The following is a 109,120-nucleotide window of genomic DNA, read 5'->3' on the forward strand; positions in this document are numbered from 1 at the left end:
GGCGTTGCTTGCGCTCCTAGCCCAGACGCCCGGTCTGGGCGTCGTCGCGCGCCTTGATTGGCGCCGTTTTCACCCCATTCGCATTTGCAAACACAATGTTGGCAGGTCCTGACGCCCCAATCGTTTTGATCGTCGCGGGCGCGGCGGCGGCGGGTTTTGTCCAGGGCCTGTCGGGCTTTGGCTTCAGCCTTGTCGCCATGTCGTTCTGGGCGTGGTCTATAGACCCGAAACTGGCGGCTGTCATGGCGGTGTTCGGCGGCCTGACAGGCCAGGTCATGGCGGCCTTCACGGTCAGCCGCACGACTGACTGGAAGCGCCTGCTGCCATTTCTGGCCGGCGGCCTGCTGGGGCTACCGCTCGGTTTGCTGTTGTTGCCGCAACTTGACGTCCAGCTGTTCAAGCTGTTTCTCGGCATGCTGCTGGCGCTGTGGTGCCCGGCCATGCTTTTTTCGGGCAAGCTCCCCCGCATTCACCATGGGGGCCGCGTCGCCGACGGCACGATTGGCGTTGCCGGTGGTTTCATGGGGGCCTTGGGTGGTTTCAGCGGTGTGATTCCGACACTGTGGTGCACCCTGCGCGGCTACGAAAAGAGTGCCCAACGCGCCGTCATCCAGAACTTCAATCTGGCCGTGCTGACCGTCACCATGGCCAGCTATGTTGCCGCCGGCCTGGTCACGCGCGAAACGCTGCCCATGCTGGCCATCGTGGCACCTGCTGCGCTCATTTGCGCCTGGCTGGGCGGGCGCGTTTACACGGGCATCAGCGACCTTGCCTTTCGCAGACTGGTGCTGAGCCTGCTGACCTGCTCGGGCCTGGCGATGCTGGTGTCATCCGTGCCGGAGTTGCTGCGGCGGATGGGTTCGGGCCTGTCATTTCAATAGAAACGCGAGCCGGCCCGCAGCTCACGAATGGCCCGAATCATGGTCGGAGCCAGCGCATTCCATTGCAACGCCCGCAATGATCGGCGGTAGCGCAGCCCGTTGGCGCGCAGGGATGCCGACACCAGTTCCAGGGGATCGCTCACCACGCACAGAAGCCGCGTGAGCATGGGGTCCTGCTCGGTAGGCACACCGCCGAGGAAGGCGTCGTTCTTTCCATCCCACAGAAGCTGGGCGTTGATGTGGATACCCCAGCCGCACTCCCAGCCGTTCGCTTTCAGGCGTTCGAGCGCCGCAGCCACGTATTCGGCATCGAAGATGTAGGTGTCGGTGCGCACCCAACGGCCCAGCCAGAACTCCGCCAGCGGCCGCGCCGCCGGCGTGGCCCGCGGGATCAGGCCGCGAAGCATCTCGCCGCGCATCTCCATGTAGCGCACACGGGCCGGGATGCCGGCGGAGCGCATCAGCGCGATCAGCAGCGTCACCTTGTCGTCACCGTCGCCCCCGCGCGCCTCGAGTACGTCGCGGGCGGTCGGGTACTGCAGCTTGATCCGCTTGGTATAAGGCAGGCGCTTGACGAAGCGATAGATAGCCAGTGCCTTGTCCCGGTCGGTGCGGCACAGCTGGACAATCGAGCGAGCCTTCAGGCGCAGCTTGGTGTCGTCCAGGTCCAGCAGGGGCGTTGTGCCAAGCCAGTCCTGTGGCCGGTCGCTGGCTCTTTGATGCAGCCGGCGGGGCGAATCGAATTGTGCGGCAAGTGCCACCATGGAACCACCGACGGAGTGAATGGTTTACGCATCGTAACCCCGGAGGCGCAATTGCGGCGAATTTCCGTTCCACGCCCGAGCGCTGAGGGACTGACCCCTTCTTCCTCCGGAGAAGGCAGGCATGAGGGTTCGCTGCGTTGGATGTTGCGCCGCAGCATGTCATCAAACGCCGGTGACCAGCCGGCGGTTCAGGCGCCAGTGCCCAGGGTGCTTCCGGTTTCAGCTAACGCATTGCGCAGCTGGGTCTGTGCGATGGGCAGTTGCAGCGCCACGGCGCGCTCTACCACGGGTGCCAGGCGGCGCAGCTTCTTCTGCGCGTGGTCCTTGGCAATGTCGGCCAGACGGTGTTCCAGAAACGGGTTGAGCAGACGGTCGCGCAATTCCACCAGGTAGGCGTGGGCCTCGGGGCCTGTGCCCTCAGCGTCAAATACCGGCAGCACCTCGTCGGCCCATACCGCCTCCAGCGGGGTGCGCAGCGCCGGGGTGTGCATGGCCTGCACCACGGTCATGTCCGCAGCACTGCCCAGCAGCCGCCAGCGTTCGGCCAATATGGTGTGACCCAGGTTCAGCAGCCAGAGCTTGCGTTGCTCGAATGGAGCCAGTGCATCCGTCACCACCACGGCCGGGTGGTTGCAAGGAAGCACCATGCGCGGCTGGTGTTCGATAGCCCACAGCGCGTAGGGCTCGGCCACTGCACCGGCGGGTTCCAGCGGAGACGACACGATGCGGTCCACCAGTGAATTGACCCACACGCAGTGCTCCCGCACATAGCGAAGGAAGGCGGGCGTAACGCCCCAGCTCTGTGCCAGCGTGGATACCAGGTTGCGCAGGGTGTCACCGTTACGGCTGACCAGTTCGCAGGGATACAGCGTCAGGGGAGCCTCTGGTTGTAGCTGCCAGCGATGGTGCAGAAGCACCACCAGCTTGGCCGGGTAGCTGCTCGGCGCCGTCGTGGGGCTACGCAGCAGCGCCGCGGCGTCGGAGTCGTCCAGTGCATAGCCCATGTCTGCGGTGTTGGAGATGATGACCTGCACGGTGGTGGCCATGGCATCACACAGTTGTGCCCAATCGCGGCGGGCATGCCAGACGGCCTGTACTGCATTCACTTGCACGGTCTCCTCGATACGCCGGCCATGTTGCATGCCACGCAATTCGACGCGGTAGCCATGTGCCAGTGCCACAGCGCGTGCACTGCTCTGCGGGCTGTCTGTGCTCTGCACGACGGCGATGCCGCCCAGTGCCAGGCCCTGGGCCAGGGCCTGGGATACAAACAGGTCTGCATGCGCCTGCAGAAAGCGTCCGGTGCCGAACTGCAGGATGGGCGTGCTCACGTGGAGGCTCCGGTCAGCATTCGATCAGCGCCTTCACCACGCCCTGCGTGGGGTCCAGCAGGGTGGCGAATTGGGCGGGTACATCGGCCAGGGCCATGCGATGGGTGTTGAGCGCCGCGGTGGGGATTTTGCCGCCCCGCATCGCCTCAAGCACCGTTTCGAAGTCTTCCATGGTGGCATTACGGCTGCCCAGCAGCGTAGCCTCGCGTTTGTGAAACTCCGGATCGGCGAACGTAATGTTGTCCAGCACTATCGACACCAGCACATACTTGCCGCCATGGGCAATGAACTGGAAGCCGCGCTCCATGGCCTTCGCGTTGCCCGTGGCGTCAAAAACGACATCGTAAAAATCTCCGTTGGTCAGTGCGCGCAGCTCGTCCAGGTCCTTGTCACCTATCACAACACCCGCATGCGCCCCCAGGTGTTGTTTGCAGAATTCCACCCGCTCCTTTCGCGTGTCCAGCGCTGTGACCTGGCCACCACGCAGGCCGGCGAATAGCAAGGCAGCCATGCCGATGGGGCCCGTCCCTACCACCAGTACACGCTGGCCGGGCTGCACGTCGGCGCGACGTACGGCGTGGGCACCAATAGCCAGAAATTCCAGCATGGCGGCCTGGTCCAGTGAAACACCCTCTGCCTTGCGCACAAACTGCGCGGGTACGTTGAGATACTCGGTGAAGGCGCCGTCGCGGTGCACGCCCAGTACCTGTATATTGACGCAGCAGTTGGTCTTGCCCTGGCGGCAGGCTACACACCGGCCGCATGACAGGTAAGGCATGACGAAGACGCTGTCGCCGGCCTGAAGGGGGCTGTCCGTTGGAGCTTCCTCTACGGTACCCGCGATTTCGTGGCCCATGACGCGTGGATAGGCCAGGAAGGGTTGTTTGCCGGTGAAGATGTGCAGATCGGTGCCGCACACCCCCACGCGGCGGATGCGCAGCAGCACATCGCCTTCATTGCGGATGGGCATGGCCCCTTCAACCGTGCGCAGCACGCCGGGAGTTTCGCAAATGACTGTCAGCATAGATGTCCTTGGGTGGAAGTGGTTAGTCAATGTGGAATACGGATTCCATGGCGGCCCAGTGCTCGCCTGGGCTGCGGGTTTGAAGGGGGCGTTGGCAGGGGCCGCAGAGGGTCCACCAACGCTGCGTCTCGGCATCAGCGGCGATAGCGGCCATGTCCGCGTCAAAGTCCCGGCCGTGGTATTCCCAGTAGCCGAACAGCAGGTTTTCCGGCTCTCGCAGAAAAATGCTGTAGTTGCGCACCTGCGATTGGTGAATGCGCTGCAGCACAGCGGGCCAGACGGCCGCGTGCAGGCGCTTGTATTCGGCGATGTGCCGGGGGTCGATACCAATGACCCATCCCATTCGTTGCATATCAATTTCCGTCTATATGTTGGCCAAGGTGGTACAGGCGGCGCGCATTGCCGCCAAAGATGGCGGCCAGTGGCCAGTGCGGTTTGCCAGATTCCAGAAATGCGGGTGCGCGTCGATCAGCATGGGGTCTTCCTCAGGCTGGTACTGGCGCATCGGGATGCAGCAGGTCGCGGCTGCGCAGGGCCTGCCACAGCGTGGCGGGAATGGGCGTCTCCAGCCACGCGACGTTCTGTTGCAGCTGGGTTGCGGTGCGGGTGCCGGTGACGCAGCACACAACCGCAGGGTGCGCCAGTGGAAACTGCAGTGCGGCGGCCTGCAAGGGCACGCCGAATTCCTCGCAGGTCAGCGCCAGCGCTTGCACGCGCGCCACCACGGCGGGCGGGGCTTCCGCATAATTGAATTTGGTGTTGCCCGCCAGGACGCCGGAGTTGAACGGCGCGGCCACCACGATGGCGTTGCCGCGGCGCATGCAGTCGCCCAGAAAGGGGGTGATGCAGTCCTGCTCCAGCAGGGTGTAGCGCCCGGCCAGCATGGTGCAGTCCAGGTCGAACTCCTGCATGCTGTCCATCACCACCTGCCATTCGTTCACGCCCAGGCCCACTGCCTTGGTGGCACCGCTTGCGCGCAATTCGTCCAGCGCGCGGAAGCCGCCCCCCGTGGTCAGTTGTTGCCAATAATGCGCATGCTGTTCGCCGTGGGTGTCGCGGCCGATGTCGTGTACGTACAGGATGTCGATATGGGCCAGGCCCAGCCGTTGCTGGCTGTCCTCGAATGAGCGCATCACGCCGCTGTAGCTGTAGTCATACTGCGGGCGAAACGGGTAGGGGTTGGCCCAACCTCCATCGCCAGGACCCACGCTGGCATCGGGGCGCAGCAGGCGGCCCACCTTGGTGCTGACGACATACTCATGGCGGGGGCAGTCGGCCAGCTGGGCGCCCAGGCGGTGCTCGGAGCGGGTGTAGCCGTAGTAGGGTGCCGTGTCGAAATAGCGCACGCCGGCCGCCCAGGCGCAGGCAAAGACTTCCTCCACCTCGCGGGCACTGGTGGCACGGTACAGGCCGCCCATTTGCGAGCAGCCCAGGCCCAGGGCAGTCAGCCGCAGGTCCACGCGGGGAAGGAGTTTCAGATCCGTGGTGTGCATATACCCATCCTCCGGCAGCCGGTGCCGGAGGGATCCTTGGGTTGGAGCGGTTTAGTAGAGAACGTTCTTGGCAGCGGGTGTGTCGATGTTTTTCTTGGTCACCATCAGCACACCGGTATCGCGGAAGGCGGGTACTTTCTTGCCTGCCACGATTTCCGCCACGGTCTTCACACCCAGGTTGCCCATTTCAAAGGCGCTTTGCACGGCAATCGCCTCGATGGTGCCGTCTTTCACAAAGCCTTGCAGGTCGGAGTTGCCGTCAAAGCCGATGGCCACCACCTTGCCGGCTTTGCCCGACTGAACCAGTGCGCGGCCCATGCCGATAGCGGTGGGTTCGTTGGCGCCGAAGATGCCCTTGAGGTCGGGGTTGGCGGCCAGCACGTCGGTGGTCTGGTTCAGTGCGGTACCCATCTGCGAGTTGGAGTAGAAGGGGCCCACGATCTGCAGCTTGGAATGCTTCTTGATGTAGTCGGTGAAACCTCCCACGCGGCCGATTTCGGAGCCCGAGCCCGCGGTGTAGGACATAACGGCAATTTTGCCGGTGGTTCCGACTTTCTCGATCAGCGTCTTGGCGGACATTTCTCCGGCAGTCTTGTTGTCGGTGGCCAGGAAGGACTGGTAGTAAGCCTTGCCGGAATCCGATGCGGCGGAGTCAATCAACACCACAGGAATCTTGGCTTCCCAGGCTTTTTTCATGGCGGGGATCAAGGCATCCGGATCCGACGGGGCCAGCACGATGCCGGCGACCTTGCGGTTCACGGCGTTTTCCACCAGGGCCACCTGCCCGGCCAGGTCGGTGTCGGATGCTGCGCCCTGGAAGGTGGCGGTGTAGCCCTTGAGATTTCCCACGGCAGCGTTGGCACCCTTCTTCACGTTTTGCCAGAAGTCCGAGTTGGCGGTCTTCACGATAACGGCAATTTCCTTGTCGGCGGCCATAGCCATCGACGACGCAGCCACCAGGGCGGCTGCGATCAGTGTGTGGACAAATTTTTTCATTTCTTTCCTCATGGGTAGTGGTTGTGGAGGTTGTCTCTCGAAGTCCCGGTAAGCCCTGCCGGTAGGGATCACTTGCGATGGCGCATCTGGTCGATCCATACGGCCAGCAGGATGACGACGCCAATCAGAATTTGTTGGGTGAAAGCGGACACGCCGCTCATGTTCAAACCGTTGCGCAGGATGCCAATCACGAACGCACCAATGACGGTGCCCGACACCGTGCCCACACCACCCGTGAGCGAGGTCCCGCCTATCACCGCGGCGGCAATGGCATCAAGTTCGTACATCAGGCCCTCGCTGGGCTGGGCCGTGACCAGGCGTGACATCAGCACGCAACCGGTCAGCCCGGCCAGCAAACCGGAAAGCACATAGGCAAACAGCGTCACGCCGTTGACGTTCACGCCCGAGAGCCGGGCGGCTTCCAGGTTGGAGCCGATGGCGTACAGATGGCGGCCCAGCGTGGCACGGTTAAGCAGGACGGAGACGGCCAGCGCCAGCACGACCATGAGCACCACGGGATAGGGAATGCCGACGAACACCACATCGGGGAAGCCGTCCGCACCGATATTGACGATGCGGAACAAGGCTCCGTTGCCCAGTTCCGCAAAGCTGTCGCCCAGGCCGCTGATGGCGCGGGCATCGGTCAGCTGCAAGGCCACGCCGCGTGCCACCAGCATCATTCCCAGGGTGGCAATAAAGGGCGGCAGTTTGAGCACCGTCACACACAGGCCGTTGATCAGCCCGCACAGGGCACCGACCAGCAGGCCGGCAAACATGCCCAGCGGCACGGGCGCGCCCGCCTTGACCAGCATTGCGGCCACGACGCCGGACAATGCCAGGATGGCACCTACCGAGAGGTCGATACCGCCGGTGATGATCACGCAGGTCGCTGCGATGCCGAGGTAGGCAATGGACGTCACCTGGAGCGCCACGGTCATGCCATTGCCCACGCTGAAGAAGGCGTTGCTTGTGAACGAGAAGATGGCGATGAGTCCCAGCAAGCTGGCCAGCGCGGCAAATTTCTGAAACAGGTCTTGTTGTTGTTCGGTCATGGTGTGGTTCGGGAAAGAAGTCTTGGAGGGTTCAGTGGGTCAGCTGGTCGGCTTGCAGGGGCGGCACGCTGCGGCCGGAGGCGTAGTGCATGACCTCCTCCTGATGGGTCTCGCGGGTGGGGAGGATGGTGACCAGGCGGCCTTCATGGAAGACCGCGACACGGTCGGTCATCCCCATGATTTCGGGCAGCTCGGAGCTGATCATCACGACGCCGATGCCCTGCCCTGCGAGCTGGTCCAGCAACTGGTAGATCGCGTACTTGGCGCCCACATCAATGCCGCGTGTGGGCTCGTCAAAGAACAGCACGCGTGATTGACGGAACAGCCATTTGCTGATCACGAGCTTCTGCTGGTTGCCCCCCGAGAGCAGGCGCACGATCTGGCTGCTGCTGGGCGTGCGGATGTCGAGTGCGCCGATGTAGTGGCGTGCGGCATCCTGCTCCTTGGCAAACTGGATCATGCCCGCACGATTGGACACGGCTTCCATGTGGGCCAGTGTGATGTTTTGCGCCACATTCATCTTCAGTGCCAGCCCGTCGTGCTTGCGATCCTCTGACAGGTAGGCCAGCCCCTGGCGTACGGCATCCCGTGGCGAGTGAATGGTGAGACGCTGCCCGGCCAGAAACACCTCGCCGGCGTCGATGGGGTCGGCACCAAAAATGGCGCGAGCCACTTCGGTGCGGCCAGCCCCCATAAGCCCTGCAAAGCCCAGAATTTCGCCACGGCGCAGCTCAAAGTTCACGTCGTGAAACACACCTTGGCGTGTCAGGCCCTGTACGCACAACAACACGTCGGCAGTGGGCACGGATGTTCTCTTGGGGAATACGTCGTCCAGCGAGCGCCCCACCATTTTGGCCACGATCTCTTCCACACTGGTGTCGGCCAGGTGTTCGGTGGACACGTAGCGTCCGTCGCGCAAGACGGTGACCCGGTCCACGATGAGCGCCAGTTCGTCGAGGCGGTGGGAGATGTAGACAATGCCCACCCCCGTACGCTTGAGCTCATGGATGATGGCAAACAGCTTCTCGGTTTCCGACTCCGTGAGGGACGAGGTGGGTTCGTCCATGATGAGCACCTGAGCGTTGAGCGACAGCGCCTTGGCAATTTCCACCATCTGCTGCTGAGCTACCGACAGGGTTTTGACCAGAGCGTCCGGTGCAATGTCCTGCCCTAACCGGTCCAGGCATTGCTTTGCCTGGCGGCGCAGTGCCGCCCGGTCGATCAGCCAGCCTTTGCGTGGCTCGCGGGCCAGGTAAATGTTTTCGGCCACCGTGAGGTGCGGAGCCAGGTTCAGCTCCTGGTGAATGATGGCAATGCCGACAGCCTGGGATTCGGCGGTGGATTGGAACTGGCAGGCTTCGCCGCGATAGTACAGAGCCCCCGCATCGGGCTGGTACTGGCCGCTGATCACCTTCATCAGCGTCGATTTGCCTGCGCCGTTTTCGCCGCACACCGCGTGTACCTCGCCGCTTCGCACCTCAAAGCTCACGCCATCCAGCGCCAGCACCCCCGGGAAGCGTTTGGTAATTCCTTCCAGGCGCAACAGTACCCCGGCCTCGGCGGGGCTGGGCGCGTCGGGACGGACGGGATCGGGCACGGAAGACAGCAATGCGAACTCCTCTTGGTGGGTCAGGGGACCGGGAGGGATGAATCTGCTGCTCTGCAAATTGGTAAGGCCACCTGACACGATGTGGCGTATTTGGCCTTACCGGGAGGTGCGTGTGTATTGGTGCTTACCCGTGATCCGGGATCAAAATCGGGGTGAAAAGACGGGAAAAAGCCTGCGCAATTGCACAGGCCTGACCACGGCACAGGAGCAAAGGTTGACAGCACAGACCTTGGTTCACGACCATTCGCGGCGGTTCTCGACCCAGCGCTGTTCGGAGGCTTGCAGATGCATGCGCATGGCGTTCTGTGCGGCCAGTACATCCCGGTTTTCCAGGGCGCGCAAGATGGCTTCATGCTCCTGCAGCGCAATGGCCCAGCTTTGGCCCGATTCGGAATGCGCGCTCAGGCGCGCGGCAATCGGGCTGTGGCGCTCGTCAAACAGCTCTCCCACCAGCCGCTCCAGCACGGAGTTGCCGGTCATTGCTGCAATCGTTTGGTGAAACTGCCGGTCAAAGGCCAGGGGCGAGCGGTTTTGTGCCATGGCGGACAGCATGTTGTCCAGAATCTGGCGCAGCGCCAACAGCGCCTCGGGCGTGGCCCTGGCGCAGGCCTGCAGCACGATAGTGCCCTCAAGGGCGGCGCGTGCCTGCATCAGTTCGATCGGGCTTTCGCCCATGGCGGCCAGGGACTGCGGCTTGCGCTGGGCCGCGCTGCAGACGTACACGCCAGCGCCCATGCGCACTTCCACGCTGCCCTCAATTTCCAGTGCAATCAGCGCCTCGCGCACCGAGGGGCGTGAGACGCCCAACTGCAGGGCCAGATCGCGCTCCGGCGGCAACCGCGCACCCGCGGTGTAGTTGCCCTTGTCAATGAAGGCGCGAATCTGCTCGGCAATTTGTTGATAGAGCCGACGGTTGTCGACCTGTTTGAGTTGGTCCAGCATGAGTCCTCCGCGTGAAGTGCAGTTTATGCGACGGCGGTTTTTGCTATGGGGTTATGGTTCGAACTGGTAAGGCCAATGCAAAATTTTTCACGCTGACGTTACTAATTTTGGAGCCAATTTTGATTGGCTGGAGTACCACTCACACCTTCCGCCCCCTCATGATCCAGCTCAGCGACCTGACAACCTGAGATAGGCGAGCCGGCGCCACTGAGGCAAGGCGAGAGCCGGGACGATAATCCAGGTCACCCTTTCCGATTACCCCATTGCCACGAAAGCATGACCTCCATGAAGACATTGACCGCCGCGCTCATCGCCCTGGCCTCCATTGCTCTGTCCAGCACCGCCCTTGCCGCCGCCCCGGCCGAGACCCTGCCCAGCGGCGTGAAAATCGTGCACAGCACCGACGGCACCGGCCCGCAGCCCAAGGCGACGGACACCGTCAAGGTGCACTACCGCGGCACGCTGGCCGACGGCAAGGAATTTGACAGCTCTTACAAGCGCGGCGCGCCCGCCACCTTCCCGCTGAACCGCGTGGTGCCGTGCTGGACCGAAGGCGTGCAGAAGATCAAGGTCGGCGGCAAGGCCACACTGACCTGCCCACCCGCCACGGCCTATGGCGACCGCGGCGCCGGCGGCGTGGTGCCGCCCAATGCCACGCTGACCTTCGACATCGAACTGCTCGCGATTGAAAAGTAAAAGCTAAAGAGGCGCTTCGAGCGTCGTGAGGAGGGCTTTGTCAAAGGACTCCGCGCGCTCGAACTGCAGCCAGTGGCCGGCGCATTCGACCAGGGCCAGGCCCCTGAAATCCGCAGCTCGCTCCAGGGCTGCCCGCAGCCCATCAAGCTTGCCGCGGTACAGCGCATCCTCTTCCCCGTAAATCGCCCACACCGGGCAGCGCGGCCGCGCCAATGACTGCGCCAGCGCGCCGGTGCGCGCCAGGCTGCGGCCCTTCATGCGGTCGCGCAGCACGTTGGCGATGTGCAGGCGCAAGGCCAGTTCGTTGATCGCATTCTCGCGGTACAGCATCAGCGCAGCGAGATTGTGGCGATGGATCTCATCGCGCTGGCCCGCATCGGTGAGATGCCGCCAGGCGCGCAGGCGTATGGCTTTTTCGGGCGCCACACCCAGGCCGGGCGCACCCACCAGCACCACACGCGCCGCCCGGGCAGGGAAACGCTCCGCCACAAAGCCGGCCACCATGCCGCCAAAGGAAAATCCCACGAGGTCGCAGGCCGCCTCGCCCGCCAGCAGGGCCAGCCCTTGCTCGACCGGTTCGGGTAGCACGTCAGCATCGGTGCCCCGTAAAGGCGCGGCCGAATCGCCAAAACCGGGAAGATCAGGCACCAGCACCCAGCGGCCCGACGCGGCCAGCGCAGGGATGTTGCGCAGCCAGTGCATCCAGCTGCCGCTGCCGCCGTGCAGCAGCACCAGGGGCGCGAGCCCGGGCCGGCGCGTGGCCTGGCCCCATATGTGCCAGACCATGGTGCCGTCGCCGCAAGGGGTTTCAAAACGGCTGGCCGTGCGCAGCATCGCGAGCGCTTCTGGAGGAAGCTCAATGTTTGCCGAATCTGTCATGGGGGATTTATACCCTGCCCCTCATGCGGCCATCGCCAAGCTCCTAAACTGGCTTACCGCCTTCTCATACACCTCTGTGAATCGCAGCCCAACCGCCCCCTCTTCACTCCCTCTCCCCCTGGGAGAGGGTTGGAGTGAGGGCCAGCGGCATTCGAACACACACGGCGCAACATCAAACGCCGCAAGCCCTCATCCCCGCCTTCTCCCTGAGGGAGAAGGCGCAAAAACATGATCCCCTTTTCAGTCCTCGATCTATCCCCCATCGTCACGGGCGCCACTGCCGCCGATGCCTTTCGCAACACCCTGGCCCTGGCCCGGCATGCCGAACAACTGGGTTTCAAGCGCTTCTGGCTGGCCGAGCACCATAACAACCCCGGCATCGCCAGCGCCGCCACCGCGGTGGTTATCGGCCATGTGGCGGGCGGCACGCAAACCATACGCGTAGGCTCCGGCGGGGTGATGCTGCCCAACCATTCGCCACTGGTGATCGCCGAGCAGTTCGGCACGCTGGCTTCGCTGTACCCCGGCCGCATCGACCTCGGGCTGGGGCGCGCACCGGGCACCGACCAGCTCACCGCACGCGCACTGCGGCGTGACCACCAGAACAATGCCGATACTTTTCCGCAGGACGTGGAGGAACTGCAGGCCTACTTTGAACCGGCAGAGCCCGGCCAGAAAATCAGGGCGGTCCCGGGCGCTGGCCTCAAGGTGCCGCTGTGGCTGCTGGGCTCCAGCCTCTTCGGTGCCCAGCTCGCTGCCATGCTGGGCCTGCCCTTTGCTTTCGCATCGCACTTCGCGCCCGACATGCTGATGCAGGCGCTGGACCTGTACCGCAGCGGCTTCAGGCCTTCCGCCCAGCTCGCCAAACCTTATGCCATGGTGGTGGCCAATGTCGTCGCGGCCGAAACGGACGAAGCGGCACGCTACCAGCTCACCTCCGTGCAGCAGGCCATGACCCACCTGCTGCGCGGCACGCCGGGGCCGATGCCGCCGCCCATCGACGACATCGAAAGCTACTGGTCACCGGCCGAGAAAGCCGGCGCGCAGCGCATGCTGCGCTATGCCGTCGCAGGTTCGGCGGCAACGGTTGAAAACCAGCTTCAGCGCTTCATCGAGGATACCCGGGCCGATGAACTGATGGTGACCACTCACATTTACGACCCCGCCATCGCCCGGCGCTCCCTGGAAATCACCGCGCAGGTGCGAGACAGACTGCAACAAGGAAACCAGCGCCGCGCATAACGCTATTGTTTTGATAGCTGCTTGCGCTCGTCCTTATTGGGCTAGAGCCTTAAATGGCTTGAATTTCGTCATGTGAGCGCCGCAGGCCAATCCGTAGTCACTGAAATGCAAATGTGCCCATTGGCACAGATCATGCAGAGCTGAAGTGCCCGCCCGTGGGCAACACGCCAGCTTCCCATGCCCCCAGTTACATCACCCGAACGCCACACCCTTTTTGACGATGCGCAGGGCATCTTCACGGGCACGCTGTTTGTGTCGCTGGCGATGGTGATCTTCAACCAGGCGGGCCTGTTGACGGGCGGTACGGCCGGCGTGGCCTTTGTGCTGCACTACGCCACGGGCGTGAGCTTCGGCAAGCTGTTCTTTCTGGTCAACCTGCCCTTTTACTGGTTCTCCTGGACCCGCATGGGCCGCGAGTTCACCATCAAGACCTTCCTGTCCATTGCACTGCTGTCGCTGCTGGCAGACTGGTCGCCCCGGGTGCTCGACATCGCGGACATCCACCCGCTGTACGCCGCGCTGGTGGGCGGCCTGCTGCTGGGGACCGGTTGCCTCTTCCTGGCCCGGCACCGGGCCAGCCTGGGCGGCGCCACCATCGTGACGCTCTATCTTCAGGAAAAGCACGGCTGGCGCGCCGGCAAGATACAGATGGCCATTGATTCGGCCGTGGTGTTGATGGCGCTGGCAGTCGTGCCCCCTGAGCGCGTGGCATATTCAGTCATGGCGGCCGTGCTGATGAGCCTGTTCCTCTGGGTCAACCACAAACCCGGGCGCTATATGGTGACCTGAACGGCACCAGGTGGACTGCCGGCCGGGCTTAGTCGCCGCCGCCCACCTTGCCCCGTGAAGACTTGATTTCCGAGCGCTGGCTTTTGCCCGCCAGGCGGCGCTGCTTCGAGCCGTAGGTAGGTTTGGTGGCGCGCCGCGCCCGGGGCGGTGTGGAGACGCCGTCAACGATCTCCTGCAGGCGTGCCATGGCGTCGCTGCGGTTCATCTCCTGGGTACGGTGCTGCTGGGCCTTGAGCACCAGAACGCCCTCCTGCGTGATGCGTCCGTCGCTCGTCGCCAGCAGCCGTTCCTTGACGGCGTCGGGCAGCGACGAAGCCGCAATGTCAAAGCGCAGGTGAATCGCACTGGAGACCTTGTTGACGTTTTGCCCGCCGGCGCCCTGCGCGCGGATGGCGTTGAACTCTACCTCGCGTTCGTCAACGGGGAATTTCGGTGGCGCAGCCATGGTCAGCGCCGCAACCGGGTCAGACTGCCAACTCGGCCAGGCCCGCGATGGCGAGGGCGTAGCCCTTGACGCCGAACCCGGCCATCACGGCCCTGGCAGCTGGCGAAATATAAGAGTGATGGCGGAAAGCCTCGCGTGCATGCACATTGCTGATGTGCAGCTCGATCACCGTGACGCCCGCGCCCTTGATGGCATCGTGCAGGGCCACGCTGGTGTGGGTATAAGCGCCAGCATTCAGCACGATGCCTGCCAGCGTGCCAGCAGCCTGGGCGCGCCCGGCTTCATGGATGGCGTCAATCATCACGCCTTCGTGGTTGCTCTGGCGAAAGTCGAGCTTGAAACCGTGGGTTGCGCAGGCCTTGGTGCACAGCGCCTCTACATCGGCCAGGGTTTGCGAACCGTACACGGCCGGCTCACGCGTTCCCAGCAAGTTGAGGTTGGGGCCATTCAGGACAAGGACTGTTTTCATGAAGCGGGGCTTTCCAGATGTTCGGGTGGGTGGGGCTTGGCTATTAGCCTGGGCCCGATTATCGACGCTGCCGCCGCCAGCCCATCACCGAAGCACCCTGTCCCCCCGCTCCCGCACCTGCCCGATCAGTCCGCTGGCAGCGCCCTAGCGCAGGCTTTCGAAAAAGCGTTCCAGCAAGTCGGCAAATGCATCTGGTTGCTCCACCGCGCTCAAATGAGCCGCTGGCAAGGTGCGCAATTGCGCACCCTTGATGCTGGCGCAAATGGCTTCCGACATGGCCACGGGCGTTGCTTCGTCGCGCGTGCCGGCAATCACCAGGGCCGGGCACTGGATCGCACCGTTGCTGGCTCGGAAGTCGATGCGGGAAACCGCTTCGCAGCTGGCGGCATAAGCGGCGGCATCGGTGGTTTCAAGCACCTTGCGTAGCGCGGCTACCTTGCGCGCACCGCCACCCGCCTCGTCCGCCCTGGATTCCGGGGTAAACCAGCGCTGCATCGCACCGTCTGATATCGCCGCCACGCCCTGGGCCTGTACGGTGTGAACGCGCGCCTGCCACATGGCGCGCGCCGCGTCGTCGTAAAACAGGGCGGCGTTGGCAATGACGATGCTTTTGAGCAGCTGCGGATGCCGCGCCGCCAGCGCCTGCGCCGTCATGCCGCCCATGCTGAGCCCGACAAAATGCACTGGGGCGCCACCCTGCTCCTTGATCAGGCCCGCCACATCATCGGCCAACAGGTCGAGTGTGTAAGGGCCGGGCACCGCTTCCGATTGGCCATGGCCGCGGTGGTCATGGCGCAGCACGGTGTAGCGGTTCTTCAGGACGGCCGTCACGCCGTCCCACATCGTGAGGTCACAGCCCAATGCATGGCTGAGCACCACAACAGGCCCCTGGCCTTCACTGATGCAATGCAGGTGAGGTTTTTTCATACTTCTATTAATGATGATGAGTTGCTTGGAAGCCCGCAAATACACGCCCTGTCAGTCAGCGAGCAGGCCTTTTTCGCGAAGGATCTCGCCCGCCACAGAGAACGCATGGTTGGCGGCGGGAACACCACAGTAAATGGCGGCCTGCAGAATTACTTCCTTGATATCGTCCGGCGTGAGCCGCGACTCCGGCGGGCCGTCGAGCGCGGCCCGGACATGCATGGCAAATTCTTCATACGCCTTGAGCGCAATCATGGTCGACAGGACCATCAGACGTCGCGTCTTGTCCCCCAACGCCGGCCGGCCCCAGACCTCATTCCACGCATAGCGCGTGATCAAGTCCTGGAACTCGCCGTTGAAGGCATTGCTTTTGGCGATGGAACGGTCCACCCAGGCATCACCGAGCACGCGCCGGCGGTTGATCATTCCCTTGTCATGGTCGTTCATGGTTTTACCTTTTTGCGGTCTTGGTGCGATGGCTGTCAGTGTGCGTTTGCCCCACCAGTGCTTCAACAGCGTCGGCCTGCGCATGCGCGAGTGTTGACGCGTGCCGCGCCAGCGCCGGGTTAAACCATTCGTCGGCGGCATCGGCGGGCAGCACGGAACGCAACGCATCCAGGTTGGCGCTCATGCGCTGGGTGTCCACCTGCAGGCCAGGCAGGGCCTGGGCCATGGCGCGAACGGATCCGTGCGCCGACATCAGCAGCCCCGGCCATTCGGCCAATTCGGCCTGCCAGTTCCCCAGGGCGCGCTCATGCTCCTGCGCCATGGCGGCCAACAGGGCGGCCACGCGCTGCGGCGCGCGCTGCGCTGCAGCCAGTGCCACCATGCAGGCGACCGGATTGCGCTTGTGCGGCATGGCGGATGAACCGCCGCGCCCCGGCTCGGTCGGCTCTGCCAGTTCGCCCACTTCGTACTGCCCCATCAAGGAGATGTCTTTGGCGATCTTCCCAAGGCTGCCCACCAGCAGGCCCAGTTCGCAACCCAGCGCCACCCACTCATCGCGCTGGGTGTGCCACGCAAATGCAGAAGGTTTGAGCTTCAGGTCGGCCGCCATATGCGCCATGATTTGTGGGCCCTTGCCGTTCATCTGCGCCAGTGTTCCCACGGCCCCGCCCAGCTGCACGGCCAGCGCATTGTGGCCAGCCACTTGCAGGCGCTGCAGGCTGCGCGCCAGCGGCGCAGCCCAACCCGAGCACTTGAAACCAAAGCTGGTGACGGATGCCGGCTGCATCAGCGTGCGAGCCAGCACGGGGTCGGCGGCATGGCGGCGGGCCAGCACCAGCAACGCCGCCACTGCCTTGCGGATGTCGGCCTCAATCAGGTCCAACGCATTGCGGGTCACCAGCGCCAGCGCGGTGTCGATCACGTCCTGGGAGGTCGAGCCGAAATGGACAAAACCGGCGGCCTCCTTGTTGAAGAGGCCCACGGTTTCCTTCAGGGCCTTGACCAGCGGAATGGCAATGCTGCCCGCGCGCCCGCTTTCGCGAACGATCTTGGCCACATCAAACAATTCGATCTTGCAGGTGCCGATGATGGATTGCGCGGCGGCCTCGGGGATCAGGCCGGCGCTGGCCTGCGCTCTCGCCAGCGAAGCCTCAAAGCGCAACATGGCATCCAGAAAGTTACGCTCGCTGAAGGCCTCCAGAATTTCCGGCGTGGACAAAAAACCTTCAAAAATACTGCTCATGCCGTGCACTCTCAAAAAACAATGACTGATGGTTTTCCACCGGGTCGCCCCAAGGAAAACCGCGCCTCATACACAAAGGAAAGGGGCAGCGCGCCGCAGGCACGAAGTGACGAACGCGGGGGTTTCATTTTTTCAGGCGGATCTGGTTAGGCAGCGGCACGGAACGGCGCAGCACATCCTCCCCCAGCCACAGGGCCGAGCGCCATGCGCGCTGGGCCACCGTCGGCAAAGGCATTTGCTGGTAGTCGTCGTTGAACACTTCAAAGCTGTAATCGCCGCGGTAGCCCAGGCCATGCAGCTTGGTGACCAGCGTGGCCAGCGCTTCGCTGTGCACGCCCTCGCCTGGAAACACGCGGAAATGCCGGGCGGTGGCAATGCGCTCTTCGACCGACTTGATTTCCGTCCACATGAAGTCAGCCAGCTGCACCAGAAAAATTTTGTCCGGATCCAGTATGTCGAGCTCGTCCAGCGAGGTCTTGGTCGCAAACATGTGAAAAGAGTCAAAGCCCAAACCCAGGTTGGGCATGTCGGCTTCACAAATAATGTCCCAGGCCTGCGGGAACTCATTGACGGTGCGGCCCCACGACAAGGCTTCGTAGGCGATCTTGATATTCATCGGAATCGCCAGCATGGCCAGCTTGCGCAAGTCCCTGACCAGCGCCTGGGTTTCACCCGTGGCGTGCACCGAGGTTGACGAACAGATCAACAGCAGGCGGCAGCCCAGCGCATGGCACATTTCCAGCATCGATTTGGCGATGTCCATCTTGTAGTCGTGCAGGTGCCCGGACAGCCCCTCAAAATCACGCAACACCTGGAACCCGGTGACGCGCAAACCGCTTGCACGCACCGCAGCGACGGCGGCTTCCATGCCGTCTGGATGGCCTACCAGGTCTTTGGCAGCGAGCATGATCTGCGTAAAGCCAGCCTCGCGCACGGCTTTGAGCTTGGCCTCCAGCGGACCTGCCAGCGAGATGGTGTCCATCCCGAAATCGTCGATGTTGCCGCTGTAGTGGCTCATGCCTGGCGCCTGTTTAGCGTACGTCATGGACCAGCTCAAAACTCACGCTGCCCATCCAGCTCTTGGTCAGCGCGCCGCGGTCCTCGGTATGGACCCCGGGTGACTCGAGGAATTCCACGCCGCGCTTGCGCAACTCGCCGACAGTGGCCAGCACGTCTGCGCTGCCCAGGCCAATGCGCTGCAGGCTCTCGTCCCCTTCCACGTCGAGCACGCTGGCTTCAGGCTCGATCAGCTGAAGGTAAAAGCGCGACGAAGGCGGGCAAGGACTGCGAAGGATGCGTCCCTTGGGCAGGATGCCGAAGCGCTGTTCGTCGGGCAGGTCGGTAAAGCCAAACAGCTCGCGGTAAAACTCGGCCCAGTCTTCAGTACGGTCATTGCCGATGTATTGCACGACGCCAAAGAAGTGCAGCCCCGCAACCGCTGGCGGATGCTGCTCCACCGTGGGAATCGGCACAAAGTCCACGTCATAGATCGAAAACTTGTCGTAACGATCCACAAAATAAATGCGGCTTTTTCCCACGCCATGGATGGCCGGAATGTTCAGCTCCATCACCTCGACGCGTGACGGCACGGCCCAGGCGCCCCGCTCCAGCGCACGGTGGTAAGCGTCTGCCGCGTCCCGCACGCGCAAGGCCACAGCGGCAATCACCGGCTTGTCGGTCGGCGCGGTGCCATCCGGCATGGCGGGAATGTGGGCATTGACAATCACGTTCATGCTGCCCTGCCGGTACAGCAATACCTCGCGCGAGCGGTGGCGGGCAACCGGACGGAAACCCATCGTTTCCAGCACCTGCCCCAACGCCTGCGGCTTGGCAGTGGTGTATTCAATGAACTCAATGCCGTCCAGCCCCAGGGGGTTGGCAACTTCGGGGATGGCCTCCCGGTCTGCGGTTGGTGCCTGTGCAAAGGTGCTCATGGTGATGTCTCCGGTGAGAGGTTGCAGCAGATTCAGGAAGTTGCCATGGCGGGCGCCAAGGTTGCGCCCGGCACATGGCCGCCGCCGAGGAAGAGGCGTTCGATGTTGGGGTCCGCCAGCAGCTCCGCCGCCGGCTTGTGCAGCACCAGTTGGCCCGACTCAAGCGCGATGGCGTCATCGGAAATTTTCAGCGCGCTTTTGACGTTTTGCTCAACCATCAACACTGTCGTGCCCTGCGCCGCCAGTTTCTGCAACAGCTTGAACACGTCCTGCACCACCATGGGCGACAACCCGATCGAGGGTTCATCAATCAGGATGACCTTGGGGCGCAGCAGCAAGGCCCGGCCGATTTCAAGTTGCTTCTGCTCACCACCCGAAAGCGCTGAGGCCTGGGAATGCAGGCGTTCCTTGACGCGCGGGAAAAACTCCAGCACCTCGGGAATACGCTCGTGTGTGGTTTTCGTACCCAGCGTGATGCCGCCCAGCTCCAGGTTCTGCCACACAGTAAGCTGGCCAAACAGGTTGCGCCCCTGGGGCACAAACACAATTCCTTTGGCCAGCAATTCTTTCTGGCTGGCGCCCGAAATGTCCTCACCATTCAACAGGATGCGGCCCTGCCGCGGCTTGAGCAAGCCAAACAGCGCTTTCAAAACCGTGGACTTGCCCGCACCATTGGGGCCCAGCAGCAGCGTGATGGAACCAGTCCTGACCTTGAACGACAGGTTGTTCAGGATCATGAAGTCCTTGTAACCTGCCACCACATCGTCAAATTCAATACAGATCTCACTTGTCATATCAATCTCCATGAAGCCTCAGTTGACCTCTTTCCAAGCAACGGCGCGGAACCGGCTCCGCCGGGCCGCAGCGGTTGTCCCCCTTAAGGGGGATTCCGGCTACACGCAGTGAGCCGAGACAGGGGGTTAGTTCCCTAAATAGGCGTCCAATACCTCTTTATTGGCCCGGATCTCCGCCGGCGTACCAATGGCCAGCACCTTGCCTTCGACCATCACCATGATGCGGTGGCACAGGCCCATCACAAAATCCATGTTGTGCTCGATCACCACAAACGAAGCCTTGCGGCCAAATTTGGGGTTCTGGTTCAGATCCCGGAGCAGCGACGAGATGCCGCCCACCAGGCTGGGATTGACGCCCGCGCACGGCTCGTCGAGCAGCACCAGGTCCGGTTCGGCCATAAAAGCCATGGCGATGTCCACCAGCTTTTGCTGGCCATAGCTCAAGGTACCGGCGAGCTTGTCAGCCACATGGCGGATGCGGAACTGGTCGATGAGCGCATCCGCCTTGTCGCCCAACCCCGAGTCGCCAGGCGCGAACATGCGGCCGAGCAGGCTGCCCTTGTGCTCCTGGGCCGCCACGATCAGGTTGTCGCGCACCGTCATCTTTCCGAACACCTGAAGGGTCTGAAAGGTGCGGCCCACGCCACGCCGGCTGAGCTCCAGCGGCGACAGGCCGGTGATGGTTTTACCGTTGAGTTCGATCGTGCCGGCATCGGGGCTGATCTGGCCCAACACGCTGTTGAACATGGTGGTTTTACCCGAGCCATTGGGTCCGATGACACCAAAGATTTCCCCCGGCATGACTTCAAAGGAGACCCCGCCCACAGCCTGAATGGCGCCATAGGCCTTTTTGAGCCCGGCAACTTTTAACAACGCGTTTGTCATGATGCCGCTCCGATCCGGCTGGCTGCAGCCGCACGTGCCTGGGACGCCTCACGCGCTGCGCGCTTGGCCCGTATACGGTCAGGAATGCTGAGCAACCCATCGGGCAGCCACACCATCAACAGCACCACCGCAGCGCCGAACATCGGCAAATACCAGTTGGACACCAGCGGCACATCGCGCAGCCACTCCGGCAGCACCACCCCCACGGCGGCGCCCACGATGGGGCCCAGGAAATAACCCGCACCGCCGACCACCACCATCAGATACATCATGATGGACGCGGCCACCGTAAACGGCCCCGGCTCGATGAACTGCACCAGCGATGCAAACAGCGCACCGGCGATGCCGGCGTAAGCCGCGCCAATGGCAAAACTCAGCAGCGTGTAGTTGCGGATGTCCACCCCCAGGCTCTCGGCCCGTATCGGGTTGTCGCGCAAGGCCGTGAAAGCCTTGCCCCAGGGTGAGCGCAGCAACCCCCACAGCAGGCCCGAAAGGATGACCGTCACGGCCAGTACAAAGTAGTAGTAAGGCAGGTTGCCTTCGAGCGAATACCCGAAGAGGGACGGCCGTGCAATGTTGTTGATGCCAAAGGTGCCTCCGGTGAGCCACTCTTCATTGCGCATGACCAGCCAGATGGCGGTGTTAAAACCCAGCGTTGCGAATGCCAGGTAAATGGCTTGCACGCGCAGCGCCGGGAAACCCAGGATCAGCCCGACGGCAAAACAGATCAGTGCGGCAGCCGGCAAACCAAGCCAGAAGCTGACACCCGCCTTCATCAGGATGGCGACGGTGTAGGCGCCAATACCGAAGAAGGCCGCGTGGCCCAGCGATTTCTGGCCCGCGTAGCCAATGGTCAGGTTCAGTCCCATGGTGGCAATGATAAAAACCAGCCAGTAGGTCAGCAGGTAGATGCCGTAGCTCTTCAGGAACTGCGGCACCGCCAGTACCAGCAAAGCGGCCAGAACCGTCAATACCAGGGCAAATTTGTTGTTGGCGAGCTTCATACCTTGCGCTCCTCTTTTTTACCCAGCAGGCCTTGTGGCTTGAAGAGAATCACCACCATGAAAATAACCAGCGCCACGGCGTCCTTGTAGGCCGGAGAAATATAGGCAGCGGCCAGGTTCTCGCACACCCCCACAATCAGCCCGCCCAGCAAGGCGCCGCGCGAGTTGTTGAAACCGCCGATGATGGCGGCAAAAAAAGCCTTGGTACCCAGGCCTTCGCCCATGTCGAACTTGGCGAGGTAAGTGGGCGTAACGAGCAGGGCCGCCGCCACCGCCAGCACGGCATTGATGGCGAAGGTGTAGAAAATCATGCGCGGCACATTGATGCCCAGTACCGAAGCGCTTTCGGTGTTTTGTGCCACGGCCTGCATGGCACGGCCCGTGACGGTTTTGGCCAGGAAAGCCTGTGTCGCCATCACGATGATCAGGGCCAGCGCAAAAGTGCCGATGTCCTGAAGCGTTATCGTGACGCCGGCGATGTTGAACAGCTTGTCGGCAAAGAGACTCGGAAAAGGATGGGCTTCGGCGCTGTAGCCGGCGCGCACGCCATTGCGCAGGGCAATGGAAAGCCCGATGGTCGCCACGACGATGGGCATCATGCCGTACTTGAAGAGCGGATCCACCACCCCCCGCTTGAAGACCCAGCCCAGCAGCAACACGGCCAGCAGCACCGCCAGCACAAAGCTCACCAGCATGGGTGCGCCCAGCGAAATGAAGGCCAGCATCATGAAGGCCGGCAGCATGACAAATTCACCCTGCGCAAAGTTGATCGTTCCCGAGGCCTGCCACAGCAAGGTAAAGCCCAGGGCCGCCAGCGCATAAATGCTGCCGGTGGCCAGGCCCGAGAAAAAGAGTTGGAGAAAGTCTGTCATGGGAAGGTCCGATGGAGAAAGTCGGTTGTATTCAGCGGAGTTCTCAATGGGAAGGGCTTGCGCCCTGCCCCATGAGCGGCCGGCCCCGCATGGCCGGCCGAGGTTGCAGTTACTCAGTTACTTCTTCGCGGCTGGCTTGGCCGCAGCAGCAGGTGCCAAAGGAAGGGTCTTGCTCACGTCCCGGGTGGCCAGGCCAAGCGGGGGAACCATGTCAATGACTTCCTGCTTGCCGTTTTTGACTTCCACCATGAAGCTCATGCGGTCGAGGTCGCCCTTGTTGTCGAACTCGGTGTACATCAGCGCGCCGGGATATTTGTCGGTGTTGACCTTCAAGCCCTTCATGGCCGCAGCCACGGCCTTGCGGTCCAGCTTGCCGGCTTTTTCGATGGCGGCCTTGAGCACGTAGACACCGGAGTAGCCCTTCATGCCGTTGTGATCGGAGATGTACTTGTAGTCCTTCTCAAACTTCGCTTTGAAAGCGCGGATGGCGGGCACCGGCGCATCCACCGTCAAGCCCACGTGGGCAATCGCGCCGTTGGCAGCCTCACCGGCCAGCTCAATGACTTTCTGGCCTGTCAGGGTGGTTTCGCCGATGATGGGCTTGTTCCAGCCCTGCTTGCGCAGCTCGCGCAGCAAGCGTGCCGACTCTTCTTCGTTCGAATAGGCGAACACGCCGTCTGCATTGCTTTGCTTGGCACGCAGCACCGCGGCGGAGAAGTCGACCTGGCCCGGTTCGGTGGAGATCTCGCTCAGGATTTTGGTCGGCGAATTGGCGAGGGCTTTTCTGATCGAGTCCATGCCGCCCTTGCCGAAATCGTTGTTCACATAAATGACGGCAATGCTTTTGAGTTTGGCCTGGTCACTGATGTAGCGTGCCACCTTGGGCATGGCAGTGGCTTGCGTGAAACTGGTGCGAAACACGTAAGGGTTGCCCTGCTCGGTGATGCTGGCTGCCTCGCCCCCGGTGAAGTTGGGCACCTCGGCGCGCCGTGATTCGGCCATGCTGACCATGATGGAGCCGGAGAACACCGGACCAAAGATGGCAAACGCGTCGTCATCGATGGCCTTTTGCGTCAGCCCCTTGGCCACGCCCGCATTGCTTTGCGTATCAGCGGTGGTTGTCTGGATTTTCTTCCCCAGGATGCCGCCGTTGGCATTGATTTCCCTGACGGCCAGCTCCACGCCGTTCTTGAAGTTGGTGCCTGCCGTGGCGCCGCCGCCGGACAGCTCGACAATGTTGGCGATCTTGATGACGTCTTGCGCAAAACCAGCGCTGGCACTTACTGCAAGCGCGCAAGCAGCTATCAATTTGAGAGCGAATCGTTTTTTCATGGTTGTCTCCTCTGGGGGGTTAAAAAATCAAGGTGATGCGAGTCGTGCTTCCCCGACTCCTGGGATGGGAACACTGTCAGATGGTGTGGTCTGGAAGGGGCGCCTGATTTCACCGGCCATCGTGGCGGGGTACAAATGCCCACGGATAAAAGTGGCATCGCGGCGAACGGCCTGCGCCGCTGCGGCATGCCCAAAAAAATCCAGGTAGTCCGGCACCTGCTGGATCAGCATCTCAAATCCGGGCTGTGCGGTCAGGCCGCGCTCGCGGGCAGCGCGAACCAGCGGCGTCGGCTGGTTCTTCATGAGGATGTCCATGACGGCCGCATGCGGCGCCATGCGGGAGACATCGCACGGCAGGGGATCATCGGCCCTGAGCCCCAGCGGTGAGGCATTCACCACCACGTCATGGCCCGAAGGGTCACCGCTGCTCACAGCCGCGATGCTTGCGTTTGACAGCGGCATAGCGGCGGTAATCTGGTCGGCCAGCACCTGCGCCTTGCCGGGCGCCGGGTCATACAGCGAAATGGCGGCCGGCGACTGGTTTCCCGCCATCGCGAGTGAAGCGGTAATCGCGGCTGCCGCGCCGCCTGCGCCCAGTATCAACACGCGCTTGCCGGCGTAGGCCACACCGAAATAGTCCAGCGACAGGACAAACCCTTTGCCATCAAACAAGGCACCTTCCAGTTCACCGGCTGCGTTACGGCGAATGCCATTCACCGCACCGGCTACCCGGCCCGCGTCATTGCAATGCGAAAGCAGGCTCATCACTTCTGCCTTGTGCGGGATGGTCAGCAACATGCCTTTGACGTTCCTGGCCAGGAAAGCGGCTTTCACAAAAGCCTGGATGTCCCCGGCGGCCACATGCACCGGGACAAGGACAGCATCAATACCCAGCGTCTTGAAGATCAGGTTGAACACCTCCGGCGCACGCACCTGCCCGACCGGATCGCCGGGGATCAGATACACGTCGGTATTGCCCTGAATGGTGGAAAACATGCTGGATTGCCTAAAACGTTCGATAATCGATTGAAACTGCCAGATTTGGTGTGAACTTTAGTAGCTAGCCTCAGGAATCCCAACAGGTTTATCACCAAATTGATCGATGATCGCTCAATAAAGATCGATGATCGAACGAAACAAGGGTTTGACCTATGCCTGCGTTGAAACCCTCTTGTGAATACTTCAGCAAATGACTGCGGCCAAACTCCCCATTTCACCCTCTACATTGCAGGCCCCCAGCCCTTCCACGCTGGACAAGCGCGACTGGATTGCCGGGCTGGAAAAAGGCCTGTCCGTCATCGAATGTTTTGACGACGCCAACCCACGCCTGACCGCCAGCCAGGCCGGCGCGCGCTGCGGCATGACACGCACGGCCGCCCGCCGCTATTTGCTGACGCTGGAGCACCTGGGGTATGTCGCCGGCGACGGCAAGCTCTTCTGGCTGACGCCGCGGGTGCTTCGCCTGGGCCAGTCCTACCTGGAGTCGGCCCGCCTGCCGCGCATCGTGCAACCCTTTTTGCAGCGCGTGACCGCCGGCACCCAGGAGAGCGCGTACGTGAGCGTGATGGACGGAGACGACATCGTCTATATCGCCCGCAACGGCTCCAGCCGCGCCATGAACACCGGCTACGTGCTGGGCTCACGCGTGCAGGCCCAGGTCACGGCTGCGGGCCTTTTAATGCTGTCGATGCGCGACCCCGCCTGGCTGGAAACCTGGCTGGCCAACCACGAGCTCAAGGCCTACACCTCATACACAATCGCCAGCAAGGACCGCCTGCGGATCGAACTGGCGCGCGTGCGGGCACAAGGATGGGCGATTTCCGAGCAGCAGCTGGAACTCAATTACCGCGGTATTGCCGTACCGCTGCGGGACCGGCACGGGGAAGTGGCCGGGGCGCTCAGCGTGACCATGCCCATGGGGCATGAGTCGAGTGAGGATGCGGGGGGACGGGTTTTGTCGGTGTTGCGGGAGACGGCGCAGGCGATGAGAAACCTGATTTGAGTGCATCTGCCAGGGCGGTTCTTGCTCTGGCGGGTTCTTGCTCTGGCGATGCGCGCTTTGCTGAGGGTGGCTGGCCGGGGGTTGCCCGGCCAGCCGCTCTCAGTAGAGAACGCCCAAGCCGGAGCAAGATCCAGCCTCAAGATTCGCTATCAATTCAATAGCTGCCCGCGCTTATCCCTATTAGTCAAAAGCCATTTTCACTAATGAATCAAACCACCCCAACACTCCCCGTCAACGGTAAAACAATCCCCGTGACATAACTGGAACAAACAGGAGAAGCCAGAAATACATAAGCAGGCGACAACTCCTCAGGTTGCACCGGCCGCCTCATGTCGGTCTTCCTGCCGAAGTCCTTGATGACGAGTGGCCCGCGCCTGGCGCGGTGTAGGAAAGATTCGCGCCTTCGCCCCAGCCATGCCTTGCGGCCGCTGCAGCGTCGGGCCGAATCTTGCACAATCAAGGCAGCCATCTTTTCCATTGCCGCTTTTGTTGCCGCCCGAGCGGCGTTTGATGCAAACCCGACACTTCCTCCAGCTCATCGCGATGTCCGCCCTCTGGGGCGCATCATTTCCCCTGCTGCGTATCGCCAGCCCTGCCCTGGGGCCGTGGGTGGTAGCGGCCACCCGCTGCGTCCTGGCCGCAATCGTGCTGGGTCTGCTGATGAGCAGGCTGCGCGGCCAATGGCCGCCGCGCGAGGCGTGGCCCCGGCTGGCGCTGCTGAGCATGCTGTCGGTGGTGGTTCCCTTTGTGCTGTACAACTGGGCCGCGCTGGTCATCCCGTCGGGCTATTCGGCGGTGCTCAATGCCACGGTGCCGCTCTTCGGCGTGATGGCCGCCGCGCTGGCCGGCGAGGAAAAACTCACCCGCATCCGCCTGCTCGGCTGCGCGGTCGGCTTTGCCGGCGTCGCGCTGCTGGTGCAACTGGGGCCCGTCGCCGTCACGCCCCGGGTCGTGCTGGCGGCGTTGGCCTGCGTCGCCGCGTCGGCCAGCTACGGCTTCGGCGCCATCCTCATGAAACGTGCCACCATGGCCTATTCGCCGCTGCCTTCGTCAGCGGTGGTGCATGTGGCCGCGGCCCTGATCCTGCTCATACCGGGCGGAATCGCCGCACCCTCGGCTGTTCTGACGCCGGGCGCCGTGGCTGCCGTTACGGTGCTGGGCACGTTTACTTCCGGGTTTATGTACTGGATCAGCATGCGGCTGATGCGCGAGATTCCGGCCAGCGCCACCACGTCGGCGGCCTTCATGATTCCGCTGTTCGGCGTGACCTGGGGCGGGCTGTTTCTGGGGGAGCCGGTGACGATCAGCATGTTGCCCGGTTGCATCCTGGTGTTATCGGCCACCGCGCTGATCACGGGTTTTAACCCGTTTCGGGCTGCGCCACCTGAGCCATAAAGCTTAAGGCACGCACCGGCGCGAAGTCGTAAAGAAATCGTGGCGAGCGGCCCGAGCAGCCCGAGGTCGTGTCGAGGACCGGAGCCGTACACCCACCCGTACGGTGAGGACCGCAGATGCGAGATCGGGCCGCGCAGCAGATTTATTTTCGGTTTCGCATGATGTTGGGCGTGGCGACCACCACATCCGCATTCTGCGCACGCTGGCGCAGCGCATGCTCCATTACCACCAGGGCCAGCATGGCCTCGGCAATCGGCGTGGCGCGAATGCCGACACAAGGGTCGTGCCGGCCCTTCGTCACCACCTCGGCGGGGTTGCCTGCGGTGTCGATCGACTGGCGCGGCGTGATGATCGAGCTCGTCGGCTTGATGGCGATGGACACCTCCAGGTCTTGCCCCGTGCTGATGCCACCCAGTACACCGCCGGCGTTGTTCGACTGAAAGCCCTCAGGCGACAGACCGTCGCCGTGCGCGGTGCCGCGCTGCGTGACGCTGGCAAAGCCGGCGCCAATTTCAACGCCCTTGACGGCGTTGATGCCCATCATGGCGAAAGCGATGTCAGCGTCCAGCTTGTCAAAGAGCGGATCGCCCAGGCCCACCGGCACCTTGGATGCTGTGACACGAATGCGCGCGCCGCAGGAGTCGCCCGCCTTGCGCAGCGCGTCCATGTAGTCTTCCAGTTTCGAGACGTCGGCGACCGGCGCGAAGAACGGGTTGCCCGGCACGTGTTCCCACGATTCAAACGGAATCGCGATGTCGCCGATCTGCGTCATGCAGCCGCGAAAGGTGGTGCCGTATTTTTCAGCCAGCCACTTCTTGGCCACCGCGCCGGCTGCCACCATGGGCGCCGTCAGGCGGGCGGAGGCACGGCCACCGCCGCGCGGGTCGCGCCGGCCGTATTTGTGCAGGTAGGTGTAGTCGGCATGGCCTGGGCGGAAGGTTTCCAGGATGTTGCCGTAGTCCTTGCTGCGCTGGTCGGTGTTCCTGATCAGGAGGCAGATGGGGGTGCCCGTGGTCTTGCCCTCGTACACGCCGGAGAGGATCTCGACAGCGTCGGGCTCATTGCGCTGGGTCACATGCCGGCTGGTGCCTGGCCGGCGGCGGTCCAGGTCGCCCTGGATGTCGGCCTCACTCAAGTCCATGCCGGGCGGGCAGCCGTCAATCACGCAGCCAATGGCCGGGCCGTGGGATTCACCGAAGTTGGTGACTGCGAATAGGGTTCCGAAGGTATTTCCGCTCATGGGGGGATTATCCCAGAGGGGGCTGAGGGGGCACGGACAGCCTGATTCAGGCCCGCCGTTGACAAGCCCGGACAAACCCGGCGTGTGCGTAGCGCTGGTTTCTCGTGGTCATGTCAGACCAATGCCGAAGGGGCCGGCCCTTTCGGCAAGAAGGTAACAGCGGAAAAGTCGCTGCGCCAGAACATTGCCGATGTGATTGGAGCTCCCCAGGATTCAACGCAGGCAAGCACATCGCCTCGCTGCAATCGTTTCCGCTTTAATCGCAACTGATACTTTTCCAGGTTTTCGAAGGACAAAGGATCTCCCTTTTGATAGAAGTCCCAACCTGGGTTGTCACTCATTACACGGACAAAGCGCAACAAAGCGCCTTGGGAATAAGCAGAAAATTCATTCACGGCGTCCTTCCGGCAATCATCAGCGGTACTTCGAATTGAAATTACATCAAAGCGAAACGTCGACTGCGCGTAAGCTGGTACGTAACCATCTCCCGCAGACAGGTGAGGCATAAAAACCGTTAGCCCAGGTGCGTTAGCCGGTGACCACAGAATGAGCGGCGGCGCGCCTTTGTCTTCCGTGTACGGCTGTTCTGGCAAGACAAACGAGGTTGGGCTGCCATGAACCCGCATTGGCGGATAGCGATCAAACGCCTGGGCAACCTCGGCCACCGGTGCCTTGATCACAGACAGATTGAAGAATGGTCGATCCAGAACAGACATGATGCGAACGTTTTGTTGCTTGCCGCACTGCGACTACGCGAACTCACCACGGCGCGGTGCAACTTCGCCCTGCAGAAGAACACGTAATGTGAACTTGAGCGGGAAAACCTGAGACTCTTTCATGCGCAGCGCGGCCGCAACCGCCTTGCGTTCCTTTTTTGCCTGCGGGTACTCGGCCGAGGGAACGAAGATGTGGTCGTTTTCATGCAGCAGCACCCCATGCCCAAACTCGAGATCGCCAGCCGTGGTCACGCCAACAAAGCCGGTGAACATCTGGCCCGAGGAAGCAAGGAAATCAGCAGCAACGGACAGGTCGTAAAGGTCCGGGCCCATCATCTTCGCCGGATGAGGACGAACCCAGGTTTCGTCCTGCTCTTCATCCCCTTCCTCGTCGCTTGCGAACTCCCAGATGGGAAAAGCGATGAGGTCTTCCGGCTTGAGTTGGTCAATGGGCTTTCGGGTCTTCAACGATGGACGCATGGACAGTGTCTTCTAAGGTGAAAGTGTCAACAAAACCGGTCAAGCCCGGCCCTCGCTTGAAGAAAGGGTCAGGTCTCCGCTCCCCCTTGAGGAAACGAATGAGCTTGGGCCACATGTCAAACGCCTTTGAGTCGGATGGGTGGAGGTTTAGACGTTCCTGAACTATAGCTTTGCAAAGGCCCCTCTTTGTCGCCCTGGCTGTGCAGCCAGCGGTGTAGCCCACGCCGCACACACTCTGGAACACTTCATGCTTGCTGCACCGCACCAATCCCGAGTTGGATGTCTTGATTGAACAGGAGCACCCCATGCTGGACCGCACCGCGACCAAGTTTTCCCATGTCAAGCCTGGCGACACGCAGTTTGTCTCCGGTGGTTTGCGCGACTTTTTCCTGTACCGTGACCTCGGCATTGCCGACGCGACCAACGGCAAAGTCATCGCGCACCTTGTGAAGGCCAATATGGCACCAGAAACAGGCACGGGATGGCACCGTCATGAGGCAGATTTCCAGATCGTCATCATGACCAAGGGCTGGGCCCGCTTTATGTACGAAGACAAGGAAACCCTGGTCGAGGCCGGTGACGTGGTGCACCAGCGACCAGGCATCAAGCATTTCCTGTTCGACTACTCACCCGACATGGAATACCTGGAAATCGTCGGGCCAGCGGACTTCAAATCCATAGACGTAGACCCGGTCTGCGAAATTCCGCCACCTACCCCCTGGAAATAGCGCCCCCACGGTCGCTCACTTCGTGTAGCTCCCTGCCCCCCGAGGGGGCCGCCCGCCTGCGGTCTGGCAAAGCCAGTCCCGCGGCTCATGCTGGCTTGAAGATTTCAGGGCGTATGTAGCGGGGGTATTTCACCAGTGGGGGCCGCGGGTCCGGCTTCGCCGGCCCCMGGCGCCGCCCCCTGCAAGGGGGGAACAGGCTACACGCAGTGAGCCTGGACGGGGGTGTTCAAAATTCTGCATCCAACTCATCAATGTCATCCGGCTCCTTCCGAGCCTCAGCCACCCACTCCTTCATAGCCGGCAACTCCATCACCCGCTTGCAATACGCCGTGCAAGCCTTGTCCAGCGGCACGTCGTAAGTGAGAAACCGGGTAACCACCGGCGCATACATGGCATCGGCCACCGACAGCTGCTTGCCGAACAGATAGGGGCCGCCATAGGTGGCCAGGCATTCCTTCCAGATTTCCAGCACGCGGTCGATGTCGGCCTGCGCGCGGGACCAGACCTTGAAGCCCGAAAAATGGGCCTTGATGTTCATCGGCAGCGCAGCGCGCATGGAGGCAAAGCCTGAATGCATCTCACCGCACACCGCACGGCAATGCGCCCGCACCTTGATGTCCGCGGGCAGCAACTGGGCTTTAGGCTTGATTTCATTGAGGTATTCGGCAATCGCCAGGGTGTCCCACACCTTGACGTTGCCGTGCTGCAGCGACGGCACCAGCATGCTGGACGAAAGCAGCAGCATTTCGGCTTTCATCGCCGGGTCATCCGGTGAAATCACTTTTTCGGTGAATTCCAGCCCCGCGAACTTCGCCAGCAGCCAGCCGCGCAGAGCCCACGCTCCGTAGTTCTTGCTGCTGATCGTCAGGATGGCTTTGGCCATGCACATGCTCCTTGAACCGGAAAGGCCCTGCTGGCTAGCAGGATGGGTGCATGAACTCCCGCAAGGCTTATGCCAGCCTGCATTTTTCGGCTCCGACTGGCCCGTAACTTGCCTGCATGGACTGGCAGAGACAAAGAGACAACGAATTCCGATTCATGTCAGGACAACCATGCTTTACCAGGCCTACCAAACCCAGTCCGACCTGCTGTCGCCGTTTCGCCTGTTCGCCCAAGGCGGTAGCGCGGCATTCTGGCTGGGTAAAACCGAAGGCAGCCTGCTCCGCAAGATTTCGGCGTCCATGGAGGTGTTTTCACGCCTGCGGCTGACGCATACCCGGCCGGCCTACGGCATCAGCTCGGTGAAGGTGGGCGAGCGCGAACTTGCCGTGACGGAAGAAACCGTTCTGTCCATGCCCTTTGGCACCCTGCTGCGCTTTCGCAAGGAAACACCCGCAGGCCTGCCCTTCCAGCCGCCGGTGCTGCTGGTAGCGCCGCTGTCGGGTCACTTTGCCACGCTGCTGCGCGAAACCGTGCGCACCCTGCTGCAAGACCACGACGTGTACATCACCGACTGGCACAACGCGCGCGATGTGTCCCTAAGGCACGGCCCGTTTGCGCTGGACGACTACATCGACCACATGATCCGCTTCACCCAGGCTATTGGCCCCGGCACCCATGTGGTGGCGGTGTGCCAGCCCTGCGTGGCGGCACTGGCGGCTACCGCCATCATGGCTGAAGACGACGACCCGGCCCAGCCACGCAGCCTGACCCTGATGGCCGGCCCGGTGGACTGCCGCGTGAACCCGACAGGCGTCAACACACTGGCCACCAGCCAGCCGATTGAGTGGTTCGAGAAAAACCTGATCAGCCATGTGCCGCTTCCGCACGCCGGCTACATGCGCCGCGTGTATCCCGGTTTTGTGCAGCTCAGCGCTTTTCTGAGCATGAACCTGGACCGGCACAAAAAATCCTTCCAGGACATGTACCAGCACCTCGTGGACGGTGATGTGGAAAAGGCCAATATCATCCGCGTGTTTTACGACGAGTACCTGGCCGTGAACGATTTACCAGCCGAGTTCTATCTCGAAACGGTCGAAAAAGTCTTCCAGACCTACGATCTGCCGCTGGGCAAGCTCAGCTATCGCGGCCGTCTCGTCAAACCTGCTGCCATTCGCCGCACGGCACTCATGACGGTTGAAGGGGAACGCGACGACATCTGCGCCGTAGGGCAAACGGTAGCGGCGCAGGATCTGTGCACCGGCATCCGGCCCTACATGAAAACCCACCATGTGCAGACCGGCGTGGGGCACTATGGGGTGTTCAGCGGACGCAAGTGGAATCAGCAAATCTACCCGCGGGTCCGGGAGATGATTCACTCGAGCATGGGCTGAAATTCATACAAAATCGGCCTCCAGTCCAATGGAATCGGGCGCAAGCAGCTCCTGAATTAATAGCACCACGTCGAATCGTGTGCGAGCGCTTGCCGGCAGAGTCCGATGCTCTGCCTAGACGCCATCGTGCCCATTCAACACAACTCTGCGCAGCATCGATCGGTACTTGAGCGCCATGAGCACAGCAAGCGGATAGCCCAGGCATCGCATCGGGTTCAGAAAGTGAAGCCAATACGGACGGGCGTACCAACGCTCCATACGCTTCTTGAGGTACTTCTCTTCATATCCCCAGTCAGGCATGATCATCCACAGCATGAGCGGAAAAATCAGGAAGGTGTCGAAAGCAAACGAGGCGCAGACATCCCTGAAGATGATTCGATCGACGAGCTTGAGGTCATCCGCCGAGATATTGCCTTTCAGCACAAGTTGCCGGCATTCGGTGTCCTCGATTCCGATCTCGGTCCATGCATACGAGATGATTTCCCAGACGTAGTATTTCTTCACCATGTCAACGGCCCCTGACGCTTGAGGAGGCAACTCACCGCACATAGCGATACCTCAGCCATGCAGGGCGCTCGCCCGACTGCAGAAATTCCCTGATGGCCGTGAATGCACGGTCTTTACCCATGCACTCTTCAATGAGGTGAGGCCGTATCTCACCATGGGCGATCTTGGTCCGTACTTCCTCAGACGGCGAAACAGGCGCTACGTGATCCAGAGCGCGGTATTCGCTACCGTTTTCATCGAGAAAGATGAGACTGGCATATTCGCCGTACCACTCCACCGCAAAAAAGATATCTACCCATCGCCGTGCACCCAGAATGCGCTGCCACAGCGGGCGCGGGCCAGCATCCGCGCTGAGCGCCAGGCGCCCTTGCGGCAACCGCTCTGCAAGCGCTAATTGTTCAACGAGCGCTTTCAGCGACGACACTGTGGAATCCACCTCGTTCAACTCGATTTCCCATTCGGTGCAAGAAGTTACGTTCATACAAACCTGATATTTAAGATAAAGGCACAGCCGTGTTCATGCGCGCGTGCCATCGCTCCGCTCCGTCCATGCCACCAGAGCCCCAATCAAACCCATCGCGCCCACCAATCCCAAAATCACTCCACGCCCCTCCATCACCCCTGCAAACACCCCCACCAGCATCCCCGCCAGCGGCTGCGACAAATTGTTGAGCATCACAATCACGCCAGTGGTCTTGCCGAGGTCTCTCGGTGGAATGATCTTCTGACGCAGGCTGCGGATGTAGACGTTGAACATTTTGTCAAAGCCGATCACCAGCAAGAAACCGGCGATGTACATCCAGAAGTTGCCAGCCAGCCCCGTGAGCAGGCCGCCGGCCAACATCACGCTGTATGACACCAGGCCCAGGGTGCGCAAGGGCAGCACGGTGCGGGCGATGAACAGCAGGATGATGACGGTGGCAATAGCGCCGGCCGTTTGCAGCAACGCGTAATCGCCCGCAGAGCGCTGCAGCAGCCCGGTCACCATCGCAGCCGAGGTGGCGAGCGTCACGCCGATAACCAGGTTGACGCCGGCTGCCAGCGCAATCACTTTTTTCAGGCCCGGCAGGTGCAGCACCTGCGAAAACGCGGTGCGGATGGGCAGCAGCCAATGGTCCGGGGCGGTCTCGGGCGCGGCCAGCTCAACCGGGTTCTTCCGGTGCCACAAGGTCACGGCGCCGTCGGCCAGCAGAAAGAGCGCCGCGGTAGCTGCCACCACCGCGGGCCATGGCATCCAGCGCAACAGCACTGACGCCAGCACGGGCCCCAGCACCATGCCGAGCTGGTCGGCAATCTGCGCATGGGCCAGCACTTTTTCAAAGCGGTGCTGCCTGAATATCTGCGGCAGCATGACCTCGCGGGCCATCAGGCCCTGCGTGGTCAACACACCGCAGACCGCCGACAGGGCAATCAGCCAGCCGATGCCGCCCAGCCACTGAAAAGCGGCCGCCCCGCCGATGCACACGAGCGCGCGGTAGAGCTGGCTGATGCGCAAAAGCTTGAGAGGCGAAACCCGGTCGCACAGCGCGCCACACACGGGAAAAGCCAGGAAGCGGGGGAGCGTTTCTACCGTGAAGGCGATACCGGACCAGGCCACGCTGCCCGTGATTTCGAAAACCACCAGAGGAACCAGGAAGAGCAGTATCTGGTCGGCAAGCCTGGAAAGGAAGAGGGAGCTATAAAACAGCTGGCCGTTGGCGTTGTTGGCGTTGTCGCGCACCCCTGCTCCCATCGCCTTGCTCCGCAAAGCAGGCCAGATACCTTGCGTATCTGGCTATTATTTTGATAGCGCCTTGCGCTCCTCCTGATTGGGCTGATTGGGCTGATTGGGCTGGCGGCATCTTTTATGCAAAGAACGCCGTCAAGCCCGTACCCCTCATATTCAGCTGCGGTCGGCGCCGTCTTCCTCCGGCCAGTCGCGGATGTAGGCCTTGAGCATCTTGTTTTCGAAGTTCTGGCTGTCCACCACGGCCTTGGCGACGTCGTAGAGGCTGATGACGCCCATCATGACTTTCTGGTTCATCACGGGCATGTAACGCGCGTGGCGTTCCAGCATCATGCGGCGGACTTCGTCGAGTTCGGTCTCCGACGTGCAGGTGAGCGGGTGGTCGTCCATGGCGGTACGCACCAGCGTGCTGCCGATCTCGCCGCCGTTTTTGACGATGCAGACAATCACTTCGCGAAATGTCAGCATGCCGACCAGGTCACCGTGCTCCATGACGACCAGTGAGCCGATGTCTTTTTCGGCCATGATCTGGGCCGCCTTGGCAAGGGGTTCGTCAGGCTGGACGGTGTAAAGCGTGTTGCCCTTCACGCGCAGTATGTCTAGAACCTTCATGGCCATCTCCTCGGTTGTGCTGCTTGCCGGCCCTCATTGTCCCACCACAGCGCGGCAACAGGGAATTCAGTTTAAATATAGCCCACAATCAAACGGCAGGTTGCAAGAATCTGTTCGGGCTCCTGCGATTGCCCGGCGCACCGCCACTTTTTTCTGACTGGAGACAAACCCATGCCCGGTTACTCAGACCCCGGCTTCGACACCCTGGCGTTGCACGCCGGCGCCGCGCCCGACCCCACCACCGGCGCGCGTGCCGTGCCGATTCACCTGACGACTTCTTTCGTCTTCGAATCCAGCGACCACGCGGCCAGCCTCTTCAACCTCGAACGTGCGGGCCACGTCTATTCGCGCATCAGCAACCCGACCAATGCGGTGCTGGAGCAACGCGTGTCGGCCCTGGAAGGCGGCATAGGCGCGATCGCCACGTCCAGCGGGCAGGCGGCGTTGCACCTGGCGATTGCCACCTTGATGGGCGCCGGTTCGCACATCGTGGCCAGCACCGCGCTGTATGGCGGCAGCCAGAACCTGCTGCACTACACCTTGCGCCGTTTCGGCATCGACACCACCTTCGTCAAGCCCGGCGACCTGGATGGCTGGCGCGCTGCCGTGCGGCCCAACACCAGACTTTTCTTCGGTGAAACCGTGGGCAACCCGGGCCTCGATGTGCTGGACATCGAAGCGGTCTCGAGCATCGCCCATGACGCCGGCGTGCCGCTGCTGGTGGACTCCACCCTCACCTCCCCCTGGCTCATCAAGCCCTTTGACCACGGCGCCGACCTGGTCTACCACTCGGCCACCAAGTTCCTGAGCGGCCACGGCACGGTCATTGGCGGCGTGGTGGTGGACGGCGGCAGTTTCGACTGGGAAAAGTCCGGAAAATTTGCCGAACTGACCGAAGCGTACGAAGGCTTTCACAACATGGTGTTCAGCGAGGAAAGCACCGTGGGCGCCTTCCTGCTGCGCGCGCGGCGTGAGGGCCTGCGAGACTTCGGCGCCTGCATGAGCCCGCACACGGCCTGGCTGATTTTGCAGGGCATTGAAACCCTGCCGTTGCGCATGGCGCGGCACATGGGCAACACCGAGAAGGTGGTGCATTTTCTTGCCAGCCACCCGCTGGTGTCGCGTGTGGGCCACCCCATGCTCGAATCGCACCCCAGCCACGCGCTGGCCAAAAAGCTGCTGCCGCGCGGCGCCGGTTCGGTGTTCAGCTTCGACATCAAGGGCAACCGCGAACAGGGCAAGGCCTTCATCGAGGCGCTGAAAGTCTTTAGCCACCTGGCCAACGTTGGCGACTGCCGCAGCCTGGTGATCCACCCAGCCAGCACCACGCATTTCCGCATGAGCGACGAAGCACTGGCGGCCGGCGGCATCACACAAGGCACGATCCGCCTGTCGATTGGCCTGGAAGACCCGGACGACCTGCTGGACGACCTCAAGCGCGCCCTCAAGGCGGCAGAAAAAGCCGCCGTGAAAGCGGGGGCTTAAAGCATGTACCTCGACGTCAACGGCCACAAAACCTATTGCTACACCGGCGGCAAACCTTTCGATGCGGCCAAACCCACTGTCGTGTTTATCCACGGTGTGCTCAACGACCACAGCATCTGGATACTGCAGACCCGCTACTTCGCGCACCACGGCTTCAACGTGCTGGCACCCGACTTGCCCGGCCATTGCAAAAGCGAAGGTGAGCCGCCGCAGTCGGTCGAAGAAGCGGCGGCCTTCATCATCGCGCTGCTCGGTGCAGCCGGCATCAAGAGCGCCTCACTGGTGGGCCACAGCTTTGGCTCCCTCACGGCGCTGCACGCGGCGTCCACTGCATCGCACAGGGTGACGCACCTGGCGCTGCTGGGAACCGCCGCGCCGATGAAGGTTTCGCCCGCGCTGCTGGACAACGCACTGAACCAGCCGATGAAGGCCATCGAAATGGTCAACACTTTCTCGCATTCCATGCTGGCGCCGCCGCCCTCGTCGCTGGGCCCGGGCACCTGGCTGTATGGGGGGTCGAAGGCGCTCATGAAACGGGTGCTGGCCAGCAATACCAAAGTCAACCTGTTCCACCGCGGCTTCAAGGCCTGCGACGACTACACCGGCGGCGAAGCGGCCATTGAAAAAGTACAGTGCCCGGTGCTGTTCATCCTGGGCAAAAACGATTCCATGACCTTGCCAAAAATGGCGGCGCCGCTGCAGACCAAAGCCAAAAATGCCAGGACGGTGATGCTGCAGGCCGGCCACCAGATGATGACCGAAGCACCCGAAGGAGTCTTGTTTGCGCTGAAGGATTTCATCAAGCCATGAGCGTGCTGACGGCCACGCCGGCGATGACGCAGCAGCGTGCGCAGGAAATCGCCGCCAGCTTCGACCTGCGCGCCTTGCCGCCGGATTTTTACGCCAACCCCTATCCGGTGTATGCGCTGCTGCGCGAAACCGAGCCCGTCAAGCGCATGCCGGACGGTTCCTGGTTCCTCACGCGTTATGCCGACCTGGTGGCGGTGTACCGCGACGCGCAGACCTTCAGCTCGGACAAGAAGGTGGAGTTCGGGCCCAAATACGGAGCGGGCTCGGCCCTGTTTGAACACCACACCACCAGCCTGGTGTTCAACGACCCGCCGCTTCACACGCGCGTTCGCAAACTCATCATGGGCGCCCTCACGCGGCGCGCCATTGCTGATATGGAGCCCGGGCTCATCACGCTGGTCGATAGCTTGCTGAATGCGATCGAGCGCCGGGGCGGTGGTGATTTGATTGAGGATTTTGCTTCGGCGATCCCGGTGGAGATCATCGGCAACCTGCTGGGCGTGCCGCATGCCGACCGGGCGCCGCTTCGCGCCTGGTCGCTGGCCATACTCGGCGCGCTGGAGCCCAAATTGACGCCCGAACAGGAAGCCCTGGGCAATGGCAGCGTGCGGGACTTCACGGGCTACCTCAAGGACCTGGTGGCGGACCGGCGCAAACACCCGGGTGACCCGGAACACGATGTGCTGACACGGCTGATCGGCGAAGAAGTGTCGGGTGAAAGACTCAGCGAAACCGAATTGCTGCAAAACTGCGTGTTCATCCTGAACGCCGGCCACGAAACCACGACCAATCTGATCGGCAATGCCTTGGTACTGCTGCAGGAATGGCCGCAGGCGAAGCAACAGTTGCTATCAAAATCAGAGCTGCTCGCGCACATCGATAAAGGGCTAGAGGCCGATTTAACTGTTGAAATCGATGAATTCCTGCGTTTTGAGCCGTCCAACCAGCTGGGCAACCGCCGCGCGCTCAAGGCCTGCCAGGTGGGCGGTGTGGACTTGCCCGAAGGCGCGTTGCTGACGCTATGCATTGGGGCCGCGAACCGCGACCCGGCACAGTTTTCCAACCCCGAACATCTGGACCTGGCACGCCAGGACAACCGCCACCTGGCCTTCGGCTTCGGCATTCACCAGTGTGCCGGGCTTAGCCTGGCGCGGCTTGAAGGCCGCATTGCCATTGGCCGGTTTCTTCAGCGCTTTCCGCACTACCGCCTGACCACCAGCCCCACACGCGGCGGCCGTGCGCGCTTCAGGGGTTTTCTGAAGGCGCCGTTTTCAACGACGGCTACCTGACCTGGCGTTGCGCGCCCACACGGTGCGGCGCCGCTTCCAGCGCCTGCAACAGCGCCTGTGTGGATGGCAAATGGGGCACGGGCCTGACGTCGGTCTGCTCCAGCGACTCCAGCAGGCGGGAAAGGGTTTGCGCATGCGGCGTCAGGGGACCCAGAAAGCGCGTGCCGCCCGCATCAGCAATCAGCAGCGTGGGAAAGGTCTCCACTTCCAGGTCGCCGACCAACGCGGCTTCATCTTCAATGTCCAGCCAGACAAACCGGCTTTCCGGATAGCGCAAGGCCATTTCCGAGAAGACGGCGCCGTAGTCGCGGCAAAGGCCGCACCAGTCCGCGCAGAGGCAAATCACCCAGCGCGTGGGAGCGGCCATTACCGGTGGTTCGCTGTGGGGAATCTCTGGAAGCAAAGCAGATGGCATGCAGACGCAAGAGTGCATAAAGGATGCAGGGGCCGGGTGGCCATGGATTGACTATTATGGCCAGCGCCGCAAAATAAGGAGCACCACCGGATATCCGGCGCAGGAGACAAACCCATGAATGCCATCAGCCCCGATGCGGCCGAAACCGGCGTCACGACACCCGTTGATCCCCGCAGCTTTGCGTCTTTCGCGGATTTTTACCCCTTCTACCTGGGCGAGCACCGCAACGCGACCTGCCGCCGCCTGCACTTTGCAGGCTCAAGCCTCACGCTGCTCTGCCTGGCAGCGCTGCTGATGACCCGCAATCCGTGGTGGCTGCTGGCCGGCCTGCTGTGCGGCTACGGCTTTGCATGGATCGGGCATTTCGGATTCGAGAAGAACCGGCCCGCCTCGTTCAAGCGGCCACTCTACAGCTTCATGGGAGACTGGGTCATGTACCGCGACATGTGGCTCCAGGCCTTGCGGCGCATCAAAGGCACCTGAGCCCGTTTCCCTGCGTGGCCTTGGCCCCCACAACGGGCTCTAACAGACCTTATCGGGGTTTATCAGGAGTCCAGTGACTGCAAGGGACCGGTTTTTAACGCCTTGAGGCAAGCAGCGCCGGCCTGCAACGCCGCTTCATGCGTGGGGTACGGGTGGTCGGAACCTTCAATGCGCAGGTCCGCCATGTGCTCTTCGGCTGACAGCTGCGTGACCACCCAGTAAAAAAGACCCGCTGACGGCTCCTTCACCCGCACCGCGAGCGGCCCGGGCGCATCGGGAACGGCGGCACTCATAAAGACCGCCCGAGTTCATTGCTCACGTCTTTGGCGGCAGGGCCTACTTCCGCCACGGCAACGCGCAGTTCAAGCTCACTGCAATCGAGTGCGCTGACCCAGTATTTCAGGGAGGCTTCCTCGTTGATGTTGATGGGCTCGTTTGTCAGGGCCGGGTCGGCGATCAGGTTCGATGGTGATGTCACGGTTCTCTCCAGCTTGGTTGTCAATTGAGGGGATTGCAACAGATGAAGAGAATCGTGGCGTAAGCATAAAGATGGTCTTGTAAGAATTCCTCCCGCGCGCCTGAAGGCCTAACGGGCGAAAATTTGTGCGGTGCAGCATAAAAATTCTTACAAGGCTTACGTCACCCGAACGGCTTTTGCAGGATGAGGCAATCAGGCTTGAAAACGGGCTCAAACCTGCCTCCTGGCACGCATTTGGGCTGAAGCGGAGTCTTGCCAAATCGCAAGGAGGCCACGTCAGGAGGGCAAAACGATGCGGGTATGCGCCTGAACCGCCGCGAAGGCGCGACGCAAAAAATTAAAGGCCGGACTCGCCGTCTACCCGGATGCCCAACTGCTTGACCTTGACGCGCTGCTCCACGGCCTGACTCCACATTTCGAAGTCTTTATTGGTGGGCGCCGGGCCCTGGCCGGTCTGGTAGGCCCACATTTTCGCCGTCAGCTCTTCGTAGATCTGTCGGGCTTCCTGGTGCGCCTGCCGTTCATGGGCAATGGCGCCGTCCAATTTTTCCCTGGTTGGTGTTTTTGATGGCATTGTCAGTGCGTGAAAAAATCAAAAGCCTGATTTTGTTACAACACGCAGGCAGTCACAAATATCCCCAAACAGGGACTGGTTTTTAGTCCGGATGGACTAGCTCCGAAACCTGCTGATGTGCGGGGTTGGCGGGTCGGAGTCGGCGGTTTACAGCGCGTCGCGTAGCCGTATGGCCGGCCACCGGGCCTTTTCCCACAGGCCCTGAACCGCTTCGGCCTTGTCCAGCAGCAGTTGCTGTATCAATGGCTCCAGCGGCGTGGTGTCGGGGTCGGCCAGCAGCAGGTAACGGGCTTCCACCTCACCCTCGGCTTCATTGAGCTGGCCTACCCAGTCCAGCGCAACCAGTGTTTCCAGTACCGGCTCCAGCTGCAGCCCGTCCACCTGGAGGAGCTCGGCCAGCTGCGAAGCGCTGACACCCTTGCGCGGGGTGGCCAGTGCCCGGTGCAACTGCTGGAGCACTTCAATGGCCAGCTGGAAATGCCAGCCATGTGCGCTGCCGCGGCGGGCCACTCCGGCCAGGAGACTGGGCAGGTACGCGGCAATCACAGCGCCCATCAGCACGATGACCCAGGACACATAAATCCATACAAGGAGGATGGGCAAGGTAGCGAACGCGCCATACACCAGCGAATAGGTCGGCACGGCGCCCAGATACAGGCTCAGCACGCGTTTGGCCACCTCAATGCCCGCAGCCACAAACAGGCCCCCTACCCAGGCATGCGACCACTTCACGTAGGTATTGGGCACATAGCGGTACATCGCCGCCATGCCCCCCGCCACCAGGAAAAACTGCAGGACGCTGAGCAGAAAACGCAGGCTGACGGGCAAAGCGCCCACCAGGCCGCCCGAGGCCGACAGCACATAAGAAGTGACCGCCAGGCTGGCCGCCAGCAGCAGCGGCCCCAAGGTAATGGCAGCCCAATAAATGAGCACACGCTGCGTCAGTGGCCGCGCCTTTTTGACGCGCCAGATACCGTTGAGCGTTCGGTCAATGGTCAGGATGAGCGCGATGGCCGTGACCAGAAGCACGGCCAGGCCCGCGATGCCCAGCTTATTGGCCTGGCGGCTGAATTGCGTCAGGTAACCCAGCACCTGGCGGGCGATGTTGTCGGGGATCAGGCTCTGAATCAGCCAGGCCTGCAGGGCGCCCTGCAACTTCGAGAACATCGGGAAGGCCGTAAAGATGGCCAGCGCCACCGTAAAAAACGGCACCAGCGCGATCGAGGTGGTGAAGGTCAGGCTGCTGGCGGTCAGGCCCATGTGGTCTTCCCGGAAACGGTCACGCAGCGTGAGCGCTGTGCCGCGCCACGGAAAGCGCGACAGGTCGCTCAAGAGGTCCTCGAGATATTGCTGAAATTTCATCCCCGGTATCATGCCACTGACCTTGAACCTGTTGACGGTCCAGCGGGTTCCCATGACCATGAACAAAACAACGCAAATTGACATCACCCGCCGGCTCGCGCTGGCCAGCCTGCTGGGCCTTATCGTGCTGGGCCTGGCCTGGGAAATGTGGCTGGCGCCCATACGCCCGGGCGGCTCATTACTGGCGCTCAAAGTGCTGCCGCTGTGCATTCCACTGGCCGGCATCATGAAAAACCGCATGTACACCTACCGCTGGGTCAGCCTGCTGGTGTGGCTGTATTTCACCGAAGGCGTGGTGCGGGCCTGGAGCGACCGCGCCCCCGGCAACTACCTGGCCTTCATCGAGGTGCTGCTGTGCCTCACGCTGTTTGCCGCCTGCGCGATGCATGTGCGGGTGCGGCTGAAAAACGCCCCCACTGCTTCCAGCGCCTCAAATCCATCAACCCCTTAACCTGAAGCCGAACATCGTGAGCACACACACCCAACTGATTGAGTCCCTGCGCCAGATCGTCGGCGCACCCAATGTCCTGATTGATGGCGACCTGACGCCCTGGGTACAGGACTGGCGCAGGCGTGAAACCGGCAAGGCCCTGGCCGTGGTGCGTCCTGGCTCCACGCCTGAAGTCGCGGCCGTGGTGAAAGCCTGCGCCGCAGCACGCGTGAGCATCGTGCCGCAAGGCGGCAATACCGGCATGGTGGTAGGGTCGACACCCGACGACACCGGCACGCAGGTCGTGCTCAGCCTGACGCGTATGAACAAGGTGCGCACGCTGGACGCCGGCAACCTGACCATCACGGTCGATGCCGGCTGCGTGTTGCAAAACCTGCAGGAAGCCTGCGAAAAAGCCGGCTTTCTGTTTCCCCTGAGCCTGGCCTCGGAGGGAAGCTGCACCATTGGCGGCAACCTCGGCACCAACGCCGGCGGCACCCAGGTCGTGCGCTACGGCAATACGCGCGACCTCTGCCTGGGGCTGGAAGTCGTGACCGCACAGGGTGAAATCTGGGACGGCCTCTCCGGCCTGCGAAAAGACAACACCGGCTACGACCTGCGCCACCTGTTCATCGGCAGCGAAGGCACGCTGGGCGTGATTACCGGCGCCATCATGAAGCTGTATCCCATGCCGAAATCCCAGCTCACCGCCTTTACGGCCGTGCCGTCGCTTGAGGCTGCCGTACAGCTGCTGGGCCTGGCGCATGAGCACCTGGGCTCCGGCCTGACCGGTTTCGAAGTCATGGGCCAGTTCGCACTGGGCCTGGTGGCCAGGCACTTCCCGCAACAGCGCGTGCCTTTCTGGCAGGAGCACGCCTGGTGCGTGGTTCTGGAGAACTCGGACAACGAATCCGAAGCCCATGCGCGTGAATGCTTCGAGCGACTCCTGGAAGCCGCCATGGAGGCCGGCTGCGTTGCCGACGCCGTGGTCGCCGAGAGCATGGCGCAAGCCCATGCGCTGTGGCACATCCGTGAAAGCATCCCGATGGCGCAGGCCGAAGAGGGCCTGAACATCAAGCACGACATCTCGATCAATGTGTCGCGCATTCCCGAGTTCGTGACTGAAACCAATGCGCTGCTGCTGGAGCGTTTTCCGGGTGCGCGCATGGTCGTCTATGGCCATTTGGGCGACGGCAACCTGCACTACAACGTGCAGGCGCCGGAGAATGAAGACCAGGCGCGTTTCCTGAACGAGCAGGAGACGCCGATGAATGCCCTGGTCTACGAAGCGGTGGACCGCTACCGGGGCTCGATCTCGGCCGAGCACGGCGTCGGCAGCCTCAAGGTCAACACGCTGCCCAAGCACAAATCACCCGTGGCACTGGACATGATGCGCGCCATCAAACAGGGCCTGGACCCTCATAACCTGATGAACCCGGGACGGGTGCTAAAGGCATAATTGAAGTCTTGGCCGCCCGCCGCCATGACGCGCCCCCGGCACCCCCTCTGACCTCTAGCCGACTGGTTTTTAATGACCCGCCCTATCCGCTCCCAATACGAAGATTTCATGCGCCATGTGGACACCCACGGCGCCTTCAAGGCCGACCGCACCGGCACCGGTACGAAAAGCGTCTTTGGCTACCAGATGCGGTTTGACCTCAACGAAGGTTTTCCGCTGGTGACCACGAAGAAGGTCCACCTCAAGTCCATCGTGCATGAGTTGCTGTGGTTTCTGCAGGGCTCGAGCGACAACAACTGGCTAAAGGCGCGCGGCGTCTCCATCTGGGACGAATGGGCGCGTGAAGACGGTGACCTGGGCCCGGTTTATGGCGTGCAATGGCGAAGCTGGCCAACGCCGGATGGCGGCCACATCGATCAGATCAGCGAAGTCATCAAGACGCTGAAGACCAACCCTGATTCGCGCCGCATCATCGTGAGCGCCTGGAACGTGGCCGACCTCTCCAAGATGGCGCTCATGCCCTGCCACGCGTTCTTCCAGTTTTATGTCGCACCTTCTGAAGTGCAAGGCCAGCCGGGCAAGCTCAGCTGCCAGCTCTACCAGCGAAGCGCCGACATCTTCCTGGGCGTGCCCTTCAACATTGCCAGCTATGCCCTCCTCACCCACATGGTGGCGCAGCAATGCGGCCTGGGTGTGGGCGATTTCATCTGGACCGGTGGCGACTGCCACATCTACAGCAACCACCACGAGCAGGTGGCATTGCAACTGAGCCGCAAGCCTTTTGCCTACCCCACGCTGCAGATCAAGCGCAAACCCGAATCGATCTTTGACTACCAGTTTGAAGATTTTGAATTTCTGGACTACCAGCACCATGACGCCATCAAGGCGCCGGTGGCGGTGTGACATCCGTGCAGGCCGGCGCTCCATCCGCAGCGTCGGCTTCCACATTCAATTCGCGGCAACGGTTTTCACTCACACTGCTGGCTCTGGCCTCGGAGCTGATCTTTGTGACGGTGGTCATCTTGCCGATCGCGCCCTTCGTGATGCTTCAGGCCGCCATTTGGGGACCCGGTTTTGCCGCAGTGTTTGGCTTCGCGGCCTTTCTCTTCCTGTGGTGGCTGGTCCAGCCCTCGCCCGGCACGGTTGGCCGGCACACCATTGGCCGTGAAGATGCACCCGCACTCTTTGAGATGGTGGACGGCTTGTGCACCGGCGCCGCGGCGCCGCGCATCCACCGCATCGTGCTGGACAACGAACTGAACGCGGCGGCTTATCAAACCGGCGGTTTCCTGTCGTTGTTTGGCAGCCGCCGCACTCTCATACTGGGTGTCCCCTTGCTGAAGATGCTGAACAAGGACGAAGTGAAAGCCGTCATCGCGCACGAGCTGGGGCACTTTTCCCGCAACCACGGGCGTCTGGGTCACTGGATCTACAGGGTGCGGGCCAAATGGGACCACTACCTTCACATGCAAGGCAACGACAGCTTCGTGGATGGGGGGCTGAAGGCCATCGCGTCCTGGTTTGTTCCCTACTTTGTCTCGCGATCATCCAGCTGGTCCCGTCAGTGTGAATTCGAGGCCGACGCCGTCGCAGCGCGGACTTCCTCAGCGCGCCACCTCACCGACGCTCTTGCCAGGCTGGAATTTATTTCTTTTCTTCTGGCCCGGAAACTGCCCACACAACTGAGCAGCCTGCGCATGCAATCGACGCAAGCGCCCGGCAACTTCTGGGGGCTGACATCCGATCTTGTCGAGGCCCATGGCAGCTTCATGCCGCAGGCGCTCGCGGAGGGAGCCAGCCGCCCACGGCGTGCGCAAGACACCCACCCGCCGCTGCATGAACGTGCGGCGGCGCTGGGCCTGCAGGTCGAGTCGCCTCCGCTTGAAACCTCGCCCTGTGCTGGAGACATGCTTCTGGGCAAAGAGTGGACCCGGTTCCTGACGGCCTGCAATGAGGATTGGCAGAAAAACACGCAGGCCAACTGGCGATTCGACCACCTACGGATGCGGTGGCTGGTGGCCGGTGGGGTGCATGTGCTCTTCTCCGAACAAACGCCCGCCCAGACCGAACTGGCGACGGCGATTGTGCAAGAGCAGTTGCAGAGCGACGACTCAAGCCTGGCCCTGCTGTCTGCAGCGGCAGCCCGCCATCCCGAAATGGCCATGGCCCGGTTCTACTTCGGCCTGGCGTTGCTCGAAAGAGGCGACAACGCCGGCGTCGAGGAATTGCGGCAATCGATCCGGCTGGACAAACGCATCGCCCTCGGGGCGCAGAACGTTATTTGCGGCTATCTCGCATCGCACGGCGACCCGAAGGCCGCACGTGAAGCCGTCATACGCCGCCGCTACACGCACAGGAGGCTGACGCCGCTGTATGAGCAGTTGTGGGAGGCCCTTCTGTGCCGCCCTGTACGCGCCATCGCACCCGGTGCGGTGCCGCTTCTGGCGGAGGTGCTGGCGGGTGAACCACTGACCGACGGCTGCTGGGCGGTGCAGCTGGACCTGCCCGACGCGGCGAACCTTTCCCACACCGTGAATATCCTCGTGGTGCGGATTGACCATGAGCAAGCCCATAAAACCGGCCTTGGCGAAGACGATCTTCGCGCGCGCTACCAGAACTACCTTCAGGCCGTCACACCGCCCGACCAGCTGGCGATGGTGAACACGGTCTATACCTCCGAGGCGCTCAATCCACGCCTGCTCAAGCAACTGCAGGCCGTTCCCGGCAGCGTCGTCATCGCGCCGGCCAGGCCCCTGAATCTGGATATCATCCGGATTGATTCCATCTGAACACCATGAAAATCCGCATGATCTTCGCCCGCGCCGCCAATGGCGTGATAGGCCGCGACAACACCATCCCCTGGCGCCTGCCGGAAGACATGGCGCGCTTAAAGCGCCTGACCACCGGCTGGCCGGTCATCATGGGCCGCAAGACCTGGGATTCGCTGCCGGTGAAATTCCGGCCGCTGCCGGGCCGCGCCAACATCGTCATCACGCGGCAGCCTGATTGGAAAGACACCGGTGCCTCGACGGCCGCGAGCCTGGCCGACGCGTTGGCGCTGTGTGCCTCGTCGGCCGAAGTTTGGATTCTGGGCGGCGCGCAAATCTACGCGCAGGCGATGCCGCTGGCCGAGCGCATCGAAGTCACCGAGATTGCCGAAGAGATTGAAGGCGACGCCTACGCGCCGACGCTGGGGCCCGAATGGCGGGTGGCCGCGCGTGAAGACCACGTGTCAGCCAACGGAATGAAGTTCAGCTTCATCACCTATCAAAAATAGACCTGTAATAACTCAAGCAACGCATAACAACACACAAAGGAACTGATATGTCAGGAGGCGGATTTCACGTACACGGGCCCCACGACCATGAGCTCGAGCATGCGGCGCAGGGGGGTCATGGCGGCCACGACAACGGCGGCATGATCGCGCAAATCGCGGTCATCACGGCCATCATTGCCACCATAGGCGCCATCTTTGCGTACATGGGCGGTGCCACGCAGGCCAATGCGGGCCTGTATAAAAACAACGCGGCCATCAAGAAGACGGAAGCTTCCAACCAGTGGAATTACTTCCAGTCGAAAAGCACCAAGCAGTCGCTGGCCGAACTCGCCCGCGACCTGGCGCCAGAGGACAAAAAAGCCGGCTACCAGGGCAAGGTAGACCGCTACGAAAAGGAAAAGAACGAGATCAAGGTGGTCGCCGACAAACTGGAAGCCGAGGCCACCACCTGGGACAAATCGTCCGATGAGCAGATGCACCAGCACCACCGCTGGGCGCAGGCTACCACGGTGCTGCAGGTGGCCATTGCCCTGGCGGCCATTGCGCTGCTGACCCGCAAGAAGTGGCTTGAATACGGCATGTTCGTCGTGGCCGGCGTGGGGCTGGTCATCGGCGTATTTGCCTTGCTACATATTTAATAGCTGCTGGCGCAGGTCCTTATTGGGCTGGAGCACTAAATCATGAAAATTTCCACCTGGAACGTCAACTCCCTCACTGCGCGGCTCGCGCATGTGCTGAACTGGCTTGCGGCCAATCCAGTCGATGTGTTGTGCCTGCAAGAGCTCAAGATGACGGACGACAAGTTCCCGCTGGAAGCGCTCAAGGCCGCCGGCTATGAGGCCGCCGCATTCGGCCAGAAAACCTACAACGGCGTGGCGATCCTTTCGCGCACGCCGCTGCGCGACGTGGTGAAAAATATTGTCGGTTTTGAGGACGAGCACTCACGCGTTATTGCCGCCACGGTGGACGGCCCTGCGGGCCCCATCCGGGTGCTGAACGGCTATTTCGTCAATGGGCAGGAGCCCGGCAGCGAAAAGTTCGCCTACAAGATGCGCTGGCTGGGAGGTCTGCAGGCTTATGTGCGCGCGGAGATGGCAGCCCACCCACAACTGGTGTTGCTGGGCGACTTCAACATCACACCGGAAGACCAGGATTCGTTCGACCCGGAGGGCTTGCGCGACACCATTCACCACACGAAGGAAGAGCGTGAGCATTTCCGCCAGCTGGTGGCGCTGGGCCTGACCGACAGTTTCCGCATGTTCGAGCAGCCGCCCAAAAGCTTTTCATGGTGGGACTACCGCATGCTCGGTTACCAGAAGAACCGTGGCCTGCGCATCGACCACATCCTGGTCAGCGACGCCCTGAAGCCGCAAGTCAAAGGCTGCACCATAGACCGCGTACCGCGCAAATGGGAAAAGCCCAGCGACCACGCGCCGGTGACCCTGGAATTGAGCTAACCCCCGTCCAGGCTCACTGCGTGTAGCCCGTTCCCCCCTTTCAGGGGGCGAGGCCAGCGGTCTGGCAAAGCCAGTCCCGCGGCCTCCGCTGGTGAAAATCCCCGCTGGTCACGCCACTGAACTCTTCAAGCCAGCATGAGCCGTGGAACCGGCTTTGCCGGGCCACAGGCGGGCGGCCCCCTCGGGGGGCAGCGACCCACACGCAGTGGGGGAGCGTGGGGGCTCCATCTACTCCAGATTGAGTTCCTGAATCTTGCGCGTGATAGTGTTGCGGCCTATGCCCAACTTTTGAGCCGCCTCAATGCGGCGCCCGCGTGTATTGACCAGTGCGGTCTGGATCAGCTTGGATTCAAAACGCCGGGTCAGCACATCCCACACGTCGCTGCGACCGGTCGCCAGCAACGCCAGAGCTTCTGCTTCAAGACCACTTTCCCAGCTCTGTTCAGGGCCAGAGACCGGCGGAACCGGTACGGCCGCTTCAGCCCCATGGCTGGCAGGAATTTTCTCCGCGGCGCCTGCCGACCACTCCACTTTGGCCACCCCAGCCTTCTCGGCAAAAACCGGGTTTCTGCCCGATTCGGGAACAATGCCCAGCACTTCGGGTGGAAGATCCTTGGGCTCAATCACCTGCGCCGGTGCCATAACGGTGAGCCAGTGGCAAATGTTTTCAAGCTGGCGCACATTGCCGGGGAAACCAAAGTTGCTGAGCTGCTGCAGCGCCGTGTCGGAAATCCGCTTGGGCTCCACACCGAGCTGCTTGGCGCTTTGCTGCAGGAAGTGGCGTGTCAGCATGAAGACATCCTCGCGCCGCTCGCGCAGTGCGGGCAGGCGCAGGCGGATCACGTTGAGGCGGTGGAACAAATCCTCGCGGAAGCCGCCTTCCTTGACGCGCTGCTCCAGGTCCTGGTGGGTAGCGGCGATCACACGCACGTTGGCCTTGACGGCGTTGTGCCCGCCGACGCGGTAGAAATGGCCGTCGCTCAGCACACGCAAAAGGCGCGTCTGCAAGTCAAACGGCATGTCGCCGATTTCATCGAGGAAGAGCGTACCGCCCTCAGCTTGTTCAAAGCGGCCGCGCCGCATGGTCTGCGCGCCGGTGAACGCGCCGCGCTCATGGCCGAACAGTTCGCTCTCCAACAAATCCTTGGGGATGGCCGCGGTATTAATGGCCACAAAGGGCCCGTTGGCGCGGGGCGAATGCTTGTGCAGCGCACGCGCCACCAATTCCTTGCCTGAACCGGACTCACCGGTGATCATCACAGTCACCATGCTCTGGCTCAGCCGTCCGATGGCGCGGAAAACGTCCTGCATGGCCGGCGCCTGGCCAAGCATTTCGGGCGCGGAGGCCATGCGCTCTTCAGCCACCTCTTCGCGCTGGCTTTCTTCCACTGCGCGGCGAATGAGTTCTACCGCCTTTGGCAGGTCAAACGGCTTGGGCAGGTATTCAAAGGCGCCGCCCTGGAAGGCGGACACCGCGCTGTCAAGGTCGGAGAACGCGGTCATGATGATGACTGGCAGGCCGGGGAGCTTTTCCTTGACCTTTTCGAGCAGATCCAGACCAGAGCCGCCCGGCATGCGTATGTCGCTCACAAGAATTTGCGGCCCTTCATCCTCCGTCGCGCTTTCCAGTGCGGCGAGAACTTCGCGGGGATTGGTGAAACTGCGCGTAGGAAGGTCCTCGCGGAGCAGGGCCTTTTCCAGAACAAACCGGATGGACTGGTCATCATCAACGATCCAGATCGGTTTCATGTAGTGCAGTCCCTTTTTTCGTGCTTTCAATGCAGGGCTTTCTGGAACCCTCTGCACGATCGCGTTATGTATCAATCATGGCTGAGAACACATTTCAAGGCAGCGGTATCAGCAGCTTGAAATCTGTACGGCCCGGCACACTGTCGCACTCAATCAAACCGTGGTGTTGCTGGACAAAGGTTTGCGCCAATGTCAGCCCCAGCCCCGAACCACCTTCCCGCCCGGATACCAGCGGATAGAAAATGCGGTCTTTGATGGAGTCCGGCACACCCGGTCCATTGTCGATAACATGCAATTCCAATGCCAAGCGATAGCGCTGCTTGCCAAAAGTTACCTGCCTGGCGATTCTTGTCCTGAAAGTGATGTGCGCATTGCCCGCCGCGACCCGTTCCGCCAAAGCCTGCGCGGCGTTGTGTGCGATGTTCAGCACCGCCTGAATGAGCTGTTCGCGGTCTCCGCGGAAATCAGGAATCGAGATGTCGTAGTCGCGCGTAACCCTCAAACCTTTTGGGAACTCCGCCAGGATCAAGGAGCGGACGCGCTCACACACTTCGTGAATATTGACATCGCCCACCAGATGCGGGCGGCGGTGCGGGGCCAGCAAACGGTCTACCAGCGTCTGCAGCCGGTCTGCCTCATGGATGATGACCTGGGTGTATTCGGTCAGGTCCTTGCCGATTTCCATCTGCAGCAATTGCGCAGCGCCGCGAATACCGCCCAGCGGGTTTTTGATCTCGTGGGCCAGGTTGCGGATCAACTCCTTATTGGCCTGCGCCTGGTCGATCAGGCGTTCTTCGCGCTCCTGCTTGGCTTGCTGCTCCAGCGGCAGCAGCTCCACAATCGCCTCACCCGGGGTGTCGGTTTGCGCCACCACCACATGCACGGGCAGCGGTTCGTGGTTCAGGCGCCTGAGCCACGCGTCGTAACGCAGGGCGGCAAATTCATTGCTGCCCGCACCCTCCAGCGCATTTTGCAAAATGAGCGGCTCGGTAAAGCAATCGGGGAGCTGTGAGCCTTCAATGGTCCGCCGCGAGGTGCCCAGCGCATCTTCCAGCGCGGCATTGGCAAACACCACGGTGCCGTTGGTACGCACCACTGCCACCAGCGTGGCCAGCAGGTCAAACGCCTGAAAGCGCGGGGGAAGTCCTTTGACCGGGACGGACGATAAAGCGACGCGGATGGAGGGCTTGTTCAAGCCGTCCATTTTCCTCCAGAAGCCGGCTTACTGGGACTTGCCGCGCTGGTTTAATTGGCGACGAGCGCAGCAGGCGGGGGGCCAGGCAGGCGGGAAATTTCGCGCTTCAGGCCGGCAATATCACTCTGGTTACGGGTGATGCTGTCCTTGAGCTCGGCCACGCGGTCCAGGTAACGCTGGTAGTTACGGCCTTCAATGCCCTGTTTCTCAGGTTCGCCGTTGTTGAATTCTTTTTGCTGCTCGGCCAGCTTGGCTTCGGCCTTTTTCAGTTCGGCCTCAAGGATGGCGCGCGAATCGTTGTCGCGGGCCCGCTGTTCGGGGCTGCCATCGGTGCGCGGGCCGCTAGAGCCTGCGGCCGCAGCCACGCGAACCGCGGCTTTGGGCACCGGCGTGCTCTGCATCACCGTCACATTGCCGCCGGACAACAGTTTGCAGCTCCGGGTTTGGGCGTCTTTTGTGTTGTTGATGTATTCAGGGGCCGCACCCCCGACTCCTGCACAGCGGTATACCTGCTGCGCCCATGCAGCATTCCCCGCGCCAGCCAGCAGCAACGACAAGGTAGAAAGCAATAAGGTGTGTTTCATAGGTACTCCCGATGCCCAATAAGGGCGAGGACGGTCTATCAGTATGCGGCAAAGGCGCCGAAATACAAAGCCAGCAAACCCACAACCGGCCGGGGCAATAAAAAAGGACGGCATCTGCCGTCCTTTTTTGACCACAAACTGTGTAAATAAACAGTAAGCGGTTGGGCTTTCGCCCCCCTGATTACAGGGAGTAGTACATCTCGAATTCGATGGGGTGGGTCGCCTGGCGCAGGCGGGTCACTTCACCCATCTTCAGTTCAATGTAGGCGTCAATCATGCTGTCGGTGAACACACCGCCCTTGGTCAGGAAGCTGCGGCCCACGTCAAGCGCGTCCAGCGCCTGGTCCAGGCTGTGGCAAACGGTTGGCACTTTTGCATCTTCCTCGGGTGGCAGATGGTACAGATCCTTGGTGGCGGCTTCGCCTGGGTGGATCTTGTTTTCCACGCCGTCCAGGCCGGCCATCATCAGGGCCGAGAAGCCCAGGTAAGGGTTCATCAGTGGATCGGGGAAACGCGCTTCGATACGGCGGCCCTTTGGATTGGCAACGTAAGGAATGCGGATCGATGCCGAACGATTTTTAGCCGAGTAAGCCAGCTTGACCGGCGCCTCATAGCCAGGAACCAGACGCTTGTAGCTGTTGGTGCCTGGGTTGGTGATGGCGTTCAGGGCACGTGCGTGCTTGATGATGCCGCCGATGTAGTACAGGGCGAAATCAGACAGGCCTGCATAGCCGTCACCGGCAAACAGGTTTTTGCCGTCTTTCCAGATGGACTGGTGAACGTGCATGCCGGAGCCGTTGTCGCCGACAACAGGCTTGGGCATGAAGGTGGCGGTTTTGCCGTAGGCGTTGGCCACGTTCTGCACGACGTATTTCAGGACCTGGGTCCAGTCGGCGCGCTGAACCAGCGTGCTGAAACGGGTACCGATTTCGTTCTGGCCGGCGCCGGCCACTTCGTGGTGGAACACTTCGACGGGGATGCCCAGCGATTCGAGGATCAGGGCCATCTCGGCGCGCATGTCTTGCGTGCTGTCGACAGGAGGCACGGGAAAGTAGCCGCCCTTGACGGTAGGACGGTGGCCGCGATTGCCGCCTTCGAGCTTGGCGCCGGAGTTCCAGGGTGCTTCGTATTCTTCGATCTTGAAGAAGGTGCCCGACATGTCAGTGTTCCAGCGCACGTCGTCAAAGATGAAGAACTCTGGCTCAGGGCCGAAGTAAGCGGTGTCGCCCAGGCCGGAAGCCTTGAGGTAAGCCTCTGCGCGCTGCGCGATGGAGCGCGGGTCGCGGTCATAGGCTTTGCCGTCGGCGGGCTCGAGCACGTCACAGCTCATGAACAGAGTGGTTTCTTCAAAGAACGGATCGATGTTGGCCGTCTTTGGGTCAGGCATCAGTTGCATGTCGGAGGCTTCAATGCCCTTCCAGCCGGCAATTGAGGAGCCGTCGAATGCATGGCCCGACGTGAATTTGTCTTCGTCAAAGTGGGACACGGGCACGGTCACGTGCTGTTCTTTGCCCCGGGTATCGGTAAAACGGAAGTCAACAAACTTGACCTCGTTTTCCTTGACCATTTTCATGACGTCTGCGACGGTCTTTGCCATCAAAATCTCCTGTTGCTGGATGGGTGGTTGAAAAATCTATTCGGGCTGTCGAATGCACTTTTTGTGCCACAGACATTGGCGCTTCAGTTTCCCGCCAAGCCCCGGATTGTGCCGTGATCTGGCTTCAGTTCCAGCCTTTGGCAGGCTGAAAATGCAAAAAACACCGGCCGACAACGAATGCACCATGATCGTGCATTAACATAAGCGCACAAGATTGGTGCAAAAAAATCAACGCACCAACTCAGGGCCAAACTTCAGGTCAAATTTGTGCAGCCCGGCCAGCATGGCCGGATAGGCCAAATTGACCGCCTCGGGCGCGCCTTTGACGCCCAGTTCAATATGGCGGCCATATTCCGGGTGATCCACGCTGGGCAGGCTAAACACTTTCACTCCCGCATGGGCCGCTTCAATATCGAGCATCAGGGGCGTGAGCATGGCCTCCATGGACCCAAAAATGATCACCGACTTCTCGGTGTAAGGCGATTTTTGGTGCAGGTGGGCGTACTGGTTGTCGAGCACCCATTCAATCATCGGCCAGGCCATCACCGGGAAGCCGGGAACGAAGTGAACCGCCCCCTGCCCCGCCCGGCAGGTAAAGCCCGGAATCTTGTTGTACGGATTCGGAATAATCTCCGCGCCGACCGGAAACACGCCCATGTTCAGGCGGTGGATGTTGTCGTCGCGGTCAGGCTCGTAGGGTGTCCCCTGCTCTTTCGCCACATCCGCCATGCGTTCGAGGATCAGTGTTTTGGCCGTGGGATGCAGCGCAAGGTCAACGCCCAACGCTCTGGCGGCGCACTGCCGGGTGTGGTCGTCAGGTGTGGCCCCTATACCGCCGCAGGAGAACACCACGTCGCCGTTCTCATGCGCCGCTGCGAACGCGCGTGCCAGCGTGGCCGTGATACGCGCCGGATCGTCGCCGACGTAGTCGGCATAGGCCAGCTGCAAGCCGCGCGCACCCAGCAGTTCGATGGCTTTCGGCAGGTGTTTGTCGGCTCGTTTGCCGGAAAGGATTTCGTCGCCGACGATGATGAGGCCGAATTGTGGGGTCATGTTCAGGCTTGCCAGGTAATGGGTTCAGGGTTGTGATTCGGGCTTGCCGCCCAGCGAACCGAAGCTGGGCGCCGGCCCGGGGAGGGCATCGGGGGCCAGCTCATTTGCTATCGATTCAATAGCTGCTTGCGCAAGCGGGTCGGGCGCCAGGGCATTATTCTTCTTGCGAAGTTGTTCCAGGGCCGACAGCGTGTAGTGCGCAAACCAGAGCGAGGAAAACGCAAACACCAGGGTGTAGATCCAGATGGCCACCGGCACCAGGATGGGCGCCATGGCTACAAACATCGCGCCCGAGGCCCACAGCAGGCTGGGTGCCGCGCCCAGGTAGCCGCTGAACACACCGATCGCCAGCAGCGGCAGGCGATGTTCCTTGAATATCTGGCGCCGCTCTTCACTGCTGGCGTGGTCCACCATGGCGTCATAAGACATGACGCGGTAAGTCAGCCAGCCCCAGATCAGCGGGGGCAACACCAGGATCAGCGGGGGAATCAGCCAAAGCGGAATCGAAACGACCAGCGCCACCACGGCCAGCAAGGTCGAGCCCAGCGACCAGAACAAACTGGTGAACAGTGAACCGCCCCGTTTGCGCTCCATCTGGGGAAAGCGCCGTTCAGCCACCAGGGCCACCATGGCCGGTGTCATGAGCAGTGCCACGAAGAGCAACGCCACGATCACAATCACGGGGATCGCCAGGAACAGCAACAACGCCGGAGCCAGCACCGTGCGCAGGTCGCTCAGGCCGAGGCCCTCAAGCCAGCGCACCAGCGTGCCGACAAGCTCATAGCTTCCGATCTGCGACCGGATAGCTTCCACGGCATCGTTCCAGAAAAAATATCCCAGGCCGAGCGAGATCACCACCATGATGATCAGCGGCAGGACGGACAACGCAATGACCCGCGGGTGCAGGCAATACATCGCGGCGCGCCAGAAGGCGTCTAGGAGTTTGCTCATGACCGACAGGATAACGCAGCCCCATGGCTACCGAAAACACGGCGGATGTCTTCAACCCAGCATGAGCCGCGGGACTGGCTTTGCCAGACCGCAGGCGGGCGGCCCCCTCGGGGGGGCAGCGCATTACACGAAGTGAAAAGCGTGGGGGCTCATGCTTCAGGCCCGGCCAAACAAGCGCTTGAGGCCCATCCATTGCTGCGACCAGAAACCTTTGCCGTAGTCGCGGTTGGCTTCGACCTGGTCGCGAATGCCCGTCGGGTCATAGCGCTGCTCAAAATTGACCGTGCGGAACAGCATGTCCCACCAAGGGAGCAGCACGCCGAAGTTGTGGCCCCCCAGCGTTTTGGGGCCATGGCTTTCGTGGCCAATGCCGATGCTGTGGTGCAAACGGTGAAAGCGCGGGCTGATCCACAGGCGCTCGCCCACCTGCCCGAACCACATCCGCACATTGGCATGCTGAAAGCTTTCGCTGAGCTGGGTAAAGGCCACGATGGCGATGAACTGCCCCGGTGCCACGCCGATGAGCTGGGCCACCAGCACGACGATGGAGTCGACCAGGATGTCGTCCAGCAGGTGGTTGCGGTTGTCGCTCCACATCGTCATCTGCCGCTGCGCATGGTGCAGCGAATGCAGGCGCCACCACCACTCGATCTGGTGCTGGCCGCGATGCGTCCAGTACGCCACAAAGTCAAACACCACGAGGTAAATCGCGAAGCTGACGAGGGCGTTGTCCGTCACACCCGGCCAGAGCTGGTCTAAATGAAAAGTGCCGTAGCCGGCCGTGCGCAGCGCGCCAAACGCCTCGTCAAACCACGGGTCCAGCGTGAAAAACAGCGCGATGCGAAACAAGCCCAGCCGGTGGATCAGGGTGTAGAGCACATCGGTGCGTATGGTGGCCCGGTCCAGCACGGGCTCTACCGGCCGCCAGCGCTGCAGCGGGCCGACGATGGCCAGCAAGATCAGCACCTGGATCACGCCCACCATGAACCAGGCAGTGGCGTCGTAGCCGTCTTCCAGCAGGTTGCCCATGCCCAGCGCAAACATGGCCGGCTGCACGGCGGACTCAAACAGCCACTGCTGCGCCATTGAAAAGAGATCGCTGAACCAGTCCATGTGGCTTATTTTGAAGGCCTGGCAGGTGCCGGCGTGGCCTGCGACGCAATCCAGTCTTTGTACTGGGGATGTTCAGCCAGGGTTTTGAAGCAAAAGCCCCGCGACTGCAGGCCGGTGATGAGCGGCTCCAGCACGGCAGGCGCCCAGGGGTCCTTGCGCGACCAGATGCCCAGGTGGGCCAGCAGGATGTCGCCGGAGCGGATGTCGCGCAGCGCCTTCTTCAGCAGGAAATCATTGCCGAACCTCTCGCTGGCCAGCTCATCACCCAGGAAACCGGCGGGCGACCAGCCCACATGCTCAAAGCCGCAGGACTTGGCCGCTGCCAGCAGCGCGGGCGAAGTCTTGCCGCCCGGCGCGCGAAAAAGCGGCAGTGTTTTTTTGCCGGTGATTTCTTCGAGGCGCTTGCTGGACTTGCCGATTTCTTCGCAGTACTGCTTCGCCGTCCAGGTGAAGTCCTTGCCTTCCAGCGGGCCCGCAGAAGGCCGCATCCTGAACTGCACCGGTGTATCGGGTGCGCCGGGTACATCGCCCCGCCAGTAAACGTGGTCCCAGGTGTGCGAGGCAAATTCGTGGCCTTCACCCGCCCGCGCCTTCCACCAGCCAGCCCACTGTGTGCCCAGGCTGCCATCGCCGGTTTGCGTGCGCTCATTGGCGGCAAAAAAGGTGACCTTGACCTTGTGCCTGTTCAGCACGTCAGCCATCAGCGGCGCAACAGCCATGTGGCCAGTGTCCAGCGTCAGGTAAACGGGTTTGCAGGCCGCTTCGGCCGGCTGCGGCGCGTTTTGTGCGGATTTTTGTGCATTGTTTTTGCCTGTAGCCCATACAGGATGAGCGCAAGCAGCTACAAAAACGATAGCAAGCATCGTCTGCAACAGACCAGCCGTAGCGGCGGTCGGCGGGGACTTTTCAAGCAAGCCGGGGCCGCGGAACCGGCTTCGCCGGGCCGCAGGCGCAGCGGCCCCCCCGGGGGGCAGCGACCCACACGAAGTGGGGGAGCGTGGGGGCCTATCTAGCGGCGTGGTCAAGCGTCCAGACGCCATGGGGGCTCTTTCCAACATTGACCTGCCGGACGATCTTGTGGCTTGCCACGTCGATCACCGTGAGCTTGCGTGCCCAGCGCGATGTGACCAGTATCTGCTTGCCGTCACGGCTCACGTCGATACAGTCAGGGCCGCCCGGCGCGGGGTAGTTGTCCACCACTTCCAGGGTCTGCAGGTCGATCTTGCTGATGCTGTTGGCCACGCGGTTGCTGACCAGCACATGGCGTTTGTCGCCGAAGGCGCGGAACGCGTGCGCTCCGGCACCGGTCTTGATGACCTTGGTGCGCTGCGGTTGCGCTCCGCTCACGTCATACACCTCGACGGCGTCGCCGCCGGTCAGGCCCACCAGCAGGTGCTTGTCGTCGGCTGTGCCGTACACGTCGGCCGGGATGGAGCCGGTCTTGACGCGCCACTTGATGGACTGGCTGGGCAGGTCGATGGCGATCAGCTCGTCGCTGTCCTGCATGGTCGAATAAACCGTGGTGCTTTTGGTGTCTATCCACAGATGGCTTGGCGTGCGACCGGTGGCCACGCGCCTGGCCAGCGTGATGTCCTTGCCGTCCCACTTGTAGATGTCGATGTGGTTGAGGCGGTTGGCGGCCGTGACAAACCATTTCATGTCGGGAGAAAAGCGCAATTGGTAGGGGTCGATGATGCCGCGCACCGTGCGCTGCACTTCAGCGGTTTTCGGGTCGATGAAGGTGAGCGAGTCCGACAGCGCGTTGGCAACAATCACCGACTTTTCATCGGGCGTGAGGTACAGGTGATGCGGCTGCTTGCCGGTGGCAATGCGTCTGGTTTCCGTCCAGGTGGCCGGGTTGATCACGCTGACACTGTCTTCGAGCGAGTTCAGCACAAAAACAGGCGTTGTGATTCCCGAAAGTGCGGCACCAGCGGCGGCCGTCTGGGCAAAGGCGGTGGAGCATGCCAAACCGGCAAGGGCAAGCAGCCAGGCGGCGGCAAAACGGACGAAAACATTCACAAAAACGGTCTTTCTACGTGCAACCGGCTAGTGTACCGGGCGTCAGCGATGGCAAATGCGTAAAGGTGCCCAAAAGTCCTCTGCGGCCCCTTTTCCCAACGCCAGATTCGCCCAATCGTTTACATCCTTTACGATGCAACGATGAATTTGATGGAGATCAACGGCGCGCGCCTGGAGGTCAGGCACATCGCCGGGCGCGTCGACCTCGCTCCGGTGGTTTTCCTGCATGAAGGCCTGGGCTCGGTCAGCCTCTGGACGCAGCGCGGCCTGGACTGGCCCCAGGCGGTATGCACGGCAACCGGGCGGGCGGGTTTGGTGTATTCGCGGCGCGGCTACGGGCAGTCAGAGCCCGTACCAAACGTACGCGGTGAACCGGCAGAGCAGAACGGCCAGCGCACCGGCCGCCTGTTGCCCGACTACATGCAACGCGAGGCCTGGGAAGTGTTGCCCGCGCTGCTGGATACGCTGCGGGTTGAAAACCCCGTGTTGCTCGGCCATTCCGACGGCGCCAGCATCGCCCTGCTCCACGCCAGCCGCCACCCGGTTTCGGCCTGCATCGCGATGGCACCCCACGTGCTGGTCGAAGACATCGCAGTTCAGGCCATTGCCCAGGCCAGAACCGCGTTTGAATCAGGAGGTTTGCGCGAGCGCCTGGCTCGTTACCACGCGGATGTAGACGTCGCTTTCTGGCAATGGAACGATGTCTGGCTGTCACCTGCCTTTCGCAGCTTTGACATCCGGCCGGAGTGCGCGCGCATTGCGGCGCCGCTGCTGCTCATTCAGGGGCTTGAGGATGAGTACGGCACGATGCGGCAGCTGGACGAAATTGCACTGGCAGCACCCCATGCCCGGCAACTGAGGCTGGCCGCCTGCGGACACTCACCTCAGCGCGACCAGCCTGAAAAAACGGTTGAAGCGATCACTGACTTTCTCAAAGACATCGATTGAACCGTCCGGCATCAGCTACGTTTTTTATAGCTGCCTGCGCCCGCACCTATTGGTCCACAGGCCGATTTCATTTAGGAAAACAAGGCCTGGACCGTCATTTCAACGGGAGCAGGCGCCGCTCAAGCCTCTTTGACTTCGATGTGGTACATCGCCCACGGGCAGGATGCAAAGCGCGCCGGCAGCGGCTTGGCAGCCATGTCGGAAAAACGGTCGGCATCGTACACCGCCCAAAGCGGACCCAGCCCACCCAGCGTCATGGGCTGGCCGTCCAGGTGGGTGGCAACGATGAAGCGGTATTTGCTGGCTTCGGCGGCGGTGACCTGGGCTGCGTAGCCGTCCACGGCGCGCAGGAAAAGCGTCGTCTTGTCGGTCAACTTCACGCCTGTAGCTTTCATGACATCGGCCAGCAAGGGGCCTTTGAGGGTGTGTGGCTTGCTGTCGTATTCCAGCGTCGGCTTGATGGTGACGGCCGGCAGCGCGGTGAGTGCGGCAAAGTCAAAGGCATGGGCCTTGTCGAACTGGATTTTCTGCTTGCCCATCATCTGGTCGAACGCCGGATCGAAGGCGCCGCGGTTGCCCGCGCCGATCCGCCCGCTGACGGTTAACAGGACTGGGCCTCGCGACGCTTTTGGCGCGTGCTGTGCCAGGGCCAGCGACGGCGCGGCCACGGCACCGATTGCAGCGGCATTCAGGAATTGACGGCGTGGGTTCATGTTTCCTCCGAGTGGTTTTTTGCGAAGCTGGCAGCGTACCGCTTGCCGCCGCGTTTGGGTCTGGTTTTTTTACCGGTTTCAGGGGGTTTTGACCGAAGGCGCTGAAATGCTCGCCATGTCTTGCGGCGTCAGCCAGCGCCATCCGCCGGGTTTCAGGTCAGGCGGCAAATCCAGCGTACCAATACGTGAACGGTGCAGGCCGCCAACGTCCTCAACCCGGTTGCCCACTGCGGCGATCATGCGCTTGACCTGGTGGTACTTGCCTTCGGTAAGGGTCAGGCTCAGCTGGTTTTCACCGGTTTTTTCACATGCGGCTGCTCGCACGGGTTTCGGGTCGTCGTCCAGCACCACGCCGGTCAGCAACTTCTGGATCTGCTTGTCGTCGACCGGGTGCTTGGCACGCACCTCATAAACCTTGGGCACATGGTGCTTGGGCGAGCTCATGCGGTGGATGAACTTGCCGTCGTCCGACAGCAGCAAAAGGCCGGTCGTGTCCTGGTCCAGCCGCCCCACCGCCTGCACGCCGGCCGCCGCGCCACCGCCGCGCTGGCGAATCGGTGCCGGCAGCAGGGTGTAAATACTGGGATAGGTGCTGGGCTTTTGCGAGCATTCGTAGCCGGCCGGTTTGTGCAGCATCAGGTAGGCTTTCTCGTGGTATTCCCAGGCCACGCCCTGCACCATGAAGTGCAGGCCTTCTGCTATAAATTCCATAGCTGGTTCCGCACAAGGGACGCCCGCTACAGCCACAAAACCCTGTTGAACCAGCCCCGCGCACACGCGCCGCGTGCCAAAGCCCTGAGAGAAAAGAATTTCTTGAAGTTGCATGCTTGCCATGGGGCTATTGTCACCCGGCACCAGAGGAAGCCGGGCATGGACCAGGAGCAGACAGGCCTCCGAAAACAGGTGCCCATGAAAAAGCCCAACCGGTAAAGGCTGGGCTTTCGTGAAATGGTGGGCTGGGGACTACTGCAAGATGTCTTGGAAGCCTCGCTATATATAGCGATCAATTCATTTCATAGAAATTAGTTCCCCCTTTTGTTCCCCCATGTGTTTGCGAGCGGTGTTAGACGCGCACTTGCTCCTCTAATTGTGGGTTGACCCCCAAGTACGAGGAGAGCAAATTGAGGATGCCCATCCTGGGCCAGGGAGCACGGAATGAAAGAAGGCATCTATCACGTCACGTTTAACTCGCAATCGGGGGTGGGCGATGGAATTGTTGTTATCACTGGCTCAGCCGTGAACGGCGGAGATACCCGCCAGGTTCCGAGGGCAGCCAGCGCTGCAGCGATTAGCGCGACCATGGTGTAGCGGGCGAGCGCGCTCATGGGTAAAACACCCGATTACCGGAACGAGGTGCCCGAGTGGTCCAGTGGCTCCAACTCTTCGTCGCGCTGGGATGCTCGATGTACAGGCCATGAAATTCCAGGCGGTCCAAATGCTTCATGATCCAATCGTCAATTTCGTTCCTAGGGTCGTAGCGATCCACAGCCTGCCCTTCCTTATGGCTACTGTCGGGCGCGCCCTGAGGGCAATCTTGCGGACGGAAACCGCCATAGGTTATTCCGCCTACCCCACTCTTCGTGACCGGGTTAATGGGAAATGCCACGCCGTCGTCCATCATTTCAATCTCGAGCGCGGCACTAGCAGCTAGCAGCCTGGTGGCGTTCTGTTCTCGGGTGGGTGTCCAGTCGGGTGAATCGCGATGCGACCCGACGTATTCGTTCAAGGTGATCACGAGAGGTCCTTCGTCTTGTTCACGCGGTCAATCATGTCGTCGATGGTCTGCATGGGCTTCGTGCGAAAACGCTTGAGCATCACAGCGAAGCCGCCGGCGATAAACCAACCAACCGCCCCCACAAAGCCGTCCACCGCGGTGTGGTGCGAGCGCTTAGCGTCGTTCAGGAAGGTGAACAGGTTGAAGGTCTGCAGAAAATCGAAAAGGATGTCGCCGAACAGGTAACTCGCGCAGAAGGCAACAAAGGCCCGCGCGAACAAATCGCGTTTCGTCTTTGGCGGATCTACCGCAACCATCAGCGCTGCGCCAACGGCAGCCGGAAAAAACTTAGCCAGCAGTACAGCCAGGCCGCCAGCGTCCGCCGCATGATTGATCTGCTCTTGCATCTTCATTGCGTCTTTCTGTGGGTCTCGATCAGATCCAGCAGCGGCTGCTCCTCAGCATTGGCTCCTACGCAGTGCCCTGGACGGTCCACCCGATCGGTGATCCAGATCACACCTTTAGCCCACCAGGTACTCTGCACGCGGCCGCAGTGACTGGACATCGTCTCGAACGGGTTACCCGCCAAGGCACTGGCGTTAGCCGACATGTCGAGACCGCGCAGAGCCCGTTTGCCCGCGACTTCATCCCCAACTACCAACATCCAAAGAAACCGAAACAGGCCGAGCAACAGACATGGCAACAGGAGTGCCAGCAGAACCAGACCACGCAGAATCAGTTTGCCGCGGCTCATAGTGCGTCCAGATCCTTGAAGGCCACCAGCACAGAGGGAGCTGCGGCGGTAAGGGCGGCGATAATTTCGCCATAGACTGCCCGAACTGCTGCGGTGACATCGCCGTTCACGGCGCCGATAACTCTTGGGTCTTTCGTGAAATTTTTAAGTGATCTTCGGCATGCCTTGATGGCGGCGATATTGTTTTTCTGAATGGCGATATTGCTTTGCTGAAGAGCAATGCCTGCCGAATCCTCAGCCTCTTCGGCAACTGCCAAAGCCTCTTCGGCAGTCTCTAAATCATCTTCGGCATCGTCCCTATGACCAAGTAACCGAGTCAGGATGATTTCGCGGTTTGCCCTTGCAATCACAAGCAGTTCGATTTTCTGCTGCGACAGCTTTGCTGGGTCTAGTGCCCAAGCGCCGGCTAGCCAACAGTGATCAACGGAGGGCCGCTTGGTGACCGGAGTAGAACCTACTGGCACATACAAGGCCTCCCGGTAGTTGCCAGAAGGTGTCAGCCAGTACATGTGGCCATCAGGGTTGGGCTCGCAGTCGTCGGTCGCTGTACTGTTTTCCAGGTTAGGCGTATCACTCATGAATTTCTTTCTTAACGACCGGTGCCGCTGGCGCTGCCACCGTCGAGTGTTGAAGCGGAAATTGATGTGATTCGAATGCGAGTTAGCGGGCCAGCCAATGCTTTGTCACCACCACACACAAAGGTATCTCCATTGGTGGAATAAACCCCGCCCGAGATGGTCCACTTATTGGTGCTGACATCATGCAGTTTGAGCTTCACGTTGCCACTAAATGCAGAGCTGGCATCGGCCCGTGCTTCGACAATGAAACCTGTGACGTTATTCGCGGACTGCCCGTTGGTAGATGATCCGCCCGCATAGCCGGTAATTTCATACGCAGATGCAGTGCCAAGTTGAATAATGAAATAGTCCGCAGAGGCCAGAGATGCCGCCAATATCGACAGGTCGATTTCCGTCAAGCCTGCTACGTTGGTCCATTCTTTTGAAGTTCCACTCGTAAGAGTTTGAAGCGCCAAAGTGACCGTGGAGGAGAACCCCAAAGCAGCCTTGAGACCTGCAGGCGTAATAACCCGCGCGGCATCTGTGCCGGTTTGAGTTTCTGCTGTGGTGGCGAGCTCAACGAGGCCGCTGGCCGTAGTGGTTGCGGCATCTGTGGGTGCTGCGCTTATTGCGGTGCGAGCTTCTGCGGCACCTGCGGCTGTAAACAGCGCGTTCCCTACGGTGGTAGCTCCCAGCACCAGGCGAGCAGCCGCCGCATCAACTGCATTAAGGAAGGTTTGAGCATAGGCCGTTAGAGAAATCAGGCTGATGTCGGCCAGCAGCACGTTCTCCAGCGCGTTGGCCAGTGAATTCCAGCGGAGATATGTCAGCGGAACGGGCGCGGGCAGTTCCAGATCAACGCCCGATGAGTCGGGAGCTACACGGATGGACCGACCCAACTCTTCATCAAGTTGCTGAATCATGAGCACCGCGGCGTCCTGATCATCATCCAACGTATCGGTCGGAAGCTCTCCCTGGTCCTGGTAATCCACGCTGCGGGTGTATGCCATATTACGGCGGCGAACCACGACAGTATCAATAGCTGGGGCAACCAGAAAGGTGACATTTCCACTATCGGAGCCGACACCAGAAAGCGTGTAGTCGGTGTTCAAGGTTTTGACAACACCATCCACCGAAACTTCCATATCAGCCGCAGAGAGAACCTTGAAGTTGTAGGCGAAAACGGTTGTAACTCCGTTGCCGGTGCTGCGATTTATCGGAATCTGAGCTGATACTGTCACTGGGCACCTCAAGCTGTGATGGTTCGGCGCTAGGAAAGCTCAAGCTCAACTTCATGCACGCCAGCCCCTGGGGTCCAATCATTGCGTGATGGCCCATTCGTATTCCCGAAAACCCGACCAATTCGCACCGGAGTGGCCTTTATCGCGCGGGCGGCCGCGTCGAGATAGTCGTCGGCTTGGGTTGTTATGGCAGGGTTGAACTCCAACATCTGCTCGGCGGCCGGGCCAGAATCCACCGAGGTGTGCGCCCAAAGGAAGCCGGAGGACACTCAAAGTTCCTTGAAGTGTTGGCTGGACTGGCTCGAATACCCGTGTTGGGCATACAGCCGGCCAAGAGCGGCATCGTTGGCAGCCAAGCTGGTGGCCATCACAACGGTGGTTGCGCCGAGCTGGCGGGCCAATTCATCCAAGTCATTGAGCGCACAGCCGACGGTCCCGCGACCGATTCGAATAAAGAATTGCTCGATCAGCCATTTGCTGGAGCTGGCGTACCAGGGGGAGCCGACGGAATAGACCAGCAAGTGACTGTTGTTCAGAACGGTGGCCTGCAGTCCTGGGATATCCTGGCCGTCTGCCAGCGCCTGAGCTACCGCGATGGCAGCCTCAATGTCAGTCCGGTTTTCCCAGGTCTTCCCCTTGCCAGATGCGCGCTGCATGACCGAGGCCATGATTTCGGGCGCGCGCCGCATGAGCGCCTCCCGGTGCGGGTACTCGTGGAAGGGAACCGCGGCCACATCAAGCCCTTTGCGGCGCTACGGGTGGCAGATCGGGGACAACCCAGCCGTCCAGGGTCAGGACGGATTTGGTCAGGGCCTTGGCGTCCACGTCGTGGGCGCGCATCTTGAGATAGTCATCGCGGCCCAGCGGCGCCTTGCCGGCCTTCTTTGTGCTCCTGGCGGGCGCGTCCACTACAGCGTCACCACCAGCATCCTCGCCGTCTGTGGCACCTGGTGCGCCGGCCTCCGCGGTTTGTTCGGTGCCTGCAGTGGCATCCGTGGGAGTCGTGCCGGGGGTCTGTGGGGTGCGGGTCGGTCGTGCCATGGTCGGGGCTCCAGAGTGGCTGTTGAAGCCCGCATCTTCTGGCTACACCCCATTCGGCTTCCCGAAAAGCTAGCGCAAACTGACCAGTGCGCTCATACTGCAATTTCCAATCTAGGAGGTGGGGATGTCCAGCAATCTATTTCTTGAGGTCAATGGGTATTTTGTGTACTGCTCGACCGTGGAAAACGCAGATCACACATGGGCAGCTTCGGTTTTGTTTGAGCTAAAAGTAGATCACCGTCACACGCGCGTTTCGGGAGTTCGCCACAAATTGAGCGCCCCATTCGAGAGCGACAAGCAAGCGATGCAAGCGGCCATAAGTTACGGAACCACCGTGGCCGAGCAAAGCGATCCGTTTGAATAGTGCTTACGCCGGACCGGCATTTCGCTCCCCGTTCCGCACGCTTCCCCTTGTCATAGGCACCGTGGGCATAACCCGCCGGCGCCAGAGCTCCACTAGCCGTTCCCCGTCGGCATGCTTGGGCTCGACATTCGAATTCTTGTAGCCGGCCAAGGTAGACACCGGGATGGAAACGGCAGCGCTAACAGCCTCCATGGTCATTCCGGCCTTGCTCAGGTCGTCCATGACTCTCCACCAGTCAACGCGTTGCTGCGGGTCAATGCCCACCAATCCTGCCTTTTCGCTCATACTGGTACTTCCCAAATGGAGGAAATATGGCCACTAGACCATCCAAAACTGCCGAGGAAATTCAGGCCGAAGTCAGGCGCCTCATTCATGAGGGGGAGCTTGTAAAGGCCGACGGTTCCGTCATCGGCGTGCCGCTGCCCACGCCCCTGACCGACGGCGTTACAGAGTCGAATGGGAGCAACTGGGTAATGAATATCTTCCGCAATTCCGCAGGCTACGAAGGGTGGGTTCTGCACTGCGTTTACAGCGTGCAGTCGCGCTGGGATTTGCAGCGGTAGATTCCGACGACCCGCTTTCCGTTTCGAAATAGGATCGGCCGCAAACGCGCGCGCGCGAGGCGGATGGCAGAAAATCTTCTTCCAGCCATGGAACTTCCGGAGCAAATCATGAAATTCGATCGCGAACTGCAAAAGCGCATTCTTTCCGTCTTGCTCACGCAGTACCCAGACGGGGCTTATGAGCCTTGGCTCAAGGGTGAACTTGGTGACATCGAGCCGGAGATTCTTTTGCCCAATCTGATTTACCTTCAACAGCATGGTTTGATCGATAGCGGCTACAAGCTTCAGGAGTACGCAGGAGGTGCGAGGGCATGGCATCAGCTTCGGCAGACCACAATTACGGCCGACGGTATCGATTTCATAACTGACGATGGTGGTTTGGGGGCAATCCTGAAAACCGTGACAGTACGTCTTGATGCCGGTCAGTTTGCCGAGCTGCTGGCGTCCAGGGTTGAAAATCTGCCAGGCATTGCGCCCGAGGAACGCTCCGAACTGGCAAAGGCGATCCGGAAACTCCCGGCTACCGCCGTAGAGAAAATCGCCGAAAAGATGCTGGACTGGTCGGTCGAGCATGCCGGTGACGTGCTGCCTCTGCTGCGCGCGTTGGTGGGCATGGGGGCTTAGCCGGTAGATTCGCCGGCTCATCAGTTCATCCCCCTCTGCGCGGGTTTTGATTGTCTTTCGGGGACGGCCCCGGTCCAATCGGATATCTGCTGGAACTGCCCAGCAAAATGCAGCGGCACAAGCCCAGTCCCACCATTTCGATGCGCGACGATCTCCAACTGGGAAAATCCCTTGAAGTTGTCCTGCTTGGTGCTCAGCGGATGAGCATGATCGGTGAAGAGCAGCGCGATCTGATCCGCAGCAGCTTCGATAGCGCCCGAATCTCGTAGGTGCGTCATGGTCGGCGAGTGATAGCTCTCGTCAGCCTTACGGTTCATCTGCGAAAGAACCACCACGCCGATCTGCAAATCCATCGCCAGGGCCTTTAGCCCGTTGGAAATCACGTCAAGTTCGCGATTGCGGTTATCTTCTCCCGCCCCCTGCATCAGCTGCAAAAAGTCCACGAACAGCACGTCAAGGCCATGCTGCCGCTTTACCTGGACTGCTTTTCGACGAATGTCCATTAGGCTCTGCGCTGATTGATCGTCATGGACAAGGTTCAGTCGCCCTAGCTGCTCCGCCGCCTCAGTCACCCGCGTCCACATCTCCCGATCCGAACCATCGGCGCGAAGGATGCGGCCAAGGTCTACCGTCCCTGCCGCGGCGGTGTGCCGATGCATCAGCTGCATGACAGGCATCTCCTGGCTGATGAACAGCACAGAGTAATCCCGTGCCATGTTTCGAGCCAGCGCAAGTGATAGCGCCGTCTTGCCATGCTTGGGCCGAGCACCGATCACCATCATCTCGCCTCGGCGTAGACCACCGTTCAAAATTCGGTCCAATCCGGTGAGGCCCATGGGAATTGCGGGGTTCTTGCCCTCGCTCAAATCCGTCAGCAGGGTCAGATATTCGGCTAGCGACTGGTTGATGTGCTGCGGGTCACGCTTGTTTTTGACCGTCGCCAGCCTGGCGAGTGCCATCTGCCCCTCATCCAGCAACTGTGCCGGTGTCTTGCCTTGTGGGTTGAATGCGCGGGTCGCCAGATCATCGGCGGTGATGATCATTGACCTCAGCAGAGATTTTTCTCGGACGATCCCATAAGATGTTTGTGAGTCCAGAAAGTAGAAAGCCCCTAAATTGCATTTGCGGTGCAAAGAAGGGGCTCCCTGAGTACCAAAACCTGAATCCTGATACCCGTCTGGTCGACGTTTATGAGGATACCACGGCAGGAAATTGGTCGTCCAGCAGAGGCTTATCCCGTCCCGGGCGGTCTTGGTTGTCGATCTATTTTCCGGCTGTGGCGGGTTTTGGCTTTTATCGAGTCCTTTAGAAAAGGTTAGAAATGCCAAGCCGACAAAATCCTCCCTCGGACAAGCCCGAGATCCTCCTCCGACTGCCAAGCGTGCTTGCCAGGGTTCCCGTTTCGCGCAGTGCCTGGTGGGCCGGCGTGAAATCTGGTCGCTACCCTGCAGGCGTGAAGCTGTCCAAGCGCACGACCTGCTGGAAGAGCAGCGACATCGAGGCCTTAATCCAGTCCCTTGCATAGGGGCTGTGATGAAACATCTTCATCAACTGTTTCGCAAGACTGGCTTGCGGGGGTACTCCGGCGCGCGCAAGGTGCCAATTGGCATATCGATCAGCATTCACGAAGTAAAGCGCTTTACTAGACATGCGCCAGCGGCGTCGGCGAAAGTCGGCGCCATGAGCACAAACCAACCCCTGGAATTGTCGGATGCCGACCGCGAGACTTACATCAAGCAGTGCGGTTTCATGATGCAGCAGGCCGTGACGGAGGGGAAGTGTGACCTCGCCCGGTACTGGCTGGAAAAACAGAAGACGGCTATTTTCCAGCGGTCGCCGGAACAAGCGGCCCGGATGACTGCAGAGATTGACCGCCGCATTGCCGAAAGCATGAATGACCGCGGGGTGGGGGCGGGAGTCGTCGCTTGAACTTCTACAAGCACTACATCGGGGACTTCCAGCGTGCCACCAGCCATCTGTCACTGACGGAGCGCGGGGCCTATCTGACGCTGATTCACCACTATTACGCAACCGAGTTGCCGCTGCCCAGCGACCATGCCGCGCTGTGCCGAATTGCCGGCGCCTTCACCAAGCCGGAGCGCGATGCAGTCAAGGCAGTGATGGCGTTCTTCTCTCCTGTAGACAGTGGATTGATGCACAACCGCATAGAGGCGGAACTGCATAAGGCCGGGGAGATTTCAACCACGAACCGTGACATCGCCGTGGCGCGAGAGGCTCGGCGCCGTGCCGAAAAGCTGGCGCAGGAGCAGCACGAAGCGACCACGAAGCGTGCTGAGGACGTGCCACGAAGCTGGGACGAAGTGAGCACTCCCCAGACTCCAGACACCAGACTTAATACAGAAGCTAAAGCTTCTTTGTCGGAAGCAGGGCTTCACGACTAGGTTCCTTGGCCTTATCAATCTTGCTGCGCACCCATGGCGCACCACCAAGCCGCTCCAGCTTTTCCCGCTGATCGGTACTCATGCGAATCGCAACGGGGACAGTCTCAATCCCCGTAGACTTTCTCCCCTGACCTCGACCCGCTCCGCCTCTACCTGTTAATGGTTTTGTCATTTGATTAGTGTAAACATTAATCAAATAATAACAAGTAGGTTTTTCCCAGAACTTTGAGTTTTATGTTAGGTGGCGGCAGAATAGCGGCGTATTCGTGCGGGAGTTTCGTATGGAAGTGCACTTTGAACGGCTAGCGCTTTACGATGAGGTATGGTCCACCCCCTTGACCAAGCTTGGCGAGAAGTACGGAATGTCAGACAACGGCATCCGCAAAGTCTGCAAAACGATGGACATTCCTCTACCCAAAGTAGGCTACTGGGCCAGAGTCCAGGCCGGCCAAGTAGTTACTCGAACAGCGCTACCGGAAAAAGCCGGGCGGACAACGTTTGTATGTCGCCCACCACCAAGGCCGAGCCTCGAATTCAAGCGACCGGAAGATGTCGTTTGGCTAGAGGAAAGACTCACATCCGAGCAACGCGAAGACGCTCTCATCACTGTGGACGCCGTTCCAAATAGGTGGCATACCCTGCTTAGGCCGCTTCGTGATGGCTTGATTTCTCAAGTAAAAGCATACGACAGGATGGTTAAGGCACGGGAGAAAGAAAACCTTAGGCCGTCAAGATCTTGGGAACCAAATTGGGATGCGCTAAGTGCCATGGACTTCGATGGAAGCCTCCTTTACCCCAGGAGCCAGAAAACTTGTTTTCGAGTTTCGAAGCTCACTTATGAACGAGCCTTGGCTATCGCCAACACACTACTGCTCGCCGCAGAGGCGAGAGGCTGCACCGTGACATACGATGATCACTGCGCAAGACCACAGATAAACCTCGAACGAGAAACTTTTTCCTTCGCCATTCGCGAGCGACAACTTACTGAGGTCGTTCTAGTCAGTGAAACCCACCCCGGAATCGGAACTCACAAAGTCGGCACTCCAACAGATACGCTCGCGCTGATTATTGATAGACGGTTTGGGGGCACGTTTGAAATTCTCGATAAGGGAGACTTTCGCGTTGAGACTCGCCTGAATGAAGTATTCAAGCGTCTTTATAAAAGTGTCGCGGAGGGGCGCGAGAAAAGACGAGAGCACGAAGCGACTGAGAGGCGACGTGCAGAATTCCGAGCCACGCAAGACGTTATTCATCGCATGCAAGAGCTTGAGGCTAAGCAGAAAGCAGAGGAAATACTACGCCGGGAGGTACTACTAGCCGAGGCGACAAGCTGGCAACACGCCCAGCAGATTAGAGCCTTCGTTGCCGATGTAATTAGTCGAGCCGAAACACCGCCGTCAGCGGCGCATAGAGATTGGGCTTCCTGGGCGCTGAGAGTGGCTTCGGAAAAGGACCCCGTTCCGGGGCGAAATATTGCACTAGCGCATGTTAGGGAGCCAAAATGAAGACACCGTTACAGGAGGCTCAATGGGCCGCATATGAAGCAATAACTTTGCGGCGGGAACAGGATGCAGGAAAGGACAGTGCATCTAGAGAACACAGAGCACGCCTTCTTGAGGAGGCCGCGCAATGGACTACCAGCCAACAAATTCGCGGTTATGTCGCTATGGTCCTTGAGCGAGCCGGCCAACCATCGTCCCCGCAGGTTGATGTTTGGGCGACGTGGGCGTTAGGCATCGCACAGTCTACTGACCCTGTCGCCGGTCGCATTGCTGATCTGTTGAGTCCGACAAACGAAAAGAACCGCCATGGCTGAGAGGACGACCAGGTCGCTATGCGCTGGGTGTAACACGCAGTTTGGTGCGACGGGCAGCAGCCATAAATGCTCGTGCGGCACTTTCTAACTCCGGACTCAGCCTCGCACGCGCATCACGACGCCCTAATGCGCCACCTCTGAGCCATCGCTTTACCTCATCCAGGTCATAGCGCTTCGCCCTTACGCCCACTGGCGTAAATGGCAATCCCATCGCCTCTAGGCGCCTTACTGTGGACTCGCTAATGCTCAAGGCCGCGCACAGTTGCTGTCGTGTTAGATCACTCATGCCTCGCGCTCTTCAACCCAGTGGGAGCCGGCGCCATGGGCTGACCATCCAGGTGAGTGGCAACGATGAAGCGGTATTTGCCGGCCTCGGCGGCGGTGACCTGGGCGGCATAACCGTCTACCGCGCGCAGGAAAAGCGTCGTCCTGTCAGTCAACTTCACGCCGGCGGCCTTCATCACATCGGCCAGCAAGGGGCCCTTGAGGGTGTGCGGCTTGCTGTCGTATTCCAGCGTCGGCTTGATGGTGACGGCCGGCAGCGCGGTGAGTGCGGCAAAGTCAAAGGCGTGCGCCTTGTCGAATTTGATCTTCTGCTTGGCCATCATCTGGTCAAGCGCGGTATCGAGGGCGCCGCGGTTGCCCGCACCTATTAGCCCACTGACGGTCAACAATGTCGGACCTCGGAGCGCCTTGGGCGCCAGCTGTGCCTGCGCCAGCTCAGGCAAAGCGACGGCTCCCCATGCCGCCACACCCATAAATTTGCGTTTATCCATTGATTGCACTCCTCTTTTTGCAAGTTTCACGGGGCCAATTCAGCGATGGGCCTATGTTCAATAAGTCACGCAATCTTAATAATTGGTAACAAATTGCCAATTAATCTGATGAATTTCAATACAAGGTACGTAAATAAGCGCACATTGTAAAAACCCGTAACAACCAGGAGTTCGTCATGCACAGAAACTCAGAATGGTCGCCAGTAGAGCAGCCCCGTATGGAGCGCATCTACGAATGGTACAGGTTGTGGTCGCGATGGGTAAACCCGGGGAAACGCCGCATTCCCAAACACTGGCCCCTGCATGCGCGAGTGTTGATGAATAGCGAAGAACTGCGAACCTGGCACTGGATGAACAGCACTTTTGACGATCACCATGTCCTGGTCAAGACGCCGGTAACTCGTTTCACCAGGCCCAATGCCAGTGAAAACAGCCTGTACTGGTATGAATTGCTTCAGAACACCACCTGCACATTTTCAGTTTGCGCGAGCGACGGCCACGTAGTCGGCTGCGTGGACGTACCCAAGTCCTTCGGACTCCCCCAAAAAGCCAGAAGCCTGAAAAGGAATTTGCTGGCGCAGTGCGGCATTTCCTACGCGGTGCTCAACCCGTCCATGCTGCCGGACCCCGACGTACTTCGCAATGAATTTTTCGGCGAAGAGGCCACAAAAGCCCGGCATCTCAAGCGTGAAGAAGCGATCCTCGAAGTCGCCCGCATCAGCCTGAAAAAAACGCTGGCGCAACAGCGCCGCATCCGCACACTCAGGGACCAGGATCACACCAGCAGCATGCCCAATCACTGGCATGACTCGTTTCTCATACAGTCCAACACCCGCCCAGCCGAACTGCGATAGGCAGAGCCAGTGGATGTGCCGGGCATCCTGCATTGGCAAAGGAATGCCAGGCTCTGCTGCTTCACCCCCCCGACGGCATTTGGCGCAGGGCGGTACTCAGGCCGCGATGCGGGTCAGGTCTTGCACCGTCAACCAGCGCCATTCACCGCTTTCAGGTCGATCGGCAGATCCAGCGAACCGATACGCGAGCGGTGCAAGCCGCCGATCTCTTCCACCCGGTTGCCCACGGCGGCGACCATGCGCTTGACCTGGTGGTATTTGCCTTCCGTCAAGGTCAGGCTTAACTGGTTGTCGCCGGTTTTCTCGCAGGCCGCAGCTCGAACGGGTTTGGGGTCGTCATCCAGCACAACGCCGGCCAGCAGTTTGGCCACCTGCTTGTCGTCCACCGGGGGCGCGCGGCCAGGGTAAGGACATGGAAGCCAACGGCGTGCGGCAGCTGGTGGCCATTTGACTTTCTCATTCGAGGGCCGAGACCGGGTCCGACATAGCCGCCGGAGGGCTACGTGGTGCAGTACCCAGCGTGAAGTAAAACGTGGTGCCTTCTCCCGGCGTGGAGTCTGCCCAGACCTTACCGCCGTGCCGCGTGACAATCTTGTGCACGCTCGCCAGACCGATCCCGGTGCCCGGGAAATCCGACCCGAGATGCTGGTGCTGGAAGGCGCTGAACAGCTTGCCGGCATGCGCCATATCGAACCCGATGCCATTGTCCTTGACATGGTAGATCAGTGTGCCGTCAGGATAGCGCGCACAACCGACGGAAATCTTCGCGCGGTCCTGTCCACGCGTGAACTTCCAGGCGTTGTCGACCAGATGATCGATGGCGAGCGTCAGCATAGCCGGGTCCGCGGTGGCCTGAAGGCCGGCCTGAACATGGATGTCGGAGAGGCGGTCGGGATCACGCTGCTGGCAGGCCGCAAGCGCGGCGCTGGCGATCGCGCTGACGTCCACCGCGCCACTCGCCAGGTGGGGGAGTGAGAGACGAGCCAGGGACGCCATGGCGTCTGACAATTCGTTGATCTTCTGCACACCGGCCTGGATGCGGCTCAGGTAGTGGTCCTGCAACTCGCTTGCGCCGGGCTGCAACGTGCTGCGCAACTGACCGCAGAACCCGCTGATGGTGATCAGCGGCTGGCGCAGGTCGTGCGCCAGCGAGTACGAGAACGCCTGCAGCTCCTGGTTGACGGTTTCCAGCTCCGCCGTGCGGACCCTGACACGCTCTTCCAGCCCGTCATTGAGATGCTGGATATCCTGCTGGTGCGTCTGAACTTCGTTGGAAGTGTTGTCCAGGGCGCGCATCAAATCGCCGATTCCGCCGCGCGGGTAGGGCGGTCCGATGCGCGCGCCCAAGTCACCGTTCCTGAACCGGGCCGTGCCCTTCACGATCCGGCCCAGCGGGCGGCGGACCCCCAGCTCTACAAGCGACCAGGCCAGCAGTAGCGCCAGCAGCGCTGCACCCACAACGCCCGCAAGCACAGTCCGCGCGCGGTGCTCCGCGTCGGCTGCCAGGTCCTGGGTCGGCACGCCCAGCGCGATCAGTATCCCTGCGTCCCATGGCGGCGGCAGCGTACCCAGGGCCCAGACCCGCCGCACCCCCGCCGGGCCAGCGAACTCGGCTATATCGCCGTTATGACCCTTGACGGCGAACCGGCCGAGGGTGGTATCGGCCAAAGATATTCCTGGCATGGGCCGGTTGGTGCGTGGCACCCCGACGCGCGTGCTGCGGGAAGCCAGCACGACACCGGCGCGGTCAAACAGGGTGATGGCCGTGTCGGAATAGGGCTGTGCCGCCAAGACATCACGCGAGAATTGGTCCAGGTTGATGGACGCAAGCAGCACGAACCGCACCTTGCCTTGTGGGTCGCGCGAGGCCTGGGCCACCTGCGCCACGCCGATACCGGTGAGACGGCCAATGACCGGCTCCAGCGCCGGTGCCGTGGACACCATGGCCTGCTGGAAATAGGCGCGGTCGGCCAGGTTGAGCTTGCGGCCGGTGCGCAGCGAGTCGCAGTGCAAGTCGCCATTCGGCTTGATCGTGAGGATGCTGGTGTATTGCGGATGCTGCTTCAGCACTTCGGCAAGGTAGGCCGAGCAGGCGCCGCGCTCCTCCACATCAAGCTCGCGCGACTGGGCAAGCCCGAACAGCAATTGGTGGGTGCCCTGAATTTTGGCCCGTAGGTCATTGCTCGCGCTGCGCGCGAGCGCGGCGAGGCTGTACCCGGCCTGGGCGATGTCATGGTCGCGCTGCTGGAACAAGAAGCCCATTGCGACTGTAGCCGGCAGCAGCGCGGTGAGCGCCACCAGCAGCAGAATGATCCGCGCGCGGAACCCCAGCTTAATAGCTGGTGAGGTCATGGCGGTGGCAGGATGCCGGGCTTGCGCAAGCGAAGGCGCTGCGCCGCATTCATGTCGTGGTGTAGATCATCAACCAGTATGCGCTCATTGTGGCAGTGCTGGTTGCCTGCTTTCCCATGCCATTGTTGGTATTAGTTCCGCGAAAGTAGAATCGCTGCGGTCGCTGAAGCGGTTGTCGCAAGGACCTCACGACTCCCTAGATATCCCCGACTTAGCGAGCGGCTAAGCCGCCAGCAGGGGAACGATTTTGACCCCCTCTCGCAGCTTGTCTAGGTAATCAGCCCAAGCCTGCATCATGTTCCGTCGTTGGTTCAGGTACTGAGTGCGGTTGTAGGCCCGACCGTTTGCATCTTTCAGGGCATGCGCGAGTTGGGCTTCAATGATCAGCGGGTCGATCTCGAGGCGCTCAGCCAACATGGTGCGCGCCGTTGCTCGAAAGCCGTGCCAAGTGTGAATGTCTGATGAATAGCCCATGGTGATCAGCGCAGTGCGCACGCTGTTTTCAGAAATAGGCCGCTCGTGGCTTCGCTCACCTGGGAACACCATCACGCCGTGCCCGGTGTATCCATGAAGGCCTTTCAGAATCTCTACGGCCTGGCGTGACAGCGGCACCAAGTGCGGGTCGCCAAACTCCTTGCCGTCTTTTCCGCGCTTCATTCGCTCCGCCGGAATGGTCCAAAGAGCCTCTTCCAGATCAATTTCAGACCAGGTCGCTGCGCGCAGCTCACCTGGGCGCTGGAATAGCAGCGGAGCTAGCTGCAGGGCTGCACGCACAATCGGTCCACCTTTGTAAAGTTTGATGGCACGCAGCAGGTCGCCAAACTGGACTGGGTCTGTGATGGCAGCAAAGTGAGTTCCGCGGTAAGGGGTTAGAGCTCCTTTTAGGTCGCCCGTTATGTCTCGGTCCACCCGGCCGGTTGCGACGGCGTACCGCCAGACCTGCCGGCAGAGCATCAAGCCCCGGTCGGCAGTCTCAATGGCGCCGCGCTCCTCGGTCTTGCGCAGCGTCGCGAGAAGTTCGGTCGGGCCGATGTCCCTCATCCGTCGTTCCCCCACCCAGGGAAACAAATCGCGCTCGAGCTGGCGTAGAGACCTGGTCGCGTGCCCTTCGCTCCACAACGGCTTCTGCTTGTTGAACCATTCCAGGGCCACGACCTTAAAGGACTCGCCGCTCGGATTGCCTGCCGTCAACTTAGCGACCTTTCGGGCCTGGACAGGATCGACCCCGATTGCCTTCTGCGCCTTCGCTGCGTCGCGAGCGTTTCGTGCGGCTTTAAGGGACACGTCCGGATAGCTGCCAAAGGCCATCCGCCCCTCTTTTCCGTCGCGCCGGTACTTCCAAAACCAGCGGCGGGACCCGTTCGGCGCAACCTCGAGGTACAGGCCCCCCGAATCAGTAAAGCGGACACGCGCGCGCTCCGGGGGACACTGCGCGTTACGGCATTGAATTTCAGTCAACATGGGGGAACAGAATCCTTGAACACCCGAAAATCGGGTTTTGTTCCCCGCATTGTTCCCCCTTTTGAATCGGGATGTCAATAAATCGTATTGGACGAGTACAGACAAAAAAAGACCGGCTTTAGAGGAGAAAACCGGTCTTTTTGGACTTCTCTGGACTACGCCAGATTGATATATGGTGGAGCTGGGGGGATTTGAACCCCCGTCCGCAAGCCTTGTTCGGGCAGATCTACATGTTTAGCGGTCTGATTTGAGTCTCGCCACCTGTGTCGCGCAGTCGCACGCTACACAGGACGCCAGCACCCTATTTTCTTGCCCCGGGTTAAGGTACCCAGCCCAGAGCCAGCCGATGAAATTATCTTTACAGCCGGGAGCATTTAACTTGCGCTAAACACCCCTTGCCCAGCCCATCGGCCTGCTGTTGTAAAGCTCACTGGCAATTAAGCAGCGAGTGCGAAACGTTCGTCGTTTGCAGTTAGTTTGTTTGAATCAGTTTTACGAGCACACTCAGCTCGACATGCACCACACCGCGTCCGAACCCACGTCGAAACCAATGCAGCCCCAGGAGGCCTAGTTTACGCCATTCGCAGCAAATTCAAGAGCGCGCCGGGCGCAGTGATGGTGGCGTCGGCTTTCCAGTCCCCGGTATCGGCGGTTTTGCCGAGGTAGCCGTAGGCCGCGGCCACCGTGGGCATGCCCGCAGCCCGTCCTGCGAGGATGTCGCGCTCGTCATCACCGACATAAATGCAGCGCCCGGGCGCGAGCTCGAGCTGGCGCGCCGCTTCCAGCAAGGGGGCCGGATGGGGTTTGGCATGCGGTGTGGTGTCGCCACTGATGATGGTTTTCGCTGTATTGAACAAAGGCATGGCCTTGGTCAGCGGAATGGTGAAGCGGGCGGACTTGTTGGTCACCACGCCCCATTTGAGGCCCATCTGGTCGATGCGGGCGATCAGATCCACCACACCCTCAAATACGGAGGTGTTTTCGGTCATGCGCGATTCGTAGTTGCTGAAAAACTCCTCCCGGAGCTCACCAAAGCCGGCGTCTTCTGGCGCCAACCCAAAGGCCACGGCAATCATGCCGCGCGCACCCGCGCCGGCCATGGGACGGTAAAGCGCAAGGGGCAGCGATTCCAGGCCACGGTCCGTGCGCATTTTGTCGGCCGCAGCGCCCAGATCAGGGGCACTGTCAATCAGGGTGCCGTCGAGGTCGAACAGCACGGCATCGGTGTCTTGGAACATGTAGCGGGAATATAGGTAAAAGCGAAACTCAGCTCTTTTGCGTGGCCAGCAGGTAATTCACGCTGGTGTCAGCACTGAGCCAATAGTGACGTGTCAGGGGGTTGTATTCCATGCCCCGGGTTTGCTCAAGCGAAAGACCGGAGGCGCGGCAGTACCCGGCCAGCTCACTGGGTTTGATCAGTTTGGCGTACTCGTGGGTGCCGCGTGGCAGCATATTCAGTACGTATTCCGCCCCAACGATGGCAAACAGAAAGGCCTTGGCATTGCGATTGATGGTCGAAAAAAACACATACCCGCCAGGCTTGACCAGCGCGGCACAGGCCTTGACGATGGAAGACGGGTCGGGCACGTGCTCCAGCATTTCCATGCAGGTGACGACATCAAAACGGCCAGGCTGCTCGGCGGCCAGCGCTTCGGCGCTAATTTCACGGTATTGGACACCTTCGGTCTGGGCCTCCAGTGCGTGAAGCTGGGCGACTTTCAGCGCTTTGGTCGCCAGATCAATGCCCAGGACATCGGCGCCGCGGCGTGCCATCGAGTCGGCCAAAATGCCGCCGCCGCAGCCGACGTCGAGCACACGCAGCCCTTTGAGCGGAACCAGGCTCTCAATCCAGCCCAAACGGAGCGGATTGATCTGGTGCAAGGGGCGAAATTCACTCTCGGTGTCCCACCAGCGGTGGGCCAGGTCCGAGAATTTCGCCAGTTCGGCAGGGTCGAAGTTATCGCTGATAGACATGACGCATTATCGTTGAGGCATAAAAAAACCGCGCCGTAGCGCGGTTTTTAAGCGATCCCAGAGGATTACTTGTTGGCGCGGGTGCCAACCACTTCGATTTCCACGCGGCGATTCTTCGCGCGGCCTTCGGCGGTCTTGTTGTCAGCAACTGGCTGTTTCTCGCCCTTGCCTTCAGTGTAGACGCGGTTTTTCTCGATGCCCTTGGACACGAGATATGCCTTGACGGCTTCCGAACGGCGAACCGACAGCTTCTGGTTGTAAGCATCGCTACCCACGGAGTCGGTGTGACCCACGGCAATGATGACTTCCAGGTTGATGTCCTTGATCTTGCCGACCAGGTCATCCAGCTTGGCTTTGCCTTCTGGCTTGATCACTGACTTGTTGAAGTCAAAGAAAGCGTCAGCAGCGTAGGTAACTTTCGTCGCGGCAGGAGGAGGCGGGGTAGGAGTAGGAGTAGGCGTCGCAGTTTGACCAACAACCGGAGGAGCAGCAGGAGCCATCGCAGGGGCAATTGCGCCGTCGCAACCAGGCGCTGCAGTAGCAGGCGTCCAGTTGGCGTCACGCCAGCACAGTTCGTTGGTACCGTTTTTCCAGACCAGTTCGTTGGAACCGTTTTTCCAGTTGTCGATAGTTTGTGCACCAGCGGCGGTAACAAGCGCTGCGGAAGCAAACAACATTGCCACTTTGTTGAGTTTCTTCATGGTTCTCCTCTAGAGAAAAGCCGCAGACTGGCTGCGATTAGTAATTTACACGCCGTGAGTGACCATCACTCAAAGCGTTACATCGATTGTGCCACACCTGTCTGAACCTTCAAGCACGCTATCGGCTTCGTCTGACACAGACTTAAGATTCTTCAGCATTTGTTGCTGTCCCGCCACAGGCCATCGCTTTAAACTCCGGCCTTAAAATCAGCGGTTTCCTTCAAGAATCTCGAAATCCCAACCAGGCCGCTCATGACCCAGTTCGCAAAAGAAACCCTGCCCATCAGTCTTGAAGAGGAAATGCGGCGAAGCTACCTCGATTACGCAATGAGCGTGATCGTTGGGCGGGCCCTGCCTGATGCAAGGGATGGCCTCAAGCCGGTACACCGGCGCGTGCTTTTTGCCATGCACGAGCTGAACAACGACTGGAACCGCCCTTACAAAAAGTCAGCGCGTATCGTCGGCGATGTGATCGGCAAGTACCATCCGCACGGCGACCAGTCAGTCTACGACACCATTGTGCGGATGGCCCAGGACTTTTCCTTGCGCCACCTGCTGGTTGACGGCCAGGGGAATTTCGGCTCTGTCGACGGCGACAACGCTGCGGCCATGCGGTACACCGAAATCCGCCTGTCAAAAATCGCCCACGAACTGCTGGCCGACCTTGACAAGGAAACCGTCGATTTCGGCCCCAACTACGACGGCAGCGAGCAGGAACCGTTGGTCATGCCTACGCGTTTGCCGAACCTGCTGGTCAACGGATCAGGTGGCATTGCGGTGGGCATGGCAACCAACATTCCACCTCACAACCTCAACGAAGTGGTCGATGCCTGCCTTCACATGCTGAAAAACCCGGGGGCCTCCATTGATGAGTTGATGGAGATCGTGCCCGCACCTGACTTTCCCACGGGCGGCATTATTTACGGCATCAACGGCGTCAAGGACGGCTACCGCACCGGCCGCGGCAAGGTGGTCATGCGTGCCAAGTGCCATTTCGAGGACATCGACAAGGGCCAGCGCCAGTCGATCATCGTCGACGAGCTCCCCTACCAGGTCAATAAAAAGACGCTTCAGGAGCGCATGGCCGAGCTGGTGCATGAGAAGAAAATCGAAGGCATCAGCCATATCCAGGACGAGAGCGACAAGTCGGGCATGCGCCTGGTGATTGAACTCAAGCGCGGCGAAGTGCCCGAAGTAGTGCTGAACAACCTGTACAAGCAGACCCAGCTGCAGGACACCTTCGGCATCAATATGGTGGCACTGGTCAACGGCCAGCCCAAGCTTTGCAACCTGAAGGACCTGATCCAGGTCTTCCTGTCGCACCGCCGTGAAGTCGTGACGCGCCGCACCGTGTTCACGCTGCGCAAGGCGCGCGAACGCGGACACGTGCTGGAAGGCCTGGCAGTGGCCCTGGCCAATATTGACGACTTCATCGCCATCATCCGCAACGCCCCCACGCCTCCCGTCGCCAAGGCAGAGCTGATGCTGCGCCCCTGGGACAGCAGCCTGGTGCGCGAAATGCTGACCCGCACGCGTGCCGATGGCGGCGTGGTCAACGCCGATGACTACCGCCCCGATGGCCTCGAGAAAATGTTTGGCATGGGCAACGACGGGCTGTACCGCCTCTCGGAAACGCAGGCACAGGAAATCCTGCAGATGCGCCTGCAACGCCTGACCGGCCTGGAGCAGGACAAGATCGTGGCCGAGTACAAGGAAGTCATGGCTGAGATCGATGACTTGCTCGACATCCTGGCAAAACCAGAACGGGTTTCCATCATCATTGGCGAGGAACTGTCGGCTATCAAGCTGGAATTCGGCCAGACAAAGCTCGGCGCCCGCCGTAGCCAGATCGAGCACAGCTCGTTTGATCTCAGTACCGAAGACCTGATCACCCCCACCGACATGGTGGTGACGCTTTCCCACACCGGATATATCAAGAGCCAGCCGCTGTCGGAATACCGGGCGCAAAAACGCGGCGGCCGCGGCAAGCTGGCCACCGCCACCAAGGAAGACGACTGGGTCGACCAGCTCTTCATCGCCAACACGCACGATTACATTCTGTGCTTTTCCAATCGCGGCCGGCTCTACTGGCTCAAGGTCTGGGAAGTACCCGCCGGTTCTCGCGGCTCGCGCGGGCGTCCCATCGTCAACATGTTCCCTTTGCAGGAAGGTGAAAAAATCACCGTCGTCCTTCCTCTCACGGGCGAAAAGCGCAGCTTTCCGGCTGATCAGTACGTCTTCATGGCCACCTCCATGGGCACCGTGAAAAAAACCGCCCTCGACGAATTTAACAATCCGCGCAAGGCCGGCATCATCGCGGTCGACCTTGATGCGGGGGACTACCTGATTGGTGCGTCGCTGACTGACGGCAAGCACGACGTGATGCTGTTCAGTGACGGCGGCAAGGCCGTGCGCTTCGACGAAAACGACGTGCGCCCCATGGGCCGCAATGCGCGTGGCGTGCGCGGCATGATGCTCGAAGACGGCCAGGGCGTGATCGCCATGCTGGTCGCCGAAGACGAGCAGCAAAGTGTGCTCACAGCCACCCAGAACGGATATGGCAAACGCACGTCCATCACCGAATACACGCGTCACGGCCGCGGCACCAAGGGCATGATCGCCATCCAGCAGAGCGAGCGCAACGGCAAGGTGGTCGCAGCCACGCTGGTTCACGTGGACGACGAGATCATGCTGATCACCGACAAGGGCGTGCTGGTCCGCACGCGCGTCAGCGAAATCCGCGAAATGGGAAGGGCTACACAGGGTGTTACGCTCATCGGCCTTGACGAAGGTTCACAATTAAGCGGCCTTCAGCGCATCGTTGAAAACGATGCCTCGCTGGATGAACCCGATACTGAAACCGGTACCGGCACAGACACCCCCAACATCGAAAGTACCTGATGAAAAACTTCCTTACCGCTATCACGGTCGCTGCCATGGCCTGCGGCGCCACGGCTGTTCACGCGCAGGCAGCAGATCCAAAAACAGAGCTGGCCAAAAAAGTGGTCGCGCTGCAGCAAGGGCCGGAGCTTGACCGGTTGGTGAACCAGCTTGCGGGCACCACGGCGCAGGAACTCATTGTTAAATGGGCTCCAAAAATGGACGCAAATGTTCCCAAAGCCAAGCAGCCAAAAGCGTCTGAAGAACTTAACGCCGAACTCAAGAAATATGCCGATGATGCGAGCCAGCTGATCAGCAAGCAGGTCAGCAAAGTCAGTGCCGAATCGCTGGTACCCGCGTATTCAGAACGGTTCACACAGGAAGAACTCCAGCAGCTTGCTGCTTTTTTTGAATCACCTGCCGTCAAGAAATACCAGGCTACGGCGCCCGAGCTGGGCAATGTCTTTGTACAAAAGCTGGTAGAAGCATCGCGTGCCGACGTCCTCGCACGTGCCAAGCAGTTCGACGACGTGGCGCTGAAGATCATTGGCACCGGCCCCGCGCCGGGAGCAGGCAAGCCGCCCGCCAAGAAATGACCCGTCCTTTCAATTTTTCCGCTGGCCCGGCGAACCTGCCCGAAGAGGTTTTGCGGCAGGCGGCGGGCGAAATGCTGGACTGGCACGGCAGCGGCATGAGCGTGATGGAGATGAGTCACCGTGGAAAGGAGTTCATTTCCATTTATGAAAACGCGGAGGCCGATTTCCGCGAGCTGATGGCCATTCCGGCCCACTTCAAGATCCTGTTCATGCAGGGCGGCGGACTTGCCGAAAATGCCATTGTTCCCCTCAATGTCTCGCAGGGTCGTTCGGCCGATTTCGTGGTAACAGGCAGCTGGAGTGAAAAATCGCAAAAAGAGGCACGCAAGTATTGCGATGTCCAGCTCGCTGCGAGCAATGCAGACAACGGGCACACACTGCTACCACCTCCGTCCGGCTGGAAGTTGCGGCCGGACGCAAGCTACGTCCACCTGTGCACCAATGAAACCATCCACGGTGTAGAGTTTCAAAGCCTTCCGGACCTTAAGGCCTTGGGAAGCGATGCACCACTGGTCATCGATTTTTCCTCTCATGTAGCATCGCGGCCGGTTGACTGGTCTCTCGTTGGCCTGGCATTTGGAGGTGCACAAAAAAACCTGGGGCCTGCAGGTGTCACGCTGGTGGTCATCCGGGAAGACCTGCTTGGCCGTGCGCTGGCGATTTGCCCCAGCGCTTTTGACTACAAGACCGTAGCGGACAACCAGTCCATGTACAACACGCCCCCCACGTACGCAATCTACATTGCAGGCCTTACCTTCGCGTGGCTCAAGCGTCAGCAAGAAGGCGGCGCTACCGGCATTGCCGCAATGGAGGCGCGCAACAAAACCAAGGCGCAGCTTCTGTATGACGCCATTGACGGCTCGCAGTTTTATCTCAACAAGGTCGACAAAAACTGCCGGTCCCGGATGAACGTTCCATTTTTCTTGCGAGACGAATCACGGAACGACGCATTTCTCTCAGGCGCCAAGGCACGGGGCTTGCTTCAGCTCAAGGGTCACAAGTCAGTGGGAGGGCTGCGCGCCAGCATTTACAACGCCATGCCACTGGCCGGTGTCCAGGCACTGGTGGAGTACATGCGAGAATTCGAACAAAAACACGCCTAGGATGAAATGTTTTTTCGCCCTCATTATGGTTCGCTTTTCCGGCAGATTTGCAGCGCCCGCCGCATGGCCGGGTGGTCTCTGACATGACCACCCATCTTGCAGATTTACGCGTACAGATTGATGCACTGGATCGAGAACTGCTCGCCTTGCTGAATCGCCGCGCCCAAGTCGCGGAGCAGGTCGGCGAAGTCAAGAAGCGCGAGGGTACGCCCTTTTTCCGCCCGGACCGGGTTGCGCAGGTTATTGAGCAGATCCAGCAAGCCAATCAAGGGCCGCTCAAAAACGAACATGTTGCTGCCGTATGGCGCGAAATCATGTCGGCGTGCCTGGCACTGGAGTCTCCCGTACGCGTGGCATATCTCGGCCCTGCCGGCACGTTCAGTGAACAGGCGGCACTGCAGTTTTTTGGCGCCAGCATCGAGCACGTACCCTGTGTCAGCATCGACGAGGTTTTTCGTGCAACGGCTGCCGGTAGCGCCAGCTACGGGGTTGTGCCGGTCGAAAACTCGACCGAGGGCGTCGTGTCCCGCTCTCTCGACCTGTTCCTGAACTCCCCCCTGCACATCGTTGGCGAGATCAGCCTGATGGTGCGCCACAACCTCCTGCGGCTTTCCGAGTCCCTGGAAGGTATCGAAGCCGTGTATGCACACCCCCAGGCCCTGGCCCAATGCCAGGGCTGGTTGACCACGCACCTCCCCAATGTGGAGCGCCGGGCAGCCTCCAGCAATGCTGAAGGTGCACGCCTTGCCTCCACCAACTCCGCATGGGCCGGCATTGCCAGTGACCGGGCCGCCACCCAGTTTGGCCTGTATACGGCCGCCCACGCCATTCAGGACGACGCGTTTAACCGCACGCGCTTTGCCGTGGTGTGCCTGCCGCAAACACTGCCCTCCCCCCCCGTCTCCGGCAAAGACTGTGTCAGCCTGGTGGTCTCCGTACCCAACCGCCCCGGCGCCGTCCATGACATCCTGATGCCGTTGAAAGCCCATGGCGTCTCCATGACCCGCTTTGAATCGCGCCCGGCGCGCTCCGGCCAGTGGGAATATTATTTTTATATCGATTTGCAAGGCCATCCGTCGCAGGACCACGTCAAGGCGGCACTGGCTGACCTGCAACAAATGTGCGCCTTTTACAAGGTTCTCGGAACCTATCCTGTCAGCGATTAATGCACGAACTCACAAAACCCCTGGTACCACGACATGTTTGAACAATTAGGTCTCATTGGATGCGGCCTGATGGGCGGTTCTTTTGCGCTGGCTCTCAAGCGCGCCGGTCTGGTCAAACGCGTGGTGGGCTATAGCAAGTCGCCTTCGACGACCGAGCGCGCACGCCAGATGGGTGTCATCGACGTAGAGGCGCCTTCCGCCTTGCTGGCAGTCTCCGGAGCTGACATTGTCCTGCTGGCGGTGCCGGTTTCTGCAACCGAAGCCACCTTCAAGGCGATTCGGCATCTTGTTGGTCCAAACACCCTGATCATGGATGTCGGCTCCACCAAGCGCGACGTGGTCGATGCCGCACGGCGGGTCCTGCAGGGCAACGTCGGTTCTTTCGTTCCCTGCCATCCCATTACCGGCAAAGAGGTGTCGGGTGTCGAACACGCCGATGTAGATCTCTACAACGGAAAGCAGGTCATCCTGACCCCCATAGAGCGGACTTTCACGGTCCAGCTGCAAAAAGCCACCGACGTATGGACCGCCATGGGCTGTCATGTCCTCAAGATGTCGCCGCAGGCACATGACGCTGCGTACGCCGCAGTCAGCCATCTGCCCCACCTGATCGCCTTTGCACTGATCAACGGCATTACCGGACAGGAGAACGGGAAGGATTACATGTCCCTGGCCGGGCCCGGCTTTCGCGACTTTACACGCATCGCTGCGAGCGATCCGAAAATGTGGCGCGACATCCTGATTGCCAACCGCGAAGAGTTGCTGGCGCAGTCCAAGATCTTTCAGCAGACCCTGCAGTCCCTCGAAGTACTCATTTCGAGCAGCAACGGCGACGGCCTGGAAGCGCTCATTGAGCAAGCCAGCGAGACGCGCGCCAACTGGCGCATCTCTTCTCAAAAATCGCATAAATAAACCTGCGATTCATGTTCGACATCGAGTTCCTGGACATCCCGCCCCTCAGTGGAGCGGGAGGCTCCGTCCGCTTACCCGGATCCAAAAGCATTTCCAATCGCGTCTTGTTGCTGGCTGCCCTGAGCCACGGGGAAACCACAGTTCACGATCTCCTGGCGTCTGACGACACTGCCGTGATGCTGACGGCGCTCAGGCAGCTTGGCTGCGAAGTAAAACAAGAGGGCAGCACCGCGGTGATCATCGGCCTTGGCGGCCGCAACGTTCACACACCGGTCAAGCTGTTTCTGGGCAATGCTGGTACTGCCATGCGTCCATTGACGGCCGCTCTGGCCTTGCTGGGCGGGGAATTTGAGCTGTCGGGCGTGGCCCGCATGCACGAAAGGCCTATCGGCGACCTGGTTGATGCCCTCCGGCAGCTGGGCTGCTCCATCGACTACCTGGGAAATGAAGGTTTTCCACCCCTGCGCCTGCGTTCCGGCCAATTGAACCTGAAAGACCCCATCCGGGTGCGCGGAGATGTTTCCAGCCAGTTCCTGACCGCCCTGCTGATGGCCCTGCCCATTGTGGCTGTCGACGACATCTGCATTGAGGTCGTGGGAGAGCTGATTTCACGGCCTTACATTGAAATTACGCTCAAGCTGCTCAAACGTTTCGGCATTGACGTGCAGCGCAAAGGCTGGGAGCAGTTCGTCATCCCCGCCGGCAGCCGCTACCAGTCGCCCGGAGAAATCCATGTTGAAGGCGATGCTTCCTCTGCTAGCTATTTCATAGCGCTTGGCGCAATAGCATCGGGCGCTGCAGGCCCAAATGGCATAGAAGTTTTGGGGGTCGGGGCAGACTCCATCCAGGGCGACATCCGTTTCGTGGAGGCCGCACGAATGATGGGCGCGCAAATCGACAGCACGCCCAATTCATTGCGCATCTCGCGCGGTGCGTGGCCGCTCAAGGCGATTGATCTGGATTGCAACCATATTCCCGATGCCGCGATGACGCTGGCCGTGATGGCGCTGTATGCCGAGGGGACCACCACCTTGCGCAACATTGCCAGCTGGCGCGTCAAGGAAACCGACCGCATCGCCGCGATGGCCTGCGAGTTGCAAAAACTCGGCGCCACGGTGGAAGAAGGGGTGGACTATCTCAAAATTACCCCGCCCCTGCCCGGCGAATGGAAAACCGCGCCCATTCACACCTACGACGATCACCGCGTAGCCATGTGTTTTTCGCTGGCCGCTTTCAACCCGGCCCGGTTGCCCATCCGGATTCTTGACCCCAAATGTGTCGGCAAAACATTTCCGGACTACTTCGAGGCCCTGTTCATGGTGGCCAAAGCAGATGTCAACCATATTCCGGTGATCTGCGTCGATGGCCCCACCGCCTCGGGCAAAGGTACCCTGGCAGCTTTGACGGCCCAACGGCTCGGCTACCACTATCTTGACTCCGGCGCCCTGTATCGCTTGAGCGCATTTGCCGCCTTGCGTGCCGACGTTTCGCTCGACGACGGGGCGGCTGTTGCGCAAATCGCCCGCACCATGCCGGTTCGCTTTCAGGGCGACCGGATTTTCCTCGGGGCGGAAGATGTGTCAGAAGCCATCCGCTCCGAAGCTGCCGGGATGGCCGCTTCCCGGGTCTCGGCCCATCCCCAGGTTCGCGCAGCGCTGCTGACCCTGCAACACAGTTTCCGGCAGTTGCCCGGGCTGGTAGCAGACGGGCGTGACATGGGAACCGTCATTTTTCCCGATGCGCCGCTCAAAATCTACCTGACGGCCAGCGCCCGGCACCGCGCTGAACGACGGCATAAGCAGTTGATTTCAAAGGGAAATTCAGCTATAATCAGCGAGATTCAGCAAGATTTAGAGGCACGTGACGCCCGCGATTCATCGCGAAAGGCCGCCCCTTTGAAGCCTGCTGATGACGCCCGTCCCCTGGACAATTCCTATCTGTCGATTGAAAAATCGGTTGATCAGGTGATTGACTGGTGGCAAGGCACCCGGCCCTTCTGACCCCCGACGCGCACCCTGCGCTTGGTCAGCAGGTTCATTAACGTAACCCGCAGCCTTATTCAACGTCTGGCCGCAAGCAACCGCCGCAAGCAGCTATAAAAACAATAGCAATTCCGCTATTGGAACCCTGTTGTGTGGATGAGGAAAATCATGTCTGAATCTTTTGCCGATCTATTTAACGAATCGCTCCAGCGCTCTGAAATGCGCACCGGTGAAGTCATCACCGCTGAAGTCGTTCGCATCGACCACAACCACGTCGTCGTCAACGCCGGACTGAAGTCCGAGGCCTATGTGCCGCTCGAAGAATTCAAGAACGACCAGGGCGAACTCGAAGTCCAGGTCGGCGACTTTGTCTCCGTGGCCATCGACTCCGTCGAAAACGGCTATGGCGACACCCTGCTGTCCCGCGACAAGGCCAAGCGCCTGGCTTCGTGGATGAGCCTGGAAAAAGCCCTGGAATCCGGCGAATTCGTCACCGGCCAGACCAGCGGCAAGGTCAAGGGCGGTCTCACCGTCCTCGTCAACGGCATCCGCGCCTTCCTGCCCGGCTCGCTCATCGACACCCGCCCCATCAAGGACTTGTCTCCGTACGAGAACAAGACCATGGAATTCAAGGTCATCAAGCTGGACCGCAAGCGCAACAACGTCGTGTTGTCACGCCGTGCAGTTGTCGAGGCATCCATGGGCGAAGAACGCGCCAAGCTGATGGAAACCCTGAAGGAAGGCTCCTCCGTCAAGGGCGTCGTCAAGAACATCACCGAATACGGCGCGTTCGTTGACCTGGGCGGCATTGACGGCCTGCTGCACATCACCGACATGGCATGGCGCCGCGTGCGTCACCCAAGCGAAGTGGTGACGGCTGGCCAGGAAATCGTGGCCAAGATCCTGAAGTTCGACACCGAGAAAAACCGCGTGTCACTCGGTCTGAAACAGATGGGCGACGACCCATGGATGGGCGTGAACCGCCGTTATCCACAAGGCACGCGCCTGTTCGGCAAGATCACCAACATCGCCGACTACGGCGCATTTGTTGAACTCGAGCCAGGCATCGAAGGCCTGGTCCACGTGTCCGAAATGGACTGGACCAACAAGAATGTGGCACCGAGCAAGCTCGTGGCACTGGGCGACGAAGTCGAAGTCATGGTCCTCGAGATCGACGAAGACAAGCGCCGTATCAGCCTGGGCATGAAGCAGTGCAAGGCCAATCCATGGCAAGAATTTGCACAGGAAACCAAGCGCGGCGACCGCGTCAAGGGCCCCATCAAGTCGATCACCGACTTCGGCGTCTTTGTGGGCCTGGCTGCCGGCATTGACGGCCTCGTGCACCTGTCCGACCTCTCGTGGAACGAACCCGGCGAAGCCGCCGTTCGCAACTACAAAAAGGGCCAGGAAGTCGAAGCGATCGTTCTGGCAGTCGACGTCGACCGCGAGCGCATCTCCCTGGGTATCAAGCAGCTGGATTCCGATCCGTTCACCACGTTCGTGTCGATCAACGACAAGGGCGCGATTGTGACCGGCAAGGTCAAGACTGTTGATGCCAAGGGCGCTGAAATCGATCTCGGCGAAGACATCATCGGCTACCTCCGCGCCAGCGAAATCAGCCGTGACCGCGTCGAAGATGCGCGCAACGTGCTGAAAGAAGGCGACGAAGTGTCCGCAGTTGTGGTGAATGTGGATCGCAAGACCCGCAACATCCAGCTGTCGGTCAAAGCCAAGGACAACGCTGACCAGCAGGAAGCCATGGCAACCCTGAGCCAGCAGTCTTCGCGCGAAAGCGCCGGCCTGACCAACCTTGGCGCCCTGTTGCGCGCCAAGCTGGACAACAACGAAAAGTAAGGCGACCGTGCAGCGGTGTGATGCGTCCCCGGCGGATTGCATCGCTGTACAGCTACTTTATCCATGACCCGAAGCGATCTTGTCGAAGAACTGGCAGCCCGATTCAGCCAGCTGACGCACCGCGACGCCGAATATGCCGTCAAGACGATTCTTGATGCCATGAGCGACGCGTTGGTGCGCGGCCACCGGATCGAAATCAGGGGATTTGGCAGTTTTTCCATCAACCGCCGCCCGCCTCGCATGGGCCGTAATCCGCGTTCCGGTGAAAGCGTGGCCATCCCTGAAAAACGGGTGCCCCATTTCAAGCCGGGCAAGGCGTTGCGGGAAACGGTGGATGCCCGTACCCAGGAGCTCCTGGCGGTCACGGATCCGAAGTAAGGTCTTGCTGTTTCCCCCCGGTGGTCTGGCTACAATCGCGAGACCACCACGGGGGACGACCAAGTGAAATACCTCATGTGGCTGCTCAAGGCAGCCATTTTTTTTACGCTGTTTGCTTTTGCACTGAATAACCAGCAAACGGTTTCGGTGAATTTTTTCTTTGGCACGATGTGGCGAGCACCTCTGGTGCTGGTTGTCCTGAGTGTCTTCGCCTGTGGGCTGGCGCTCGGTATTCTTGTCATGATGCCGCGCTGGTGGAAAAAGCGCAGATCGGCCAAATATGCCTCCTCCACCATGGGCCCCCATACCGTGACCGAAGACCCCTCCACCCTCCACCATGGAATTTGATTTCACCTGGGTCCTGCTCGGGTTTCCGATCGCCTTTACCTTGGGCTGGCTGGCCTCGCGACTGGATTTGCGGCAACTGCGCATCGAAAACCGCCAGGCACCCAAAGCCTACTTCAAGGGTTTGAATTTTCTGCTCAATGAGCAGCAGGACCAGGCCATTGACGCCTTTATCGAAGCCGTACAGAACGACCCCGACACCTCCGAGCTTCACTTCGCCCTGGGTAACCTGTTCCGCCGCCGCGGCGAATACGAACGCGCCGTGCGCGTACACGAACACCTGATGTCGCGCGGCGACCTGACGCAACCGGAACGCGACCGCGCCCAGCATGCACTGGCCCTGGATTTCCTCAAAGCCGGCCTGCTGGACCGTGCCGAGATCGCGCTGCGCAAACTGGAGGGTACACCCTTCGAAGAAGAGGCCCGGCTTGCGTTGCTGTCCATTTATGAACGCTCGCGGGATTGGCCTAACGCAACCGAAATCGCCGCCAGGCTGGGTACCTCCAGCCATGGCAGCTTCAGTGCCCGGCAGGCGCATTACCTCTGCGAGCAGGCCATTGCGTCCGCAGCGGCAGGCGACACAAGCCAGGCCCTGGAGACATTGCAGCAGGCTGTGGCCATGGCCCCGGTGTCGGCCCGCCCACTGATTGACCTGGCCAAACTGCAGCACCAGCTCGGCAAGTCCCAGGATGCCTTGCGCACATTGCAGAAGCTGGAAGACCTGGCACCGCAAGGCCTGCCACTTGCCGCCGGCCTGCTTGCCAATATCGCCCAGGCAAGCGGCCAGGAAGCCGCCGCACTGGAGTTGCTGAAGACCAGTTACGCCAACGCACCGTCCATCGACGTGGTTGAAGCCATCGTCAAACTGGAAAAAGACCCTGCGTCGGCACGCCAGTGGTATGCCAGGCACATGGAACGCCAGGCGTCCCTCGTCGCCGCCGGCAAATGGATAGAAGGGGAACAACTCCAGGATGCGCACCATCACGCACTGGTGCAGCGCTCGCTGGGTCAGGCAACCAAGCCGTTGATGCGCTATCGTTGTGCCGCGTGCGGCTTTGAAGCCACGCAGCACTTCTGGCACTGCCCCGGCTGCCAGGCCTGGGACAGCTACCCGACCCGCCGGATAGAAGAACTATGAACACCCCCGTGGCTGCGCTTCGCTCCGCCTCCCCCCTTGCAGGGGGCGACACTGGCGGCCCGGCAAAGCCGGTTCCGCGGTGTCCGCTTGGCAAGAAAAGCAGCCTTTGAGCGGTGAGCCGTTTTAGAACAGACATACATGACAGTTCCAACCCTATCCCCTGAAAAGATCGCCAAAGCCCGTGTCCTCGTGGTGGGCGATGCCATGCTCGACCGGTACTGGTACGGCGCGGTAGACCGCATCTCGCCTGAGGCCCCGGTGCCCGTGGTACGTGTCACGCGCACCGAGGAACGCATAGGCGCCGCTGCCAACGTGGCCTACAACATCGTCACGCTGGGCGCGCAAGCCTCGCTGCTGACCGTGGTGGGCGACGACGAGGCCAGCCACCAATTGGAGGCATTGGTCGAAAAAACCGGCATCGCCCCTTACTTCGGCCGCGATGCACGGCTCAAAACAACGGTCAAACTGCGCGTCATCGGCCGCCAGCAGCAGCTGATCCGGCTCGACTTCGAAAACACACCGGAAAACGAGGTGCTCGCCTCCCAGTCCGCCACATTTGAAAAACTGCACACGCAGCACGACGCCGTGCTTTTTTCCGACTACGGCAAGGGCGGCCTCGCGCATATCGTGCTGATGATCGCCCAGGCGCGCGCTGCCGGCAAGGTAGTGCTGGTCGATCCCAAGGGGGCGGACTACGCGCGCTACAAAAACGCCAGCATCATTACGCCGAATCGCGCCGAACTCGAGCACGTGATCGGCACCTGGAGCGACGAAGCCGAGCTGCGCACCAAAGCCCACAACCTGCGCACAACCCTCAATCTTGATGCCCTGCTGCTGACCCGCAGCGAGGAAGGCATGACCCTGTTTGACGCCCAGGGTGAGCTGAATGTACCGGCCGTGGCGCGTGAAGTGTTCGACGTCACTGGCGCTGGCGATACGGTGATCGCCACACTGGCGGCCATGGCGGCCACGGGCATGAACCTTCGTGATGCTGTGCCCATCGCCAACCGTGCCGGTGGCATCGTGGTTGGCAAGTTCGGTACCGCAACGGTCAGTTACGACGAACTGTTTGCCGCGGATTAAATTGCGGCTCAGGTTAAAGGAATCCTCATGAAAGTAGTAGTCACGGGTGCTGCGGGTTTTATCGGCAGCAATATCATCAAGGGCCTCAATGCCCGCGGCATCGACGACATCATCGCGGTCGACGACCTGACTGAAGGCGACAAGTTTCGGAACCTGGCCGGCCTGCAGATCGCCGACTACGTGGATGCCGACGACTTCTATGACCTCTTTGCCGAAGGCGCTTATGGCCAGGTTGAGGCCGTGTTCCACGAAGGCGCCTGCAGCGACACGATGGAGCCCGATGGCAAGTACATGATGGACAACAACTACACGCTGTCGTGCGAGTTGTTCCATGCCTGCCAGGACCAGGGAACACGCCTGCTGTATGCCTCGTCGGCCGCCACCTACGGCGGATCCGACACGTTCAGGGAATCGCCCGAATTCGAACGACCACTCAACGTCTATGGCTACTCCAAGCTGCTCTTTGACCAGCGCCTGCGGCGTGAACTCGGCAACCGGTTTGAAGGCGCAGCCACCCAGGTTGCGGGCTTTCGCTACTTCAATGTCTACGGCCCCCACGAACAGCACAAGGGCCGCATGGCCAGCGTGGCTTTTCACCAGTTCAACCAGTTCCAGGCCGAAGGCAAGGTCAAGCTGTTTGGTGAATACGGCGGCTACGGCGCCGGCGGCCAGATGCGCGACTTCGTCTTCATTGACGACGTGGTGGCCGTGAACCTCTGGTTCTTTGACCATCCCGAACAATCCGGCATCTTCAACCTCGGCACCGGAAGGGCCCAGCCCTTCAACGACGTCGCCCTCGCGGTCGTAAACACCTTGCGCAAAGGACAGGATGCTGCCGCACTGAGCCTGGAAGATGCAGTGCGTGGCGGACTCATCGACTACATCACCTTCCCGCCGGCCTTGGTGGGCAAGTACCAAAGCTACACCCAGGCCGACCTGGGCGCCCTGCGCGCCACCGGATGTGGCCATGTTTTTGCCGATGTGCAAGCGGGTGTAACTGCCTACATGCAGTGGCTGGGCAAGAACAGCTGAGGCCTAGGGTTTCCCTAAGCCCAAATCACGCCAGGCGGGTCAACGCTGCCTGAGACCAGCCCGTTATAAAAGCAGCACCTTTATTCACAAGGGTGCATAACGCACCTCGCCCATCCATCATTGAGGAGATTTCCATGTTCAAGAAAGTACTGGCGTTTTTCGCCGCCATGTCTCTCGTTGCGGCCTTTGCTGCGGTCGACGTCAACAAAGCCACTGAGGCCGAACTCGACGGCATCAAACACATCGGCCCCGTCACCTCCAAGCTGATCATCTCCGAGCGCAAAAAAAGCGAGTTCAAAAACTGGGATGACTTCATCACCCGCGTCAAAGGTGTTGGAGAAAAACGCGCAGCCGAGTTCTCGGCCGCAGGGCTGACCGTTGGGGGTGCCGCCTATACCGGCCCGGCCGCCGCAGATGCGAAGGCAAAAACCAAGGCCGAAGCCAAAGCGGATGCCAAAGCCAGCAAGAAGGCCGACAAGCCAGTCACCGAAAAGGCCAAAGACGCAGCCATCGCCACAAAGGATGCAGTCAAGGGCGCGGCTATCGCGACCAAAGATGCCGTGGTGGAATCGGCCAAAGATGCCAAAGAGGCGGTAACGTCCAAAAAAGACGCCAAGAAAGACACCAAAAAAGAAACCAAGACCGAAGTCAAGGTTGAGGCGGCCAAGCCTGCCGCAAGCGCTGCCAAGAAGTAATTGGCCCGCACCCATAAAAAACCCGCTCATAGCGGGTTTTTTTATGTTAATTTTGGCTTCCAACCCTTTAGGGTCGGGCGCAAGCAGCTATCTATTTCATAGCACTTCAAAGGCCTCTACACCAGCGCAATCAGGTCCGTCACGCCCACCGCGGCGCCGGCCTGCGTGACCAGTGTCGTGGCCTGCCCCCGGTGGTGTGTCTGGTGATTGAAAAAATGCGTGAGGGCCTTCCAGACCACGTGTTCGCGCTGCACCCCTTTCGAGTTGGCGTAGCGCATGGTCATGGCCGGGTAAGCCTCAGGCATGTCGGCAGCCCACTGCTCGATGGCACCGTCGAGCTGCTGCCGTTTGGCTTTCAGCCCGGCCCAGTCTTCGTACAGCACCATGTCCAGCGTGTAGGCCTGCGGCATGTCGACAACTTCAGAGTTCAGCGATGTAAAACGGATGCCGTTGTCTGCCCCACATTGCGCAAAGCGCCTGAGCCAGACCTGGTCGGCCAGAACCAGATGGCCGAGCGTGTGATGGATCGAGCCGAAGAAAGCGCCACGGGCCCGCTGGCGCTCCTCATCGGTCAGGGTTTCACAGGCGTCATACAGCCGTTCATTCATCCAGCGGTTGTACTGAGCCAGAAGCCGGTAGTTGTCGATAAACGAAGCGGTCATATTTGCTCCTGAATTGATAGCTGCTTGCGCTTGCCAGGATTGCGCCAGAGCCGGATTTCATCCAAAAAGACCCGACGGGAATTGCGGCCCACCACCTGCTTGATTGCCCCAAAGCCAGGGCACATCAGCAGGCGCGTTTTCCACCCTTAGATTTTCACCTGAAAGAGGTACTGGTGAATGGCTCCGGCCAGGAAGATCAAACGCAGCCTGTCAAGTGCTTTGGCTCAATAACCAATGGTGACGTGTCTGCGTTTGCTGCGACTCAGGCCGGCACCAACCGGCCTGTCTGCATTGCGTCAAGCTTTTCCGAAGCCGCCGCCGCCCGGCGTATGGATTTCAAAAATATCACCAGGCTGCATCTCGGCCTGGCCGATATGGCCCAGTGTTTCGATCTGGCCTTGCGCCCGGACCACAACGTTTTGCCCGACCTGCCCGGCTTGACCTCCGGCCATGCCGAAGGCGCCGTGTTTGCGCCCGTTCGACAGGATGCTGGCCGTCATGGCCTCCAGGAAGCGGACACGGCGCACACCGCCATTGCCGCCGTGCCAGCGGCCTGCACCGCCGGAGCCCTGGCGAATCTCGTAGCTTTCCAGCCGCACCGGGAAGCGGAATTCCAGTACCTCCGGGTCGGTCAGCCGCGAATTGGTCATATGTGCCTGAACTACAGAGGTGCCGTCAAAACCCGACACCAGCTTGCCCGCATCATCCAGCTTTCCGCCGGCACCCGAACCACCCGAAATGGTTTCGTAGTACTGGTGGCGGGCATTGCCGAACGTGAAGTTGTTCATCGTGCACTGGCCGGCTGCCATCACACCCAGCGCGCCGTAAAGCGCATTGGTGATGCAGGTGGACGTTTCCACATTACCTGCCACCACCGAAGCCGGCGGGTTCGGGTTGAGCATGGAGCCCGGCGGGATGATGACCTTGAGCGGCTTCAGGCAGCCCGCGTTCAACGGGATATCGTCGTCAACCAGTGTGCGGAACACATACAACACTGCGGCCATGCACACCGCCGTTGGCGCGTTGAAGTTATTGGTCTGCTGCGGCGATGTGCCGGCGAAGTCGATCTCGGCGCTGCGTCCTTTGACGTCAACGCGGATGGACACCTTGATCTGGGCGCCGTTGTCCAGCGGCAAGGTGAACTCGCCATTTTTGAGGCGCGTGATCACGCGGCGCACCGACTCCTCGGCGTTGTCCTGCACATGGCGCATATAAGCCAGCACCACCTCCAGGCTGAAGGTGTCCACCATCTTGCGCAGCTCCTGCACGCCCTTTTCATTGGCGGCGATCTGCGCTTTCAGGTCGGCCATATTCTGCTGCGGGTTACGGCTGGGGTATTTGCCGCTTTTGAGCAGCGCAATCATTTCGGCCTCGCGCAGCACGCCGCGTTCCACCAGCTTGACATTGTTGATCTGCACACCTTCTTCTTCAATCAATGTCGAGAACGGCGGCATGGAGCCCGGCGTGGTGCCGCCGATGTCGGCATGGTGTCCGCGCGAACCGACATAAAACGTCGGCTGTGTGGCCGCACCAAGGTAGACCGGCGTAATGACGGTGATGTCGGGCAGGTGCGTGCCGCCATGGTAGGGGTCGTTCAGCACATACACATCACCAGGCTGCATCTTGCCGGCGTTCTCGCGAATCACCGTCTTGATGCTTTCGCCCATGGAACCCAGATGCACCGGCATATGCGGCGCATTGGCGATCAGGTTGCCTTCGGTGTCAAACAGTGCACAGCTGAAGTCCAGGCGCTCCTTGATGTTGACCGAGTAAGCGGTGTTCTGCAGCTGCAGGCCCATCTGCTCGGCAATGTTCATGAAGAGGTTGTTGAAGACCTCCAGCAGCACCGGGTCTACCGTCGTGCCCGCCGCAAATTTCACGGCTCGTTCAGCCCGGCGGTCCAGCACCAGATGGTCCAGCGCCGTCAGCGCGGCTTCCCAACCCGGTTCCACGACCGTGGTGGCGTTCTTCTCGGCAATGATGGCCGGCCCCGAGATGATGTCGCCCGGCCGCAGATCTTCACGCACCACCAGCGCGGCGTCATGCCACTGGCCGCCGGAGTACATGCGCACGGTTTCGCGGCGAGGTACTTCACGCGGCTCATGCGTGGTGTGGCGCGGCTCGGCAGGCGCGTCGCCTGCCACCACGGACTCTACCGACACGGCCTCAACCACCAGGCCCTTGCCCTGCATCAGGAAGGCAAAGCGCTGGCGGTAAGCGGCTTCGAACCCGGACTCGATCTCGTCCAGCGTACCGAAGGGCACGATGAGCGCGGAGTCACTGCCTTCATAACGCACATGCACGCGGTGATGCGTGGTGATGCTGCCGGTGCTGACCTGCTGGCGCTGCAGCTCGGCCTCTGCCGTTGCAGCGAGCGAGTTGAGCTTGTCGGCAATTTCCGGAAGCACGGCGGCCGAGAGCTTGAGCTCCACCGCCTGCTCACGAATCACATTCTGGTCGGCCAGGCCCATGCCATAGGCGCTCAGCACACCCGCCAGCGGATGCACAAACACCTTGGTCATGCCCAGCGCATCGGCCACCAGGCAGGCGTGCTGCCCGCCCGCACCGCCAAAGCATTGCAGCGTGTAGCGTGTCACGTCATAGCCGCGCGCCACCGAAATTTTCTTGATGGCGTTGGCCATCTGCTGGACCGCGATGTTGATGAAGCCCTCGGCCACCACCTCGGCACTGCGGCCGGTCTGTCCCGCCAGTTCGTTGAACTGGGCCTCTACCGCCTCGTAACTCAAGGGCTCATCGGCATTGGGACCAAATACTTTCGGAAAGTAGCGCGGCTGCACCTTGCCGACCATCACGTTGGCATCGGTCACCGCCAGGCGGCCACCGCGCCGGTAACTGGCGGGGCCTGGGTTGGCGCCTGCGCTCTGTGGACCAACCCGGAAGCGCTCGCCGTCAAATTTGAGGATGGAGCCGCCGCCCGCCGCCACGGTGTGGATACTCATCATGGGTGCCCGCATGCGCACACCGGCCACCTGGGTTTCGAATTCGCGCTCGAACTCCCCGGCGTAATGCGACACGTCCGTTGAGGTGCCGCCCATGTCAAAGCCTATGACCTTGGCATGGCCGGCGATTGCGGCCGTGCGGGCCATGCCCACAATGCCGCCCGCCGGGCCGCTCAGGATGGCGTCTTTGCCCTGAAATACATGCGCATCGGTCAATCCACCGGAAGACTGCATGAAAAAGAGCCGTACCCCCGGCATCTCACTGGCGACCTGTTCCACATAACGGCGCAGGATGGGGGAGAGGTAGGCGTCCACCACCGTGGTGTCGCCGCGGCTCACAAACTTCATCATCGGGCTGGTTTCATGCGAGGTGCTGATCTGGGTAAAACCCACCTCGGTCGCGATGCGCTTGGCGGCCTTTTCATGCTCCGTGAACCGGTATCCATGCATAAAAACAATCGCAAGGCTTCGCAGCCCTTTCTGGTACTGCGCAAGCAGCTCCTTTTTTAATAGCACTTCGTCGAGCGCCTGAAGCACCTCGCCTTGCGCGCCCACACGCTCCTGGGCCTCCACCACCGCGCTGTAAAGCAATTCGGGCAGCACGATGTGGCGGTCAAACAGACGGGGGCGGTTTTGGTAGGCAATGCGCTGCGCATCCCGAAAGCCGCGCGTGGTCACCAGCAATGTCGGTTCACCCTTGCGCTCCAGCAGTGCATTGGTGGCCACGGTCGTTCCCATCTTCACGCAGTCCACCACGTCGGCGCGTATCGGCTCGCCCGCTTTCAGGCCCAGCAGGTGGCGGATGCCGGCCACCGCTGCATCGCGATACTGCTCCGGGTTTTCCGACAGCAGCTTGTGGGTCACGAGCGAACCGTCAGGCTTTTTGGCGACGATATCGGTGAAAGTGCCGCCGCGGTCTATCCAGAATTGCCAACGGTCGCCGCCCGGTTTTGAAGTGGTGTCTTGCATGGTTTTTGATTTCAGAGTTAACGTGTTCTTTGCTGATCTCTATGGATCTTTATTGATCTTGTGTGCCGTCAGGCCTGGCTCGACGCAACGCTGTGCGGCGATGTTGGCCGGGGCCTCTTGTCCGGAAAATTGGCGATCTGTGACCTGCCAATGTACCCAAGTACCGGCGCCAAGTGCTGGATATCCGGCACGCCCCGCAGGGCCGTCGAAGCCGGGCACCACGGATAGGGAAGGCCGGCGACCCAATCCATGACCTCGTCCGTGTGCGAGGCCGGCAGGGTCTGCATGCTCGCGATGGTGATTGAAAGGCTTTCCGCCAGACATGAAGGTGGCGAAAAACACCAATCGTAGCGGCCACACCCGACCCGCACGGCGCGGCTGTCCTTTTCCGTCATGGCAACCAGCCAGTCACAGCAAAACACCTGAGCGTCGGCCTCCGGCGGCGAAGTCAGGCAGAAGCTGTAGACATTCTCGTAGGACTGGCCAAAACGGCGCACCAGCACCTCGCCAATGGCGTCCCGCCCCCGGGACACCGGCGGAAAAGAAATCGCACCGGTGTGGACGGTGACCTGCAGCAGGGCATCGTCCGTAAAGGCTTGCGCCAGCAGGTGAGGCCGGTTGCCATCCTTGGCATGAAGGTAGGCGGCGATGGATGCGGAAGGAGTTTTCATGCGATTCGAAGCCTGTGCTTATTGCGGCATGTAGTACGGCACGAAAATATCATTGGCTTCATTGCCCACCGATCGTATCCACTCGCGCGAGAATTTCTCGCCCATGCGCTTGATCTCAGTGTCCAGCTCGGGGGGAATGCGTTCTATCTTCACGCCGTTGGCGCGCAATTCCTCGGTCGCGCTGGTCGCCAGCGCCTGGCTGGCCTGCCAGCCGCGGACTTCCGCCTCACCCGCCGCCTTGAGCACGGCGGCGCGCGTCTCGGGCTTCAGTGCATCGAAGACCTTGCTGTTCACAAACACCGCATTTTTGGGGAACCAGGCATTGATCTCGTAGTAATACTTGATCGGACCCCACACCTTGTTCTCCACGCCGGTCAGCGCAGACGTGATCATGTTGTCCATCCGGCCTTCGGCCAATGCCTTGCCCACATCGACCATGGCCACATCCACCGGCTTGGCACCCAGCATTTCGGCGATACGCATGGTGGTCTGGTTGTAGGTGCGCATCTGGGTACCGCGAAAGTCTGTCGGGCCCCGCACCGGCTTGTTCGAATGCAGGCCTTGCGGCGGCCACGGCACGGCGTACAGGAGCTTCATGCCATGCTCGGTGAAATGCTTTTCAAGACCGGGCCGCTGCAGTTTCCAGAGGCGTTGTGCGTCCTTGTAGGAGGCCACGACGAAGGGAATGGAGTCCGCGCCAGCCAGCGGAATTTCCTTGACCATGCTCGCCATGATGGTCTCGCCCGCTTCGGCCTTTCCCTGCTGCACGGCCGCGCTGATGTCCGCCAGCTTGGCCAGGGTGTTGTTGGGGTACACCTGTATGACCAGCTGTCCGCGCGTGGCCAGATCCACATCGCGCCCAAACTGCAGGAGGTTCTGCGTATGGAAGGACTCTGCCCGGTAGCCCGTGGCCAGCTTCCAGGTTGTCTGGGCGTGCGCTGCCCCCGCCGTGACGAGCACGGCTATTAAAACTGCTTTCATGGGAACTCCTTGGGAGTTGAGAATTAGCCCGGCGGCGGGTGCATGGAACTCACCCTTTCAGGTCTGTCACAAACATCTTGCCCGGCGCATGGGTGATGCACATCGACAGTCGGCTCTTCTGGGCAACCCATTGCGGCGTTACGCCGCAACCCCAGAACACCGGGATTTCATCATCCTTGATGTCGACTGCATCGCCGTAATCCGGTCGCGACAGGTCGGTGATGCCGATCGCCTCCGGATTGCCGATGTGAACGGGCGCACCATGCGCAACGTCAAACCGGCCAGAAATCTCCACCACCTTTGCCACATCGCGGCTCTTGATGGGCCGCATGGTGACGACCATTTCGCCGCTGAACACACCAGCAGGCTGGCACTGGAGACTGGTACGGAACATCGAGACATTGCGGCCCTGCTCGACATGCCTCAACGGAATGCCGGCCTGGGTGACCGCGGCCTCGAAAGAAAAGCTGCAGCCGATCAGGAAGGCTACATAGTCGTCCTTCCAGATCGAACGGATCTCGCCCCGCTCTTCGACAAACTCGCCGTCGCGGTAAACGCGGTAGCCCGGAATGTCGGTCGTGATGTCCGCCCCCGGTGCGCACAAAGGCTCCGTGGCGCCCGGCTTCAGAACCTCCACCAGCGGGCAGGGCTTGGGGTTGCGCTGGCAAAACAACAGGAAGTCAAAGGCCTGTGCCTGCGGCACGATCATGAGGTTGGCCTGGATATGGCCGTTCGCGTGTCCCGCGGTGGGCAGGGCAAACTCGCCGCAGCGGCTGGCCATCCGGAGGTCTGCAGGACGATCAAAAATCTTGTTCATGGCTGGGTAAAGCTTGATTGGAAAAAAATAGGGTGGTACAGCGGCTTTTCCGTCAAAGGCCCAGGTAGGCCTTTTTGATCCGGTCATCGTTGAGGAGCTCATGCCCCTTGCCCTGCATCACGATACGGCCGGTCTGGATGACATAGCCGTAATGCGCGATTCCCAGGGCCTTTTGCAGGTTCTGTTCCACCAGCAATATCGACACACCGGTGGCATTGACCTGCTGGATAACCTCCAGCACCTTGGTCACAAACTTGGGCGCGATGCCCCACGACGGCTCATCCAGCATCAGCAGCTTGGGGCGTGCCATCAGCCCACGGGCGATGGCCAGCATCTGCTGCTCGCCACCGCTCATGGTGCCGGCCAGTTGCGTGGCGCGTTCCTTGAGGATTGGGAACAGCTGCAGCATCTCTTCAATGCCCTGCGCCACCTCGTGCTTGTCCATGCGTGTGAAAGCACCGAGCTCCAGGTTGCGAAGCACTGTCAGCCGGGGAAACAGGCGCCGGCCTTCCGGCACCAGCGACAGGCCCAGCGGAACGCGTTTGTGCGCCGGCATGCGGTGAACCGGCTCACCGTTGAAGGTAATACTGCCCGCTGCGGCGGCATTGAGGCCTGCCACGGCGCGCAAGGTGGTGGACTTGCCGTTTCCGTTGCCGCCCACCAGCGCCACGATCTTGCCGGGTTCGACCTGGAGGCTGACGTCGGAGATGGCCAGTACGTCGTCGTAGCAGACCTTGAGATTTTTGATTTCAAGCATGGTGCTGCCCTTCGATCCGCGCCACGTGGCGGGGAATGCAATAAGCGTGAGGGAAAGTCACTTTCAGTCTCCCAGGTAAGCAGTGATCACGGCGGCATCATTCGACACCTCCTGCGGCGTGCCTTCGGCGATCTTCACGCCGCGGTCCAGCACGACGATCTTGTCGGCGATCGGCATGATGCCTTCCAGCACATGTTCGACGATCAGGCACGCAATGCCCTTGTCCCGGATCTTGAGAACGACGTCCACCGCTTCGCGAACTTCCGACGGATTGAGCCCCGCCATCACTTCATCCATCAGCAGGATGCGCGGCTGTATGGCCAGCGCACGCGCCACGGCCAGGCGCCGCTGCTCGCTGATGGTCATGCTGGCGGCAGGCCGGTCGGCAAAGCGTTCAAGCCCGGCAAAAGCCAGCCAGTCCATGGCAGCCCGACGTGCCTTCACAACGTTGTGCTGCAGCAGCATGGCCGCGGTCATCACGTTCTCGCAGGCCGTCATGCTGGTGAAGGTGCGCGCAATCTGAAAAGTCCGCGCCACACCGGCGCGGGCGCATGTTTCGGGCGGCAGGCCTGCGATGTCGCGGCCGCCCAGCATGATGCTACCGGCCGTGGGGGCAAAATACCCCGCCACGCAATTAAACATCGTGGTCTTTCCGGCTCCGTTGGGGCCGATCAGGCCCACCACCTGCCCGGTGTCCACGCTGAAGGAAACATCCTGGTTGGCGACCAGCCCGCCGAAACGCTTGCTGACCTGTTTGACTTCCAGCAACTTCATACGGCCTCCTCGCCGGCGTTCTGCACGGCGGCGGTGGGCACCGCCATCTGCCGCGATGCATCGGCGCGTGCCTCGCGGCGCTCCCGGAAGCTGCGCAGCCAGCCAATGAGGCCCGTGGGATAAAAGACTGCGATCACGATGATGAGGCTCGCATAAATAATGACATCGGTGCCACGGCCTGTGCCGCCGAAAGCGATGCGGGTGAACTCCTCGATGCTGGTCAGCACCACCGCGCCTACGACCGGCCCAAACAGGGTACCCACGCCCCCCAGGATGGACACCAGCGCCATCTTGATGGAGAGCGCCGTCGAGAGCACCGAATTCGGATCGATGTAAAGCTCTTTCTGCGCATACAGGCTTCCACCAACTGCCGTGAGGAAAGCGCTGACCGACAGCGCGACCTGCTTGTAGCGGGCGATGTTCACGCCAATGCTGCGGGCCGCGTCGGGTTCATCCTTGATGGCCCTGAAGTAGTAGCCGAGGTAGCTGCGCTCTATCCACCAGTTCGCGCCCAAGGTGATGATCAGCAGCCCCAGTGCCAACCAGTAGTACGGCAATTTGGTGGCGAAGTTCAGCCAGAGCCAGCCTTGTTTGTCCATCGGCACGTAAAGCCCGACCGCCGCACCGCCGTAATCCCATTCGGTGAAGAAGATCTGCACCAGCTCGGCCACGGCGATGGTGGCCATCGCAAAGTAGTGGCCCTTGAGCCGGAAGCAGGACCAGCCAAAACCCAGGCTGAGCAAGGCTGCCACCAAACCGCCGGCTAGCACGCCTATCCAGGGATTGATACCGAACTTGACCAGCAGCAGTGTCGAGACATAGGCGCCCAGTCCGTAGAAAGCCGCATGGCCGAGGGACACCTGTCCCGCATAGCCGCCCACGATGTTCCAGGCTACACCCACCTGGGCCGCCATGAGGATAAGGATTGCCATGTTCAGGTGCGAGGCATCCGTGACAGCGGGAACAGCCAGGGCAAGCGCCAGCGCTGCGATGGCAAAAATGAGTTGCTTCATGATCATGCCTTGCCCATCAAGCCCTGCGGGCGGAACATCAGCACGCCGAGGAACAACACCAGCACGATGGCCGTCTTGTACTGCGGCCCAAGCAGCAGGCCGCCCATGACCTCGATCACGCCGACCAGGATGCCGGCCCAGAAAGCGCCAGAGACGCTGCCGAAACCGCCCAGGTTGACCACCACAAAAGCCAGCAGGATGAAACTCGCGCCAACGTCCGGAAAAATCGGGAAGAAGGTTGACAACAGCACCCCGGCTGCGCCGGCGCAGGCCGCGCCTATGCCCCAGGCCAGCGAGAACATCTTGTGCGAATCAATGCCCATGAGGCGGGCCGCTTCCTTGTCGGAGGCGGTGGCTTCCAGCGCCGCACCGAGCCGGGTTTTGTTCAGGAAGAAGTAAATCAGGCCGGTGACCACGACGGCCCCTACACCGGCGACCAGCTGCGGCTTGCCCAGTTGCACGCCCAGCAGCTTGACCGTTCCGCTGACCGCCGAATTCTCGATGGAGCGGAAATCCGGTTTCCAGAGGAACTGGGCCACACCGCGCAACAGGATCATGATGCCGAAGGTCGTGAAGATCTGCGACAGCATGGGCGCGTTGATGATGCGCACGATCACCAGTTTGTACAGCAGCACGCCGAAGCCGAACAGCATGATCACTGTCAGCGGCAAGGTAAGCATGGGGTCCAGCGCATACAGGGAAAACAGCCAGAAGGCCGAGTACATGCCCAGCATGAGGAATTCCCCGTGCGCAAAGTTCACGATGTCCATGACGCCGAAAATCATGGTCAGGCCGATAGCCACCAGCGCGTAAATCAGCCCAATCAGCACGCCGGAGGCCAGCGTCTGAAGCAATATTTCCGTAGTCATGGTTGTCTCTTGGCTTTTTAGGTCAAAACTCGCGGCTTATTTGCGCTGGTCCCACTTGGGCATGGGCCAGGTCACTTCACGCGAGGCCATGTCGAACGGCCAGACCGTGTTGTATTTGCCGCCGATGATCTGCACCAGGATGCCCTGGCCCAGGGTGTTCTGGCCGGTCGCATCGAACTTCACACCCTTCCACGGCATGATCAGCTTGCTGCCGGGCATGTCGGTGGCGGCCAATGCCTTGCGGATAGCTTCGGGCTCGGTGGAGCCAGCACGGTTGATAGCGTCCGCCATCACCATCAGGCCGGTGAAAGTGCGCGAGGAATTGCCGGTGAAGTTGATCTTGTAGCGGCTGTTGAACAGGTCGTTGACCTGCTTGATCAGAGGATTGCGGTTGGCCAGGTCCAGCGCCCAGACTTCACGCGTGATGATGTAGTCGGCGTCCTTGCCGAGTGTCCTGATGAAATCGGTATCGGTGAAGCCCGCGTTGTTCGCCAGGATCATGTCCGGCGAAAAGCCGAGTTCCTTGTAGGTCTTGATCGACAGGATGGCATCGGCCGTGTAGGACGACTGCAGCACCAGGTTGGGGTTCGCCGCCTTGAGCGTCTGCACTTCCGAAGTCAGCTGCGTGGTTTTGGCCGGGTACATCACCTGCTTGACCAGGTTCTGCTTGAACTCGGGCGCGAGTTTGGTCTGCAGCTTGGTGGTTTCCGTGCCCCACAAGCCGTTTTCGTTGAGGCTGGCGACCACGCCCGCCTTGATGCCCTTTTTGGCTTCGAGTTCTTTCAGGAAATCAAAGGCGTTGTGCACAAACAGGTCGTCGTGCGGCGTGGTGCGAAAGAACCACTTGAAGTTGCGCTGCGTGAGCGATGCCGACGACGATTCAGGGTTCAGGAAAGGGATACCGGCGCGCTCGGCGATCTGGCTGGCCGTGGCGGTGACGGCGCTGTTATACGCACCCACGAGTGCCACGACTTTTTCCTGTGTGATCAGGCGCTCGGCTTCCGTAGCGCCAGTCTGCGGGTTGGCCTGGTGGTCGGCAAACACCAGCTTGATTTTTGCGCCCTTGAGGTTGGGCAAGCCTTTGCCGGCAGACAGCGGCAGCTCGGAAACACCGGGCGCACCGTTATTGATGATGTCGGCGGCGAGTTCCAGCGCGCTGCGCAGCTCGGCACCCACGGAGGCGGCCGGCCCGGTGAGCGGATAAAGCACACCGATTTTTATCTCTTGCTGTGCATGCACGCCAAAGGCCATGCCGGTTGATAGCAACACTGCGGCCACTTTGGCCCACCAAGATTTCTTCATGACGCACTCCTCGTAAAAACATGACGGTTGGATGACATGTGACGAAGTGTGCGATTAGCAAATGACGAAATCAAACAAGTAATTTTTTGCTTACGTCATCGATTTTTTCGATGATTGGTATTTACCCTGATGCACCTTTTTTGCCTGTTTTTGCAACCCTGGCCGCCGGCTTGCGACCCGTTTTGGTGCCGGCTCCCGTGCTCTCCGCGGCAAACTGCACGGCCGACCTGACCACCGTCTCAACCACCGATGAAGTCGGGTCGGTGCGGTAGCTCGCGTGGATCGGCAACGACTTCACACGGGTGTCGCAGGTGAGCAATTTCAGGCTGGCGAACCCCGTCAGGCGCTGGACCGCGATGCGCGGCAGCAGGGCCACGCCAAAGCCGCCCTGCACCAGCTGGACCATCGCGGAAATGGATGAAATGGCATGCACCTTTTTGGGTTCCATGCGGTGCTGTTTGAAGAGGTCGACCAGCGTGACGTGCGGCTGCGAGCCTTTCTGAAATGTCAGCAACTCCATCTCCGCGAGCTCATCCAGCCGGTAATTTCTTTTTTTATGCAGCGCCGGATTTCCCACAAACGCCATGTCCATGGGCGGCAAGGCCTGGTTGCGTACCCCGTCCGCCGACGCGGGCAATGCGGCAAACACCAGGTCCAGCGTGCCGCGTTGCACCTGGTCCATCAGGATGGGGGTGGTTTCCACCGTCAGCTCCAGCTCCAGGCCCGGATGGTCTACCCGGAGTTTTTCAAGCCAGGGAATCAGCCAGGAGTGCAGCACCGATTCGATGGCACCTATGCGCATCGATACCGCCATGGCCGCACCGGAACCCATCTCGTGTTTGACCTCGCGCTGCAGCTCCAGCAGCTTTTGCGCATAGACCAGGAAACGCGCGCCCGCGACGGTGAGCTTGAACTGCTTGTCGCGCCGGTCCAGCAGCAGGATGCCCAGCTCTTCTTCCAGTGTGGCGATCCGGCTGGACATGGCAGACTGCGTCAGGTAGAGCTTCTCCGCGGCGCGCGAGATACTTTTGAGCGAGGCAACCCAATAGAAAGCTTCAACAAAACGCAGGTTCATGGCGGGGCCTCAAGGTCGCAAAACAGGTAGGCGCCGGCTTTTCGGGGTATGCCCGGTGAACTGGCGCGGGATTTGCGTCTATCCTATTACTACTTACTAATTCCTTGTCCTGGAGCTTTTCATGAAATTCAAAGTCACTCTGGTGGCCGCCGCTCTCGCCTTCGGCGCCAACGCTTTCGCCCAGACCAAGTGGGATCTGCCCGCGGCCTACCCAGCCAGCAACTTCCACACAGAAACGCTGACGCAGTTCGCGGCAGACGTCGACAAGGCCAGCGGCGGCAAACTCAAGATCACGGTGCACGCCAACGCCTCGCTCTTCAAGGCCAACGAAATCAAGCGTGCGGTGCAAGGCGGCCAGGCCCAGATCGGTGAAGTGCTGCTGGTCAATTTCGAAAACGAGAATCCGATTTACGGCGTCGATGGCATTCCTTTTTTGGCCACCTCTTACGCTGATTCCAAAAAACTCTACGAAGCCCAAAAGCCCGTACTTGATAAATTGCTGGGCACACAGGGCATGAAGCTGCTCTATACCGTGGCGTGGCCACCGCAAGGCATTTACAGCAAGAAAGAGCTCGCCTCGGTTGCCGACCTGCGCGGCATCAAATGGCGCGCCTACAGCCCCGCCACCGCCAAGATTGCCGAGTTGATCGGCGCGCAGCCGGTCACCATCCAGGCGGCTGAACTCTCGCAGGCGCTGGCCACTGGCGTGGTGGAAAGCTACATGAGCTCGGGCTCGACCGGC

At 60.8% G+C, this 109,120-nt stretch carries 114 protein-coding genes, 1 other RNA gene and 2 pseudogenes (1 of these 117 cut by a window edge); 42 read left to right on the top strand and 75 right to left on the bottom strand.

Features of this window, described 5'->3' with window-relative positions; genetic code table 11:
* The first annotated feature begins 95 nt into the window (after positions 1-95).
* On the top strand, positions 96-881 hold the full coding sequence (locus tag AC1DZE_RS00005) for a sulfite exporter TauE/SafE family protein (RefSeq protein ID WP_477667882.1): 786 nt from the start codon (positions 96-98) through the stop codon (positions 879-881).
* Here the strand turns inward: AC1DZE_RS00005 and AC1DZE_RS00010 are convergent.
* From AC1DZE_RS00010 to AC1DZE_RS00050, 9 genes are all read right to left on the bottom strand, one after another.
* Positions 875-1,642 carry a transglutaminase-like domain-containing protein gene (locus tag AC1DZE_RS00010; RefSeq protein ID WP_477699659.1) on the bottom strand — a complete coding sequence of 256 codons (768 nt, stop codon included), beginning with the start codon at positions 1,640-1,642 and terminating at the stop codon, positions 875-877. The genes AC1DZE_RS00005 and AC1DZE_RS00010 overlap by 7 nt on opposite strands.
* A gap of 191 nt (positions 1,643-1,833) precedes the next feature.
* Positions 1,834-2,976: a mannitol dehydrogenase family protein gene (locus AC1DZE_RS00015; protein ID WP_477673574.1), complete on the bottom strand. Its 1,143-nt coding sequence runs from the start codon at positions 2,974-2,976 to the stop codon at positions 1,834-1,836.
* Positions 2,977-2,989: 13 nt separating this feature from the next.
* Positions 2,990-4,000 (bottom strand): zinc-binding alcohol dehydrogenase family protein, encoded by a 1,011-nt coding sequence (locus tag AC1DZE_RS00020; RefSeq protein ID WP_477699660.1) that lies wholly within the window; start codon positions 3,998-4,000, stop codon positions 2,990-2,992.
* Between the two features lie 22 nt (positions 4,001-4,022).
* Complete coding sequence (locus AC1DZE_RS00025; RefSeq protein WP_477646226.1) at positions 4,023-4,352, bottom strand: L-rhamnose mutarotase; 330 nt, start codon at positions 4,350-4,352, stop codon at positions 4,023-4,025.
* Between the two features lie 133 nt (positions 4,353-4,485).
* On the bottom strand, positions 4,486-5,493 hold the full coding sequence (locus AC1DZE_RS00030; protein ID WP_477667886.1) for an aldo/keto reductase: 1,008 nt from the start codon (positions 5,491-5,493) through the stop codon (positions 4,486-4,488).
* A 51-nt stretch (positions 5,494-5,544) separates the two neighbouring features.
* Positions 5,545-6,489: an ABC transporter substrate-binding protein gene (locus tag AC1DZE_RS00035; RefSeq protein ID WP_457280127.1), complete on the bottom strand. Its 945-nt coding sequence runs from the start codon at positions 6,487-6,489 to the stop codon at positions 5,545-5,547.
* Positions 6,490-6,557: 68 nt separating this feature from the next.
* Positions 6,558-7,541 carry an ABC transporter permease gene (locus AC1DZE_RS00040; protein ID WP_477667887.1) on the bottom strand — a complete coding sequence of 328 codons (984 nt, stop codon included), beginning with the start codon at positions 7,539-7,541 and terminating at the stop codon, positions 6,558-6,560.
* Between the two features lie 31 nt (positions 7,542-7,572).
* On the bottom strand, positions 7,573-9,147 hold the full coding sequence (locus tag AC1DZE_RS00045; RefSeq protein WP_477668900.1) for a sugar ABC transporter ATP-binding protein: 1,575 nt from the start codon (positions 9,145-9,147) through the stop codon (positions 7,573-7,575).
* Positions 9,148-9,384: 237 nt separating this feature from the next.
* On the bottom strand, positions 9,385-10,092 hold the full coding sequence (locus AC1DZE_RS00050; protein WP_477665654.1) for a FadR/GntR family transcriptional regulator: 708 nt from the start codon (positions 10,090-10,092) through the stop codon (positions 9,385-9,387).
* 285 nt (positions 10,093-10,377) lie between these two features.
* Between AC1DZE_RS00050 and AC1DZE_RS00055 the strand changes: the two genes are divergently transcribed.
* A complete protein-coding gene (locus tag AC1DZE_RS00055; protein WP_477667888.1) occupies positions 10,378-10,788 on the top strand; it encodes an FKBP-type peptidyl-prolyl cis-trans isomerase in 411 nt (136 codons plus the stop codon).
* Between the two features lie 3 nt (positions 10,789-10,791).
* Here the strand turns inward: AC1DZE_RS00055 and AC1DZE_RS00060 are convergent, their stop codons facing one another.
* On the bottom strand, positions 10,792-11,667 hold the full coding sequence (locus AC1DZE_RS00060; RefSeq protein WP_477671939.1) for an alpha/beta fold hydrolase: 876 nt from the start codon (positions 11,665-11,667) through the stop codon (positions 10,792-10,794).
* A gap of 228 nt (positions 11,668-11,895) precedes the next feature.
* On the opposite strand from AC1DZE_RS00060, the gene AC1DZE_RS00065 reads away from it, so the two are divergent.
* Entirely contained in the window at positions 11,896-12,909 is a 1,014-nt protein-coding gene (locus tag AC1DZE_RS00065) for an LLM class flavin-dependent oxidoreductase (RefSeq protein WP_477667890.1), read from the top strand.
* A gap of 177 nt (positions 12,910-13,086) precedes the next feature.
* Positions 13,087-13,698, top strand: a complete 612-nt coding sequence (locus tag AC1DZE_RS00070; protein ID WP_477671938.1) for a DUF6198 family protein — start codon at positions 13,087-13,089, stop codon at positions 13,696-13,698.
* A gap of 28 nt (positions 13,699-13,726) precedes the next feature.
* Here the strand turns inward: AC1DZE_RS00070 and arfB are convergent, their stop codons facing one another.
* The 13 genes from arfB to AC1DZE_RS00135 all read right to left on the bottom strand — a co-directional run bounded on the left by arfB (position 13,727) and on the right by AC1DZE_RS00135 (position 25,043).
* Positions 13,727-14,143, bottom strand: a complete 417-nt coding sequence (gene arfB, locus AC1DZE_RS00075; protein ID WP_477667892.1) for an alternative ribosome rescue aminoacyl-tRNA hydrolase ArfB — start codon at positions 14,141-14,143, stop codon at positions 13,727-13,729.
* Positions 14,144-14,162: 19 nt separating this feature from the next.
* Entirely contained in the window at positions 14,163-14,612 is a 450-nt protein-coding gene (gene aroQ, locus AC1DZE_RS00080) for a type II 3-dehydroquinate dehydratase (RefSeq protein ID WP_477667893.1), read from the bottom strand.
* A 144-nt stretch (positions 14,613-14,756) separates the two neighbouring features.
* Positions 14,757-15,539 carry an alpha/beta fold hydrolase gene (locus tag AC1DZE_RS00085; RefSeq protein ID WP_477667894.1) on the bottom strand — a complete coding sequence of 261 codons (783 nt, stop codon included), beginning with the start codon at positions 15,537-15,539 and terminating at the stop codon, positions 14,757-14,759.
* Positions 15,540-15,590: 51 nt separating this feature from the next.
* Positions 15,591-15,983, bottom strand: a complete 393-nt coding sequence (locus AC1DZE_RS00090; RefSeq protein ID WP_477671937.1) for a carboxymuconolactone decarboxylase family protein — start codon at positions 15,981-15,983, stop codon at positions 15,591-15,593.
* 4 nt (positions 15,984-15,987) lie between these two features.
* Positions 15,988-17,226 carry a 3-carboxy-cis,cis-muconate cycloisomerase gene (gene pcaB, locus AC1DZE_RS00095; RefSeq protein WP_477667896.1) on the bottom strand — a complete coding sequence of 413 codons (1,239 nt, stop codon included), beginning with the start codon at positions 17,224-17,226 and terminating at the stop codon, positions 15,988-15,990.
* A 124-nt stretch (positions 17,227-17,350) separates the two neighbouring features.
* Positions 17,351-18,244 carry a sugar phosphate isomerase/epimerase family protein gene (locus AC1DZE_RS00100; RefSeq protein ID WP_477646438.1) on the bottom strand — a complete coding sequence of 298 codons (894 nt, stop codon included), beginning with the start codon at positions 18,242-18,244 and terminating at the stop codon, positions 17,351-17,353.
* Positions 18,245-18,257: 13 nt separating this feature from the next.
* Entirely contained in the window at positions 18,258-19,160 is a 903-nt protein-coding gene (locus AC1DZE_RS00105) for a VOC family protein (RefSeq protein ID WP_477667897.1), read from the bottom strand.
* 32 nt (positions 19,161-19,192) lie between these two features.
* Entirely contained in the window at positions 19,193-19,954 is a 762-nt protein-coding gene (locus tag AC1DZE_RS00110; RefSeq protein ID WP_477671936.1) for an ABC transporter ATP-binding protein, read from the bottom strand.
* Between the two features lie 126 nt (positions 19,955-20,080).
* Positions 20,081-20,839, bottom strand: coding sequence for an ABC transporter ATP-binding protein (locus AC1DZE_RS00115; protein WP_457280113.1), 759 nt, complete (start codon positions 20,837-20,839; stop codon positions 20,081-20,083).
* Positions 20,836-21,843, bottom strand: coding sequence for a branched-chain amino acid ABC transporter permease (locus AC1DZE_RS00120; protein WP_457280112.1), 1,008 nt, complete (start codon positions 21,841-21,843; stop codon positions 20,836-20,838). The genes AC1DZE_RS00115 and AC1DZE_RS00120 overlap by 4 nt, the downstream gene beginning before the upstream one ends.
* Entirely contained in the window at positions 21,840-22,715 is an 876-nt protein-coding gene (locus AC1DZE_RS00125; RefSeq protein WP_457280111.1) for a branched-chain amino acid ABC transporter permease, read from the bottom strand. The genes AC1DZE_RS00120 and AC1DZE_RS00125 overlap by 4 nt, the downstream gene beginning before the upstream one ends.
* A 117-nt stretch (positions 22,716-22,832) precedes the next feature.
* Positions 22,833-24,047, bottom strand: a complete 1,215-nt coding sequence (locus tag AC1DZE_RS00130; RefSeq protein ID WP_477667899.1) for an ABC transporter substrate-binding protein — start codon at positions 24,045-24,047, stop codon at positions 22,833-22,835.
* A 27-nt stretch (positions 24,048-24,074) separates the two neighbouring features.
* On the bottom strand, positions 24,075-25,043 hold the full coding sequence (locus AC1DZE_RS00135) for a shikimate dehydrogenase family protein (protein ID WP_477667900.1): 969 nt from the start codon (positions 25,041-25,043) through the stop codon (positions 24,075-24,077).
* Between the two features lie 193 nt (positions 25,044-25,236).
* On the opposite strand from AC1DZE_RS00135, the gene AC1DZE_RS00140 reads away from it, so the two are divergent.
* On the top strand, positions 25,237-26,049 hold the full coding sequence (locus AC1DZE_RS00140; protein WP_477667901.1) for an IclR family transcriptional regulator domain-containing protein: 813 nt from the start codon (positions 25,237-25,239) through the stop codon (positions 26,047-26,049).
* Between the two features lie 208 nt (positions 26,050-26,257).
* Here the strand turns inward: AC1DZE_RS00140 and AC1DZE_RS00145 are convergent.
* A pseudogene (locus AC1DZE_RS00145) lies at positions 26,258-26,416 on the bottom strand (short-chain dehydrogenase); the annotation flags it as partial.
* A 143-nt stretch (positions 26,417-26,559) separates the two neighbouring features.
* Here AC1DZE_RS00145 and AC1DZE_RS00150 point away from each other — a divergent pair.
* Positions 26,560-27,444: a DMT family transporter gene (locus tag AC1DZE_RS00150; protein WP_477667902.1), complete on the top strand. Its 885-nt coding sequence runs from the start codon at positions 26,560-26,562 to the stop codon at positions 27,442-27,444.
* A gap of 142 nt (positions 27,445-27,586) precedes the next feature.
* Here AC1DZE_RS00150 and aroC read toward each other — a convergent pair whose 3' ends face one another.
* From aroC to AC1DZE_RS00165, 3 genes are all read right to left on the bottom strand, one after another.
* Positions 27,587-28,684, bottom strand: coding sequence for a chorismate synthase (gene aroC, locus AC1DZE_RS00155; RefSeq protein ID WP_477667903.1), 1,098 nt, complete (start codon positions 28,682-28,684; stop codon positions 27,587-27,589).
* Between the two features lie 113 nt (positions 28,685-28,797).
* Positions 28,798-29,400 carry a hypothetical protein gene (locus AC1DZE_RS00160; protein WP_477667904.1) on the bottom strand — a complete coding sequence of 201 codons (603 nt, stop codon included), beginning with the start codon at positions 29,398-29,400 and terminating at the stop codon, positions 28,798-28,800.
* Positions 29,401-29,433: 33 nt separating this feature from the next.
* A complete protein-coding gene (locus tag AC1DZE_RS00165) occupies positions 29,434-29,880 on the bottom strand; it encodes a hypothetical protein (protein WP_477667905.1) in 447 nt (148 codons plus the stop codon).
* Between the two features lie 305 nt (positions 29,881-30,185).
* Here AC1DZE_RS00165 and AC1DZE_RS00170 point away from each other — a divergent pair, with 305 nt between their 5' ends.
* On the top strand, positions 30,186-30,608 hold the full coding sequence (locus AC1DZE_RS00170) for a cupin domain-containing protein (protein ID WP_092130677.1): 423 nt from the start codon (positions 30,186-30,188) through the stop codon (positions 30,606-30,608).
* 226 nt (positions 30,609-30,834) lie between these two features.
* On the opposite strand, the gene AC1DZE_RS00175 is transcribed toward AC1DZE_RS00170, so the two are convergent.
* Complete coding sequence (locus AC1DZE_RS00175) at positions 30,835-31,491, bottom strand: glutathione S-transferase (RefSeq protein ID WP_477667906.1); 657 nt, start codon at positions 31,489-31,491, stop codon at positions 30,835-30,837.
* Positions 31,492-31,660: 169 nt separating this feature from the next.
* Here AC1DZE_RS00175 and AC1DZE_RS00180 point away from each other — a divergent pair, with 169 nt between their 5' ends.
* The gene (locus AC1DZE_RS00180; protein WP_477667907.1) at positions 31,661-32,881 is read left to right on the top strand and encodes a polyhydroxyalkanoate depolymerase; all 1,221 of its coding nucleotides are present in this window, start codon (positions 31,661-31,663) and stop codon (positions 32,879-32,881) included.
* A gap of 114 nt (positions 32,882-32,995) precedes the next feature.
* On the opposite strand, the gene AC1DZE_RS00185 is transcribed toward AC1DZE_RS00180, so the two are convergent.
* The 4 genes from AC1DZE_RS00185 to AC1DZE_RS00200 all read right to left on the bottom strand — a co-directional run bounded on the left by AC1DZE_RS00185 (position 32,996) and on the right by AC1DZE_RS00200 (position 35,726).
* Positions 32,996-33,388 carry a hypothetical protein gene (locus AC1DZE_RS00185; RefSeq protein ID WP_477667908.1) on the bottom strand — a complete coding sequence of 131 codons (393 nt, stop codon included), beginning with the start codon at positions 33,386-33,388 and terminating at the stop codon, positions 32,996-32,998.
* 31 nt (positions 33,389-33,419) lie between these two features.
* Entirely contained in the window at positions 33,420-33,869 is a 450-nt protein-coding gene (locus AC1DZE_RS00190; protein WP_477667909.1) for a hypothetical protein, read from the bottom strand.
* A gap of 36 nt (positions 33,870-33,905) precedes the next feature.
* Positions 33,906-35,120, bottom strand: coding sequence for an MFS transporter (locus AC1DZE_RS00195; RefSeq protein WP_477699661.1), 1,215 nt, complete (start codon positions 35,118-35,120; stop codon positions 33,906-33,908).
* 150 nt (positions 35,121-35,270) lie between these two features.
* Positions 35,271-35,726, bottom strand: coding sequence for a CBS domain-containing protein (locus AC1DZE_RS00200; RefSeq protein WP_457280097.1), 456 nt, complete (start codon positions 35,724-35,726; stop codon positions 35,271-35,273).
* Positions 35,727-35,897: 171 nt separating this feature from the next.
* Between AC1DZE_RS00200 and AC1DZE_RS00205 the strand changes: the two genes are divergently transcribed.
* Genes AC1DZE_RS00205 through AC1DZE_RS00215 form a run of 3 tightly spaced genes read left to right on the top strand, consistent with a single transcriptional unit; the run spans position 35,898 to position 39,310 of the window.
* The gene (locus AC1DZE_RS00205) at positions 35,898-37,211 is read left to right on the top strand and encodes an O-acetylhomoserine aminocarboxypropyltransferase (RefSeq protein WP_477667911.1); all 1,314 of its coding nucleotides are present in this window, start codon (positions 35,898-35,900) and stop codon (positions 37,209-37,211) included.
* Positions 37,212-37,214: 3 nt separating this feature from the next.
* Positions 37,215-38,021, top strand: a complete 807-nt coding sequence (locus AC1DZE_RS00210) for an alpha/beta fold hydrolase (protein WP_477667912.1) — start codon at positions 37,215-37,217, stop codon at positions 38,019-38,021.
* On the top strand, positions 38,018-39,310 hold the full coding sequence (locus tag AC1DZE_RS00215; protein ID WP_477667913.1) for a cytochrome P450: 1,293 nt from the start codon (positions 38,018-38,020) through the stop codon (positions 39,308-39,310). Before AC1DZE_RS00210 ends, AC1DZE_RS00215 begins: the two co-directional genes overlap by 4 nt.
* On the opposite strand, the gene AC1DZE_RS00220 is transcribed toward AC1DZE_RS00215, so the two are convergent.
* Positions 39,303-39,677 carry a thioredoxin family protein gene (locus tag AC1DZE_RS00220; protein ID WP_477667914.1) on the bottom strand — a complete coding sequence of 125 codons (375 nt, stop codon included), beginning with the start codon at positions 39,675-39,677 and terminating at the stop codon, positions 39,303-39,305. The two genes, AC1DZE_RS00215 and AC1DZE_RS00220, sit on opposite strands and share 8 nt — an antisense overlap.
* 162 nt (positions 39,678-39,839) lie before the next feature.
* Here AC1DZE_RS00220 and AC1DZE_RS00225 point away from each other — a divergent pair, with 162 nt between their 5' ends.
* Positions 39,840-40,208, top strand: a complete 369-nt coding sequence (locus AC1DZE_RS00225; RefSeq protein WP_477667915.1) for an Mpo1-like protein — start codon at positions 39,840-39,842, stop codon at positions 40,206-40,208.
* A 62-nt stretch (positions 40,209-40,270) separates the two neighbouring features.
* Here the strand turns inward: AC1DZE_RS00225 and AC1DZE_RS00230 are convergent, their stop codons facing one another.
* The 4 genes from AC1DZE_RS00230 to AC1DZE_RS00245 form a co-directional block, all read right to left on the bottom strand.
* Positions 40,271-40,501: a hypothetical protein gene (locus AC1DZE_RS00230; protein ID WP_477667916.1), complete on the bottom strand. Its 231-nt coding sequence runs from the start codon at positions 40,499-40,501 to the stop codon at positions 40,271-40,273.
* Positions 40,498-40,686: a DUF3606 domain-containing protein gene (locus AC1DZE_RS00235; protein WP_477667917.1), complete on the bottom strand. Its 189-nt coding sequence runs from the start codon at positions 40,684-40,686 to the stop codon at positions 40,498-40,500. Before AC1DZE_RS00235 ends, AC1DZE_RS00230 begins: the two co-directional genes overlap by 4 nt.
* A 337-nt stretch (positions 40,687-41,023) precedes the next feature.
* A complete protein-coding gene (locus AC1DZE_RS00240; RefSeq protein WP_477673826.1) occupies positions 41,024-41,230 on the bottom strand; it encodes a hypothetical protein in 207 nt (68 codons plus the stop codon).
* A gap of 177 nt (positions 41,231-41,407) precedes the next feature.
* Entirely contained in the window at positions 41,408-42,622 is a 1,215-nt protein-coding gene (locus AC1DZE_RS00245; RefSeq protein WP_477667919.1) for a YihY family inner membrane protein, read from the bottom strand.
* 58 nt (positions 42,623-42,680) lie between these two features.
* Here AC1DZE_RS00245 and AC1DZE_RS00250 point away from each other — a divergent pair, with 58 nt between their 5' ends.
* From AC1DZE_RS00250 to xth, 7 genes are all read left to right on the top strand, one after another.
* Positions 42,681-43,073, top strand: a complete 393-nt coding sequence (locus AC1DZE_RS00250; protein WP_477668901.1) for a DUF2069 domain-containing protein — start codon at positions 42,681-42,683, stop codon at positions 43,071-43,073.
* Between the two features lie 16 nt (positions 43,074-43,089).
* Positions 43,090-44,511, top strand: coding sequence for an FAD-binding oxidoreductase (locus AC1DZE_RS00255; RefSeq protein WP_477667920.1), 1,422 nt, complete (start codon positions 43,090-43,092; stop codon positions 44,509-44,511).
* 72 nt (positions 44,512-44,583) lie between these two features.
* Positions 44,584-45,414, top strand: coding sequence for a thymidylate synthase (locus AC1DZE_RS00260; RefSeq protein WP_477667921.1), 831 nt, complete (start codon positions 44,584-44,586; stop codon positions 45,412-45,414).
* Positions 45,411-47,300 carry a M48 family metallopeptidase gene (locus AC1DZE_RS00265; RefSeq protein WP_477672820.1) on the top strand — a complete coding sequence of 630 codons (1,890 nt, stop codon included), beginning with the start codon at positions 45,411-45,413 and terminating at the stop codon, positions 47,298-47,300. Before AC1DZE_RS00260 ends, AC1DZE_RS00265 begins: the two co-directional genes overlap by 4 nt.
* 5 nt (positions 47,301-47,305) lie before the next feature.
* Positions 47,306-47,788 carry a dihydrofolate reductase gene (locus tag AC1DZE_RS00270; RefSeq protein ID WP_477667922.1) on the top strand — a complete coding sequence of 161 codons (483 nt, stop codon included), beginning with the start codon at positions 47,306-47,308 and terminating at the stop codon, positions 47,786-47,788.
* Positions 47,789-47,835: 47 nt separating this feature from the next.
* Positions 47,836-48,426 (top strand): DUF4337 domain-containing protein, encoded by a 591-nt coding sequence (locus AC1DZE_RS00275; protein WP_477672819.1) that lies wholly within the window; start codon positions 47,836-47,838, stop codon positions 48,424-48,426.
* Positions 48,427-48,468: 42 nt separating this feature from the next.
* The gene (gene xth / locus AC1DZE_RS00280) at positions 48,469-49,245 is read left to right on the top strand and encodes an exodeoxyribonuclease III (RefSeq protein WP_477667924.1); all 777 of its coding nucleotides are present in this window, start codon (positions 48,469-48,471) and stop codon (positions 49,243-49,245) included.
* Between the two features lie 228 nt (positions 49,246-49,473).
* Here xth and ntrC read toward each other — a convergent pair whose 3' ends face one another.
* The 9 genes from ntrC to AC1DZE_RS00325 form a co-directional block, all read right to left on the bottom strand.
* Positions 49,474-50,994: a nitrogen regulation protein NR(I) gene (gene ntrC / locus AC1DZE_RS00285; protein ID WP_477667925.1), complete on the bottom strand. Its 1,521-nt coding sequence runs from the start codon at positions 50,992-50,994 to the stop codon at positions 49,474-49,476.
* A gap of 94 nt (positions 50,995-51,088) precedes the next feature.
* A complete protein-coding gene (gene glnL / locus AC1DZE_RS00290) occupies positions 51,089-52,198 on the bottom strand; it encodes a nitrogen regulation protein NR(II) (protein ID WP_477667926.1) in 1,110 nt (369 codons plus the stop codon).
* 41 nt (positions 52,199-52,239) lie between these two features.
* On the bottom strand, positions 52,240-52,773 hold the full coding sequence (locus tag AC1DZE_RS00295; RefSeq protein ID WP_477667927.1) for a hypothetical protein: 534 nt from the start codon (positions 52,771-52,773) through the stop codon (positions 52,240-52,242).
* A gap of 181 nt (positions 52,774-52,954) precedes the next feature.
* Positions 52,955-54,370: a type I glutamate--ammonia ligase gene (gene glnA, locus AC1DZE_RS00300; protein WP_431097519.1), complete on the bottom strand. Its 1,416-nt coding sequence runs from the start codon at positions 54,368-54,370 to the stop codon at positions 52,955-52,957.
* Positions 54,371-54,598: 228 nt separating this feature from the next.
* Positions 54,599-55,423: a competence/damage-inducible protein A gene (locus AC1DZE_RS00305; RefSeq protein WP_477667928.1), complete on the bottom strand. Its 825-nt coding sequence runs from the start codon at positions 55,421-55,423 to the stop codon at positions 54,599-54,601.
* Between the two features lie 24 nt (positions 55,424-55,447).
* Complete coding sequence (locus tag AC1DZE_RS00310) at positions 55,448-56,374, bottom strand: EI24 domain-containing protein (protein ID WP_477672587.1); 927 nt, start codon at positions 56,372-56,374, stop codon at positions 55,448-55,450.
* Between the two features lie 156 nt (positions 56,375-56,530).
* Positions 56,531-57,487: a sterol desaturase family protein gene (locus AC1DZE_RS00315; protein ID WP_477667930.1), complete on the bottom strand. Its 957-nt coding sequence runs from the start codon at positions 57,485-57,487 to the stop codon at positions 56,531-56,533.
* A 5-nt stretch (positions 57,488-57,492) separates the two neighbouring features.
* A complete protein-coding gene (locus AC1DZE_RS00320) occupies positions 57,493-58,350 on the bottom strand; it encodes a polysaccharide deacetylase family protein (protein ID WP_477672588.1) in 858 nt (285 codons plus the stop codon).
* A gap of 142 nt (positions 58,351-58,492) precedes the next feature.
* Positions 58,493-59,509 (bottom strand): YVTN family beta-propeller repeat protein, encoded by a 1,017-nt coding sequence (locus tag AC1DZE_RS00325; RefSeq protein ID WP_477667932.1) that lies wholly within the window; start codon positions 59,507-59,509, stop codon positions 58,493-58,495.
* Positions 59,510-59,650: 141 nt separating this feature from the next.
* On the opposite strand from AC1DZE_RS00325, the gene AC1DZE_RS00330 reads away from it, so the two are divergent.
* Positions 59,651-60,457, top strand: coding sequence for an alpha/beta fold hydrolase (locus tag AC1DZE_RS00330; protein ID WP_477672590.1), 807 nt, complete (start codon positions 59,651-59,653; stop codon positions 60,455-60,457).
* A 119-nt stretch (positions 60,458-60,576) separates the two neighbouring features.
* Here the strand turns inward: AC1DZE_RS00330 and AC1DZE_RS00335 are convergent, their stop codons facing one another.
* The 9 genes from AC1DZE_RS00335 to AC1DZE_RS00375 form a co-directional block, all read right to left on the bottom strand.
* On the bottom strand, positions 60,577-61,170 hold the full coding sequence (locus AC1DZE_RS00335) for a putative pterin-binding protein (protein WP_477699662.1): 594 nt from the start codon (positions 61,168-61,170) through the stop codon (positions 60,577-60,579).
* A gap of 78 nt (positions 61,171-61,248) precedes the next feature.
* Positions 61,249-61,995, bottom strand: a complete 747-nt coding sequence (locus AC1DZE_RS00340) for a pseudouridine synthase (protein WP_477674689.1) — start codon at positions 61,993-61,995, stop codon at positions 61,249-61,251.
* Positions 61,996-62,491: 496 nt separating this feature from the next.
* On the bottom strand, positions 62,492-62,905 hold the full coding sequence (locus tag AC1DZE_RS00345) for a hypothetical protein (protein ID WP_477699663.1): 414 nt from the start codon (positions 62,903-62,905) through the stop codon (positions 62,492-62,494).
* Positions 62,902-63,297 carry a hypothetical protein gene (locus AC1DZE_RS00350; RefSeq protein WP_477674451.1) on the bottom strand — a complete coding sequence of 132 codons (396 nt, stop codon included), beginning with the start codon at positions 63,295-63,297 and terminating at the stop codon, positions 62,902-62,904. Before AC1DZE_RS00350 ends, AC1DZE_RS00345 begins: the two co-directional genes overlap by 4 nt.
* Positions 63,294-63,638: a hypothetical protein gene (locus AC1DZE_RS00355; protein WP_477674452.1), complete on the bottom strand. Its 345-nt coding sequence runs from the start codon at positions 63,636-63,638 to the stop codon at positions 63,294-63,296. Before AC1DZE_RS00355 ends, AC1DZE_RS00350 begins: the two co-directional genes overlap by 4 nt.
* Entirely contained in the window at positions 63,635-64,216 is a 582-nt protein-coding gene (locus AC1DZE_RS00360) for a hypothetical protein (protein ID WP_477699664.1), read from the bottom strand. Before AC1DZE_RS00360 ends, AC1DZE_RS00355 begins: the two co-directional genes overlap by 4 nt.
* Before the next feature lie 11 nt (positions 64,217-64,227).
* A complete protein-coding gene (locus AC1DZE_RS00365) occupies positions 64,228-65,436 on the bottom strand; it encodes a phage tail fiber domain-containing protein (RefSeq protein WP_477699665.1) in 1,209 nt (402 codons plus the stop codon).
* 269 nt (positions 65,437-65,705) lie between these two features.
* A complete protein-coding gene (locus AC1DZE_RS00370) occupies positions 65,706-66,125 on the bottom strand; it encodes a hypothetical protein (protein ID WP_477699666.1) in 420 nt (139 codons plus the stop codon).
* A 46-nt stretch (positions 66,126-66,171) separates the two neighbouring features.
* Positions 66,172-66,477: a hypothetical protein gene (locus AC1DZE_RS00375; RefSeq protein ID WP_477674024.1), complete on the bottom strand. Its 306-nt coding sequence runs from the start codon at positions 66,475-66,477 to the stop codon at positions 66,172-66,174.
* A 124-nt stretch (positions 66,478-66,601) separates the two neighbouring features.
* On the opposite strand from AC1DZE_RS00375, the gene AC1DZE_RS00380 reads away from it, so the two are divergent.
* From AC1DZE_RS00380 to AC1DZE_RS00390, 3 genes are all read left to right on the top strand, one after another.
* Positions 66,602-66,841 carry a hypothetical protein gene (locus AC1DZE_RS00380; RefSeq protein WP_477674025.1) on the top strand — a complete coding sequence of 80 codons (240 nt, stop codon included), beginning with the start codon at positions 66,602-66,604 and terminating at the stop codon, positions 66,839-66,841.
* A 311-nt stretch (positions 66,842-67,152) separates the two neighbouring features.
* A complete protein-coding gene (locus AC1DZE_RS00385) occupies positions 67,153-67,404 on the top strand; it encodes a hypothetical protein (protein WP_477674026.1) in 252 nt (83 codons plus the stop codon).
* A gap of 108 nt (positions 67,405-67,512) precedes the next feature.
* Positions 67,513-68,028, top strand: coding sequence for a hypothetical protein (locus tag AC1DZE_RS00390; protein ID WP_477699667.1), 516 nt, complete (start codon positions 67,513-67,515; stop codon positions 68,026-68,028).
* Positions 68,029-68,048: 20 nt separating this feature from the next.
* Here the strand turns inward: AC1DZE_RS00390 and AC1DZE_RS00395 are convergent, their stop codons facing one another.
* Positions 68,049-69,071, bottom strand: a complete 1,023-nt coding sequence (locus AC1DZE_RS00395; RefSeq protein WP_477699668.1) for a replicative DNA helicase — start codon at positions 69,069-69,071, stop codon at positions 68,049-68,051.
* 278 nt (positions 69,072-69,349) lie between these two features.
* Between AC1DZE_RS00395 and AC1DZE_RS00400 the strand changes: the two genes are divergently transcribed.
* From AC1DZE_RS00400 to AC1DZE_RS00415, 4 genes are all read left to right on the top strand, one after another.
* The gene (locus tag AC1DZE_RS00400; protein ID WP_477674457.1) at positions 69,350-69,553 is read left to right on the top strand and encodes a helix-turn-helix transcriptional regulator; all 204 of its coding nucleotides are present in this window, start codon (positions 69,350-69,352) and stop codon (positions 69,551-69,553) included.
* An 8-nt stretch (positions 69,554-69,561) separates the two neighbouring features.
* Positions 69,562-69,957, top strand: coding sequence for a hypothetical protein (locus AC1DZE_RS00405; RefSeq protein WP_477674456.1), 396 nt, complete (start codon positions 69,562-69,564; stop codon positions 69,955-69,957).
* Positions 69,954-70,430 (top strand): YdaU family protein, encoded by a 477-nt coding sequence (locus tag AC1DZE_RS00410; RefSeq protein WP_477674455.1) that lies wholly within the window; start codon positions 69,954-69,956, stop codon positions 70,428-70,430. The genes AC1DZE_RS00405 and AC1DZE_RS00410 overlap by 4 nt, the downstream gene beginning before the upstream one ends.
* A 281-nt stretch (positions 70,431-70,711) precedes the next feature.
* Positions 70,712-71,935, top strand: coding sequence for a hypothetical protein (locus AC1DZE_RS00415; protein ID WP_477699669.1), 1,224 nt, complete (start codon positions 70,712-70,714; stop codon positions 71,933-71,935).
* Positions 71,936-72,524: 589 nt separating this feature from the next.
* Here the strand turns inward: AC1DZE_RS00415 and AC1DZE_RS00420 are convergent.
* The gene (locus tag AC1DZE_RS00420) at positions 72,525-73,022 is read right to left on the bottom strand and encodes a putative pterin-binding protein (RefSeq protein ID WP_477674222.1); all 498 of its coding nucleotides are present in this window, start codon (positions 73,020-73,022) and stop codon (positions 72,525-72,527) included.
* Positions 73,023-73,198: 176 nt separating this feature from the next.
* On the opposite strand from AC1DZE_RS00420, the gene AC1DZE_RS00425 reads away from it, so the two are divergent.
* Positions 73,199-73,876: a hypothetical protein gene (locus AC1DZE_RS00425; RefSeq protein WP_457280066.1), complete on the top strand. Its 678-nt coding sequence runs from the start codon at positions 73,199-73,201 to the stop codon at positions 73,874-73,876.
* Between the two features lie 96 nt (positions 73,877-73,972).
* On the opposite strand, the pseudogene AC1DZE_RS00430 reads toward AC1DZE_RS00425, so the two are convergent.
* The 7 genes and pseudogenes from AC1DZE_RS00430 to ompA all read right to left on the bottom strand — a co-directional run.
* Positions 73,973-74,265 (bottom strand): annotated as a pseudogene (locus tag AC1DZE_RS00430) (pseudouridine synthase family protein); the annotation flags it as partial.
* A 67-nt stretch (positions 74,266-74,332) separates the two neighbouring features.
* Positions 74,333-76,228: a sensor histidine kinase gene (locus AC1DZE_RS00435; protein ID WP_477699670.1), complete on the bottom strand. Its 1,896-nt coding sequence runs from the start codon at positions 76,226-76,228 to the stop codon at positions 74,333-74,335.
* Positions 76,229-76,450: 222 nt separating this feature from the next.
* On the bottom strand, positions 76,451-77,689 hold the full coding sequence (locus AC1DZE_RS00440; protein WP_477699671.1) for a tyrosine-type recombinase/integrase: 1,239 nt from the start codon (positions 77,687-77,689) through the stop codon (positions 76,451-76,453).
* A 173-nt stretch (positions 77,690-77,862) separates the two neighbouring features.
* Positions 77,863-78,249: a transfer-messenger RNA gene (gene ssrA, locus AC1DZE_RS00445) on the bottom strand.
* A gap of 12 nt (positions 78,250-78,261) precedes the next feature.
* Positions 78,262-78,927: an HAD-IA family hydrolase gene (locus AC1DZE_RS00450; RefSeq protein ID WP_477673527.1), complete on the bottom strand. Its 666-nt coding sequence runs from the start codon at positions 78,925-78,927 to the stop codon at positions 78,262-78,264.
* 28 nt (positions 78,928-78,955) lie between these two features.
* Positions 78,956-79,663, bottom strand: a complete 708-nt coding sequence (gene ubiG, locus AC1DZE_RS00455) for a bifunctional 2-polyprenyl-6-hydroxyphenol methylase/3-demethylubiquinol 3-O-methyltransferase UbiG (RefSeq protein WP_477646284.1) — start codon at positions 79,661-79,663, stop codon at positions 78,956-78,958.
* Positions 79,664-79,728: 65 nt separating this feature from the next.
* Entirely contained in the window at positions 79,729-80,364 is a 636-nt protein-coding gene (gene ompA / locus AC1DZE_RS00460) for an outer membrane protein OmpA (RefSeq protein WP_477667946.1), read from the bottom strand.
* 252 nt (positions 80,365-80,616) lie between these two features.
* On the opposite strand from ompA, the gene gyrA reads away from it, so the two are divergent.
* The 13 genes from gyrA to AC1DZE_RS00525 all read left to right on the top strand — a co-directional run bounded on the left by gyrA (position 80,617) and on the right by AC1DZE_RS00525 (position 95,528).
* Positions 80,617-83,265, top strand: coding sequence for a DNA gyrase subunit A (gene gyrA / locus AC1DZE_RS00465; protein ID WP_477667947.1), 2,649 nt, complete (start codon positions 80,617-80,619; stop codon positions 83,263-83,265).
* Positions 83,265-83,840: a DUF2059 domain-containing protein gene (locus AC1DZE_RS00470; RefSeq protein ID WP_477674394.1), complete on the top strand. Its 576-nt coding sequence runs from the start codon at positions 83,265-83,267 to the stop codon at positions 83,838-83,840. Before gyrA ends, AC1DZE_RS00470 begins: the two co-directional genes overlap by 1 nt.
* Positions 83,837-84,943, top strand: coding sequence for a 3-phosphoserine/phosphohydroxythreonine transaminase (serC, locus tag AC1DZE_RS00475; RefSeq protein ID WP_477667949.1), 1,107 nt, complete (start codon positions 83,837-83,839; stop codon positions 84,941-84,943). The genes AC1DZE_RS00470 and serC overlap by 4 nt, the downstream gene beginning before the upstream one ends.
* A gap of 83 nt (positions 84,944-85,026) precedes the next feature.
* The gene (gene pheA, locus AC1DZE_RS00480) at positions 85,027-86,109 is read left to right on the top strand and encodes a prephenate dehydratase (protein ID WP_477667950.1); all 1,083 of its coding nucleotides are present in this window, start codon (positions 85,027-85,029) and stop codon (positions 86,107-86,109) included.
* A 33-nt stretch (positions 86,110-86,142) separates the two neighbouring features.
* Positions 86,143-87,021 (top strand): prephenate dehydrogenase, encoded by an 879-nt coding sequence (locus AC1DZE_RS00485; RefSeq protein WP_477667951.1) that lies wholly within the window; start codon positions 86,143-86,145, stop codon positions 87,019-87,021.
* A gap of 11 nt (positions 87,022-87,032) precedes the next feature.
* A complete protein-coding gene (locus AC1DZE_RS00490; RefSeq protein WP_477699672.1) occupies positions 87,033-89,021 on the top strand; it encodes a bifunctional 3-phosphoshikimate 1-carboxyvinyltransferase/cytidylate kinase in 1,989 nt (662 codons plus the stop codon).
* Positions 89,022-89,171: 150 nt separating this feature from the next.
* Positions 89,172-90,857: a 30S ribosomal protein S1 gene (gene rpsA, locus AC1DZE_RS00495; protein WP_457280054.1), complete on the top strand. Its 1,686-nt coding sequence runs from the start codon at positions 89,172-89,174 to the stop codon at positions 90,855-90,857.
* A gap of 63 nt (positions 90,858-90,920) precedes the next feature.
* Positions 90,921-91,235, top strand: a complete 315-nt coding sequence (locus AC1DZE_RS00500; protein WP_477667953.1) for an integration host factor subunit beta — start codon at positions 90,921-90,923, stop codon at positions 91,233-91,235.
* Positions 91,236-91,298: 63 nt separating this feature from the next.
* Positions 91,299-91,583: a LapA family protein gene (locus AC1DZE_RS00505; RefSeq protein WP_457280053.1), complete on the top strand. Its 285-nt coding sequence runs from the start codon at positions 91,299-91,301 to the stop codon at positions 91,581-91,583.
* Entirely contained in the window at positions 91,573-92,718 is a 1,146-nt protein-coding gene (gene lapB, locus AC1DZE_RS00510; protein WP_477667954.1) for a lipopolysaccharide assembly protein LapB, read from the top strand. Before AC1DZE_RS00505 ends, lapB begins: the two co-directional genes overlap by 11 nt.
* Before the next feature lie 138 nt (positions 92,719-92,856).
* The gene (rfaE1, locus tag AC1DZE_RS00515) at positions 92,857-93,801 is read left to right on the top strand and encodes a D-glycero-beta-D-manno-heptose-7-phosphate kinase (protein WP_477667955.1); all 945 of its coding nucleotides are present in this window, start codon (positions 92,857-92,859) and stop codon (positions 93,799-93,801) included.
* 27 nt (positions 93,802-93,828) lie between these two features.
* Positions 93,829-94,833 carry an ADP-glyceromanno-heptose 6-epimerase gene (gene rfaD, locus AC1DZE_RS00520; RefSeq protein ID WP_477667956.1) on the top strand — a complete coding sequence of 335 codons (1,005 nt, stop codon included), beginning with the start codon at positions 93,829-93,831 and terminating at the stop codon, positions 94,831-94,833.
* A gap of 134 nt (positions 94,834-94,967) precedes the next feature.
* Complete coding sequence (locus tag AC1DZE_RS00525) at positions 94,968-95,528, top strand: ComEA family DNA-binding protein (RefSeq protein ID WP_477667957.1); 561 nt, start codon at positions 94,968-94,970, stop codon at positions 95,526-95,528.
* A 116-nt stretch (positions 95,529-95,644) separates the two neighbouring features.
* On the opposite strand, the gene AC1DZE_RS00530 is transcribed toward AC1DZE_RS00525, so the two are convergent.
* From AC1DZE_RS00530 to AC1DZE_RS00580, 11 genes are all read right to left on the bottom strand, one after another.
* Positions 95,645-96,190 (bottom strand): DinB family protein, encoded by a 546-nt coding sequence (locus AC1DZE_RS00530; protein ID WP_477667958.1) that lies wholly within the window; start codon positions 96,188-96,190, stop codon positions 95,645-95,647.
* Positions 96,191-96,486: 296 nt separating this feature from the next.
* Positions 96,487-100,119, bottom strand: a complete 3,633-nt coding sequence (locus AC1DZE_RS00535) for a hydantoinase B/oxoprolinase family protein (protein WP_477699673.1) — start codon at positions 100,117-100,119, stop codon at positions 96,487-96,489.
* A gap of 68 nt (positions 100,120-100,187) precedes the next feature.
* The gene (locus AC1DZE_RS00540) at positions 100,188-100,790 is read right to left on the bottom strand and encodes a nuclear transport factor 2 family protein (protein ID WP_477673714.1); all 603 of its coding nucleotides are present in this window, start codon (positions 100,788-100,790) and stop codon (positions 100,188-100,190) included.
* 18 nt (positions 100,791-100,808) lie between these two features.
* Positions 100,809-101,771, bottom strand: a complete 963-nt coding sequence (locus AC1DZE_RS00545; RefSeq protein WP_477673713.1) for a TRAP transporter substrate-binding protein — start codon at positions 101,769-101,771, stop codon at positions 100,809-100,811.
* Positions 101,772-101,820: 49 nt separating this feature from the next.
* Positions 101,821-102,588, bottom strand: a complete 768-nt coding sequence (locus AC1DZE_RS00550) for a putative hydro-lyase (RefSeq protein WP_477667962.1) — start codon at positions 102,586-102,588, stop codon at positions 101,821-101,823.
* Between the two features lie 52 nt (positions 102,589-102,640).
* Entirely contained in the window at positions 102,641-103,345 is a 705-nt protein-coding gene (locus tag AC1DZE_RS00555; RefSeq protein ID WP_477667963.1) for an ABC transporter ATP-binding protein, read from the bottom strand.
* 63 nt (positions 103,346-103,408) lie between these two features.
* Complete coding sequence (locus tag AC1DZE_RS00560; RefSeq protein ID WP_477674294.1) at positions 103,409-104,119, bottom strand: ABC transporter ATP-binding protein; 711 nt, start codon at positions 104,117-104,119, stop codon at positions 103,409-103,411.
* The gene (locus AC1DZE_RS00565; RefSeq protein WP_477667965.1) at positions 104,116-105,132 is read right to left on the bottom strand and encodes a branched-chain amino acid ABC transporter permease; all 1,017 of its coding nucleotides are present in this window, start codon (positions 105,130-105,132) and stop codon (positions 104,116-104,118) included. The genes AC1DZE_RS00560 and AC1DZE_RS00565 overlap by 4 nt, the downstream gene beginning before the upstream one ends.
* Positions 105,133-105,134: 2 nt before the next feature.
* A complete protein-coding gene (locus tag AC1DZE_RS00570; RefSeq protein WP_457280040.1) occupies positions 105,135-106,001 on the bottom strand; it encodes a branched-chain amino acid ABC transporter permease in 867 nt (288 codons plus the stop codon).
* 36 nt (positions 106,002-106,037) lie between these two features.
* Complete coding sequence (locus AC1DZE_RS00575; protein ID WP_457280039.1) at positions 106,038-107,303, bottom strand: ABC transporter substrate-binding protein; 1,266 nt, start codon at positions 107,301-107,303, stop codon at positions 106,038-106,040.
* A 121-nt stretch (positions 107,304-107,424) separates the two neighbouring features.
* Positions 107,425-108,378: a LysR family transcriptional regulator gene (locus AC1DZE_RS00580; protein ID WP_477667966.1), complete on the bottom strand. Its 954-nt coding sequence runs from the start codon at positions 108,376-108,378 to the stop codon at positions 107,425-107,427.
* A 121-nt stretch (positions 108,379-108,499) separates the two neighbouring features.
* Between AC1DZE_RS00580 and AC1DZE_RS00585 the strand changes: the two genes are divergently transcribed.
* A protein-coding gene (locus AC1DZE_RS00585; RefSeq protein WP_477667967.1) for a TRAP transporter substrate-binding protein crosses the window boundary here: on the top strand, positions 108,500-109,120 show its 5' portion. It continues 363 nt past the right edge of the window; the window shows 621 of its 984 coding nt (coding positions 1-621); it begins with the start codon at positions 108,500-108,502; the stop codon falls past the right edge of the window.

It is taken from the genome of Polaromonas sp. P1_F1, assembly GCF_056405795.1.

Excerpts from the sequence above, each read along its gene's own strand:
- ntrC (WP_477667925.1), bottom strand. The coding sequence starts at position 50,994 with ATGAAACCGATCTGGATCGTTGATGATGACCAGTCCATCCGGTTTGTT.
- AC1DZE_RS00065 (WP_477667890.1), top strand. The coding sequence starts at position 11,896 with ATGATCCCCTTTTCAGTCCTCGATCTATCCCCCATCGTCACGGGCGCC.
- AC1DZE_RS00070 (WP_477671938.1), top strand. The coding sequence starts at position 13,087 with ATGCCCCCAGTTACATCACCCGAACGCCACACCCTTTTTGACGATGCG.
- AC1DZE_RS00210 (WP_477667912.1), top strand. The coding sequence starts at position 37,215 with ATGTACCTCGACGTCAACGGCCACAAAACCTATTGCTACACCGGCGGC.
- AC1DZE_RS00525 (WP_477667957.1), top strand. The coding sequence starts at position 94,968 with ATGTTCAAGAAAGTACTGGCGTTTTTCGCCGCCATGTCTCTCGTTGCG.
- AC1DZE_RS00470 (WP_477674394.1), top strand. The coding sequence starts at position 83,265 with ATGAAAAACTTCCTTACCGCTATCACGGTCGCTGCCATGGCCTGCGGC.
- AC1DZE_RS00420 (WP_477674222.1), bottom strand. The coding sequence starts at position 73,022 with ATGGATAAACGCAAATTTATGGGTGTGGCGGCATGGGGAGCCGTCGCT.
- gyrA (WP_477667947.1), top strand. The coding sequence starts at position 80,617 with ATGACCCAGTTCGCAAAAGAAACCCTGCCCATCAGTCTTGAAGAGGAA.
- AC1DZE_RS00180 (WP_477667907.1), top strand. The coding sequence starts at position 31,661 with ATGCTTTACCAGGCCTACCAAACCCAGTCCGACCTGCTGTCGCCGTTT.
- AC1DZE_RS00030 (WP_477667886.1), bottom strand. The coding sequence starts at position 5,493 with ATGCACACCACGGATCTGAAACTCCTTCCCCGCGTGGACCTGCGGCTG.
- AC1DZE_RS00570 (WP_457280040.1), bottom strand. The coding sequence starts at position 106,001 with ATGACTACGGAAATATTGCTTCAGACGCTGGCCTCCGGCGTGCTGATT.
- AC1DZE_RS00260 (WP_477667921.1), top strand. The coding sequence starts at position 44,584 with ATGACCCGCCCTATCCGCTCCCAATACGAAGATTTCATGCGCCATGTG.
- glnA (WP_431097519.1), bottom strand. The coding sequence starts at position 54,370 with ATGGCAAAGACCGTCGCAGACGTCATGAAAATGGTCAAGGAAAACGAG.
- AC1DZE_RS00140 (WP_477667901.1), top strand. The coding sequence starts at position 25,237 with ATGACTGCGGCCAAACTCCCCATTTCACCCTCTACATTGCAGGCCCCC.
- AC1DZE_RS00200 (WP_457280097.1), bottom strand. The coding sequence starts at position 35,726 with ATGAAGGTTCTAGACATACTGCGCGTGAAGGGCAACACGCTTTACACC.
- lapB (WP_477667954.1), top strand. The coding sequence starts at position 91,573 with ATGGAATTTGATTTCACCTGGGTCCTGCTCGGGTTTCCGATCGCCTTT.
- AC1DZE_RS00355 (WP_477674452.1), bottom strand. The coding sequence starts at position 63,638 with ATGAGCCGCGGCAAACTGATTCTGCGTGGTCTGGTTCTGCTGGCACTC.
- AC1DZE_RS00565 (WP_477667965.1), bottom strand. The coding sequence starts at position 105,132 with ATGAAGCAACTCATTTTTGCCATCGCAGCGCTGGCGCTTGCCCTGGCT.
- AC1DZE_RS00305 (WP_477667928.1), bottom strand. The coding sequence starts at position 55,423 with ATGACCCCACAATTCGGCCTCATCATCGTCGGCGACGAAATCCTTTCC.
- AC1DZE_RS00035 (WP_457280127.1), bottom strand. The coding sequence starts at position 6,489 with ATGAAAAAATTTGTCCACACACTGATCGCAGCCGCCCTGGTGGCTGCG.
- AC1DZE_RS00150 (WP_477667902.1), top strand. The coding sequence starts at position 26,560 with ATGCAAACCCGACACTTCCTCCAGCTCATCGCGATGTCCGCCCTCTGG.
- AC1DZE_RS00400 (WP_477674457.1), top strand. The coding sequence starts at position 69,350 with ATGCCAAGCCGACAAAATCCTCCCTCGGACAAGCCCGAGATCCTCCTC.
- AC1DZE_RS00295 (WP_477667927.1), bottom strand. The coding sequence starts at position 52,773 with ATGAAACACACCTTATTGCTTTCTACCTTGTCGTTGCTGCTGGCTGGC.
- arfB (WP_477667892.1), bottom strand. The coding sequence starts at position 14,143 with ATGGCTGCGCCACCGAAATTCCCCGTTGACGAACGCGAGGTAGAGTTC.
- AC1DZE_RS00375 (WP_477674024.1), bottom strand. The coding sequence starts at position 66,477 with ATGGCACGACCGACCCGCACCCCACAGACCCCCGGCACGACTCCCACG.
- AC1DZE_RS00450 (WP_477673527.1), bottom strand. The coding sequence starts at position 78,927 with ATGTTCCAAGACACCGATGCCGTGCTGTTCGACCTCGACGGCACCCTG.
- AC1DZE_RS00490 (WP_477699672.1), top strand. The coding sequence starts at position 87,033 with ATGTTCGACATCGAGTTCCTGGACATCCCGCCCCTCAGTGGAGCGGGA.
- AC1DZE_RS00560 (WP_477674294.1), bottom strand. The coding sequence starts at position 104,119 with ATGAAGTTGCTGGAAGTCAAACAGGTCAGCAAGCGTTTCGGCGGGCTG.
- AC1DZE_RS00230 (WP_477667916.1), bottom strand. The coding sequence starts at position 40,501 with ATGAGTGCCGCCGTTCCCGATGCGCCCGGGCCGCTCGCGGTGCGGGTG.
- AC1DZE_RS00220 (WP_477667914.1), bottom strand. The coding sequence starts at position 39,677 with ATGGCCGCTCCCACGCGCTGGGTGATTTGCCTCTGCGCGGACTGGTGC.
- pheA (WP_477667950.1), top strand. The coding sequence starts at position 85,027 with ATGACCACCCATCTTGCAGATTTACGCGTACAGATTGATGCACTGGAT.
- rfaD (WP_477667956.1), top strand. The coding sequence starts at position 93,829 with ATGAAAGTAGTAGTCACGGGTGCTGCGGGTTTTATCGGCAGCAATATC.
- AC1DZE_RS00105 (WP_477667897.1), bottom strand. The coding sequence starts at position 19,160 with ATGAGCACCTTTGCACAGGCACCAACCGCAGACCGGGAGGCCATCCCC.
- AC1DZE_RS00160 (WP_477667904.1), bottom strand. The coding sequence starts at position 29,400 with ATGTCTGTTCTGGATCGACCATTCTTCAATCTGTCTGTGATCAAGGCA.
- pcaB (WP_477667896.1), bottom strand. The coding sequence starts at position 17,226 with ATGAGCAGTATTTTTGAAGGTTTTTTGTCCACGCCGGAAATTCTGGAG.
- AC1DZE_RS00395 (WP_477699668.1), bottom strand. The coding sequence starts at position 69,071 with ATGATCATCACCGCCGATGATCTGGCGACCCGCGCATTCAACCCACAA.
- AC1DZE_RS00425 (WP_457280066.1), top strand. The coding sequence starts at position 73,199 with ATGCACAGAAACTCAGAATGGTCGCCAGTAGAGCAGCCCCGTATGGAG.
- AC1DZE_RS00175 (WP_477667906.1), bottom strand. The coding sequence starts at position 31,491 with ATGGCCAAAGCCATCCTGACGATCAGCAGCAAGAACTACGGAGCGTGG.
- AC1DZE_RS00115 (WP_457280113.1), bottom strand. The coding sequence starts at position 20,839 with ATGACAAACGCGTTGTTAAAAGTTGCCGGGCTCAAAAAGGCCTATGGC.
- AC1DZE_RS00405 (WP_477674456.1), top strand. The coding sequence starts at position 69,562 with ATGAAACATCTTCATCAACTGTTTCGCAAGACTGGCTTGCGGGGGTAC.
- AC1DZE_RS00215 (WP_477667913.1), top strand. The coding sequence starts at position 38,018 with ATGAGCGTGCTGACGGCCACGCCGGCGATGACGCAGCAGCGTGCGCAG.
- ompA (WP_477667946.1), bottom strand. The coding sequence starts at position 80,364 with ATGAAGAAACTCAACAAAGTGGCAATGTTGTTTGCTTCCGCAGCGCTT.
- AC1DZE_RS00310 (WP_477672587.1), bottom strand. The coding sequence starts at position 56,374 with ATGAGCAAACTCCTAGACGCCTTCTGGCGCGCCGCGATGTATTGCCTG.
- AC1DZE_RS00085 (WP_477667894.1), bottom strand. The coding sequence starts at position 15,539 with ATGAAAAAACCTCACCTGCATTGCATCAGTGAAGGCCAGGGGCCTGTT.
- AC1DZE_RS00500 (WP_477667953.1), top strand. The coding sequence starts at position 90,921 with ATGACCCGAAGCGATCTTGTCGAAGAACTGGCAGCCCGATTCAGCCAG.
- AC1DZE_RS00485 (WP_477667951.1), top strand. The coding sequence starts at position 86,143 with ATGTTTGAACAATTAGGTCTCATTGGATGCGGCCTGATGGGCGGTTCT.
- AC1DZE_RS00205 (WP_477667911.1), top strand. The coding sequence starts at position 35,898 with ATGCCCGGTTACTCAGACCCCGGCTTCGACACCCTGGCGTTGCACGCC.
- xth (WP_477667924.1), top strand. The coding sequence starts at position 48,469 with ATGAAAATTTCCACCTGGAACGTCAACTCCCTCACTGCGCGGCTCGCG.
- AC1DZE_RS00120 (WP_457280112.1), bottom strand. The coding sequence starts at position 21,843 with ATGAAGCTCGCCAACAACAAATTTGCCCTGGTATTGACGGTTCTGGCC.
- AC1DZE_RS00320 (WP_477672588.1), bottom strand. The coding sequence starts at position 58,350 with ATGCTTGCTATCGTTTTTGTAGCTGCTTGCGCTCATCCTGTATGGGCT.
- AC1DZE_RS00270 (WP_477667922.1), top strand. The coding sequence starts at position 47,306 with ATGAAAATCCGCATGATCTTCGCCCGCGCCGCCAATGGCGTGATAGGC.
- AC1DZE_RS00575 (WP_457280039.1), bottom strand. The coding sequence starts at position 107,303 with ATGAAGAAATCTTGGTGGGCCAAAGTGGCCGCAGTGTTGCTATCAACC.
- AC1DZE_RS00550 (WP_477667962.1), bottom strand. The coding sequence starts at position 102,588 with ATGAACAAGATTTTTGATCGTCCTGCAGACCTCCGGATGGCCAGCCGC.
- AC1DZE_RS00170 (WP_092130677.1), top strand. The coding sequence starts at position 30,186 with ATGCTGGACCGCACCGCGACCAAGTTTTCCCATGTCAAGCCTGGCGAC.
- AC1DZE_RS00165 (WP_477667905.1), bottom strand. The coding sequence starts at position 29,880 with ATGCGTCCATCGTTGAAGACCCGAAAGCCCATTGACCAACTCAAGCCG.
- AC1DZE_RS00185 (WP_477667908.1), bottom strand. The coding sequence starts at position 33,388 with ATGGTGAAGAAATACTACGTCTGGGAAATCATCTCGTATGCATGGACC.
- AC1DZE_RS00060 (WP_477671939.1), bottom strand. The coding sequence starts at position 11,667 with ATGACAGATTCGGCAAACATTGAGCTTCCTCCAGAAGCGCTCGCGATG.
- AC1DZE_RS00415 (WP_477699669.1), top strand. The coding sequence starts at position 70,712 with ATGGAAGTGCACTTTGAACGGCTAGCGCTTTACGATGAGGTATGGTCC.
- AC1DZE_RS00225 (WP_477667915.1), top strand. The coding sequence starts at position 39,840 with ATGAATGCCATCAGCCCCGATGCGGCCGAAACCGGCGTCACGACACCC.
- rfaE1 (WP_477667955.1), top strand. The coding sequence starts at position 92,857 with ATGACAGTTCCAACCCTATCCCCTGAAAAGATCGCCAAAGCCCGTGTC.
- AC1DZE_RS00135 (WP_477667900.1), bottom strand. The coding sequence starts at position 25,043 with ATGTTTTCCACCATTCAGGGCAATACCGACGTGTATCTGATCCCCGGC.
- ubiG (WP_477646284.1), bottom strand. The coding sequence starts at position 79,663 with ATGTCTATCAGCGATAACTTCGACCCTGCCGAACTGGCGAAATTCTCG.
- AC1DZE_RS00385 (WP_477674026.1), top strand. The coding sequence starts at position 67,153 with ATGGCCACTAGACCATCCAAAACTGCCGAGGAAATTCAGGCCGAAGTC.
- AC1DZE_RS00545 (WP_477673713.1), bottom strand. The coding sequence starts at position 101,771 with ATGAAAGCAGTTTTAATAGCCGTGCTCGTCACGGCGGGGGCAGCGCAC.
- AC1DZE_RS00440 (WP_477699671.1), bottom strand. The coding sequence starts at position 77,689 with ATGTTGACTGAAATTCAATGCCGTAACGCGCAGTGTCCCCCGGAGCGC.
- AC1DZE_RS00390 (WP_477699667.1), top strand. The coding sequence starts at position 67,513 with ATGAAATTCGATCGCGAACTGCAAAAGCGCATTCTTTCCGTCTTGCTC.
- AC1DZE_RS00330 (WP_477672590.1), top strand. The coding sequence starts at position 59,651 with ATGAATTTGATGGAGATCAACGGCGCGCGCCTGGAGGTCAGGCACATC.
- AC1DZE_RS00110 (WP_477671936.1), bottom strand. The coding sequence starts at position 19,954 with ATGACAAGTGAGATCTGTATTGAATTTGACGATGTGGTGGCAGGTTAC.
- AC1DZE_RS00005 (WP_477667882.1), top strand. The coding sequence starts at position 96 with ATGTTGGCAGGTCCTGACGCCCCAATCGTTTTGATCGTCGCGGGCGCG.
- AC1DZE_RS00250 (WP_477668901.1), top strand. The coding sequence starts at position 42,681 with ATGAACAAAACAACGCAAATTGACATCACCCGCCGGCTCGCGCTGGCC.
- AC1DZE_RS00125 (WP_457280111.1), bottom strand. The coding sequence starts at position 22,715 with ATGACAGACTTTCTCCAACTCTTTTTCTCGGGCCTGGCCACCGGCAGC.
- AC1DZE_RS00245 (WP_477667919.1), bottom strand. The coding sequence starts at position 42,622 with ATGAAATTTCAGCAATATCTCGAGGACCTCTTGAGCGACCTGTCGCGC.
- AC1DZE_RS00380 (WP_477674025.1), top strand. The coding sequence starts at position 66,602 with ATGTCCAGCAATCTATTTCTTGAGGTCAATGGGTATTTTGTGTACTGC.
- AC1DZE_RS00090 (WP_477671937.1), bottom strand. The coding sequence starts at position 15,983 with ATGAACGACCATGACAAGGGAATGATCAACCGCCGGCGCGTGCTCGGT.
- glnL (WP_477667926.1), bottom strand. The coding sequence starts at position 52,198 with ATGGACGGCTTGAACAAGCCCTCCATCCGCGTCGCTTTATCGTCCGTC.
- AC1DZE_RS00195 (WP_477699661.1), bottom strand. The coding sequence starts at position 35,120 with ATGGGAGCAGGGGTGCGCGACAACGCCAACAACGCCAACGGCCAGCTG.
- AC1DZE_RS00540 (WP_477673714.1), bottom strand. The coding sequence starts at position 100,790 with ATGAAAACTCCTTCCGCATCCATCGCCGCCTACCTTCATGCCAAGGAT.
- AC1DZE_RS00025 (WP_477646226.1), bottom strand. The coding sequence starts at position 4,352 with ATGCAACGAATGGGATGGGTCATTGGTATCGACCCCCGGCACATCGCC.
- AC1DZE_RS00350 (WP_477674451.1), bottom strand. The coding sequence starts at position 63,297 with ATGAAGATGCAAGAGCAGATCAATCATGCGGCGGACGCTGGCGGCCTG.
- AC1DZE_RS00335 (WP_477699662.1), bottom strand. The coding sequence starts at position 61,170 with ATGAACCCACGCCGTCAATTCCTGAATGCCGCTGCAATCGGTGCCGTG.
- AC1DZE_RS00555 (WP_477667963.1), bottom strand. The coding sequence starts at position 103,345 with ATGCTTGAAATCAAAAATCTCAAGGTCTGCTACGACGACGTACTGGCC.
- AC1DZE_RS00370 (WP_477699666.1), bottom strand. The coding sequence starts at position 66,125 with ATGCGGCGCGCGCCCGAAATCATGGCCTCGGTCATGCAGCGCGCATCT.
- AC1DZE_RS00535 (WP_477699673.1), bottom strand. The coding sequence starts at position 100,119 with ATGCAAGACACCACTTCAAAACCGGGCGGCGACCGTTGGCAATTCTGG.
- AC1DZE_RS00360 (WP_477699664.1), bottom strand. The coding sequence starts at position 64,216 with ATGAGTGATACGCCTAACCTGGAAAACAGTACAGCGACCGACGACTGC.
- aroC (WP_477667903.1), bottom strand. The coding sequence starts at position 28,684 with ATGAGCGGAAATACCTTCGGAACCCTATTCGCAGTCACCAACTTCGGT.
- AC1DZE_RS00055 (WP_477667888.1), top strand. The coding sequence starts at position 10,378 with ATGAAGACATTGACCGCCGCGCTCATCGCCCTGGCCTCCATTGCTCTG.
- AC1DZE_RS00315 (WP_477667930.1), bottom strand. The coding sequence starts at position 57,487 with ATGGACTGGTTCAGCGATCTCTTTTCAATGGCGCAGCAGTGGCTGTTT.
- AC1DZE_RS00530 (WP_477667958.1), bottom strand. The coding sequence starts at position 96,190 with ATGACCGCTTCGTTTATCGACAACTACCGGCTTCTGGCTCAGTACAAC.
- AC1DZE_RS00580 (WP_477667966.1), bottom strand. The coding sequence starts at position 108,378 with ATGAACCTGCGTTTTGTTGAAGCTTTCTATTGGGTTGCCTCGCTCAAA.
- AC1DZE_RS00130 (WP_477667899.1), bottom strand. The coding sequence starts at position 24,047 with ATGAAAAAACGATTCGCTCTCAAATTGATAGCTGCTTGCGCGCTTGCA.
- aroQ (WP_477667893.1), bottom strand. The coding sequence starts at position 14,612 with ATGAAAACAGTCCTTGTCCTGAATGGCCCCAACCTCAACTTGCTGGGA.
- AC1DZE_RS00190 (WP_477667909.1), bottom strand. The coding sequence starts at position 33,869 with ATGAACGTAACTTCTTGCACCGAATGGGAAATCGAGTTGAACGAGGTG.
- AC1DZE_RS00020 (WP_477699660.1), bottom strand. The coding sequence starts at position 4,000 with ATGCTGACAGTCATTTGCGAAACTCCCGGCGTGCTGCGCACGGTTGAA.
- AC1DZE_RS00275 (WP_477672819.1), top strand. The coding sequence starts at position 47,836 with ATGTCAGGAGGCGGATTTCACGTACACGGGCCCCACGACCATGAGCTC.
- AC1DZE_RS00050 (WP_477665654.1), bottom strand. The coding sequence starts at position 10,092 with ATGCTGGACCAACTCAAACAGGTCGACAACCGTCGGCTCTATCAACAA.
- AC1DZE_RS00100 (WP_477646438.1), bottom strand. The coding sequence starts at position 18,244 with ATGAGCCACTACAGCGGCAACATCGACGATTTCGGGATGGACACCATC.
- AC1DZE_RS00040 (WP_477667887.1), bottom strand. The coding sequence starts at position 7,541 with ATGACCGAACAACAACAAGACCTGTTTCAGAAATTTGCCGCGCTGGCC.
- serC (WP_477667949.1), top strand. The coding sequence starts at position 83,837 with ATGACCCGTCCTTTCAATTTTTCCGCTGGCCCGGCGAACCTGCCCGAA.
- AC1DZE_RS00340 (WP_477674689.1), bottom strand. The coding sequence starts at position 61,995 with ATGCAACTTCAAGAAATTCTTTTCTCTCAGGGCTTTGGCACGCGGCGC.
- rpsA (WP_457280054.1), top strand. The coding sequence starts at position 89,172 with ATGTCTGAATCTTTTGCCGATCTATTTAACGAATCGCTCCAGCGCTCT.
- AC1DZE_RS00435 (WP_477699670.1), bottom strand. The coding sequence starts at position 76,228 with ATGACCTCACCAGCTATTAAGCTGGGGTTCCGCGCGCGGATCATTCTG.